Origin of the sequence: Aurantimonas sp. A2-1-M11 (assembly GCF_036549475.1) — a bacterium.
In the GTDB taxonomy this organism is placed as follows: domain Bacteria; phylum Pseudomonadota; class Alphaproteobacteria; order Rhizobiales; family Rhizobiaceae; genus Aurantimonas.
In genome coordinates this window covers 1-115343 of the sequence record NZ_JAZHLI010000005.1, presented here as the reverse complement: position 1 = coordinate 115343, position 115343 = coordinate 1, and the positions used below count along the sequence as shown (strand labels likewise).

At 66.2% G+C, this 115343-nt stretch carries 102 protein-coding genes, 1 pseudogene and 1 other annotated feature (1 of these 104 running past the window's edge); of the genes and pseudogenes, 53 read left to right on the top strand and 50 right to left on the bottom strand.

Translation table 11 applies throughout. From position 1 onward, the window contains the following. Together VQ042_RS03870 and VQ042_RS03865 are read right to left on the bottom strand one after the other, a co-directional pair. Positions 1-35, bottom strand: partial view of a TM2 domain-containing protein gene (locus VQ042_RS03870; RefSeq protein ID WP_331815766.1) — the 5' portion only. It extends 205 nt beyond the left edge of the window; only the first 35 of its 240 coding nucleotides appear in the window; it begins with the start codon at positions 33-35; its stop codon lies off the left edge, out of view. 114 nt (positions 36-149) lie between these two features. Then, positions 150-1820, bottom strand: a complete 1671-nt coding sequence (locus tag VQ042_RS03865) for a helicase HerA-like C-terminal domain-containing protein (protein WP_331815764.1) — start codon at positions 1818-1820, stop codon at positions 150-152. A gap of 194 nt (positions 1821-2014) precedes the next feature. Between VQ042_RS03865 and VQ042_RS03860 the strand changes: the two genes are divergently transcribed. The 7 genes from VQ042_RS03860 (at position 2015) to VQ042_RS03830 (ending at position 12482) form a co-directional block, all read left to right on the top strand. Next, complete coding sequence (locus tag VQ042_RS03860; protein WP_331815762.1) at positions 2015-2389, top strand: DUF2267 domain-containing protein; 375 nt, start codon at positions 2015-2017, stop codon at positions 2387-2389. Positions 2390-2671: 282 nt separating this feature from the next. Continuing rightward, positions 2672-4297, top strand: coding sequence for an HWE histidine kinase domain-containing protein (locus VQ042_RS03855; protein WP_331815760.1), 1626 nt, complete (start codon positions 2672-2674; stop codon positions 4295-4297). A 218-nt stretch (positions 4298-4515) separates the two neighbouring features. After that, positions 4516-5952 carry a methylmalonyl-CoA mutase subunit beta gene (locus VQ042_RS03850; protein ID WP_331815758.1) on the top strand — a complete coding sequence of 479 codons (1437 nt, stop codon included), beginning with the start codon at positions 4516-4518 and terminating at the stop codon, positions 5950-5952. Then, a complete protein-coding gene (gene scpA, locus VQ042_RS03845) occupies positions 5949-8111 on the top strand; it encodes a methylmalonyl-CoA mutase (protein WP_331815756.1) in 2163 nt (720 codons plus the stop codon). The genes VQ042_RS03850 and scpA overlap by 4 nt, the downstream gene beginning before the upstream one ends. A gap of 269 nt (positions 8112-8380) precedes the next feature. Next, entirely contained in the window at positions 8381-9427 is a 1047-nt protein-coding gene (locus VQ042_RS03840; protein WP_442880019.1) for a magnesium transporter CorA family protein, read from the top strand. A 157-nt stretch (positions 9428-9584) separates the two neighbouring features. Then, on the top strand, positions 9585-11522 hold the full coding sequence (locus VQ042_RS03835; protein WP_331815754.1) for a putative bifunctional diguanylate cyclase/phosphodiesterase: 1938 nt from the start codon (positions 9585-9587) through the stop codon (positions 11520-11522). Between the two features lie 243 nt (positions 11523-11765). After that, on the top strand, positions 11766-12482 hold the full coding sequence (locus VQ042_RS03830) for an N-acyl amino acid synthase FeeM domain-containing protein (protein ID WP_331815752.1): 717 nt from the start codon (positions 11766-11768) through the stop codon (positions 12480-12482). Between the two features lie 37 nt (positions 12483-12519). Here VQ042_RS03830 and pqqE read toward each other — a convergent pair whose 3' ends face one another. The 4 genes and pseudogenes from pqqE to pqqA form a co-directional block, all read right to left on the bottom strand. After that, on the bottom strand, positions 12520-13662 hold the full coding sequence (gene pqqE / locus VQ042_RS03825) for a pyrroloquinoline quinone biosynthesis protein PqqE (RefSeq protein WP_331815750.1): 1143 nt from the start codon (positions 13660-13662) through the stop codon (positions 12520-12522). Further along, a pseudogene (pqqC, locus tag VQ042_RS03815) lies at positions 13659-14707 on the bottom strand (pyrroloquinoline-quinone synthase PqqC). The gene pqqE and the pseudogene pqqC overlap by 4 nt, the downstream one beginning before the upstream one ends. After that, positions 14704-15618 carry a pyrroloquinoline quinone biosynthesis protein PqqB gene (pqqB, locus tag VQ042_RS03810; RefSeq protein ID WP_331815857.1) on the bottom strand — a complete coding sequence of 305 codons (915 nt, stop codon included), beginning with the start codon at positions 15616-15618 and terminating at the stop codon, positions 14704-14706. Before pqqB ends, pqqC begins: the two are co-directional and overlap by 4 nt. A gap of 42 nt (positions 15619-15660) precedes the next feature. Beyond that, positions 15661-15738, bottom strand: a complete 78-nt coding sequence (pqqA, locus tag VQ042_RS25920) for a pyrroloquinoline quinone precursor peptide PqqA (RefSeq protein WP_007067894.1) — start codon at positions 15736-15738, stop codon at positions 15661-15663. Between the two features lie 192 nt (positions 15739-15930). Between pqqA and meaB the strand changes: the two genes are divergently transcribed. Further along, entirely contained in the window at positions 15931-16935 is a 1005-nt protein-coding gene (meaB, locus tag VQ042_RS03805; RefSeq protein ID WP_331815744.1) for a methylmalonyl Co-A mutase-associated GTPase MeaB, read from the top strand. A gap of 103 nt (positions 16936-17038) precedes the next feature. Beyond that, positions 17039-17866, top strand: a complete 828-nt coding sequence (locus VQ042_RS03800) for an NYN domain-containing protein (RefSeq protein WP_331815742.1) — start codon at positions 17039-17041, stop codon at positions 17864-17866. Between the two features lie 18 nt (positions 17867-17884). Here VQ042_RS03800 and VQ042_RS03795 read toward each other — a convergent pair whose 3' ends face one another. Continuing rightward, complete coding sequence (locus VQ042_RS03795) at positions 17885-18886, bottom strand: asparaginase (protein ID WP_331815740.1); 1002 nt, start codon at positions 18884-18886, stop codon at positions 17885-17887. A gap of 85 nt (positions 18887-18971) precedes the next feature. Between VQ042_RS03795 and VQ042_RS03790 the strand changes: the two genes are divergently transcribed. Beyond that, positions 18972-19718 (top strand): DUF3750 domain-containing protein, encoded by a 747-nt coding sequence (locus tag VQ042_RS03790; protein WP_331815738.1) that lies wholly within the window; start codon positions 18972-18974, stop codon positions 19716-19718. A 140-nt stretch (positions 19719-19858) separates the two neighbouring features. Then, entirely contained in the window at positions 19859-21283 is a 1425-nt protein-coding gene (locus tag VQ042_RS03785) for a methyl-accepting chemotaxis protein (RefSeq protein ID WP_331815736.1), read from the top strand. Between the two features lie 118 nt (positions 21284-21401). Here VQ042_RS03785 and VQ042_RS03780 read toward each other — a convergent pair whose 3' ends face one another. Next, entirely contained in the window at positions 21402-22472 is a 1071-nt protein-coding gene (locus VQ042_RS03780) for a 3-carboxy-cis,cis-muconate cycloisomerase (RefSeq protein ID WP_331815734.1), read from the bottom strand. Next, the gene (gene pcaD / locus VQ042_RS03775) at positions 22469-23275 is read right to left on the bottom strand and encodes a 3-oxoadipate enol-lactonase (RefSeq protein WP_331815732.1); all 807 of its coding nucleotides are present in this window, start codon (positions 23273-23275) and stop codon (positions 22469-22471) included. The genes VQ042_RS03780 and pcaD overlap by 4 nt, the downstream gene beginning before the upstream one ends. 169 nt (positions 23276-23444) lie before the next feature. Between pcaD and VQ042_RS03770 the strand changes: the two genes are divergently transcribed. Then, positions 23445-24395: a carbohydrate kinase family protein gene (locus tag VQ042_RS03770; protein WP_331815730.1), complete on the top strand. Its 951-nt coding sequence runs from the start codon at positions 23445-23447 to the stop codon at positions 24393-24395. Positions 24396-24490: 95 nt separating this feature from the next. On the opposite strand, the gene VQ042_RS03765 is transcribed toward VQ042_RS03770, so the two are convergent. Beyond that, positions 24491-25279 carry an outer membrane protein gene (locus VQ042_RS03765; protein WP_331815728.1) on the bottom strand — a complete coding sequence of 263 codons (789 nt, stop codon included), beginning with the start codon at positions 25277-25279 and terminating at the stop codon, positions 24491-24493. 810 nt (positions 25280-26089) lie between these two features. Here VQ042_RS03765 and VQ042_RS03760 point away from each other — a divergent pair. Continuing rightward, positions 26090-26533, top strand: a complete 444-nt coding sequence (locus tag VQ042_RS03760; protein WP_331815726.1) for a c-type cytochrome — start codon at positions 26090-26092, stop codon at positions 26531-26533. 69 nt (positions 26534-26602) lie between these two features. Here VQ042_RS03760 and VQ042_RS03755 read toward each other — a convergent pair whose 3' ends face one another. Further along, on the bottom strand, positions 26603-27013 hold the full coding sequence (locus VQ042_RS03755) for a thioredoxin family protein (RefSeq protein ID WP_331815724.1): 411 nt from the start codon (positions 27011-27013) through the stop codon (positions 26603-26605). Between the two features lie 127 nt (positions 27014-27140). Next, positions 27141-28052, bottom strand: coding sequence for a class I fructose-bisphosphate aldolase (locus VQ042_RS03750; protein ID WP_331815722.1), 912 nt, complete (start codon positions 28050-28052; stop codon positions 27141-27143). A 237-nt stretch (positions 28053-28289) separates the two neighbouring features. On the opposite strand from VQ042_RS03750, the gene VQ042_RS03745 reads away from it, so the two are divergent. The 8 genes from VQ042_RS03745 to VQ042_RS03710 all read left to right on the top strand — a co-directional run bounded on the left by VQ042_RS03745 (position 28290) and on the right by VQ042_RS03710 (position 37181). Beyond that, positions 28290-28676, top strand: a complete 387-nt coding sequence (locus VQ042_RS03745; RefSeq protein WP_331815720.1) for a hypothetical protein — start codon at positions 28290-28292, stop codon at positions 28674-28676. Between the two features lie 154 nt (positions 28677-28830). Next, the gene (locus VQ042_RS03740) at positions 28831-30384 is read left to right on the top strand and encodes an ABC transporter substrate-binding protein (protein ID WP_331815718.1); all 1554 of its coding nucleotides are present in this window, start codon (positions 28831-28833) and stop codon (positions 30382-30384) included. A 183-nt stretch (positions 30385-30567) separates the two neighbouring features. Beyond that, positions 30568-31866, top strand: coding sequence for an imelysin family protein (locus VQ042_RS03735; protein ID WP_331815716.1), 1299 nt, complete (start codon positions 30568-30570; stop codon positions 31864-31866). Positions 31867-32027: 161 nt separating this feature from the next. Further along, on the top strand, positions 32028-33539 hold the full coding sequence (locus VQ042_RS03730) for a di-heme oxidoreductase family protein (protein ID WP_331815855.1): 1512 nt from the start codon (positions 32028-32030) through the stop codon (positions 33537-33539). Further along, positions 33536-34660: an imelysin family protein gene (locus tag VQ042_RS03725; protein WP_331815714.1), complete on the top strand. Its 1125-nt coding sequence runs from the start codon at positions 33536-33538 to the stop codon at positions 34658-34660. Before VQ042_RS03730 ends, VQ042_RS03725 begins: the two co-directional genes overlap by 4 nt. A 72-nt stretch (positions 34661-34732) precedes the next feature. After that, positions 34733-35866: a DUF1513 domain-containing protein gene (locus tag VQ042_RS03720; protein ID WP_331815712.1), complete on the top strand. Its 1134-nt coding sequence runs from the start codon at positions 34733-34735 to the stop codon at positions 35864-35866. A 43-nt stretch (positions 35867-35909) separates the two neighbouring features. Next, positions 35910-36491, top strand: a complete 582-nt coding sequence (locus tag VQ042_RS03715) for an NADPH-dependent FMN reductase (protein ID WP_331815710.1) — start codon at positions 35910-35912, stop codon at positions 36489-36491. Between the two features lie 75 nt (positions 36492-36566). Next, the gene (locus tag VQ042_RS03710; RefSeq protein ID WP_331815708.1) at positions 36567-37181 is read left to right on the top strand and encodes a glutathione S-transferase family protein; all 615 of its coding nucleotides are present in this window, start codon (positions 36567-36569) and stop codon (positions 37179-37181) included. A 5-nt stretch (positions 37182-37186) separates the two neighbouring features. On the opposite strand, the gene VQ042_RS03705 is transcribed toward VQ042_RS03710, so the two are convergent. The 5 genes from VQ042_RS03705 to VQ042_RS03685 form a co-directional block, all read right to left on the bottom strand. Beyond that, positions 37187-37807, bottom strand: a complete 621-nt coding sequence (locus tag VQ042_RS03705) for a sarcosine oxidase subunit gamma (protein WP_442880018.1) — start codon at positions 37805-37807, stop codon at positions 37187-37189. Continuing rightward, positions 37800-40781: a sarcosine oxidase subunit alpha family protein gene (locus VQ042_RS03700; protein WP_331815706.1), complete on the bottom strand. Its 2982-nt coding sequence runs from the start codon at positions 40779-40781 to the stop codon at positions 37800-37802. Before VQ042_RS03700 ends, VQ042_RS03705 begins: the two co-directional genes overlap by 8 nt. Further along, complete coding sequence (locus tag VQ042_RS03695; protein ID WP_331815702.1) at positions 40778-41158, bottom strand: sarcosine oxidase subunit delta; 381 nt, start codon at positions 41156-41158, stop codon at positions 40778-40780. Before VQ042_RS03695 ends, VQ042_RS03700 begins: the two co-directional genes overlap by 4 nt. A 17-nt stretch (positions 41159-41175) precedes the next feature. Continuing rightward, a complete protein-coding gene (locus VQ042_RS03690; protein WP_331815699.1) occupies positions 41176-42429 on the bottom strand; it encodes a sarcosine oxidase subunit beta family protein in 1254 nt (417 codons plus the stop codon). 210 nt (positions 42430-42639) lie between these two features. Beyond that, entirely contained in the window at positions 42640-43554 is a 915-nt protein-coding gene (locus VQ042_RS03685; RefSeq protein ID WP_331815696.1) for a hypothetical protein, read from the bottom strand. A 256-nt stretch (positions 43555-43810) separates the two neighbouring features. Here VQ042_RS03685 and VQ042_RS03680 point away from each other — a divergent pair, with 256 nt between their 5' ends. The 4 genes from VQ042_RS03680 to VQ042_RS03665 all read left to right on the top strand — a co-directional run bounded on the left by VQ042_RS03680 (position 43811) and on the right by VQ042_RS03665 (position 46553). Continuing rightward, positions 43811-44359: a DUF2380 domain-containing protein gene (locus VQ042_RS03680; RefSeq protein WP_331815693.1), complete on the top strand. Its 549-nt coding sequence runs from the start codon at positions 43811-43813 to the stop codon at positions 44357-44359. A 151-nt stretch (positions 44360-44510) separates the two neighbouring features. Then, positions 44511-44735: a 30S ribosomal protein S21 gene (rpsU, locus tag VQ042_RS03675; protein WP_331815690.1), complete on the top strand. Its 225-nt coding sequence runs from the start codon at positions 44511-44513 to the stop codon at positions 44733-44735. A gap of 192 nt (positions 44736-44927) precedes the next feature. Beyond that, on the top strand, positions 44928-45821 hold the full coding sequence (locus tag VQ042_RS03670; RefSeq protein ID WP_331815687.1) for a tetratricopeptide repeat protein: 894 nt from the start codon (positions 44928-44930) through the stop codon (positions 45819-45821). A gap of 177 nt (positions 45822-45998) precedes the next feature. Continuing rightward, positions 45999-46553: a DUF992 domain-containing protein gene (locus VQ042_RS03665; protein ID WP_331815685.1), complete on the top strand. Its 555-nt coding sequence runs from the start codon at positions 45999-46001 to the stop codon at positions 46551-46553. 83 nt (positions 46554-46636) lie between these two features. Here the strand turns inward: VQ042_RS03665 and VQ042_RS03660 are convergent, their stop codons facing one another. From VQ042_RS03660 to VQ042_RS03640, 5 genes are all read right to left on the bottom strand, one after another. Further along, positions 46637-48037 carry an NAD(P)(+) transhydrogenase (Re/Si-specific) subunit beta gene (locus VQ042_RS03660; RefSeq protein ID WP_331815682.1) on the bottom strand — a complete coding sequence of 467 codons (1401 nt, stop codon included), beginning with the start codon at positions 48035-48037 and terminating at the stop codon, positions 46637-46639. 14 nt (positions 48038-48051) lie between these two features. Next, positions 48052-48480 (bottom strand): proton-translocating transhydrogenase family protein, encoded by a 429-nt coding sequence (locus VQ042_RS03655; RefSeq protein WP_331815680.1) that lies wholly within the window; start codon positions 48478-48480, stop codon positions 48052-48054. Beyond that, on the bottom strand, positions 48480-49688 hold the full coding sequence (locus VQ042_RS03650; RefSeq protein ID WP_331815677.1) for a Re/Si-specific NAD(P)(+) transhydrogenase subunit alpha: 1209 nt from the start codon (positions 49686-49688) through the stop codon (positions 48480-48482). Before VQ042_RS03650 ends, VQ042_RS03655 begins: the two co-directional genes overlap by 1 nt. A 64-nt stretch (positions 49689-49752) precedes the next feature. Next, positions 49753-49974: an aa3-type cytochrome c oxidase subunit IV gene (locus tag VQ042_RS03645; protein WP_331815674.1), complete on the bottom strand. Its 222-nt coding sequence runs from the start codon at positions 49972-49974 to the stop codon at positions 49753-49755. Positions 49975-50182: 208 nt separating this feature from the next. After that, complete coding sequence (locus tag VQ042_RS03640) at positions 50183-50746, bottom strand: type 1 glutamine amidotransferase domain-containing protein (protein ID WP_331815671.1); 564 nt, start codon at positions 50744-50746, stop codon at positions 50183-50185. 204 nt (positions 50747-50950) lie between these two features. Between VQ042_RS03640 and VQ042_RS03635 the strand changes: the two genes are divergently transcribed. Then, entirely contained in the window at positions 50951-51382 is a 432-nt protein-coding gene (locus VQ042_RS03635) for a hypothetical protein (protein WP_331815668.1), read from the top strand. A gap of 25 nt (positions 51383-51407) precedes the next feature. Here the strand turns inward: VQ042_RS03635 and VQ042_RS03630 are convergent, their stop codons facing one another. Together VQ042_RS03630 and VQ042_RS03625 are read right to left on the bottom strand one after the other, a co-directional pair. Continuing rightward, entirely contained in the window at positions 51408-51956 is a 549-nt protein-coding gene (locus VQ042_RS03630) for a regulatory protein RecX (protein ID WP_331815665.1), read from the bottom strand. Positions 51957-52038: 82 nt separating this feature from the next. Continuing rightward, positions 52039-55497, bottom strand: coding sequence for an indolepyruvate ferredoxin oxidoreductase family protein (locus VQ042_RS03625; protein ID WP_331815663.1), 3459 nt, complete (start codon positions 55495-55497; stop codon positions 52039-52041). Between the two features lie 372 nt (positions 55498-55869). Between VQ042_RS03625 and VQ042_RS03620 the strand changes: the two genes are divergently transcribed. From VQ042_RS03620 to VQ042_RS03610, 3 genes are all read left to right on the top strand, one after another. Next, positions 55870-56511 carry a TRAP transporter small permease subunit gene (locus tag VQ042_RS03620; RefSeq protein ID WP_331815661.1) on the top strand — a complete coding sequence of 214 codons (642 nt, stop codon included), beginning with the start codon at positions 55870-55872 and terminating at the stop codon, positions 56509-56511. Beyond that, positions 56508-58469 carry a TRAP transporter large permease gene (locus VQ042_RS03615; RefSeq protein ID WP_331815659.1) on the top strand — a complete coding sequence of 654 codons (1962 nt, stop codon included), beginning with the start codon at positions 56508-56510 and terminating at the stop codon, positions 58467-58469. The genes VQ042_RS03620 and VQ042_RS03615 overlap by 4 nt, the downstream gene beginning before the upstream one ends. A gap of 106 nt (positions 58470-58575) precedes the next feature. Beyond that, entirely contained in the window at positions 58576-59589 is a 1014-nt protein-coding gene (locus VQ042_RS03610; protein WP_331815657.1) for a DUF4424 family protein, read from the top strand. A gap of 85 nt (positions 59590-59674) precedes the next feature. Here the strand turns inward: VQ042_RS03610 and VQ042_RS03605 are convergent, their stop codons facing one another. From VQ042_RS03605 to VQ042_RS03575, 7 genes are all read right to left on the bottom strand, one after another. Then, positions 59675-60379 carry a chromosome partitioning protein ParA gene (locus VQ042_RS03605; protein WP_331815655.1) on the bottom strand — a complete coding sequence of 235 codons (705 nt, stop codon included), beginning with the start codon at positions 60377-60379 and terminating at the stop codon, positions 59675-59677. 150 nt (positions 60380-60529) lie between these two features. Further along, positions 60530-61651 carry a TRAP transporter substrate-binding protein gene (locus VQ042_RS03600; RefSeq protein WP_331815652.1) on the bottom strand — a complete coding sequence of 374 codons (1122 nt, stop codon included), beginning with the start codon at positions 61649-61651 and terminating at the stop codon, positions 60530-60532. Between the two features lie 231 nt (positions 61652-61882). Then, positions 61883-63001, bottom strand: coding sequence for a TRAP transporter substrate-binding protein (locus VQ042_RS03595; RefSeq protein WP_331815649.1), 1119 nt, complete (start codon positions 62999-63001; stop codon positions 61883-61885). A 168-nt stretch (positions 63002-63169) separates the two neighbouring features. Continuing rightward, positions 63170-64327 (bottom strand): winged helix-turn-helix domain-containing protein, encoded by a 1158-nt coding sequence (locus VQ042_RS03590; RefSeq protein WP_331815647.1) that lies wholly within the window; start codon positions 64325-64327, stop codon positions 63170-63172. A 110-nt stretch (positions 64328-64437) separates the two neighbouring features. Beyond that, on the bottom strand, positions 64438-65109 hold the full coding sequence (locus tag VQ042_RS03585) for a spermidine synthase (RefSeq protein WP_331815645.1): 672 nt from the start codon (positions 65107-65109) through the stop codon (positions 64438-64440). An 83-nt stretch (positions 65110-65192) separates the two neighbouring features. Further along, on the bottom strand, positions 65193-66671 hold the full coding sequence (locus VQ042_RS03580; RefSeq protein ID WP_331815643.1) for a protein adenylyltransferase SelO: 1479 nt from the start codon (positions 66669-66671) through the stop codon (positions 65193-65195). A 265-nt stretch (positions 66672-66936) separates the two neighbouring features. Continuing rightward, positions 66937-68043, bottom strand: coding sequence for a TRAP transporter substrate-binding protein (locus VQ042_RS03575; RefSeq protein ID WP_331815640.1), 1107 nt, complete (start codon positions 68041-68043; stop codon positions 66937-66939). Between the two features lie 242 nt (positions 68044-68285). On the opposite strand from VQ042_RS03575, the gene VQ042_RS03570 reads away from it, so the two are divergent. Both VQ042_RS03570 and VQ042_RS03565 read left to right on the top strand, forming a co-directional pair. Next, on the top strand, positions 68286-69053 hold the full coding sequence (locus tag VQ042_RS03570) for a gamma-glutamyl-gamma-aminobutyrate hydrolase family protein (RefSeq protein ID WP_331815637.1): 768 nt from the start codon (positions 68286-68288) through the stop codon (positions 69051-69053). Beyond that, positions 69050-69433 carry a thiol-disulfide oxidoreductase DCC family protein gene (locus VQ042_RS03565; protein WP_331815634.1) on the top strand — a complete coding sequence of 128 codons (384 nt, stop codon included), beginning with the start codon at positions 69050-69052 and terminating at the stop codon, positions 69431-69433. The genes VQ042_RS03570 and VQ042_RS03565 overlap by 4 nt, the downstream gene beginning before the upstream one ends. On the opposite strand, the gene VQ042_RS03560 is transcribed toward VQ042_RS03565, so the two are convergent. The 4 genes from VQ042_RS03560 to VQ042_RS03545 form a co-directional block, all read right to left on the bottom strand. Continuing rightward, on the bottom strand, positions 69430-70527 hold the full coding sequence (locus tag VQ042_RS03560; RefSeq protein WP_331815631.1) for a nickel/cobalt transporter: 1098 nt from the start codon (positions 70525-70527) through the stop codon (positions 69430-69432). The two genes, VQ042_RS03565 and VQ042_RS03560, sit on opposite strands and share 4 nt — an antisense overlap. Beyond that, positions 70509-71180, bottom strand: a complete 672-nt coding sequence (locus VQ042_RS03555; protein WP_331815628.1) for a DUF1007 family protein — start codon at positions 71178-71180, stop codon at positions 70509-70511. The genes VQ042_RS03560 and VQ042_RS03555 overlap by 19 nt, the downstream gene beginning before the upstream one ends. A gap of 86 nt (positions 71181-71266) precedes the next feature. Further along, positions 71267-71791, bottom strand: a complete 525-nt coding sequence (locus VQ042_RS03550; RefSeq protein WP_331815626.1) for a L,D-transpeptidase — start codon at positions 71789-71791, stop codon at positions 71267-71269. Positions 71792-71881: 90 nt separating this feature from the next. Then, a complete protein-coding gene (locus VQ042_RS03545) occupies positions 71882-72817 on the bottom strand; it encodes a LysR family transcriptional regulator (protein ID WP_331815624.1) in 936 nt (311 codons plus the stop codon). Positions 72818-73346: 529 nt separating this feature from the next. Between VQ042_RS03545 and VQ042_RS03540 the strand changes: the two genes are divergently transcribed. From VQ042_RS03540 to VQ042_RS03530, 3 genes are all read left to right on the top strand, one after another. Then, entirely contained in the window at positions 73347-74480 is a 1134-nt protein-coding gene (locus VQ042_RS03540; protein ID WP_331815622.1) for a type III PLP-dependent enzyme, read from the top strand. A 140-nt stretch (positions 74481-74620) separates the two neighbouring features. Further along, positions 74621-75226: a GNAT family N-acetyltransferase gene (locus VQ042_RS03535; RefSeq protein ID WP_331815620.1), complete on the top strand. Its 606-nt coding sequence runs from the start codon at positions 74621-74623 to the stop codon at positions 75224-75226. A gap of 167 nt (positions 75227-75393) precedes the next feature. After that, the gene (locus tag VQ042_RS03530; RefSeq protein WP_331815618.1) at positions 75394-77811 is read left to right on the top strand and encodes a PAS domain-containing sensor histidine kinase; all 2418 of its coding nucleotides are present in this window, start codon (positions 75394-75396) and stop codon (positions 77809-77811) included. 54 nt (positions 77812-77865) lie between these two features. Here the strand turns inward: VQ042_RS03530 and VQ042_RS03525 are convergent, their stop codons facing one another. From VQ042_RS03525 to VQ042_RS03515, 3 genes are all read right to left on the bottom strand, one after another. After that, complete coding sequence (locus VQ042_RS03525) at positions 77866-78843, bottom strand: WD40 repeat domain-containing protein (RefSeq protein ID WP_331815616.1); 978 nt, start codon at positions 78841-78843, stop codon at positions 77866-77868. Further along, a complete protein-coding gene (locus VQ042_RS03520) occupies positions 78843-79973 on the bottom strand; it encodes a CobW family GTP-binding protein (RefSeq protein WP_331815613.1) in 1131 nt (376 codons plus the stop codon). Before VQ042_RS03520 ends, VQ042_RS03525 begins: the two co-directional genes overlap by 1 nt. Positions 79974-80072: 99 nt before the next feature. After that, positions 80073-80864, bottom strand: coding sequence for a creatininase family protein (locus tag VQ042_RS03515; protein WP_331815610.1), 792 nt, complete (start codon positions 80862-80864; stop codon positions 80073-80075). A gap of 133 nt (positions 80865-80997) precedes the next feature. Between VQ042_RS03515 and VQ042_RS03510 the strand changes: the two genes are divergently transcribed. The 5 genes from VQ042_RS03510 (at position 80998) to VQ042_RS03490 (ending at position 85639) form a co-directional block, all read left to right on the top strand. Further along, positions 80998-81450 (top strand): MarR family winged helix-turn-helix transcriptional regulator, encoded by a 453-nt coding sequence (locus VQ042_RS03510; protein WP_331815608.1) that lies wholly within the window; start codon positions 80998-81000, stop codon positions 81448-81450. 94 nt (positions 81451-81544) lie between these two features. Next, positions 81545-82564 carry a LacI family DNA-binding transcriptional regulator gene (locus VQ042_RS03505; protein WP_331815606.1) on the top strand — a complete coding sequence of 340 codons (1020 nt, stop codon included), beginning with the start codon at positions 81545-81547 and terminating at the stop codon, positions 82562-82564. Between the two features lie 60 nt (positions 82565-82624). Beyond that, complete coding sequence (locus VQ042_RS03500) at positions 82625-83605, top strand: 2-hydroxyacid dehydrogenase (protein ID WP_331815604.1); 981 nt, start codon at positions 82625-82627, stop codon at positions 83603-83605. 138 nt (positions 83606-83743) lie between these two features. Further along, positions 83744-84205, top strand: a complete 462-nt coding sequence (locus VQ042_RS03495; RefSeq protein ID WP_331815601.1) for a hypothetical protein — start codon at positions 83744-83746, stop codon at positions 84203-84205. A gap of 318 nt (positions 84206-84523) precedes the next feature. Beyond that, positions 84524-85639, top strand: a complete 1116-nt coding sequence (locus VQ042_RS03490) for an extracellular catalytic domain type 1 short-chain-length polyhydroxyalkanoate depolymerase (RefSeq protein WP_442880022.1) — start codon at positions 84524-84526, stop codon at positions 85637-85639. On the opposite strand, the gene VQ042_RS03485 is transcribed toward VQ042_RS03490, so the two are convergent. The 4 genes from VQ042_RS03485 to VQ042_RS03470 are packed head-to-tail and all read right to left on the bottom strand — an operon-like array spanning position 85640 to position 87957. Beyond that, a complete protein-coding gene (locus tag VQ042_RS03485) occupies positions 85640-86329 on the bottom strand; it encodes a GNAT family N-acetyltransferase (protein ID WP_331815596.1) in 690 nt (229 codons plus the stop codon). It lies immediately after the preceding gene. After that, a complete protein-coding gene (locus VQ042_RS03480; RefSeq protein ID WP_331815594.1) occupies positions 86326-87252 on the bottom strand; it encodes an alpha/beta hydrolase in 927 nt (308 codons plus the stop codon). The genes VQ042_RS03485 and VQ042_RS03480 overlap by 4 nt, the downstream gene beginning before the upstream one ends. Positions 87253-87297: 45 nt before the next feature. Next, positions 87298-87657 (bottom strand): cell division protein ZapA, encoded by a 360-nt coding sequence (locus tag VQ042_RS03475; protein WP_331815591.1) that lies wholly within the window; start codon positions 87655-87657, stop codon positions 87298-87300. A gap of 15 nt (positions 87658-87672) precedes the next feature. Then, entirely contained in the window at positions 87673-87957 is a 285-nt protein-coding gene (locus tag VQ042_RS03470; protein ID WP_331815587.1) for a DUF4164 domain-containing protein, read from the bottom strand. A 343-nt stretch (positions 87958-88300) separates the two neighbouring features. Between VQ042_RS03470 and tkt the strand changes: the two genes are divergently transcribed. The 8 genes from tkt to VQ042_RS03430 all read left to right on the top strand — a co-directional run bounded on the left by tkt (position 88301) and on the right by VQ042_RS03430 (position 99224). Beyond that, positions 88301-90304 (top strand): transketolase, encoded by a 2004-nt coding sequence (gene tkt, locus VQ042_RS03465; RefSeq protein ID WP_331815584.1) that lies wholly within the window; start codon positions 88301-88303, stop codon positions 90302-90304. A 145-nt stretch (positions 90305-90449) separates the two neighbouring features. Beyond that, the gene (gene gap / locus VQ042_RS03460; protein WP_331815581.1) at positions 90450-91466 is read left to right on the top strand and encodes a type I glyceraldehyde-3-phosphate dehydrogenase; all 1017 of its coding nucleotides are present in this window, start codon (positions 90450-90452) and stop codon (positions 91464-91466) included. A gap of 400 nt (positions 91467-91866) precedes the next feature. Continuing rightward, complete coding sequence (locus VQ042_RS03455) at positions 91867-92892, top strand: TRAP transporter substrate-binding protein (RefSeq protein WP_331815578.1); 1026 nt, start codon at positions 91867-91869, stop codon at positions 92890-92892. Between the two features lie 75 nt (positions 92893-92967). Further along, the gene (locus VQ042_RS03450; RefSeq protein WP_331815575.1) at positions 92968-93567 is read left to right on the top strand and encodes a TRAP transporter small permease subunit; all 600 of its coding nucleotides are present in this window, start codon (positions 92968-92970) and stop codon (positions 93565-93567) included. After that, positions 93568-94896 carry a TRAP transporter large permease gene (locus VQ042_RS03445; RefSeq protein WP_331815572.1) on the top strand — a complete coding sequence of 443 codons (1329 nt, stop codon included), beginning with the start codon at positions 93568-93570 and terminating at the stop codon, positions 94894-94896. A gap of 246 nt (positions 94897-95142) precedes the next feature. Further along, complete coding sequence (locus tag VQ042_RS03440; RefSeq protein ID WP_331815570.1) at positions 95143-96957, top strand: potassium/proton antiporter; 1815 nt, start codon at positions 95143-95145, stop codon at positions 96955-96957. 205 nt (positions 96958-97162) lie between these two features. Beyond that, positions 97163-98356: a phosphoglycerate kinase gene (locus VQ042_RS03435; protein ID WP_331815567.1), complete on the top strand. Its 1194-nt coding sequence runs from the start codon at positions 97163-97165 to the stop codon at positions 98354-98356. A gap of 91 nt (positions 98357-98447) precedes the next feature. Continuing rightward, positions 98448-99224 carry an SGNH/GDSL hydrolase family protein gene (locus VQ042_RS03430; RefSeq protein ID WP_331815564.1) on the top strand — a complete coding sequence of 259 codons (777 nt, stop codon included), beginning with the start codon at positions 98448-98450 and terminating at the stop codon, positions 99222-99224. A gap of 82 nt (positions 99225-99306) precedes the next feature. On the opposite strand, the gene VQ042_RS03425 is transcribed toward VQ042_RS03430, so the two are convergent. Next, positions 99307-101295, bottom strand: a complete 1989-nt coding sequence (locus VQ042_RS03425; protein ID WP_331815562.1) for a cache domain-containing protein — start codon at positions 101293-101295, stop codon at positions 99307-99309. Between the two features lie 534 nt (positions 101296-101829). Between VQ042_RS03425 and VQ042_RS03420 the strand changes: the two genes are divergently transcribed. After that, positions 101830-102483 (top strand): class I SAM-dependent DNA methyltransferase, encoded by a 654-nt coding sequence (locus VQ042_RS03420; protein ID WP_331815560.1) that lies wholly within the window; start codon positions 101830-101832, stop codon positions 102481-102483. Between the two features lie 91 nt (positions 102484-102574). On the opposite strand, the gene VQ042_RS03415 is transcribed toward VQ042_RS03420, so the two are convergent. Continuing rightward, positions 102575-103594, bottom strand: a complete 1020-nt coding sequence (locus VQ042_RS03415; RefSeq protein ID WP_331815558.1) for a ligase-associated DNA damage response exonuclease — start codon at positions 103592-103594, stop codon at positions 102575-102577. Positions 103595-103734: 140 nt separating this feature from the next. Between VQ042_RS03415 and VQ042_RS03410 the strand changes: the two genes are divergently transcribed. Next, entirely contained in the window at positions 103735-104124 is a 390-nt protein-coding gene (locus tag VQ042_RS03410; protein ID WP_331815555.1) for an STAS/SEC14 domain-containing protein, read from the top strand. 3 nt (positions 104125-104127) lie between these two features. Further along, positions 104128-104754: a YitT family protein gene (locus VQ042_RS03405; protein ID WP_331815553.1), complete on the top strand. Its 627-nt coding sequence runs from the start codon at positions 104128-104130 to the stop codon at positions 104752-104754. Here the strand turns inward: VQ042_RS03405 and VQ042_RS03400 are convergent. Then, on the bottom strand, positions 104739-106439 hold the full coding sequence (locus VQ042_RS03400; protein ID WP_331815551.1) for a mechanosensitive ion channel family protein: 1701 nt from the start codon (positions 106437-106439) through the stop codon (positions 104739-104741). The genes VQ042_RS03405 and VQ042_RS03400 overlap by 16 nt on opposite strands. Positions 106440-106606: 167 nt before the next feature. Between VQ042_RS03400 and VQ042_RS03395 the strand changes: the two genes are divergently transcribed. Together VQ042_RS03395 and VQ042_RS03390 are read left to right on the top strand one after the other, a co-directional pair. Next, positions 106607-107452 carry a DMT family transporter gene (locus VQ042_RS03395; RefSeq protein ID WP_331815549.1) on the top strand — a complete coding sequence of 282 codons (846 nt, stop codon included), beginning with the start codon at positions 106607-106609 and terminating at the stop codon, positions 107450-107452. A gap of 33 nt (positions 107453-107485) precedes the next feature. Then, positions 107486-110083 (top strand): ligase-associated DNA damage response DEXH box helicase, encoded by a 2598-nt coding sequence (locus VQ042_RS03390; RefSeq protein WP_442880021.1) that lies wholly within the window; start codon positions 107486-107488, stop codon positions 110081-110083. A gap of 121 nt (positions 110084-110204) precedes the next feature. On the opposite strand, the gene VQ042_RS03385 is transcribed toward VQ042_RS03390, so the two are convergent. The 3 genes from VQ042_RS03385 to VQ042_RS03375 form a co-directional block, all read right to left on the bottom strand. Then, positions 110205-111026 (bottom strand): transglutaminase-like domain-containing protein, encoded by an 822-nt coding sequence (locus VQ042_RS03385; RefSeq protein WP_331815849.1) that lies wholly within the window; start codon positions 111024-111026, stop codon positions 110205-110207. A gap of 193 nt (positions 111027-111219) precedes the next feature. Further along, complete coding sequence (locus VQ042_RS03380; protein ID WP_331815547.1) at positions 111220-112068, bottom strand: universal stress protein; 849 nt, start codon at positions 112066-112068, stop codon at positions 111220-111222. 111 nt (positions 112069-112179) lie between these two features. Continuing rightward, entirely contained in the window at positions 112180-113664 is a 1485-nt protein-coding gene (locus tag VQ042_RS03375; RefSeq protein WP_331815847.1) for a SulP family inorganic anion transporter, read from the bottom strand. Between the two features lie 80 nt (positions 113665-113744). Further along, positions 113745-113797, bottom strand: a sequence feature (sul1 is cis-regulatory element that is thought to sense ions involved in sulfur or methionine metabolism; They are found in Alphaproteobacteria). Between the two features lie 127 nt (positions 113798-113924). Between VQ042_RS03375 and pdeM the strand changes: the two genes are divergently transcribed. Then, entirely contained in the window at positions 113925-114644 is a 720-nt protein-coding gene (gene pdeM, locus VQ042_RS03370) for a ligase-associated DNA damage response endonuclease PdeM (protein ID WP_331815845.1), read from the top strand. A gap of 3 nt (positions 114645-114647) precedes the next feature. Here the strand turns inward: pdeM and VQ042_RS03365 are convergent, their stop codons facing one another. Next, positions 114648-115148 (bottom strand): DUF3429 domain-containing protein, encoded by a 501-nt coding sequence (locus tag VQ042_RS03365; RefSeq protein ID WP_331815545.1) that lies wholly within the window; start codon positions 115146-115148, stop codon positions 114648-114650. Positions 115149-115233: 85 nt separating this feature from the next. Beyond that, positions 115234-115343: TIGR02186 family protein (locus tag VQ042_RS03360; protein ID WP_331815843.1), on the bottom strand; the 110-nt coding region annotated here is incomplete at its 5' end.

Genomic DNA, 115343 nt, shown 5'->3' with positions numbered 1-115343 from the left:
AGAATGTAGGACGCGAGTGTCGACTTCCGGTTCATGCCATGTCCTTCCGTTGCACATCTTCCTACAGATGGGTGTTGCCCCACCTGTTTGAAAGCGCGCCGGCGAGTTGGGAGGCCGGCTTCCGCCACCGCTCTGGCGCCGCAATACCCTTATTTGCCGCGTTTCAGGCTGCCGAGGACACCGCGAAGGATCGCCCGCGTCACCGTCGATGCGACCGTCCGGCCCACCTGCTTCATGATCGTCTCGGTGACGGTCTGGCGCTGATAGCCGGATGATCCGCGACGGGAGGCCGTGCGCCGCCGGGGGGCCGGTTCGGCGTCTTCCACTTCCTGCGTATCGTCGCGACCACCCCCGCCGAGACCGAAATCCGGAAGCTGGAAGCCGGTACGGGTCCGGTGCGGCGGCGCGTCCCGATCCTCAGCTTCTTCCCTTGCACGGGCAGCCTCGGCGCGGCGCGCCGCCTCTTCGCCGCGCTGTGCCTCCATCCGCCGCTGCTCGCCTTCCTGCGCAAGCTGATCCTCGGCCCGACCGAAGAGCATCTCGTAGGCCGATTCCCGATCCACCGTGTGGTCGTACTGGCCGGCGAGGGGGCTCCTGGCCATCGTCTCGCGACGCTCCGCATCAGTGACCGGGCCGAGCCGGCCGGCAGGTGGGCGGATCAGCGTGCGCTCCACGATCGATGGCACACCCTTCCTGTCCAGCGTGGATACCAGCGCCTCGCCCACCCCAAGCTTGGTGATCGCCTCGAAACAGTCGAATTCCGGGTTCGGACGGAAGGTTTCCGCTGCAGTGTGCACGGCCTTCTGCTCGCGTGGCGTGTAGGCGCGCAGCGCGTGCTGCACGCGGTTGCCGAGCTGGGCGAGCACGCCGTCGGGCATGTCGAGCGGATTTTGCGTGACGAAATAGACCCCGACGCCTTTGGAGCGGATCAGCTTCACCACCTGCTCGACCCGGTCGACGAGGATCTTCGGTGCGTCGTCGAAAAGAAGATGTGCCTCGTCGAAGAAGAAGACGAGCTTCGGCTTCTCCGGATCACCGACCTCCGGCAATTCCTCGAACAACTCGGACAGGAGCCAGAGCAGGAAGGTGGCGTAGAGCCGCGGGTTCATCATCAGCTGGTCGGCAGCCAGCATGTTGACGATGCCGCGTCCGTCGCGGTCGGTGCGCATCAGGTCCGAAATGGCGAGCGCCGGCTCGCCGAAGAAACTGTCGCCGCCCTGCTGCTCCAGGACCAGCAGGGAGCGCTGGATGGCGCCGACCGAGGCCTTGGCGACATTGCCGTAGAGCCTCGAGACCTCGTCGGCATTCTCCGCCACATGAGCCAGCATCGCCTGCAGGTCCTTGAGGTCAAGGAGCAACAACCCTTCCTCGTCGGCGATCTTGAAAACGATGTTGAGGACGCCTTCCTGGGCATCCGACAGGTTCATCAGCCGTGACAGGAGCAGCGGGCCCATTTCCGATATGGTCGCCCGGATGGGATGACCTTTCTCGCCGAAAACGTCCCAGAACACGACGGGATAGACGTCGCGATAATAGGGGTCGAGGCCGATGTCCCTTGCGCGGGCGACGAGAAAGTCCTTGCCTTCGCCCCGCTGCGACAGGCCGGAAAGGTCGCCCTTGATGTCGGAGCAGAACACCGGCACGCCGGCGTCCGAGAAGCCTTCCGCCAAGATTTGCAGCGTCACGGTCTTGCCGGTGCCGGTCGCGCCGGTGACGAGCCCGTGACGGTTGGCTCGGGTCAGGTCGAGATATTCGCCCTTCTTGATCGCGTCCTGGGGGTCGCGGCTGGCGCCGAGATAGATCCGACCGTCTTCGAGCATGCGCATCCCCTCTTGTGGCGGCCGGAGCTTATATGCCGCTCATCGAGCGGCACAAGTTCGCCGACGGATCCGGTGGAGATTGCGATTGCGCGCACGATCGGGCTTTGCCAAAGTCCCGCCGATTCGTGCCGCTCCGAGGGACCGGCCATCAGCGGCAATTCCGGAGCGCAGCTTCCGGTGCAAGAGGACCATCAATGAACGAGTTGTTCGCGAAGATTGCCGCCGAAACGGGTATCGACGAGGCCGCGGCCAAGAAGGCCGTCGGGCACATCCTGGCTTTCGTCAAGGCTGAAGGGGACGATCCGGCCGTCGGCAAGATGATCGCCGAGACGCCAGGTGCGGAAGACGCCATCGCCACGGCTGGCGAAGGTGGCAGCGGCGGACTTCTGGGCGGCATGCTTGGCGGCGGCATCATGGGCTTGGGCTCCAAGCTGATGGGCCTCGGCCTCGGTATGGGCGAAATCCAGACCGTGGCGCGCGAGCTCGTTGCCTACGCCAAGACCCAGACCGAACCCGCGACCGTCGACAAGGCGCTCTCCTCCGTGCCCGGGCTATCGCAGTACGTCTAGACCCGCTGACCATCCGGACAGAGACGGTGCGGCCGGCCTTGTCGAGAGGTTGGCCGCCATTCGGCTTGCCCACCTTCCGCAACGCTGGATAATGCCGTTGCGTTCGCCTATGCTTTTGGCGGAAAACGGAAATGTGGCCGGACAAGGTGCGTGACGTCATCGGGGGAGCGAGGTCCTTGCATGACATCTAATCCGATTAGCGTCAAACCGGACGCCACCCGTCCGCTTGCATCCCGTTTGTCATCCACCCTGTCGCGTCCCTGGCGCTTCGGGGCCTTCAGGATGTCGCGCCTGTTTCGGCGTCCGCCGCTACTGGTCCATCTTGTGCTGTTCGCGATCATCGTTCTGGTCCCGGCACTGCTGTTCAGCGCCTTCCTGATCCTGCAATTCTCCGCCCAGCAACGTGAGATCGCGACCGCACAGGTCAACGATACCGCCCAGATCATATCGAATGCGGTCGACCGCGAAATTTACGGCATGATCACCACCGGCCGGGTGCTGGCCTCATCTCCGTCTCTGTCGGGGGGAGAACTGGCCGGGTTCCATACCAGAACGGTCGCGGCCCTCAAGACCACGAACACCGATGCCGCATTGGTCGACCCGAAAGGAAGGGTCGTCGTGTCGACCATCGACTCCTATCCGGCCCCGATCCGCGCAATGAGCTATACCGAGACGATCGACCGGGTCCTGAAGACCCGCCAGCCGACGGTATCAGGCGTATTCTTCGGCGAGATGTCCGAGCGCTTCGTGTTCCACGTCGCCGTGCCCGTGTTTCGCGGCAATGACGTGTCTTATGTCCTGATTATCAGCAAAGCGGCAGAAACGCTGAGTGATGTGATCGCCGACCGCAACCTTCCGCGCGAATGGTCCGCTATCATCAAGGATGCCGACGGGAAGCGGGTCTTTGCAGCCGTGACCAGCGAAGGCCGCATGAAGGCCCAGCAAGGCATCTCCTACGACAATCCCTCGATCATCGAGACGCTCGGCGCTCGCAGGAGTTACGACCTGATCGAAGCATCCACCGTGTCCAGCTTGACGGGTTGGACGACGACGCTTGCCGTGCCGAATTCGGTGCTAGTGCAGCCAGTCATGCGGTCCTGGCTGCTTCTCATCAGCGCCGGCGTCGTGCTCCTAACGTTCTCGATCCTCCTGGGTGTCTTTTTCGGCCGACGGATTGCCGCACCGATTCTGCAATTGTCCAAGCAGGCCGCGGCCATTGGCGAGGGGCAGCCTGCGGCCACGATCGGCACCGACATCGCGGAGGTCGCCGAGGTCTCCCGGGTGCTCGCTCAGGCGTCGCGTGCGCGCCGCGAGGCCGAAGACCAGAATCGCTTCCTGATGCGCGAGATGACCCATCGCGCCAAGAACCAATATGCTCTGATCGCCGCGATCGCCCGCCGGGCGGCAAAGGAGAGCGCCGATACCGCCCAGTTCCTGGCGACGCTGTCGGAAGCACTCAGTTCCCTCGCCCGCTCGGCCGACCTTCTTTCGAGCCGGGCCTGGGAAAGCGCTTTGGTCGAGGATCTCGTCCGCGCCCAGCTTCACGCCTTCGGCGCGGGCGGCAAGCAGATCGAAACGCACGGGCCCGTCGTGCGTCTGAACCCCACCGCTGCCCAGACGATCGGCCTGGCCCTGCACGAGTTGGCGACAAACGCGGTGAAATACGGTGCCCTGTCGACATCGGACGGCAAGGTCGAGATCTCATGGTCCTTGGGCGGCGAGTTCGTCATCGTCTGGCGCGAGAGTGGCGGCCCGCCGGTGGTCGAGCCCAAGCATTCCGGCTTCGGCACGCTGGTCATCCAGAAGATGACCTCGCGCGGCCTCAACGGGGAGGTCGAGATGGACTACGCCGCGTCGGGTGTAGTGTGGAAGCTGATAGCGCCCTGCGATGCCGTGGTACCTCAGTAGGTTGCCAAGTCGGCCACGCCGCCTGGCCATCCGCGTGGATCACCAGTTCCGTTTCCCGACGGGACGGCCTATGGAAGAATGCGGAACGGTCAGAGGGACAGGCGGGGGAGCGATGCCGCCGAACCTCATCGGCTGCGCCCCACGCATCGTGCCTTGTTCGACCGTTCGGATGCACGCCGCTGAAGGGGGAGCCATGCCCGGCAGTGCGAGGAGATGCCATGACGGCGCTGACGATGGAATCCATCGACTTCCCCGAGGTCGACGAAGCCGACTGGCGCGCGCGCGTCGAGAAGGGGCTGAAGGGCCGACCGTTCGAATCCCTGGTGACGATGGCCGAGGACGGTTTCATCTACGGTCCGCTCTACGACCGGCGGGCGGCGTCGCCCATCGGCCGAGTTGGCTCTGGGCCTTGGCGGATCGTGCAGCGTGTCGATGATCCCGATCCGTCCCGTGCCAACCGGCAGGCGCTGGCCGATCTGGAGGGCGGCGCGAACGGGTTGGCGCTCGTTTTCGCAGGTTCCGCCTCTGCCCACGGTTTCGGCCTGCCGATGGAAGCGGACGCAATTGCCCGAGCGCTCGACGGTGTCGATCTGGGCATCATCTCGCTTCGGATCGAACCGCATATGGACGCCCGCATCGCCGTCGAGGCGTTGCGCGCGCTGACCCGGTCCCGAAACCAGGATTTCGATGCCCTGGCGATCGATCTCTGCCTCGATGCCGTCGGCCCCTTCGCCTTTACGGGCAGCTTTCCAGGCACCGAAAGCGCATTCCGCGCCCATGCCGGCCGCGCCACCAAGGCCCTGCGCGCCAGCGGCTTCCGCGGACGGATAGCAGAAGCGGACGGGCGCCTCTATCATGACGCCGGCGCGACCGTCGCACAGGAACTGGGCGCCGTTCTGGCAACGGCGCTCTATTACCTGCGCGCGATGACCGATGCCGGTCTGACCGTCGGCGAAGCGGCGTCGGCGATCGGCTTCACGCTGGCGATCGATCAATGCCAATTCGAGCAGACGGCCAAGCTGCGGGCCTTGCGTCTGCTCTGGGGAAAGCTTCTGGAATCCTGCGGCGAGAACGCTCCTGCTCCGGCTCGGATCCATGCGGAGACCTCATGGCGGATGATGGCCGCCATGGACCCGCATACCAACATCCTGCGCGCCACCATCGCAGCCTTCGCCGCCGGCACCGGCGGTGCCGATAGTCTTGCGGTCCTGCCCTACACCGCACCGCTTGGGCTGCCGGACGGTGCAGCACGGCGCCTCGCCCGCAATCTGCAGATCATCCTGCAGGAGGAGAGCTTCCTGGCGCAGGTTGCCGATCCCGCCGCAGGCTCCGGCAGCATCGAGGCACTGACCGACCTGACTGCCGAGGCTGCCTGGAACATGTTCCGCGAGATCGAGGCAGAGGGGGGCATCGTCGCCGGTCTGACCACGGGAACCCTCCAGAGCCGCATCATGGGCGCCCGTCTCGAGCGCCAGCGCCGGCTGGAGGACGGCAAGACCGTCGTCGTTGGTGCCAGCCTATATCCGCTGGAAACCGAGCGCGACCACACGATCCTGCCTGCCGCACGCAGTAAGGTCTCGAAAGCCGATGGCGACATGCGATGCGAGCCGCTGCGTCCACACCCTCTCAGCGAAACCTTGGAGTCCAGCCGATGAGCGCGATCCCGGATTTCAGGCGGATCGAGTGGAGCCGCCCGGCCGCGCCCGCGTCGCAGCCCGGCGCCGCCGAAGGCTTCGAAACCCCGGAAGGGATCACCATCGGCGGCGCCTACGGGTCTGATGCGCTCGACGGCTATCCGTTCCTGGACACCCAGCCGGGTATCGCGCCCTATCTGCGCGGCCCTTACCCCACCATGTATGTCGAAAAGCCCTGGACCATCCGGCAATATGCCGGCTTCTCCACGGCCGCGGCCTCGAACGCCTTCTATCGGCGCAATCTAGCCGCCGGACAGAAGGGTCTGTCGGTCGCCTTCGACCTCGCCACCCATCGCGGCTACGATTCCGATCATCCGCGCGTGGCCGGCGACGTCGGCATGGCCGGCGTGGCGATCGATTCCATCATCGACATGCGCCAACTGTTCGACGGCATTCCGCTGGGCGAGATGAGCGTATCGATGACCATGAACGGCGCCGTCCTGCCGGTCCTCGCGCTCTACGTGGCGGCGGCCGAGGAGCAGGGCGTGGCACAAGCCGACCTATCGGGGACCATTCAGAACGACATTCTGAAGGAGTTCATGGTCCGCAACACCTACATCTATCCGCCGGCGCCCTCGATGCGGATCATCTCGGACATCTTCGAATTCACCTCGAAGAACATGCCGAAATACAACTCGATCTCGATCTCCGGCTACCACATGCAGGAAGCAGGGGCGACGGCGGATCTGGAACTTGCCTACACCATCGCGGACGGCATCGAATATGCCCGAGCAGGTGTCGCCGCCGGGCTCGACATCGACCGCTTCGCGCCGCGCCTCTCCTTCTTCTGGGCGGTCGGCATGAACGCCTTCATGGAGATCGCCAAGCTGCGGGCGGCCCGGCTGATCTGGGCGGCGCTGATGAAGCAGAATTTCGCGCCGCAGGACCCGCGCTCGCTGTCGCTGCGCACCCACTGCCAGACCTCGGGCTGGTCGCTGACCGCCCAGGACGTGATGAACAACGTCGTGCGGACCTGCGTCGAGGCAATGGCGGCGACGCAGGGCCACACCCAGTCGCTGCATACCAACGCCTTCGACGAGGCGCTGGCCCTGCCAACAGATTTCTCCGCCCGCATCGCCCGTAATTCCCAGTTGGTCATTGCGCACGAAACCCGCACGACGGGCCTCATCGACCCTTGGGGCGGCTCGGCCCATGTCGAGCGCCTGACTCACCTGCTCGCAGAGAAGACTCTGTCCCATATCGGCGAGGTCGAGGCGATGGGCGGCATGGCAAAGGCCATCGAGAAAGGTCTGCCGAAGCTGCGCATCGAGGAAGCAGCCGCCAAGACGCAGGCGCGAATCGATTCCGGCACCCAGACCGTCGTGGGCATCAACCGGTTCCGCAATGCGAACGACGACGACATCGACGTCCTGCGCGTCGACAATGCCGATGTGCGGCGGCAGCAGATCGAGAAGCTCAAGCAACTCCGGGCCGAACGCGACGGTGCGGCCACCGAGGCCGCCCTGGCTGCCTTGACGGCGGGCGCGAAGGGCAATGGCAACCTTCTCGAACTGTCCATCGCAGCGGCCCGGGCCAAGGCCACCGTCGGCGAGATGGCGGATGCGCTGGAAACGGTGTTCGGCCGTCACGTCGCCAAGACCCAGGTCGTTGCGGGTGTCTACAAGCGGGAGGCTGGACCGATGGCGGATCGTGTGGCGCAGGTTCAGGCGATGAGTGCGGCCTTTGCCGAGGTCGAAGGCCGCCGGCCGCGCATCCTCGTTGCCAAGATGGGCCAGGATGGCCATGACCGCGGCCAGAAGGTAATCGCATCAGCCTTTGCCGATCTCGGCTTCGACGTGGATATCGGCCCGCTCTTCCAGACGCCGGAAGAAGCCGCCCGGCAGGCCGTGGAGAACGACGTCCACATCGTCGGCGCTTCCTCGCTGGCCGCCGGCCACCTGACGCTTGTTCCGGAGCTGAAGGCCGCCCTGGTGCGCGAGGGCGGTGAAAACATTATGATCGTCGTGGGTGGAGTCATCCCTCCCCAGGATGTCGCATCACTGAAATCGGCCGGAGCGGCAGCCATCTTCCTGCCCGGCACCGTCGTCGCGGACGCGGCGGCCGATCTGCTCCAGTCGTTGGCCGCCCATCTCGGACACGGCAAGCTGGCGGCGGAGTAGCGGCATTATTGGTCGTCGTCCGTAACGATGGCTAAAGCTGACGAGACCGAACCCGCATCACGACCGCCTATGGACTTTCGGGGCATCCCCCCGCCATAGACGGCCCTAAGCGAACCTATTCCAGTTTCGGCGGTGCTACTGATGACGAACGATCATACCACCACAGCAGGACACGCCCTGCTTTGCCGGTTCGGGACGGATGTCGCGGGCAGCGAGTTCGACAAAGGGCGAGCCGCGAATGCGTCCCGCGATGTCACCGGGAAGCGCCCGTGATCGAAGCCTATGTCCCGTCCGGCCCATTCATGCGGGCCGCCACCGTGGCAAGCGACGCGATTCCGGCGGAGGCGGTCTGGATCGATCTTCTCAATCCGGCGCCGGACGAAGTGTCCGCGGTCGAACGGCTCTGTGGCATCGACGTGCCGACCCGCGAAGAGATGGACGAGATCGAAGTCTCGAGCCGGCTCTATTCGGAGGACGGCGCCGACTTCCTGACAGCTTCGGTGGTGTTCGGCCTCGACAGCGGCAAGCCATCCTTCGCGCCGGTCACCTTCATCCTTGTCGATGAGCGGCTTGTTACCCTGCGCTACAGCAAGCCCAAGAGCTTTGCCATCTATGCCGCAAAGCTCTGCCGCGAACCGCCGAATGCCGCCTATCGGTCATCACAGGATCGGCTCCCGCCCGAGGTCACCAAGGCTGCGAGCATGCCGCGGACGCCCACGGCTGACAGCGTGCTGATCGGCCTGTTGGAAACCGTCGTCGACCGGGTCGCGGACCTGCTGGAGTCGATCTCCGCCGATCTCGACCGTATCGGCGACGATATCTTCACGTCGTCCGCTCGCAAGAAACCGACCGAAACCGCAGACTTCAAGTCACTGCTGCGGCGGATCGGCGCCGCCGGCGATCTGACTTCGCGGGTACGCGAAAGCCTGGCGACCCTCGACCGGTTGCTGCCCTTCCTGCAACTCGTGCTCGACGGTCGCAAACCTTCCAGCAAGGATGCCCGGCCGCGGGTCAAGGCGATGTCACGCGACGTGCATTCGCTCAATGACTTCGTCTCATTTCTGTCGAACAAGACGACCTTCCTCTTGGATACCACCGTCGGCATGATCTCGATCGAGCAGAACGCAATCATCAAGATCTTCTCCGTGGCGGCGGTGGCGTTCCTGCCGCCGACCCTCATCGCTTCCATCTACGGCATGAACTTCCAGCACATGCCCGAGCTCGGCTGGACCTTCGGCTACCCCATGGCGCTGGGGCTGATGGTCGTCTCGGCGATCGTCCCGCTGATCCTGTTCCGCTACAAGAACTGGCTCTAGCGACGTTTCAAGCAACGGCCATCGCGCGCTGGCCAGGCTCAGAAGGTGACGTGTCGCCTTCCCGCGTGCATCCGCGATCTCGCATCGCGTAGAGGTGGCTAAATGATCCTTTAACAAGTTTCGATCAAGTTTCGCTGATGAAAGCGAGGCCGACGGAATGCTGCTGACCAAGGAATTGCAGCTTGGCGGATGGGAAGCGAGTGAGCGGGTCGAGATCGTCCGCTCGCTGCATGGCGATATGCTGTCCTTCGCCTACGCCTCCGTGGCGGTCGCCGTCGGCGCGTCGATGACGGCCATCCAGACCGGGCAGAACGCCCTTTGGCTCGTGGTCGGGATTACCGCGCTCATCTCCGCCATCAGGCTCGCCACTATGTTGATGGTGGGGCGACACTCGCACGATCCGGACTTCGATGCCGTTTTCTGGGAACGGCTGTATCTCGTTCTCGGCACGGTCCACGTCGCCAGCGTCGGGGCGTGGACCACCATCGTCTTCCTCGTGGGCGGCGGCGCATTCGCCCAGGTGGTCTCATTCGCGACAGCCATTGGCTACCTGATCGGCATCCAGGCGCGCAATTTCCCCTCCCCCCGGATCGCCCGCGTGCAGACCGCTGCCGCGGCCGTGCCCATGGTCGCAGGACTGCTGATTCAGGGCACCGCCTGGTATGTCGGCTATGCCTTCATCCTGCTGGTGTTTTTTGCCGGCATCCTCCGGACCAACGGGCGCATCTGCGACACCTTCCTCGGTGCCCTCAGGGCCGCCCGGATGAACGAGGAACTGGCGCATTTCGACACGCTGACCCATTTGCCCAACCGGGCCTATACCAACCGCCGGCTCGACGAACTGACCCGCGACACCTACGAACCCTTCGCGCTCCATTTCGTCGATCTCGACCGCTTCAAGCGTATCAATGACACGCTCGGCCACAAGGCCGGCGACGTCATCCTGATCGAGACCGCACAACGGTTCCGCGAAGTGGTGGGAAGTTCCGGCTTTATCTCACGCTTTGCCGGCGACGAGTTCCTGATCCTGCAATACGGTGCCGATGCCGAAGCTGCCACCGACCTCGCCGACCGGCTGATCGAGGCGATGCGCGAGCCCTTCATCGTGCAGGGCGCGCCGGCGTCCACCGGCTGCAGCGTCGGCTTCGCGCTGTTCCCGTTGCATGGCGAAGACGCCGAGCTGCTGACCCGGCAGGCTGATACCGCTCTCTATCAGGCCAAGAGCGCCGGCCGCAGCACCGCCCGCATGTTCGCGCCCGACATGCTGGACCGGGAGACCAATCGTTTGCGCATCGAGACCGGCCTGCGGCTGGCACTCGAGGAAAACCAGCTTCGCCTGTTCTTCCAGCCGCTGGTCGAGCCGAACACCTTGCGGATATCCACCTGCGAGGCGCTGATCCGCTGGATGGCACCGGACGGCCGCATGATTTCGCCCGGGGAGTTCCTGCCAGTGGCTGAAGAGACCGGGCTGATGGGCATGGTCACCGACTGGACGTTGTATGAGGCGATGCGGATCGCCGGCCGCTGGCCGGCATCGGTGTCCGTCGCGGTTAACCTTTCCCCCAGCCAGTTGCTTCGGCCCGACATGGTGGATGTCATCGTCGCCGCGCTTCGTGCGACGAATTTTGATCCCAGGCGGCTTGAGATCGAGATCACGGAGAACCTCCTCCTGGGTGAACACCAGCCGGTGCTCGCCAAGCTGGAGGCCCTGCGTGACATGGGCATCTCGATCGCCCTCGACGATTTCGGAACCGGCTTCTCCAATTTCAGCTACATCGCCCGCCTGCCGATTGGGAAGGTGAAGATCGACCGGTCATTTCTGACCGGGATCATTACCGACAAACGCCGCCAATCCCTACTGCGCGGTTTCGTGCACCTCGTCGCATCCTTGGACCTGAAGATCGTGGTGGAAGGGGTCGAGACGATCGAGCTCCTGGAATTCGTCTCCTCCGACCCGCAGGTGACGCAGGTGCAGGGCTTCGTCTTTGGCCGGCCATTGCCCGAGACCGCCATCGGCACGCTTCTCTGGGCAAGCAGTTCCACCGCCCGTGAAGCCGCCGAGAACCGTCCCCGCATTGCCGTCTCCGCACACTGATCCTCACCGGTACCTTCGCGTCCCCCGGCATGATTTCGCGAACGATTACAAGCCGCCTTCTAAAGGGGTTAACCGAAATTAACTACAATTTCAGTTGCAGCTTTAAATATATTTAAAATTTGATAAATCTTCCTTCGCAAGTTGAACGATATCGTCGTCAATTCAGCGGGGACTGACGAGACCATGGTACGAAAAAACAATAGATCCGACAAAATTTCCAGTCGCTCTCAGATTTCAAGCATCATGGAGATCGTCCGTTATTTCCAGGCAACCAGCGATTACGACAGGGAGAAGATTTACCGGCTGCGATACGACGCGTATCTTGCCGAGGGGGCGATCGGAGAAATCAAGTCCCGGATGTTCAAGGATCGGCACGACACCGACGTGAACGCCTTTCTCCTTGGGATCGAGATCGAAGATCGGCTGGTCGCATCGATCCGGCTGCATATCACGACGCCGGAGTGCCGAGTTGGCCCCGCCATGGACGTCTTCAACGAGGAACTCTCGCCGCTGCTCGACAGGGGTGAAAGCTTCGTCGATCCGACCCGCTTCGTCATCGACGACAGTGTGCGGCGCATGACCACGCTCCTGCCGTTTGCCGGCCTCCGGCTCGGCTCGATGCTGGCCGACCATTTCGACGCCACGTACATGCTGGCGACGGTGCGACCGGAACACGTGCCCTTCTACGATCGGATCTGCCTGCTGCACCCACGCACGCCGGCCAGGCACTATCCTGGGCTGAAGAAGCCGATCGCGCTTTGCTACAACGCCATGGAAACGCTGCGCCGGGAACTGCACCCGAAATTTCCGGTGTTTCAGTCGACGCCCGGCGAACGCGCCGAACTCTATGGACCTTCGACAAGCCTTGTCGGCCGCACGCGCTGGACCGGCCTTGCCAACGACAACGCCGCCCCGCGCTTTCTCTGGCGCCCGAAGCCGGCAGAATCCGCGGAAGCTTGAAGTAGGAACGCTTGCGGCTTGTCCGACACGACCTCGGTCAACCGACGCGGAAACCGCGATAGACGGCCGCGCCGGGCTCGACCACCGCCGAGGATTCGGCCGTTGCGATCTCGCCGAGCCGCTGGTGCATGTCCGACTTGATGCAGGCGGGGTCGGTATTGGCCGCGTCGCCGGTCAGGGCGAGTGCCTGGCAGCGGCAACCGCCGAAATCGATGTGCCGGCGATCGCAGGAGCGGCATGGTTCATTCATCCAGGACGTGCCGCGATACGCCTCGAAGGCCGGCGACGTTGTCCAGATGTCGGCGATCGAATGGTCGCGTACCGACCAGAATTCCAGATGCTGGATCGTCTCGGCCGCGTGGCAGGGCAGCGCCCGTCCGGCCGGGGTCACGCTCAGGGTGCGGGCGCCCCAGCCACCGTTACAAAGCTTGGGATACTTGGCGTAATAGTCCGGGAAGACCGCGTCGATGACCAGCTTGCCCTTCAACCGTTCGCGGGCCTCCTCGACCTCGGCGATCGTCCGGTCCACGTCGTCGCGCGCCGGCATGAGCTGCGCCCGGTTTTTCAGCGCCCAGCCGTAATATTGCGTATGGGCGATCTCCAGGCGTTTGGCGCCGAAATCGACCGCCTTCTGGATCATCTGCGGCACCTGGTGGATGTTCATCCGGTGGATGACCGCGTTCAGCGTCAGCGGGAAGCCGCGCTCGACGACGGCGCGGGCAAAGGCTTCCTTCTTCTCGAACCCGCCCCGATAGCCGCCGACCAGTTCGGTGATCTGCGCATCCGCGCCCTGCAACGAGAGCTGGATGTGGTCGCACCCTGCATCGAAAAGCGCATCGAGCTTGTCATCGCTGACGCCGACGCCGGAGGTGATGAGGTTGGTGTAGAGGCCGACATCGCTGGCGTGACGGGTCAATTCGACAATGTCCCTGCGCGCCGTCGGCTCGCCGCCCGACAGATGGACATGGATGACGCCGAGATCGGCAGCTTCGCTGAACACCCGCTTCCAGGTCTCGGTGTCGAGTTCGCTGGAGCGTCCGTCGAGCTGCAGCGGGTTGGAGCAGTAGGTGCAACGCAGCGGGCAGCGATGGGTGAGTTCGGCCAGCAGCCCGAGCGGCGGCGCCGGTGTCGGATGCGCGACCGGCTCGCTGGCCGGCCGGGGAAAGACGGCTTCGTTCATAACGTCACCATTTGCTTGTCGCGCAGATCGCCGAGGAAGCTCGCGACATCCGGGCGGATCGTCGCCTCGTCGGCCGCAAAGACCTCCGCAAGAGAGCGCACGATCGTGCCGAAGTCGGACTTGCCGTCGACGCGCTTCAGGATCTCGGTGGCCACGCCGTCGGCATTGAAGATCCGCTCGGGACCGACCAGGATGAAGTTGCCGCGGACCTTGTCCTCGCGAAACTTGACGCCGTGAGGCAGCTTCGGAATCGTGTCGTCGGCAATTTCGGTCATGTTACGGTGGCTTCTTTCGTTGCTTCGCCCGGCTGCCATGCGTCCGGCGGTGTCAGGCCCGGCGCGACATAGGCGAAATACAGGGCATCGAGCTGCGCCCACAGAACGTGGCACTTGAAACGCAGCGCGTTCAGCACCGCCTGCTGCTCCTCCGGGTAGCGCGCATTCGTCAGACAATACTCCAGCGCAAAGTCGGAATCACGCTTCGCCTGCACCGGCCGCTTGTCGAAATATGCCAGCGTATCCTTCGAGATGAAGTCGTAATGCTCCAGCATGCCGCGCACGCGGGTGCCAATGACGCTCGGCGAGAACAGCTCTGTCAGCGATGAGGCGATCGCCTCGAGCAGGGTCCTATCCTGAACGAAATGCACGTAGGCATCGACCGCAAACCGCGTGCCCGGAAGAATGCCGGCGCCCGATTCCACATAGGCCCGGTCGAGACCCACGCCGTCGGTCAGCGCTATCCACTTCTCGATGCCACCACGCTGGGCCGGCTGACCGTCGGATGCTTCCTGCCCGTCATGGTCGATGATGCGCTGGCGCCATTCGCCCCGCAATTCCGTCGTCTGCAGTCGCGCCAGGATATGCGAATCCTTCACCGGGATCTGCGACTGGTAGTAATAGCGGTTGAGCGCCCAGGCCTGCACCTGCTCGCGGCTCAACTCGCCGTTCTGCAGCTTCTGCTGGAACGGATGCAGATGATGGTAGCGCTCCGCGCCAATCTGGCGCAGCGCCGCCTCGAACGCCTCACGATCCATCATCGCCGTCATGGTGCGATCTCCATGCCATCCATTGCCACCTGCCAGCCGGCCGCCTCGACCGCATGCCGCTGATCGGACCCCTCGATCAGGATCGGATTGGTGTTGTTGATATGGATATAGGTACGATTGGCGATTCCCAGATCCGAAAAGGCGTTCAGGCTGCCACCCTCGCCCGAGATCGGTATGTGGCCCATTCGTCGGCCCGTCTTAGGGCCTACGCCGGCTTGCGCCATCTCGTCGTCCTCGAAGACGGTGCCGTCGAAGAGCAGCGCATCGGCACCCTTGATCCGCTGGCACAGCGGCTCTGTCACAGCCGCGCAGCCGGGAATGTAATAGGCGGTCTGGCCGTGCGCCGTCAGACGGACTCCGACAGTCATCTCGCCTTCTTCTCCGACATCGACATCGCCCTTCTCCAGATAGAGCGGCACCTTCCCGGGAACCGAGAAGATCTCGGCTTCAAGGCCTGGCACCGGCTCGAACACCTGCCCGATTGATACCGGACGGTGTTCGACGCAGCTCGGATCGAGGACCGAGAAGATCGGGTTCTGCTGAATAACATCAAGCACGCCCGCAGTTCCGTAGAGTGGAAAGGCCTGCTTCTCGCGCAATGTCAGGAGGCCGGCCACATGGTCGACGTCGCCATTGGTCACCAGAACCGCGCCGATCGGACTTGCACGACGCGCCGCACCGGACGCTCCGGCCATCGGGGAAATTGGCGGAGATCGCATGATCTGCTCGCGCAGATCGGGAGAGGCGTTCAGGAGAAGCCAGTTCTCCCCATCCGCCGTCGCGGCGATGGAGGATTGCGACCGGGCCTGGACCCGCTTGTCGCCGGACCAGTAAAGGCGGCAGACGTCACACAGGCAGTTCCACTGGGGATAGCCGCCACCGGCAGCCGAACCCAATACAAAAAGCCGCAGGCGGGTCTGAGCCCGCCCGCGGCTATCACGTGCAGTCGACAATTAGAATTCGATCGGCATGTAGCCGTTGATTTCCATCGCGACGCAGACTTCCGTGATAACGGGCTTGTTCCAGGCCATTGTCATTCTCCCAAAGTGCCGCGACCGGCAGGATGCCAGCCGCCGTACCCACCAACGGGAAGCTAGCAAAAGCGTTTCATCATCGAAAGGCATGATTGGTCACAAAGACTTTTCGGGCTCTTATCGGGAATGTTTCCCATCCGGCCGTGCGGCGGTCGACAGGGGCGCGCGCGCCCACTATTGCAGGCTCCCATGGCCGATCTCACCGACCCTGACACGCTGGCGACGTCCCTTTTGGGTGGCTCGCGCGCGGCCCTCTCCAAGGCGATCACCCTTGTCGAATCGACGCGGGCAGACCATCGGGCGATGGCGGCTGCGGTACTGGACCGCCTGGCGCCCCGGACCGGTGGTGCGATCCGAATAGGCCTCAGCGGCGTCCCCGGCGTGGGCAAGTCGACCCTGCTCGACGCCTTCGGCTCGATGATGACGGCAAAGGGGCACAAGGTCGCTGTGCTCGCGGTCGACCCGTCATCGGTGCGCAGCGGCGGCTCTATCCTGGGCGACAAGACGCGCATGGCGCGGCTCAGCGTCGACCGCAATGCCTATGTCCGCCCCTCCCCCTCCTCCGGTACGCTGGGCGGCGTCGCCGCACAGACCCGCGAGACGATGCTTCTGTGCGAAGCGGCCGGCTTCGACGTGGTGATCGTCGAGACCATGGGCGTCGGCCAGGCGGAGGTTGCGGTGGCGGACATGGTCGACCTTGTTCTCCTCCTGATGATCCCCGGAGGCGGCGACGAACTTCAGGGCATCAAGAAGGGCATACTCGAGGTCGCCGACATCATCGCCATGAACAAGGCCGATGGTGCCAATGTCGAGGCTGCAAAGGCCGCCGCTTCCGAAATCCGGTCGGCAATGAATATCCTCGCGCCGCGCTCGGCTGCCTGGCGTGTGCCGGTCGTCACGGTCTCGGGCGCGACGGGTGGAGGGCTCGACGCACTCTGGGGGGAGATCGACCGCTTTCGTGAGGTTCACCGTGAGAACGGCGCCTGGGACGAACGCCGGGCAGAGCAGCGCGTGCGCTGGCTGTGGTCGAGCCTCGACGCCGCGATCCGACGCCGCGTCCTGTCCGGTGCCGACTGGCCGACCGAGATCGCCGCCGGCGAGGCGGCCGTGCGCTCTGGCGGGCGCGCGCCGTCCGCTGTGGCCGAGGACATACTCGACCATCTGGGCCTGCGCCGCGGTGAAGCCGAGCCGTGAGACCGCCGGAGCCACTCCCAATTTTGACCGCCGGACGGCCGCCGTCGCCTTTGCGCCGCCGTCCGACGCCTTAGATCGCCTCTTGAGAGAGCAAGGAAATCGCATGTCCAATACCCGACCCGATCGCACCGCGCGGCTCGCCGTCCTGATCGATGCTGACAACGCCTCTTCGCGCATTGCCGACGGCCTGTTCGAGGAGATCGCCAAGATTGGCGAGGCGAGCGTGCGCCGTATCTACGGCGACTTCTCCAGTTCGCGGTCGAAAGGCTGGGCCGACGTCCTGTCGCGTCACGCCATCATCCCTCAGCAGCAATTCGCCTACACGACGGGCAAGAACGCGTCCGATATCACGCTGGTCATCGACGCGATGGATCTCCTGCACAGCGGTCGCTTCGATGGCTTCTGCCTGGTCTCCTCCGACAGCGACTTCACCCGCCTGGCCGCCCGCATCCGCGAGCAGGGCGTCGACGTGTACGGCTTCGGCGAACAGAAGACCCCGGAAAGCTTCCGGCAGGCCTGTCGCCGCTTCATCTACACCGAGAACCTTCTGCCGCAGCGGATCACTGCCGAAAAGGAAGACGGCAAGCCCACCAGTGCACCGCTGGCCAAGCCGCAGGAAGCCGCCGACCTTCTGAAGCGGGTCATCGAGCAGATGGACACCGAGGACGGCTGGGTGAATCTCGGAAGCTTCGGCAAGCAGCTCCTCAACCTGTCCTCGGATTTCGATCCCCGCACCTACGGTTTCAAGAAGCTGTCGGATCTTGTGCGCTCGACAGACCTGTTCGAGGTCGACGACCCGGAAGGCGGGAGTGTCGACATCCGGCTCAAGCCTGTTGCGAAACCGGCTCCCCGTCGTCGGGCCACGGCCTCGCGCGCATCGGGCGGCGGCGCCGAGCGGACGAGATCCGGCCCGAAAAGCGACTGGACCTGACCGGCCGGGCCGCCTCGCCTACCTGATCGCGGCCCGGACGGCGCCGACCTCGGTCTTTTCCCAATTGCGCAGCGTCTTGTTTGCCAGCGCATCGAAGCGGGCGGCCAGATCGGGATCGTGGCTGCGCAGCGCCACGGCGATGACCGCGGCCGCCAGCGTCTCGCTCGCCCGCGTCGTGCCGTCGTCGATCTTCAGGGCAAAGCCGAGGCCAAGCCCGGGCAACGCGCCGCAGAACACGCCCTCGGCCCCGGTCTTGGCGAAGACCTGGCCGGGGGCCGCCTGCATCAGCGCTTCGCAGGCCCTGCCGGTGCCTGACATCTCCCAGGGATGCGCCATGCAGGCTGCGATGAGGCGGCGGCCCGCTGCCGCTCGCTCCGGCGCAACACCCTCGCCGCTCGCCAGTTTGCCAAATCCGTGCGCAAAGCTCTTCAGCGGCGCGGCGAATGTCGGGATCGCGCAGCCATCGGTGCCGCAGACGTCGGAATTCAGGTCGAAGCCGGTCAGATCCTCGATCACTGCCTTGGCCCGCTGCTGGACCGGGTGGCCCAGCCCGACATAGCCGCGCGTCTCCTCGCCCATATGCACCGCCGTGCAGAGAAATCCCGCATGCTTGCCAGAACAATTGTTATGCAGTGCCGTGGGCGTCTCGCCGCGGCGTGCGAGATCGCGTGCCACCGGCGCATCGAACGGCCAGTGGCAACCGCATTCGAGAACCGTTGCATCCAGCCCGGCCTTGGCCAGCATCTCCGCGGCAAGACGCACATGCCCGTCCTCCCCGGAATGAGATGCGCAGGCGAGCGCAAGTTCCGGATCGCTCAAGCCGTACGCATCGGCCGCCCCCGTCTCGATCAGCGGAATGCCCTGAAACACCTTGATGGCCGAGCGGGGAAAGACCGGCCGCAGGATGTCGCCGCGCGACTCGATCACCTCGCCTGCGCCGTCGACCAGCGCAAAGCCAGCGCGGTGGAAGCTTTCCGTGATGCAGCCACGGGTCACTTCCACGAGAACTGGGTTTGCCATTGCGCACCTCGACCTTAAGCTGCTGTTTCGAAACGCCGCTTCCTTAACAGCCTCACATCCCCCCCGCCACCTGCCTCGCGAGCCGATGCGTCCCTTGAAACTGCTGCTGCTTCTCATTGCCGGGGTCTATCTCTTGCCGGCCGCCTTGTCCGCACTGCTCTGGTGGGCCGGCGAACATCCCGGTTCGTGGCATCAGGCGAACTGGGATTCGGCCAGGATCCTGCCATCGCCAGCCGACAGCCGGCCGGCCGCGCTCTACATCATGGCCGCCCGCACCGGGGGCATGAAGGGCGCGATCTCCCAGCATTCATGGATCGTGGTGAAGGAGGAAGGCGCGGCCAGCTACGAACGCTGGGACAAGGTCGGCTGGGGCATGCCGATCCGGCAGAACCATCGGGCCGCCGACGGGTTCTGGTATTCCAACCTTCCTGTGATCGTCGTGGCCGTGACAGGCCCCGCTGCCGAGCGCGTGATCCCCCAGGTCCGGGAGGCCATCGCCGCCTATCCCTTCGCGGCAACGGGCGGTTATCACATCTTCCCCGGCCCGAACTCCAATACCTTCGTGGCCCATGTCATGCGCGCCGTGCCCGGCATCGCGGCGACGCTGCCGGCCGCCGCGGTCGGCCGGGACTATCCGTCGGAAGGCAGGCTCGTCGCGCTCGATCCGGCGCGGGCCGAGTTGCGACTGTCGCTCTGGGGCTATGCAGGCCTCGTCATCGGCTGGGAGTCTGGTCTGGAAGTCAATTTCCTCGGCCTCGTCGCGGGCCTCGATCCGCGCCGCCTCGGGATCAAGATTCCCGCATTCGGCACCTATACGCTGCTCGGACCCTAACGGCAGCCAAAGACGAGACGCCCCCTGCCAAGCAAAATCGACCCAACTAGGAATGTGGACTTCTTCGTATCAGGCGAGATCAACGTTTCGTTCAGCAGGTTCGGATAGAATTTGCGGATCGTTGCGGGGGGAACGCAAACATGCTGCACATGCTGCGCAAACAGAGAAGCTATCGCGAGCAGTTCGCCGATGCGGTGATCGAGGTTTCGCCCGACGGCTACTACATCCTGCAGGACGGCCTGATCCGCGACTGCAATCCGGCGACGGAAGCCATGCTGCGCGGCCAGCGCGAAGGCATCATCGGACTCAGCCCCAAGGCCATCTCGCCGGAGCTTCAGCCGGACGGCAGCCGAAGCGAGGCCCGCATCCGCGACATCCTCGCCGAGGCGGCGAAGAACGGCTCGACGCGATTCGAATGGACGACCCGGCGCCTCGACGGCACCACTTTCCCCGGCTTCGTCACCATCATGGCGACCCGGATCAACGACAAGCCGGCCTTCGTCACCTTTCTCGTCGACCTCACCGTGATGGTCGAGATGCGGGAGAACCAGGCCAGGGCACAGGCTGCCGAGGCCAAGGCGGCGGAGGAACAGACCCGCGCGATCGACACGCTGGCAACTGCCCTGAACCAGATTGCCGGCGGCGACCTGCGCGCCCGGCTCGCGACGAAGCTGCCGCAGGCCTTCGCCAAGATCGGTACCGACTTCGACAGCGCGGTCGGCGCCCTGGCAGACGCGCTGGCGGAAGTGGCCTCGACGGTGGACAGCGTCGAGCGAGCGACGGACGGGATCGCCCAGTCCTCCGCGGATCTGGCCCACCGCACCGAGCAGCAGGCCGCCTCGCTGGAACAGACCGTCGCTGCGCTCGGCGAGGTGACGGTGGCTGTGAACCAGACCGCCGAAAGCTCCAGTCAGGCGCGAAACGTTGCGACCGCCGCACGCGACAAGGCCGAAAAGGGCGGAGAAGTGGTTTCCCGGGCCGTCGCCGCCATGAGCCGCATCGAGGCGTCCTCCCACCAGATCGGCGAGATCATCGGCGTGATCGACGAGATCGCCTTCCAGACCAACCTCCTGGCGCTGAATGCCGGCGTCGAAGCCGCGCGAGCCGGAGAGGCCGGACGTGGTTTTGCCGTTGTTGCGCAGGAAGTGCGGGGCCTCGCCCAGCGCTCGGCCGATGCAGCGAAGGAGATCAAGCTGCTGATCTCGACCTCGCGCGACGAGGTGAAGAGCGGCGTCGAACTGGTCACCGCCTCCGGTCGGAGCCTCGAGGAGATCGTCCACGAAGTTGCGGCGATGGCCGAGATGATCGGGCGGATCGCGGGTTCCGCCTGCGAACAGGCCACGAGCCTCAAGGAAGTGTCGGGCGCGGCCGCGGAGATGGACAGGGCGACCCAACAGAATGCCGCACTGGTCGAAGAGACGACGGCAGCCGTTCAGGCGCTCGCGGGCGACGCCCGCAATCTTGCCGACGTGGTCGAACGCTTCCGGCTGGACGACGAAGCCGGCGACGATCGCCTTGGCCGGGATGCGATGACGTCGCGCTCGCGGCTGGATCGCGCCGCCTGAGCGGCCGCGCCGCAGGACCGCAGCAAGGTCCTGCGGCGTCCATCTGCTGCGTGGCCGGGTCGAGCAGGTGGTGCAGGCTGGTCCGCTCGCACCCCAGATCCGCTGTTACGACGAAGCCTCACCCGCTCTGGTATGGCTCCGCCAGCGAGAGCCGGCCGAGCAGATCCTGCGCCGTTCGCGTCGCCGCGCCGGCTGCCATCGCCATCTGCGGCAGGATCATCCATTCCAGCGTCCAGGCGGCGCCGGAGCGTTCGTTCTCGTGGACCAGCGACTGATGCAGGCCGGCGATCAGCGTCGCGTTGAAGCGCGCCAGCGTCACCAGCACCTCTGCCCCCACCGGATTCTGCTTGTGCGGCATCGCCGAGGAGCCGCCCCCGCCCACCAGTGACAGCTCGCCGTTCTCCGTCTGCAGGGACAGCGCCAGATCCTGCCCGAACTTGCCCAGGGCACCGGTGATCAGCGACAGCCAATTGCCAAATTCGGCGATGCCGTCGCGGTCCGAATGCAGCGAGCCCGGCGCCGGCCACAGGCCCAGCGCGCCGGCCAGACGGGTCGCCACCGCATCGGCCTTGTTGCCCAGATCGGCCCGATCGCCAACAGGGCCGCCGAATCGCAATGCGAAAGCGCGCGGCGCAATTTCCTCTCGCCGCAGCCGGCATCGCACCAGTGGGTCGGACCAGGCCGACAGCTTGCGCACGAAGCGTGTGGGCCGTGCCGCCTGCATGCGGGTATGGGCCATCACCTCCGCGCTGCCGGCATCGATGCTCCATCGGGCCAGGCCATCGACCAGCGCGTCCAGGCGCCGGTCCAGCACCAGCGATACGCCCATCATCCGCATTGCCATGGACGCGTCGATCACGTCCTGGCTGGTTGAGCCCGTGTGCAGCGCCTTCGCGGCCTCTTCACCAAGCCCCAAACGGATCTGGCGCAGAAGCTCTGGTACCACCACGCCGTCCCGTGCCGTGCCTTCGGCGAGCCCGGCGATATCCGGCGTGAAATCCAGGGTGTGCGCGGCAATCGCCTTTGCGGCGTCAAGGGATATCAGGCCTTCGTCGGCCTGCGCCTGCGCCAGCGCGGATTCGAAGACGAGCATCGCCTCGATGTCGGAGGCAGGCGTGAAATAGGAGGAGAGTTCCTCGTCGCCGAGCAGCCCGGCAAGGATCGGATTGGAGAAGACAGCAGCCGTCATCGGCCGGAATCTGCGCCGAAGACCTGTGCCGCGAAGTCGGCGACGAGTTTCGTCGTGGCCCGCGGCTGCTCGATGCAGGGCAGATGTCCGGCATCTTCGACGATCTCGAAGCGCGCCCCCTTGATGAGGTCCGCGGTCGAGCGCACGAGATCGGGCGGCGTCGAGCCGTCATGGTCTCCGACGACGCAGAGCACCGGCAGATCGAGACGGCGGGTCGGCTCGGTGTAGTCGGCGTCGCGCAACGCGCAGCAGCTGCCGAGGTAACCTGCCAGCGGCGTGCGCAAAAGCATGTTGGAATAGCCGACGAAATCGGGATTTCCCGGCTCCCGGAAGGCCGGCGTGAACCAGCGCTCCAGGATCTGGTCGGAGATCGCCCCGATCCCATCGGCTTCGATCGCCGTGATCCGCTGGTTCCAGAGCTCGTCCGAACCGATCCGATGGGCGGTGTCCATCAAAACCAGGCCCTTCGCGATTTCGGGATGTCTTGCCGCCAGCCCTTGCGCAATCATGCCACCGATCGACAGGCCGACAACCAGCGGATCGACGATGCCCAGATGACCGATGAGGGCCTTCAAATCAGCGACGTGGTCCTCCATGGCGTAGGGTGACGGGGTCGCCTCGGACAGGCCATGGCCGCGCTTGTCGTAGCGCACGATCCTGTAGTCGGCGGCCAGATCGGCCACCATGGCATCCCATATCCGGAAATCCGTGCCGAGCGAATTGGCAAAGACCAGCGTCGGCCCCGCGGCATTCCCCTCGACCTTGTGATGGAGAACGACGCCATTGACCCGTTGAAATGCCATTGCTGCGGTTTCCTTCAAGATTGCGTTGGCTGGCGATCATAGGCGTGCTGGCCGCGGAGAAAAGCCCGTCGCGGCGTCAATCCCCACCGCCGCTTGCCTTCCCCGCATCGCCGAGACCTGCTAGCCGCATTGGTCAGGGAAAACGGATACGAGGCGCGGGAGGCCTGCCATGTTCCTCAGTTGCGGCGATGCGCTGTTCGATCTGTTCGTCGAAACCGGCGACGACGTGGCACAGATCGCACTGGCCGGCCGGGTGGGCGGCTCGCCGCTCAATGTTGCGCTGGGCCTTGCCCGGCTCGGTCACCCCGCTGGCTTCTTCACGAAAGTGTCGCGCGATGTCTTCGGTAGCCGGATCCGCGGTTTCATGGCACGCGAGTCGATCGACCAGCGTTTCCTGATCCCGACCGACCGCAACACTACGCTCGCGATGGTCTCGCTGGGAGCCGATGGCTCCCCGGCCTATGCCTTCTACATCGACGGCACGGCGGATCGCTCGATCGAGCCGTCGGACGTGCCCGACGCGTTCCCCGAAGAACTTGCCGCAATCCACCTCGCCTCCTACTCCACCGTGACCGAGCCGACCGCCTCGGCGCTCATGCGGCTGGTGCGCCAGGAGGCGGAGCGGCGTTTCGTCTCGTACGATCCCAATATCCGCACCGCGATCGAGCCCGACATCGCCATCTGGCGCGACAAGGTGGCCGAACTCGTCCCCTTCGCGGCACTGGTGAAGGCCAGCGAGGAGGATCTGGAGCAGCTCTATCCCGGGCAGGACGTCGAGGCGGTCCTCGCCGACTGGGTCGGCGCCGGCGCCGACATGGCGGTGGTGACTCGCGGCGAAAAGGGCGCGGTGGCCCTGACGGCGGGCGGCGTCACCGCGTCCGTCGACGGACGGCGGATCGCCGTCGCCGACACGGTCGGGGCTGGCGACACCTTCCAGGCGGCCTTGCTGGCGGCATTGAAGGAGCGCGGGCACCTGTCGCGCCCGGCGCTGCGGCAGGCCGAACGCGCCACCGTCGAGTCGCTGCTCGCCTTCGCGGTCGCGGCCGCGGCCATCACCTGCTCGCGCCGGGGTGCCGACCTGCCGCGCCGCGCCGACCTCATCCTGCCGCCTCTCGCCTGACCCACCGACCATCCGCCAACGAAAAGCCCGGCGGATCGCAGGGATCCGCCGGGCTCAGAAGAAAGACCGGACGCGGGGGGCGTCCGGAACCGTTCTTAGTTGAAGCGATACGAGGCCTTGGCCCAGATCGTGTGGAAGTCCAGGTCGTCGTCGTTCGACTCGCTGGTGAAGTTGACGGTGTTGGTACTATTGGTACCCGTGATCGTCTGATCGTTCGAACCGAGGTTCGTGTAGAGGTACTCAACGCCGAACGAGATGTTGCTGGTCGCCATCACGTCAACGCCACCACCGACGGCATAGCCGATGTCGGTGTCGTTCTCGTCCTGCTCGAACGTGTAGCCGTTGAACTCGGTACCCGACGGAGCTGTCGACATGTTGTTGTCGACGCCGGCATAGGCCAGACCGCCCGTACCATAGAGCAGCACGCTGTCCATGGCGTAGCCGAGGCGTGCCCGGACCGTGCCCAGATAGTTGATGTCGCTGTTGGCGCTGAACGTCGATCCATTTGGGGTCGTGTAGCTGCGGTTGGTCTCGGCATCGATGTAGTTGATGTCGGCAACCGCACCCACGACGAAGTCGTTGATCTGGTAGTCGTAACCGATGTGACCACCGCCGATGAAGCCAGCGTCGGAATCGTCGCCATTATCCAGCGTGCCGTTGCCGAAGGTGCCGTCGTTACCCGGATCGAAACCGATCGAGCCGCTGTCGTTGCCGAAGGCGACGCCAGCCTGGCCACCGATATACAGGCCGGTCCAGGTAGCGGTCGTGGCGATGGGCTCGATGGCCATCGGCGCCGGTGCCGGCGGCTCCTGGTAGATGACGTCGGCGGCGAGTGCCGGGGTCACGAAAGCGGTGGTGGCGAGAAGCAGTGCAAGGCGTTTCATAGTCGTACTCCATTATGTCGCTGACGCGACTTGTCTTCGGCCCGACGTTTCCATCGGCCCCGAAAGCCGGACCCGACTGGCGGGTTCGGGAGGGTTATGGTTCGCATCCGTGCTCAGAAAATGGCAGGAATACGTTCTCCTCAGCCGTGTTGCCGATCCGCAACGAGGACCCAGACGACCCGGCGTCGTGAATCCTTTGTAACGATGGATCCTTTATTCCCTCTTAAAAACGATGGTTTACGACAAGAGGTCGTTTAGCTGAGCGCTTAATCATTGCGGCGAAGTTGTGTCGGAAGTTATTCCTACGACGCATCGCAATAACGTGTCCGGCCGGCTGGACCTGGCCAAAACCGCGGGCCGCAGAGGCTTGCGCGGGATGCCTGCCAAACTGCGACGAAGCGGAACGTCCGACACAATGTCGTCACCCTCAATGCAATCCGCGTCGCCTTGCAGCATCGCGGTGAAATCGGCCTTCGCAAGTCTCTCGCTCGATCGCCGTTTCACTCGGCCAACGGCCCGTTCGAAGAATGCAGCCCTATTCTTCCGCGAATTCCGCATGATCGTCGCGCCACGGATGCTCCGGGTGTCGACGTACGCGGCCTCGGAGCCGTGGCCGATCCCAAGCCAAGGCTGGAAGCTCCGCGCAAGCGCCAGGTACCGACGCACGAACGTGTCGCAGCAGCGCATGCACCGTCGATCCCGGCGAGAGATCCGATCACCGCTGCGACCCGAAAACGCGGACATGCCTGATTGCCGTCTCTGGAACCGTTCCATATTGTCCTCTCAGACACATCGTCAGTTGGAGGAAAAATGAACAGGTTGATAGTCACCGCGGGAGCATTGCTCTCCCTGACACTGGCCACCGGGGCATCGGCACAGACCGCCGGAGACCCGGATGCCGGCAAGTCGGTGTTCCGCAAGTGCATGGCCTGCCATGCCGTCGGTGAAGGCGCCAAGAACAAGATCGGTCCGGAGCTCAACGGCATCATCGGCGCAAAGCCGGGCGTCGTCGAGGGATACAACTACTCGCCGGCTTTCGCGGAATGGTCGACTGACAAGGCGGCTTGGAACGCGGAATTGATGACGGCCTGGCTGACTGATCCGCGCGCCGTGGTGAAGGGGACCAAGATGGTGTTCCCGGGGATCAAGAAAGAGAAGGAGATGGTCGACGTTCTCGCCTATCTCGCCTCCTTCGACGAAAGCGGCGCGACCCGCGATCCGGCCGAGGCGCTGGCCGCCGCAGCCGCGCAGTAAGCCGCGCCGGATCCTCGTCAGACAATCATTGCGGCCGCCTCCGGGCGGCCGCTCTGTTTCCGGCCTCCCTCAGGGCCGCGGAGCAGGCAGGGCCGGGTCGGGCATTGCAACTGATGGCTCGCTCCCTGACTCAGGCAATCGGTCGATCAGGGTCTCGATCTCCGGATAGAACCACCTTCGACCGGGATAACCTTCCAGCCGTCCGATCTCGCGGCCGTCGTCTCCCAGCAGGACGAAGGTCGGCGTGAATACTGCCGGTGCCAGTTCTGCGATGCCGCCGCGGCGATCCTCATGGATGTCGACGCGGCGCAGCGGCGCCACCTGGCCGGCCCGGCTATCCGGGTAGCCCGGCGCGATCTCTTCGTCGAAGGCACGGCAGAACGGACAGCCGGCCTGCTCGAACATGAGGAGTTCCGCGGCCTCCGCCCTGCCGCCGAGCGCGATGAACGCCGCTCCGAACCAGAGCGCAGCCGTCGTCACGACAGTCCCGATTGATGGTCGACACGCCCTCATCGCGCCACGGTAGCACGAACGCGTCGGCCGTGGCGCTTTAACCGATCTCCCGAGTGATCCCGGCGGAGCCGTTTCCGGCACCGCCCCGTGGACGCTAGCGATAGATCTCCATGACCTCATTGAGGAGAGCCAGCGCCTCTTCCTTCGGCCGCTGGAAGGAATTGCGTCCGATGATCGAACCGTTGCCGCCGCCTTCCCGAATGGAGCGGACCTCATCGAGAAGCTCGTCGGTGTTCTTTGCGGCACCGCCCGAAAAGACTACGAGCCGCTTGCCCGCAAAGGCCGCCTGCATGATATGCCGCACGCGTGCCGCACCTGTGTCTCCGGCAATGGCGTATTTCTCGTAGGTCGCCTTGGCGGCCTCGAAATCGACGTGCGGGGTCGGCAGCTTCACCTTGATGATCGTGGCCCCCATCAGGGCAGCCATGTGCGCGGCATAAGCGATGATGTCCAGGGCGGTCTCGCCGTCCTTCGTCACCTTCCCGCCGCGCGGATAGGACCACACGACCGTCATCAGACCGCGCGACTTGGCCTCGTGGCTGATCTCGCGCAGTTCCTCGATCATGGCGTAGGAACTGTCCGCACCCGGATAGATGGTGAAGCCGACGCCGACGCAGCCGAGCCGCATGGCGTCCTCGACCTTCGCGGTCACGGCCTGGTCGCTGCCGCCGACCAGCGAATTGCCGCTGTTCAGCTTGAGAATCAGGGGCACCTCGCCGGCAAAGGTGTCGGCCCCCTGCTCCAGGAGGCCGAGCGGCGCGGCATAGCCGGATACGCCTGCGTCGATGGCCAGTTGATAGAGATAGTGCGGGTCGTAACCGACCGGATTCGGCGCGAAGCTGCGTGCCGGGCCATGTTCGAAGCCCTGGTCGACCGGCAGGATCACGACTCGGCCGGTTCCGGCAAGCTTGCCGTGCATCAGCAGGCGGGAGAGGTTGCTCTTCAGGCCGGGCGTCTCGCCCTCGTACCAGGACAGGATCTCTCGGACGGTCTGCGTTCTCAGCATGGCTCTCCCCTTCGACACCGACGGCCCCCGCGGCCTGTCGATTGGTCTTCCCCCTAATGATGACCCTGGCCCGGCGCGTCCAGTGCCCGACGCGGGCTGGCGGCATTAAAATCGGTTGAATAGGGAGCGGCTTCGAATTTGTCCTCTGAAAGCCAACTAAGGAACCGGATCAGTGACTTCGCCGATCGCACATGCAACCATCCGTGTCGCCGTGCGTTGTGTCGGCGGAGGTCTGCGATGCTCGGTGTTTCTGCGTTTCCGCCAGGATTTGGCAATGACGGCTATGTGATGTCCGCCGGTCCGGACGCCCCGTCGTCACACTCGCGGATGGATACAGCGGTACCGACATCGCCTGCACCAGCCGCGGTATCGCAATCGGACAGCGAGCCAACGGAGGCTCCGATGCCGATCCATTATGCACCGCAGAGTTGGGCCCGGACCGAGCCGCCAAAACAGCGGATCAGGCTGGGCCGTCGCGGCTTCTATCTCAGTCCGTCCCGGCGTGAGGATCTGCAGGGTGGCGCTGCCTTGGCCGACCAACGCGTCGGCAGCATCATGATTCCCACGGCTGTCGTCGGCACATTGCTCGCCGTGGCGAGCTATTTCTTCGATCTCTTTTACTGATCCCCGCAAGGTGGCGATACCGCCCACTTCACGTGGCCGGCAGCAGCGGTGTCTCGCGCCGAGACGCCAGCTTGTCTCATTTCGGCCTGCCGGTTGATGCACAAGGGTGAATCAGCGACATCGCGTTGCCCAGCCGATTCACCGGAGCAGTTTCATGAGATGGTTCGCCACCGTCCTCGCAGCCCTTCTGACTGCGCTTGCCGGCCCGACTGCAGCGCAGACTCCCGCGGATACGCTGATCGTCGGCCAAGTCGCAGAGCCGAAGTCGCTGGACCCGCAGGCCGTAACGGCGACAAACGACTTTCGCATTCTGACGAACGTCTTCGACGGGCTCGTGCGGTTCAAGAGCGGCACGCTCGAAGTCGAGCCAGCACTGGCAACCGACTGGACCATTTCCGACGACAAGATCGCCTACACCTTCAACCTGCGGCCAGGTGTGACCTTTCACGACGGTACGGCCTTCGATGCCCAGGCGGTGAAATTCACCTTCGACCGGATGCTGGACCCGGACCATCCCCAGCATGAAACCGGCCCCTTCCCACTGGCCTTCTTCTTCTCGGCCGTCGAGACGGTGGAGATCGTCGACCAGATGACGGTGACCTTCCGCCTGAAGGAGCCCTTCGCCCCCTTCCTGTCCAATCTGGCCTATCCGACCGGGCTGATCGTCTCGCCCGCAGCTGTGGCGGACGTAGCCAAGGCATTCGGCAGCGCACCGGTCGGGACGGGAGCGTTCCGCTTCTCGGAGTGGAAGGCCGAAACCGAGGTGGTCCTGGTCCGCAACGAGGATTATTGGGACGGCCCTGCCCCGATGGAAACGGTCGTCTTCCGACCGATCCCGGAAGCCAGCGCACGCACCTCTCAGATGCTGTCAGGCGGGATCGACATCATGGCCGAGGTACCGCCCGAAAGCCTGGCGACGTTTCGCAACGATCCGAATTTCGTCGTCCACGAGGAAACTGGCCCACATCTGTGGTTCCTGATCCTCAATACGAAGGAGGGTCCGTTTTCGGACAAGCGCGTCCGCCAGGCGGTCAATTACGCCATCGATAAGCAGGGCCTGATCGACGACGTCCTGCATGGCACCGCCGAGGTTGCGGCGGGCCCCATCCCGCCGGCCTTCGCCTGGGCCAATGATGGTTCGGTCGAGCCGTATCCCCATGATCCGGAGAAGGCCCGCGAGTTAATCCGCCAGGCGGGTGTCGAGGGTGCCAACCTCACCTTCTACGTCGCCGAGGGTGGCTCGGGCATGCTCGACCCGGTGGCCATGGCGACGGCGATCCAGGCGGACCTGAAGGAGGTGGGGCTCAATGCGCGGATCGAGACCTACGAGTGGAATACCTTCCTCTCCAACGTCAATCCCGGCCTGCAGGGCAAGGCGGACATGGCCGAGATGGCGTGGATGACCAATGACCCGGACACATTGCCGTTCCTTGCGCTGCGCAGCGACGCCATGCCCGAGACCGGCGGGTTCAACTCCGGCTATTATGCTAATACTGAGGTCGACCGGCTGCTCGACGAGGCACGCCAGACCACCGACCCCGCCGAGCGGGGTGTGCTTTACAATCGGCTGCAGGCGATCATTCACGAGGACGCCCCGTGGGCTTTCATCGCCAACTGGAAGCAGAACGCGGTATCGGCGACTGCCGTCGAGGACTTCGAACTGGAGCCAAGCTTCCTCCTCAACCTGCGCGACGTTTCGAAGGGCTAGCTGCTGCGGCTGCCAAAGCAAAGCCAAGCAGAGCGGTTGCTTTTGAACGACTTTAAACTTGACTTTAATAGTTGACTTTGACCTGCTCCAGGTTCTAGCCGGAAGCGACGGTCGGGGCTGACGGCTCGCCCGTGGCAATTCGGCAGGGTCGGACCGGCGTTCGACCAGAACTGGAGCACGAACATGATCACTCATCGCCCCATGGCCCGAACCGGCCTCGCCGCCCTTTCCGGTGCCTTCCTACTCGCCGCCGCCCCCGCGGCGTTCGCAGCCGACACGGCGCCCGACCAGGCCGCAGTCCTGGCGACCTATTCGGACATCGCTCTGGCCGGCTATCAGGACGCGCTTGCCGCGGCGAAGAGCCTGGACGAGGCGACCGATGCGTTGATCGCAGAGCCAAGTGACGCGACGCTGCAGGCTGCCCGCGATGCCTGGCGGGCCGCCCGGCCGAGTTACCAGGAAACCGAGGCGTTCCGTTTCGGCAACCCGATCGTCGACGACTGGGAAGGCCGCGTGAATGCCTGGCCGCTGGACGAAGGCCTGATCGACTACGTCGCCGACGTCTACGGCACGGAGTCCGACGTCAACAATCTCTATACCGCCAACATCATCGCCAATCCGTCGATCACCATCGGCGGCGAGACGATCGATGCCTCGACGATCACGCCCGCCCTCCTCCAGGACAAGCTGCAGGAAGCCGGCGGCATCGAGGCCAACGTCGCCACCGGCTACCACGCCGTGGAGTTTCTGCTCTGGGGCCAAGACCTGAACGGCACCGACGCCGGTTCCGGTAACCGGCCCTACACCGACTTCGCCAGGGGCGACGACTGCACCGGCGACCATTGCGACCGCCGCGGCCAGTATCTCGATGCGGCAACCGATCTCCTCGTCACCGATCTGGAGGAGATGGTCGGCAATTGGGAAGATGACGGCGCGGCCCGCAAGGCCCTGCTCGATTCTCCCGAGAGCGGCATATCGGCGATCCTCACCGGCATGGGCTCCCTGTCCTACGGCGAACTGGCCGGCGAGCGCATGAAGCTCGGCCTGCTGCTGCACGATCCGAAGGAAGAGCATGACTGCTTCTCCGACAACACCCACATGTCGCATCTCCACGACGCCGTCGGAATCCGCAACGTCTATACCGGCAGCTACGAGCGCACCGACGGAACGATCGTCCAAGGCCCCTCGGTGTCCGATCTCGTCGCAGCGAGCGCGCCGGACATCGACGAGGAACTGCGGGCCAGGCTCGATGAATCCGTGGTTGTCATGCAGGCGATCGCGAAGGCCGCCGAGGACGGCGAGGCCTACGACCAGCAGATCGGCGAAGGCAACGATACCGGCAATGCCCGCGTCCAGGCGGCGATCGACGCGCTGGTCGCCCAGACCCGGGCGATCGAGCGAGCTGTCGCCGAGCTCGACCTGGGCAACGTCAGCATCGAGGGCTCCGACAGCCTGGACAACGTCAACGCGGTCTTCCAGTAAGCACCGGCTGAAAGACCGGCGGATCGATGGTTCGCCGGTCTTGCCACACCAGCCCCACGGGACGCTTCGCCGCAGTGCAGGCATCGTGACGATCAACGATACAGGGCACGGCGACATCGCCGAGCAGACATCGGGAGAGGCGAGTGCACTTCGCCGCAAGCATGGCAATTCTTGCAGCCGCCGTCATCGTGCCGGCCGCTCTGCCCATCAGCGCCGCGATCGGTCTCGATCGCCCCGCCCGCGACGACCTGACGCCGAAGGATCTGGCGCGGGTACGCGCCGTGACCGCCCCGACCACTGATTTCTCGAAGCCGGAAGATTTCGAGGCCATGCCGGGGGGCGGCGCCACGTCGCTCAAGCTCGTCAATCGCGACTCCTTCAGTCACGTCTCGGCGAACCAGACCTTTGCCGGCGAGGATCGATTCAAGCTGGGCAACGCCCTGTTCCGCAAGCTGTGGGTCTCCTCCCCCTCCTCGACCGAGGCATCCGACGGGCTCGGTCCGCTGTTCAACGCCCGTTCCTGTCAGAGCTGCCACATCAAGGACGGCCGCGGCCGTCCGCCGCATCCGGGCGAAGACGCCGTCTCGATGTTCCTTCGCCTGTCGGTGCCACCATCTACCGGCGAGGAGCGTCGCAAGCTGGAGAGCCACGAACTCAGCCGCATTCCCGAGCCGACCTATGGCGGCCAGTTGCAGACCTTCGCCACGCCTGGCCTCGAGCCCGAGGGTCGCCTTGTCGTCGATTATGCCGAGCAGGCTGTGGCACTCGCCGACGGGACAACCGTCTCCCTGCGCCATCCGACCTATGCCGTCGCCGATCTCGCCTATGGTCCGATGGCCGAAAATGTCCTGATGTCGCCGCGGGTCGCGCCGCCCATGATCGGCCTCGGCCTTGTCGAGCAGATCGAGCCCGCGGACATTCTCGCCCTTGCCGATCCGAACGATACCGATGGCGACGGCATTTCGGGCCGTCACTCCATGGCCCGCGACGCGGAGACCGGCGACATGGTCTTGGCGCGGTTCGGCTGGAAGGCAACCATTCCGACCATCGAGATCCAGTCCGCCGAAGCCTTTGCCGGAGACATCGGCATCTCGACGCCGCTGGTCACCGACGCCTTCGGCGAATGTGCGATCGCCCAGACGATCTGCCGGGACGCGCCGTCCGGCGTGCAGCCCCGTCTCGGCGAGGTGGAGGCACCCGACCCCATTCTGGGGCTCGTCACCTTCTATTCGCAGAATCTCGCCGTCCCGGCCCGGCGCAACGTCGACGATCCGGCGGTGCTCAAGGGCAAGCGGTTGTTCTACGATGCCGGCTGCGCCGCCTGTCACACGCCCAAATTCGTCACCTCCCGCGATGCCGAGGACAAGGCCCTCAGGTTCCAGCTGATCTGGCCCTATTCGGACTTCCTGCTGCACGACATGGGCGATGGCCTGGCCGACAATCGGCCGGTGGGCGACACCGACGGAACTGAGTGGCGCACACCGCCCTTGTGGGGCATCGGGCTGACCGAGACGGTCAACGGCCACACGATGTTCCTGCACGACGGACGCGCCCGCAACCTGGCTGAAGCGATCCTGTGGCATGGCGGCGAGGGACAGGCCTCGCGCGATGCCTATGCCGCAATGGAGAAGGCCGACCGCGACGCACTGCACGCCTTCCTGGAGTCCCTATGACCGGCATCCTGTCCCGCGGTGCCTTGTTCGGCCTCACGATGTTCCTCGGGGCCGGCATGGCCGCGCAGGCCCAGGAAGACGGCCCCCCCGAGCGGACCAGAGCCACGACAGCCGACAACAAGCTCGCCGTCGTGGAAAACGCCATCGACGCCTTCATCCGTCCCGGTTATGGCGATTTCCACGAGAGCGCGGACGTGGCGGTAGAAGCGATGGAATCGCTCTGCACCCATCCCGGCGGAGCGGCGCTGGCGACAGCCCGCGATAGCTTCGCAGATTTGGCAGGCAGTTGGTCGCGGATCGAGTTCGTGCGTTTCGGCCCGGTCCTGGAGGACAACCGCCTCGAGAAGATCCTGTTCTTCCCGGACCGCCGCGGCATCGCGCTCCGCCAGATCCAGGGGATCCTCGGCAGCCGGGACGAAAGCGCGACGACCGCGCAGAGCCTCGCAGGCAAGTCCGTCGCGGTGCAGGGACTGGGCGCACTGGAGTTCGTGCTTTTCGGCACGGACGCCGACACGCTCGCTGTGGACGGCGACGCATTTCGCTGCAGCTATGGCAGGGCGATCGCCCGCAATCTCGCCGGCATCGCCGCCGACCTGGACGCAGGCTGGGCCGATGCGGACGGCATCGCCGCTCGCCTGACGCGGCCGAACGCCGCCGACCCGGCCTGGCGCAGCGCGACGGACTCCCTGCAGGAGATCGTCGGCATCTTCATCCATGGATTCGAGGTGATCCGCGATCTGCGGCTGCGCCCGGCCATGGGCGAGAGCGCCGAGGACGCCAGGCCCAACCTCTTGCTGTTCCCCCGGTCCGAGCTTGCCCTTGCATCGCTGCGCGCGAACTTTGCCGGCATGCGGGACCTCTTCGTCACGTCGGAGGTGGTCAGCCTTCTGCCGGCGCCGCAAACCTATCTGGGGGATTCGATCCGGTTCGAATTCGCCAATGCCGACCGCACGCTTGCGGCCCTCGCCCCGCCGCTGGCCGACGTCGCGGCGCAGCCCGAACAGCGCCAGGAGCTGACCTACCTGCTCATCGTCACCGACAGCCTGCAGTCCCAGTTCGCCGATCAGCTCTCGCCGTCGCTCGGCCTGTCCACCGGCTTCTCGGCTCTCGACGGCGACTGAGCGGCGAAGAAGTGCCTGGGTTGCATGCCGGCGCCCCGGGCGCAGCGCCCCGTCGCAGAAGGAAACTTGACGATGCCCTTCCGCCCGCCTCCCGCCAGCCGCGGCATTCTCCTCGACCGCCGCCGCTTCCTTGCCGGTGCCGGCGCCGCTTTCGTCGCCACCCTGAGCCCACGCTCGGCCGCGGCCTTCGGGCGGGCCGACGCCCTGTTCGGCGCCTCCTGTCGCCGGGCGGACGGCAGCTATGGCTGTGCGATCTTCTCCGAGCGCGGCGACATCGTCTCCACCGTCTCCCTGCCCGATCGTGGCCACGACGTCGCCTTTGATCCGGTCAGCCGCCGCGCCGTCGTCTTCGCCCGCCGCCCCCGCACCTTCGCCATCGTCTTCGATCCGGCGAGTGGCGAGACGCTCCAGACGCTGACCGCGATCGACGGCCGGCATTTCTTCGGCCATGGCTTCTTCTCGCCGGACGGCGCGCTGTTGTACGCCACGGAGAACGATTTCGATGCGGCCCGCGGCGTGATCGGCGTCTATGACGTCGCCGCCGGCTACCGGCGGATCGGCGAGTTCGACTCCCACGGCATGGACACCCACGAGGCGTTGCTGATGCCGGATGGCGAGACCATCGTCGTCGCCAATGGCGGGATCGAGACCCATCCCGACTATGGCCGGCAGATGCTGAACATTTCGACGATGGAGCCCTCCATTGCCTTCATCGATCGTCGGAGCGGCGATCTGGTCGACAAGCAGTTCCTGCCGAAATCCCTGCACAAGCTGTCGCTCCACCACATCGCCATCGATGCCGCTCGCCGGGTGTGGTTCGGCGGCCAGTATCAGGGCCCGTCGAGCGACGCGCCGCCGCTCGTCGGCTTTGCCGAGGCCGGCAAGCCGCTGGCCTTCACCGACATGCCCCCGACCGACCTCGCCGGCCTCGGCAACTACATCGGCTCGGTCGCCACCAGCCGCGATGGTGCGCGGGTGGCGGTCTCCTCGCCGGTCGGCAACACCATGCTGGTCCTGGAAGCGACAACCGGCAACATCCTCGGCCGCCACATCATCCAGGACGGCTGCGGCCTCGCGCCCGATGGCACCGGCTTCCTGGCGACGAGCGGCACCGGAGACGTCATCCGTCTCGAGGAAGACGATTCCCCGACCCGCGCCGATCTCGAATGGGACAACCACATTCTGGCGCTTGACGCAGCGGGCTGAAGCGTCGGACGATCACGCTCCACGTCATCGAAAGCCGCTGCCCATGTCCCTCCTCGTTCCCGTCATCCTCGGTTCCGTGCGCTCTGAGCGCCAGGGAATCAAGGCGGCAAACTTCATCATCGCCAAGCTGCGCGAGCGCGGCCACGAGCCGGTGCTGGTCGACCCGATGGAGCTCGATCTGCCGCTCCTCGACAAGATGTACAAGGAGTATCCCCGCGGCGAGGCGCCGGAGACGCTCGAACGGCTCGCCGATCTCTACCGCCGGGCCGACGGCTTCATGATCGTCAGCGCCGAGTACAATCATTCGCTTCCGGCGGCCCTGAAGAACACGCTCGACTATTTTCTCGAGGAATATGCCTACCGCCCCTCCAGCATCGTCTGCTACTCGGCCGGCCGCTTCGGCGGCGTGCGGGCCGCGGTCGCGCTGCGTCCGATGCTTGCGGAGATGGGCATGTCGAGCCTGCCCTCGATCCTCGCCATTCCGTCCATCGGCAAGGCGTTGCAGGATGACGGCACATCCACCGAGCCTTGGATCGACAAATCCGCTGTCAAATTTCTCGACGAGTTCGAATGGTATGCGTCGGCGTTGAAGGCCAAGCGCGAGGCGGATGGCGTGCCGGGATGATCCGCTGCCGTCGCAGTCGATGACATGAAGTGGCGTGACGGGCGTTCTTGCGATCGTCGGATGGGGGAGCAGGACATGCCGGGACGGATGACATTCTACTACAATCCGATGAGCCGCGCGGCGACGGCGCGCTGGATGCTCGAAGAGGTCGGCGCCGAATACGAGACGGTGCCGGTCGATTTCGAGGCGGGCGACAACCGCAAGCCGGACTTCCTTGCCATCAACCCGATGGGCAAGATTCCGACGCTGGTCCTCGATGACGGCACGGTGCTGACGGAGACCGCGGCGATCCTGGCCTGGCTCGCTGACGCCTATCCGTCGGCGGGACTGGCACCCGCCCCCGGTACGCCTTCGCGCGGAAGCTATTATCGCTGGCTGTTCTTCGGCGGCAGCTGTTTCGAGCCGGCGCTGACCGAGACGATGATGCGGAGGGACGCGGCGCCGCTGTCGAAGGGATCCGTCGGCTGGGGCAGCTACAACGACGTCGTCGACACGCTGGAGCTTGCAGTATCGCGCAATCCCTATCTGGTCGGAGGACAGTTCAGCGCCGCCGACGTCTATATCGGCTCGCAGCTCTCCTGGGCCGGCAGTTTCGGGGCGCCGCGCATCCAGGACAGCGCCGCGATCCAGGCCTATGTGGAGCGGGTCGTCGACCGCGACGCCTACAGGCGGGCGATGCGCCCCGCCTGAGCGCGTCAGATGGCCGGGGCCCGCGCCGCTTCCACGAGAAAGGACCAGGTGTAGTCGCCGAAGGACCGCCAGCACTCGATCTCGAAGCGCTGCTCGCCGGTGCGCCACAGGATGATCTCGGCCTTGGAGAGGATTGTCCGACTGCAGGCACCGACAGGGAATCTAACCGGCCGGATGTCCTGCGGACAGCCGGCCGCGATCACCGCTTCGGCCGCCGGACCTTCGACGACGATCCCGACATTGCGATGGGAGATGTCGACGACGGCGATACCGGAGACGCCGGCCAGCGCAGCGGACACCGGCCCTTCCCCTTCGGTCAGACTGTCCGCGGCCTCGCCCTCGTCCAGGATCAGCCACTCATCCGGTCCCAGCCACAGCGCCGACAAACCATCGCGGCGCGCGCTCGTCTTCGTCCGCACCGGGAGGTCGAGGCCAAGCACGGCGTTGACGGCATCCACCGCATCGCCCCGCGCCCGCAGGCTCAGCCGGCGGCGCGGATCCGCCGGGGTCAGCCTCACGCCGGGACCTGCGGCCTGACGACCGTCGAGTGGCGACAGCCTGCGCGGGCGGGCCACGTCCGACGTCATTGATCCACTCTGCGATACGCGCGTGCCGGTCTCAGCCATGCAGCCGCTCCCCATCCGGATCGAAGAATACCGGGTCCGTCACTTCCACCGCGATCGTCTCTTTCGGCATCGACACATACAGCGTCTGGCCGATGCGCTCGCGCCCGTCCCGGACCATTGCCAGAGCCATCGAACGGCCCAGCGTCTGGGAATGATAGGCCGAGGTGACATGTCCGAGCATCATCATCGGCGCGTGCTGGTTCGGATCGGCGACGAGCTGCGCGCCTTCCTCCAGCACCGTCAGCGGGTTCGCCGTCTTCAGCCCGACGAGCTGCTTGCGCCCCGGCGCCGAAAAATCCGGGCGCTCCAGCCCGCGCTTGCCGACGAAATCCGCCTTCTTGCGCGACACTGCCCAGGCCATGTCAGCATCGGCCGGGGTCACTGTGCCGTCGGTCTCCTGGCCGACGATGATGTAGCCCTTCTCGGCCCGCAGCACATGCATCGCCTCCGTGCCGTAGGGTTCGGCGCCGTAACCGCGTCCGCGCTCGCGCAGGGCGTCCCAGACACTGCGCCCATAGTCCGACGGCACGTTGATCTCGAACCCGGTCTCGCCGGTAAAGGACACCCGGAAGAGCCGGCATGGCACCCCCATGAAGCAGCATTCGGCGACCGCCATGTGCGGGAAGGCCGCGTTGGCGATATCGAGCCCCTCGACGAAGGGCGCGATGATCTCCCGCGCCTGCGGCCCCTGAACGGCGATCACGGCCCATTGTTCGCTGACCGATGTCGCCCACACCGCCAAATGGGGAAATTCCGTCTGGCGGTAATCCTCCATGAGGTTCAGCACGCGCGGCGCGCCGCCCGTCGTGGTGGTGACGTGGAAACGGTCCTCGGCAAGCCGGGCGACGATCCCGTCGTCGATGATGAAGCCGGCCTCGTTCAGCATCAGCGCGTAGCGGCACCTGCCGACGGCAAGACGCGACAGCGCCGTCGCATACATCAGGTCGAGAAAGGCCCCTGCGTCGGGGCCGACGAGTTCGATCTTGCCCAGCGTCGAGGCGTCGAACAGCCCGGCCGCCTCGCGCACCGCGCGGCATTCCCGGTCGACCGCCCCGTGCTTGTCCGCCCCGCGCGGGAAATACCAGGCGCGTTTCCACATGCCGACATCCTCGAACACCGCGCCGTCGGCGGCCGCGCTGTCGTGGATCGGGGTTTGCCGCGTCGGATCGAACAGCGCGCCCTGCGCAAAGCCCGCAATGGTGCCGAAGGACACCGGCGTGAAGGGGGCGCGGAAGGTGGTCAGCCCCACCTCGGGCATCGGGCGGCTCAGGGCCTCGGCCGCGACGCCGAGGCCGTGGATGTTCGAGGTCTTGCCCTGGTCGGTCGCCATGCCGTTGGTGGTGAAGCGCTTGATGTGCTCGACCGACCGGAAACCTTCGGCGACGGCAAGGCGGATGTCGCGCGCCGTCACGTCGTTCTGGAAATCGACGAAGGCCTTGACCGCTTTGCCGGGGCCGGCGGCGGGTGTGGCACCTGCCATGCCGCCACCGAACCCGGCCGCGCCGGCAATCTCGACCGTCTCGGCCGTGCCGGCCGCGCCGCCGGCCGCCACACGGCCGGCGGCGCGCGCCTGCGCGATCGTCCCGGCCAGGTCGAAATTCCCCGCGGCGGCGCCGACGCTGACGCAGGCCTGCACCGCCTGAGAGGGTACATAGGCCTGCAGCTCGGCATCGAAGGCGAGCGTGCCGCGCGACTGCGAGAACAGATGCACCGAGGGCGTGAACCCGCCGGACATCAGCAGCGTGTCACAGTCGAAGCTGCGATTGTCCTGGCCCGACCGCAGTTCCTCGATGGTGACCCCGCGGATCCGTCGCCGGCCGCGTACGCGCCTCACGCCATAGCCGCACAGCACCTCGATCCCCGCCGCCCGCGCATCGGCGGCGAGCCCCGGCCCAGGCTCGGTGCGCAGATCGACGATGGCCGGCACGTCCACCCCGGCGCGCTTCAGGTCGATTGCCGCAGCATAGGCCGCATCATGGGCGGTGAAGACGCAGACGCGCTCGCCGGGCGCAACGCCGTAATGATTGAGATACAGCCGGGCCGCACCCGCCAGCATGATGCCCGGCCGGTCGTTGTCCGGGAATACCAGCGGCCGTTCGATCGACCCGGTCGCCAGCACGACCTCCTTGGCCCGCACCTGCCACAGCCGTTCGCGCGGCAGGGCCGGATCGGGATGCGCCAGATGCTCTGTCACCTGCTCGGCCAGCGCGACCATGTTGTGATTGTAGTAGCCGAAGGCAGTGGTGCGGGGCATCACCCGCACGTTGGGCAAGGCATCCAGCCGGGCCACGGCATCGGCAACCCAATCCATCGCGGGAACGCCGTTGATCAGCGTGCCGCTTTCGGCCCGCAGCCAGCCGCCGAAGCCCGCATTCTCGTCGCAGATCAGGACGCTCGCGCCATTCGCCGCCGCTTCCAGGGCGGCAGCCAGACCGGCCGCGCCGCCGCCGGCGACGAGGACGTCGACATGCTCGAAACGGTTGGCATAGCGGTCCGTGTCAGCCTTGCCCGGCGCCCGGCCAAGACCGGCCGCCGCGCGGATGTAGGGCTCGTAGACCCGGTGCCAGAAGCTCTTGGGCCACATGAAGGTTTTGTAGTAGAAGCCCGCCGTCAAGAAGCGCGAGAACAGCCCGTTGACGCTGCCGACATCGAAGGCGAGCGACGGCCAGCGGTTCTGGCTGACGGCCTCCATCCCGTCATGCAGCGGCTGCATGGTGGCGCGGATATTCGGCGTTCGCCGCGATGCGTCGCGGCGGATCTCGACCAGCGCGTTGGGCTCCTCCGGCCCCGAGCCGAGGATGCCGCGCGGCCGGTGATATTTGAACGAGCGGCCGGTGAGGTGCACGCCGCTGGCCAGCAGCGCCGAGGCCAGCGTGTCGCCCTCCAGCCCGCCATAGCGCTTGCCGTCGAAGGTGAAGCTGATGCGCCGGGCATTGCCGAGACGGCCGGCCTGGGGCAGGCGCCGCGACCTCATCGGCCACCCTCCCCGGCATCGGCGCGAAGTGCGTTCGCTCCGGCACGAACCGGCGTGGCGCCCGCGCCGAGTGGATCGGCGGCGGGGCTGCCGTCACCCTCCGGCAGATTCGGCTTCGGCTCGCCGGCCTTGTAGACGGCGAGAAAGCGGTCCGAGACCGAGTGCCGCGCGGCATTGAAGAAGCGGCCGCAGCCATGCACATGACGCCATCGCTCGAACACCACACCGCGATGGTTGGTGCGAAGATAGAGCGATTCGGCCACGGCCCTGCCGGCGTCGATATCCGGGGATGGTCGCGCGACATGGGCTTCGCCGGCATGGCGGAATTCCGGCTCCGGCCGGTCGTCCTCGCAATAGGGACAATGGATCAGCAGCATCGTCCGCCCTCTGCGCGCTAGTGGGCGACGGCCGCAGCCGCCGCCTCGTCGATGAAGCGCCCGGTCTCGAAACGGTCGAGGCTGAAGGCGGCGTTGATCGGATGCGGCTCGTCGCGGGCGATCGTGTGGGCAAAGACATGGCCGGAGCCGGGCGTCGCCTTGAAGCCGCCGGTGCCCCAGCCGCAATTGACGTAGAGCCCCCGAACCGGCGTCTTCGACAGGATCGGCGAGCGGTCCGGCGTCACGTCGACGATGCCGCCCCAGGTCCGCAGCATCCGCATGCGCCGGAAGATCGGGAACATCTCCGAAATCGCGTCGAGCGTATGGTTGAAGATCGAGAGGCTGCCGGTCTGCGAATAGGACGGGTACTGGTCGGTGCCTGCCCCGATCACCAATTCGCCCTTGTCCGATTGCGAGACATAGGCGTGGACGGTGTTCGACATCACCACGCAGGGAAAGCACGGCTTGACCGGCTCGGAGACCACCGCCTGCAGCGGATAGCTCTCGATCGGCATCCGCACCCCCGCCATGTCCATGACGACCGAGGTGTTGCCGGCTGCCACGACGCCGATCTTGCGGGCCCCGATGAAGCCGCGCGAGGTCTCGACGCCCGCGACCCGGCCATCGGCACTGCGCCGGATGCCGGTGACGGTGGTATTCTGCAGGATATGGACACCGCGGGCCGACGCGGCCCGAGCGTAGCCCCAGGCGACGGCATCGTGCCGGGCGGTGCCGCCGCGACGCTGCAACGCGCCGCCGATCACCGGATAGCGCGTGTCGGTCGAGATGTTGAGCGGAGGGCAATACGCCTTGCACTCGTCCGGCGTCAGCCACTCGTTATCGACGCCGTTCAACCGGTTGGCATGGATATGCCGCTGGGCACCCTGCCGGTCGTGCTCGTTGTGCGACAGCATCAGGACGCCACGCGGCGAGAACATGACGTTGTAGTTGAGGTCCTGCGACAACCCCTCCCACAGGGTCACCGCATGATCGTAGAGCGCCGCGGATTCGTCGTAGAGATAGTTCGAGCGGATGATCGTGGTGTTGCGTCCGGTATTGCCGCCGCCGAGCCAGCCCTTCTCGATCACCGCGACGTCGGTGATGCCGTGCTCCTTGGCCAGGTAGTAGGCGGTGGCCAGACCATGGCCACCTGCGCCGACGATGACGACGTCGTACTGGCGCCGCGGCTCGGGCGAGGCCCATTGCTCGGTCCAGCCCGAATGGCCGCGCATCGCCTCGCGCGCCAGCGCGAAGGCCGAAAATCGTCGCATGTGTCGCCCCGCATCCCAATGGCACCGCGGTCGGTCGAGGACCGATCGCCCGTCAGGTGTAACGCCGCCCTGCCCGCATGGGCAATGGCGGCATGACCATGTCTAGCCTGGACAGGCCGGCATCATGCTCCGATTGCGACAGCCGGCGGCGCAGCCGCGAAACACAGGCGGTAAAGGCGGCGAAGCGCCGCATCCGCGGCCCGCCGATGCTCAGATCACGGATCGGCGGGACCGACCGGCAAACCCGCCGGCGGCGCCGACGAGGAGCCCGAGCAACAGCGCGACGAAGGCACCGAAGGAGGCAGTCGACACCACCTGCGCCGCATCTGCCGCAGCCCTGCGGGCCTCGCGCTGCGCCTCGTCGAAACGCTGCTGGAAGGCCTGCAGGCGCTGGCGGGCTTCCCCAGTCGAAATGCCTGCGCCATCGGCGATGGCCTGCACCGCCGCCGAACGCTCGTCTGAGGTCGCGTCCTCGGCAAGGCCGGCCGCAATCGTCGTCACGGTTTCCGCAAGGTTCACCGACCCGGCCGGTGCGGGCTGCTCTGCCGTGGCGGGTGCTTGCGAATCCGTGTCCTCGGATTCCTCTGGCGTGGCCGTTCCGGCGCCCGCCGCTGGCCCGGACTGGTCCAGAAGCTGCTCGACCTCGCGGCGGATCGGCGCGGGCAGTCCGGACATGCTCTGGGGCGCGGCCGTGGCAGCCGCCTGCGTCAGCCCCTGTATGGAACTGCCGATCGCACCGAAGGCGCCGCCGACCACGGCCGAGGCACCGCTGGTGAGAAGATAAACGACCACCAGCGTCGAAGTCGCCCAGGTGACCACCCCATGCAGCACCGCGTCGGTGCGCGAGGTACTGCCGGACAACCGACCCGCCGCATAGGCGCCGACGAAGAGGCCGATCAGCACCACGGCCACGGTCCAGAGGCCGCTGGCCGACAAGAGCGCACCCGCGTCAGCCTGCGCGCCGCCATCGACGCTCGACAGGCCGATGCCGAGCCCCAGCAGTCCGAGCATGAACTGCAGCGCCATCGCGAGCAGCGAGCCGGCGACGATCGCCCCCCAGGAGATACGCTGCCGATCATGGGAAACCGGCCCCGCCGTCATGCGTTCGCGTCGAATGTCACTCATGCTACAATATTTCCCGTTCAGATGGCCGTAAGGTCAGCTCCGCGACCCTAGGCAATTTTGCAATGCGCTTGAAGCAGCAAGCCCTGCGCGGGCGCATATACTGTCGGCACCGGCGATATCCATCGAAATCTGGATGCGATGCAGAGTTCAGTCGCATTCGAGGCGGGCCCTGGGCAGGATGCCAATGCGGAAGCTGCCGCGATGCCGAGCCTGTCGGTGTCGCAACGGCGAGACAGCGAGACGGGAGGAACGAACATTGACGACACTTGGCAGCGGCGTGGCCGCGGCGATCGCCGCAATTTGCATGGCCACGGCGGGCGCAATCGCCGCCCATGGGCAGGATGCGGCGCCCCGCATCGCCATTGCCGATATCTATTACCTCGATACGTCCGGGGAGCCCGGCGACCGGGACGCCGAGCACGCCGCCCGCATCACGCTGTTCGAGACCGAGCTGGGAAAGGGCCTTGCCGAGCGCACCGATTACCAGGTCGAGACGTTCAGCTGCGGCATGCCGGAATGCAGCGTCGGCACCCTCAGCGTCGAGAAGGCTGTCGAAGCGGCCGCCGCGCGCGATGTCGACTATCTGCTCCTGGGTGCCGTGCAAAAGGTCTCGACGCTGGTCGGGATGGGCCGGGTCGACATCATCGACGTCAAGGCGCGCAAGGACGTCTTCAGCCGCGTCCTGTCCTTTCGCGGCGACACCGACGAGGCGTTCGTCAGGGTCGCCGACTTCGTGGTGACCAATGTCGCAGAGGCCGATTTCGACGCCGCCCATCCCGGTCCCAGGGCGACAGCCGGGCGATAACGGACGTTCCCGCGGCCTGTGTGGCGGAACAACCTCGACAATTGCACCGGCATCTGCTATCGGCCAGCGCGTTTCGAAGCAACACGCTTCGCGGCGCAGCTTTTTTCATCCCTATACCGCCCGTCCAACGCCTTAGAAACGGAACACCCCTGTGCAGGTAGTCGTACGCGACAACAACGTCGACCAGGCGCTTCGCGCGCTCAAGAAGAAGATGCAACGCGAGGGCATCTTCCGCGAAATGCGGACCCGCGGCTTTTTCGAGAAGCCCTCGGAGAAGCGCGCCCGCGAGAAGGCCGAGGCTGTGCGCCGCGGTCGGAAGCTCGCCCGCAAGCAGGCGCAGCGCGAAGGTCTGGTTAGCGGCGGCCGCGTTCACTAAGCGGCCATTCTTTCGACCGTTTTGACGATATAGGTGCGGCGTCCGGTGCCCGGTCGCCGCCCTTTGTCGTTTGCGGTGCAACCCCATGCATGGCATAGGTCTGGTCGGTTTGCCATCGCGCTCGCGTGTGTGGTCTCGCGCGTCTTCGGCCAACCGAACGCCCGAACCGTCTTCTGGAGGAACAGTCCGTCGATGCCGCAGCTCACCCATATGATCGCCTCCCGTCCGGCCGGCTCACGCAAGCCGGCGAGCCGTCTGGCCACGGTCCTGCGCAGCACGGCAGCTTTCGGCTTCATCGCGATCCTGTCAGCCTGCCAGACCGCCGACGGGCCTGCTGTCACGGCGATCGCGCTGGACCAGAACCAGGGCCTTGAGCAGAACATCGCCTCGCTCAGCCAGACGGTGAATGCCAATCCGCGTGATCCGGAAGCCTACAATGTCCGCGGCACCGCCTATGGCAGCGCTGGCAATTACGAGGCGGCGATCGCCGATTTCACGACGGCGCTCCAGCTGGACCCGAATTTCTACCAGGCCTATGCCAACCGGGCGCTGGTCTATCGCCAGACCAACGAACCCCTGAAGGCCGTCGAGGATTACAATGCGGCGCTGCGGATCAACCCGAACTACGATTCCGCCTATATCGGTCGCGGCAACGTCTACCGCGTCGCAGGCCGCAACCGCGAGGCGCTGAGCGACTTCCAGCGCGCCATCGACCTCAACACCACCGACCCGCGCGCCTACCACAATCGTGGTCTGCTCTATCAGAAGGACGGCCAGCACAAGCAGGCGATCGAGGATTTCTCGACGGCGATCTCGCTACAGGCAAATGCGTCGGAGCCCTATTCCGGGCGCGGCGTCTCCTATCTCGCCCTCGGCGACGAGGAGAACGCCTTCACCGACTTCAACACGGCCCTGAAGCTTGACGACACCAAGGCCGAATACTGGACCAACCAGGCGCTGGTCTTCGAGCGTCGGGGCGAAGCCAAGCGCGCCTTCCAGTCCTATGCGCGCGCTGCACAGATCGACCCGAAATACGTGCCCGCCAGGGACGGCATGGCCCGCACCCGAGGCAGCAACGCGGCCTGACGTGATTGCCCGGCCGCTCTGGTGGCCGGGCCTGTCGCCCGAGGGCATAGTGCCCCAGGTCCGCAATGGGCGCACCGATCACGACCATGTCAGAATGACATGATCCGTCACGGAACAGGAAGCTGCCTGCGCTGTTCTTCCCGGCGAACGGGACAGAACAATGCAAGGAATGCCTTCATGATCTCCAGAATCTCGAGCCTCGCCATCGCCGCTGCGCTCACCGCGGCGCCGTTCGCCGTGTCTTCGGCCCAGGCCGAAGTGAATGCCGGCGTCCTCGGCTGCCACAGCGACGGCGCAACGGGCTTTATCATCGGTTCCTCCGAGAAACTCGTCTGCGAGTTCACGCCCGCCGATAACGGCCCCGTGGAACTTTATGCAGCCACCCTCGACACCTTCGGCCTCGATGTGGGCGTGACCGGACGCACCGTCATGACCTGGGCGGTCGTCACGGCCGACGGTTTTGCCTATCAGCCAAACGGTCTGGCCGGCACCTATGTCGGCGCCACGGTCGATGCCTCGGCCATTGTCGGCGGCGGTGCCAACGTGCTCGTCGGCGGCTCGCAGGACAGCTACTCCCTGCAGCCGATCAGCATCCAGGCCCAGGAAGGCATCAACGCCGCCATCGGCGTGTCGAAGTTCACCCTGACGCCCGCCGAGCCTGTCGTTACCGCACCCGCCACCGTTGCGGTCCCGGCCGTGCCGGCGGGTCCCGGCGAAGTTCGCCCGAAGTAAGCAATCACAACCCGATCGTTGAACGAGAAAGGCCCTGCCGGCATCCCGGCAGGGCCTTTCCTATGGTGCAGGATGGCGCGACATCAGTCGTTCAGCGACTTGACGATGTCCTCGACCATCTTCTTGGCGTCCGAGAACAACATCATCGTGTTGTCCTTGTAGAACAGCGTGTTGTCGATGCCAGCATAGCCGGAGCCGAGCGAGCGCTTGATGAACAGGCAGGTCTGCGCCTGGTCGACGTTCAGGATCGGCATGCCGTAGATCGGCGAGGCCTTGTCGTCGCGCGCGGCCGGGTTGGTCACGTCGTTGGCGCCGATGACGAAGGCGACGTCAGTCTGGGAAAACTCCGAATTGATGTCCTCCAGTTCGAAGACGTCGTCATACGGCACGTTGGCCTCGGCCAGCAGCACGTTCATGTGCCCCGGCATGCGGCCCGCGACCGGATGGATGGCGTATTTCACTTCGACGCCCTCAGCCTTGAGCTTGTCGGCCATCTCGCGCAGCGCATGCTGGGCCTGAGCCACCGCCATGCCGTAGCCCGGGACGATGATGACCCGGCCGGCATTCTTCATCAGATAGGCCGCGTCCTCGGCCGAGCCCTGCTTGACCGTGCGGTCGCCCAGATCGTCTGCCCCGGCCGGCCCGCTCTCGCCGCCGAAGCCGCCGAGAATCACCGAGATGAACGACCGGTTCATGCCCTTGCACATGATGTAGGACAGGATCGCGCCGGACGAGCCGACAAGCGCGCCGGTGATGATCAGCGCCAGGTTCTGCAGCGTGAAGCCGATGCCCGCCGCGGCCCACCCCGAATAGGAGTTGAGCATCGACACGACGACCGGCATGTCCGCACCGCCGATCGGCACGATCAGCAGGACGCCCAGCGCCAGCGCGACCAGCACGATGAGCCAGAACATCAGGTGGCTCTCGGTCACGGCGAAGCCGATGACGAGCAGCACCATGATCACGCCGAGCGCGATGTTGATGAGGTGGCGCGACGGCAGCATGATCGGCTTGCCGCTCATCCGTCCGTCGAGCTTGAGGAAGGCGATGATGGAGCCGGTGAAGGTGATGGCGCCGATGGCCACGCCGATCGACATCTCGACCAGTGCCTGGCCGTGGATGTTGCCCACCGTGCCGATGCCGATGGCTTCCGGTGCATAGAGTGCCGCGGCGGCGACCATCACGGCGGCAAGACCGACCAGCGAGTGGAAGGCAGCAACGAGCTGCGGCATGGCCGTCATCGGGATGCGCTTGGCGACGATCGCGCCGCCGGCGCCGCCGATGGCGATGCCGAGCACGATCAGCACCAGGCTGCCGAAGGACGGCCCGGCCAGGAGCAGCGTGGTGACGATGGCGATAGCCATGCCGACCATGCCGAACATGTTGCCCTGACGGCTGGTCGTCGGGTGGGAGAGACCTCGCAGCGCGAGGATGAACAGGACCCCCGAGACGAGGTACAGGAAGGCGGCGAAATTCTCTGTCATCGGTCGCTACCGCCTCACTTTTCTTTTTTCTTGTACATCGCCAGCATGCGCTGGGTGACGAGGAAGCCACCGAAGATGTTCACGGATGCGAGAATCAGTGCGATGAAGCCGAAGGTCGTCGCGATGCCCGAAGCAGAGATGCCGACGGCAAGGATCGCGCCGACGATGATCACCGAGGAGATGGCGTTGGTCACCGACATCAGCGGCGTGTGCAGCGCCGGGGTTACCGACCAGACGACATAGTAGCCGACGAAGATCGCCAGCACGAAGATCGCCAGGTGGAACACGAAGGGATCGATGCCGGAGACGGCATGGCCCACGGCGCCTGCCGTCTCGCCATAGCCTTCGCCGAGCATGCGTTCGACGCCGGTGCGCGCGTCGCGGATCGCGCCGCCTGCCTCGTTGAGACGCTGCAGCGTCTGGCGAGCAATATCGTCTTCCATTACGCCTCTCCCCCTTCGGTCTTCTCTGCGGCCTCGGCGACCGGTGCGGCCGGCGTCTCGGCGGCGGCGAAGTTCGGATGCACGACCTTGCCATCGCGGGTCAGTAGCGTCGCCTGCACCAGCTGGTCATCGAAGTCGATCTTCAGGGCCTTGCTCTCCTTGTCGATCATCGTCTCCAGGAAGGTCGCAAGGTTCTTGGCGTAGAGCAGCGAGGCACTCGCCGCGATGCGTCCAGGCACGTTGAGATGGCCGATGATCTTGGCCGGGCCGACCTGAGCGACGGTGCCGGCTTCCGCACCCTCGACATTGCCGCCACGCTCCACCGCAAGATCGACGACGATCGATCCCGGCTTCATCGACTCCACCATTGCCTTGGTGACGAGCCGCGGTGCCGGGCGCCCCGGGATCAGCGCGGTGGTGATGACCACGTCCTGCTTGGAAATGTGCGACGCGACGAGATCGGCCTGCTTGGCCTGATACTCCTTCGACATCTCCTTGGCGTAGCCGCCGGCGGTCTCGGCCGCCTTGAACTCGTCGTCCTCGACGGCGATGAACTTGCCGCCCAGGGATTCGACCTGTTCTTTGGCCGCCGGCCGCACGTCGGTCGCCGTGACGATGGCGCCGAGCCGCTTGGCGGTGGCGATGGCCTGCAGACCGGCGACGCCGGCGCCCATGACGAAAACGCGCGCGGCCGGGACCGTGCCCGCCGCGGTCATCATCATCGGGAAGGCCCGGTCGAACTCGGCGGCCGCATCGATGACCGCCTGATAGCCCGCCAGATTGGCCTGGGAGGACAGGATATCCATCGACTGGGCGCGGGTGATGCGCGGCATGAATTCCATGGCGAAGGCGAGAATTCCGGCCTCGGCCATGGCCTTGACCTCGTCGTCACGGCCATAGGGATCCATCGCGGCAATGACCACCGCACCGCTCTTGTAGGTTTTCAGCTCTTCGCCCGATGGGCGGCGGACCTTCAGCACAACATCGGCATCGCCGGCGTCAGTCGCCGAACCGATCGTGGCCCCGGCGGCCTCGAAGGCTGCGTCGGTGATACGCGAATCCGCGCCCGCGCCGGTTTCCACGATGACTGTGGCGCCCAGACCGGTGAGCTTCTTCACCGTGTCGGGCGAGGCTGCGACGCGGGGCTCCCCGGCCTCGCGCTCTTTTGGCACGAACAGTTTCAACGCGTAGGCCTCCCGGAATTGCATTCAGTCATGGGGTGGCCGGAGCGCGGATCGCACTACCGGCACACCCTGGGTCGCGGCGTTCGTGTCAGGCGACGAAATAGGCGATCGCGAGAATGATCACGAAGGTGCCGATGCCGCCTAGAAAACCGCCGCCGGCCATCAGGCCCACCAGCATGCCAAGCACGATCGCGATGACGGCAATCGAGCCCCATTTGGTGGCGGTGAGAAACCCGCTGTAGGTCCTCTCGTGCTCGGGATAATCCATGTCGGCGGGGTTGTTGATATCGTAAGTCGGCAGGCCAGCCATCGAGATTCTCCTGATCGTCAATCGATCGGCACATACACGATCTGGCCATAATGTGGCAATGCCGACCGCAATCCAGCATGCGGCTGACCTCCTGGCAGGTGCAGAGGTCCGAGTGGGGCTCGGCGCCAGTAAGGTCGGTGCAAACGCAAATGGCCGGCGTTCAGGGACGCCGGCCATTCGCACTCGGCATGTTTCCGCCGGTTGGAGCTCAGGCGACCTTGCGATCCTCGTGGCGACCTTCTTCCACTTCCTCGATGATCTTGGCGATGAAGGCCGGAAGGTCGTCCGGGTTGCGCGAGGTGATCAGCGCCTCGTGCACGACGACTTCCTGGTCGAGCCAGTTTCCGCCGGCGTTCTTCACGTCGGTCTTGATCGAATTGTAGGAGGTGATGTCGCGGCCACGCACGACATCCGCTTCGATCAGCAGCCAGGGGGCGTGGCAGATCGCGGCAAGCGGCTTGTTGGAATTGAAGAACTCGCGCACGAAGCTGACCACCTTCGGATCGGCACGCAGCACATCCGGGTTGATCTGGCCGCCCGGCAGCACCAGCGCGTCGTAATCGGTCACGCGCACGTCCGAAAGCTGCCTGTCGACAGGGATTTCCTTGTCCCAGTGACCCTGGTCCCAGCCCTTGATGGTGCCGGATTTCGGCGAGATCACATGCACCTCGGCTCCGGCTTCCTTCAGTTTGGCCAGCGGTTCGGTCAGTTCAACCTGCTCGAAGCCGTCGGTGGCGAGTATGGCGATCTTGGCGCACTTGATGCTAGGCATGGTGTCGTCCTCTAGATTTCAGCGGGGTGTGGCTCGGCCACCCGGAAGAGCGGCTGCAGCGTGGCTCGGCAATGTGTGACGTGTCCCCATTCAAACGGGCCCTTGGGCCCCCAGTTCCTTTATCAGGCGCGCAGATCCTGTCCGGTGCGTTGAAAATCGTCGAACGCGGCTTGGCGCGCAGGGCGAGTTGACGATAACTCGTGGATGATCGGGGCCGATGTGCAGGCGTGGCTGGCCCCCGAACACGGCACGATCAGGGGGCCGGTAGTGCGCTTTTCCGATCTCTCGCTGGTCCTGCAGATCGTCGCGGGACTGGCTTCGCTCTGGGTCAGCTTTGCCTTCGTCGCCGTCTGCGTCATCAACATTGTGGAGGTACGGCGACGGCCGACGGCGTTGCCACGGGCGGTGCGCACGATCCTGTCGCTCGCGCCGATCTGGCTGCTCGCCCAGGGCTATATCGCCGCATTGGCCAAATGGTTCACGATCCGCAACGAGATCAGCCTGGTTGCGATCGGCGAACTCGTCCTGGCACTGACGCCGGGCGTGAATGTCTTCTACGGATGGAACTGGCTGGTCGACATCCTGTGGTTCAACGGCAAGCTGCTCGCCGCGATCTTCGGCGGCAGTTTCGGCTGACGAAACCGCAGCACGGGCCGCCCGCTCAATCCTGATCGGGCTCGCCGTCGATCGCCGCAGCTGCATCGGCGAAGCCGAAACCCGCCCGCACCATCGCCGCCACGTCGCGGTCGCGCCGCTCGGCGCGGTTGCGCAGGCGGTACGGGCCGAGCCGCCGGCGCTTGGCATAGGCCAGTGCCGCCTGCCGGTCACTGGTCTCGTCGGCCGCCAGGAGTTCCTCCACCAGATCCCGCTCGACGCCCTTTTCCGACAGCTTTGCCGCGACCATGCGCGTCGATGTCCCCCGCCGCCGCAGGCTGAGCACCCGCGCCTCGCCATAGGCGCGGTCGTCGACCAGCTTGAGTTCGACGAAGCGCGCGACGATCTCGTCGATCAGTTCGGCAAAGCTGCCGGCATCCTCGCCGCGGGCATGGGCCCGTCGCATCACCTTGCGCTCCAGGACCCGGCGCAGATTTGCGGTCGACGAGGAATAACGCTCCAGATAATGCGCCGCCGCCCGAAACAGCCATTCGCGTGTGATCGGCTTCGGCGGCCTCGGCTGGTCACTGGCGGGGTCGTCCCGGTGCAAAATCATGCGGCTTTCTATAGCATCGGACCAAGGATCGGAATCGTTCTTCTCCAGGCACGAGGCAGAGGCTCCGTCAGCTGGAGCTCGATTATTCCGCCGCCTCCGCCATCCGTCCCGCTCCGTCGAACGCCGCCAGCGCCGCCTCGCGCTTGGCCGCTGCTTCTTCGGCGAAGCGGCGGCGCACCGGCCCGAAGCCCTTCAGCGTCTCCGGCCACCGGGCCAGCGCCACAGCGGCTTCGTGATTGGCCGGCGCGAGCTCGACGAGGATCCGATCGAGCGTCGCCTCGTATTGCGCCCGCTCCGCGCGCTCGGCCCGCCGTTCGGCGGTGCGCGCAAAGGGATCGAAGGCCGTGCCGCGCAGCCGCTTCATTGCCGCAAGCACCTTGAAGCCGGTCATCATCCACGGGCCGAATGCCCGCTTCCTCGCCCGCCCTTTCGGCCCCGTCTCGCCCAGGATCGGCGGCGCCAGATGGAATTCCAGCCGGTCATAGCCCGCAAAGCGATCGGCGATCTGCGCCTCGAAGCTGCCGTCGGTGTAGAGCCGCGCGACCTCGTATTCGTCCTTGACCGCCATCAGTCGGTAGAGCTGGCGCGCGACGGCATCGGTCAACTCGCTGCGGCCGGGCGCCACCTGCTGTTCGGCGGCGCGAACGGCGTCGACACGCTGGCGATAGCGCGCCGCGAACCCCGCATCCTGATACGCGGTCAGATCGGCGACTCGCCGCGCGATCGCCTCGTCGAGGCTTTCGGAGAGGCGGCGATGCTCGAGCCTCTGATCGCTCCCGTCCACGCTCGCGGACATGTTCGCCGGATCATGAGCGATGGCCCGGCCCCATTCGAACGCGGCCAGATTGGCCGCGACCGCGACGCCGTTCATCTCCAGCGCCTTGCGGATCGATGCCCGAGAAACCGGCAGCGCGCCCGTCTGGAAGGCCAGCCCGAGCATCAGCATGTTGGCGAAGATCGCGTCTCCGAACAGCGTCACGGCCAGTTGTTCCGCGTCGACCGCATGCAGGTGACCGTCTCCCGCGGCCTCCCCCAGCGCGGAGATCAGGCGCCGCGTCGGGAAGGAGAAGTCGACATTGCGGGTGAACTCGCCCGACAGGGTCTCGTGCGTGTTCACGACGACCTCGGTTCGGCCGGTCGCGATGGTGGCGCGCACCCTGGCCGAGGCGGCGGTCACCATGTCGCAGCCGATGATGAGGCGGGCATCGCCCGCCGCAATGCGGATCGACTTGAGATCCGCCGGCGTCTGCGCAATGCGCACGTGGCTCATCACCGCGCCTCCCTTCTGGGCAAGGCCGGCCATGTCGATGATCCCGGCGCCGCGGCCGTCGAGATGCGCGGCCATGCCGATGATCGCCCCGATCGTCACGACGCCGGTGCCGCCGACGCCGGTGATGACGATCCCCACCGGCCGGTCGAGATCGCCGACCGCCGGCTCGGGCGCTGCGGGTGCCTCGCCACCGCGGCGCGCACCCTTCTTCAGTTCACCCCCATGCACCGTGACGAACGAGGGGCAGAAACCTTCCAGGCAGGAGAAATCCTTGTTGCAGGCCGACTGGTCGATCTGGCGCTTGCGGCCGAACTCGGTTTCAACCGCAGTGACGGCCACGCAGTTCGACTGGACGCCGCAATCGCCGCAGCCCTCGCAGACCCGCTCGTTGATGACGACACGCCGGTCGGGGTCGGGGAACTTGCCGCGCTTGCGGCGGCGCCGCTTCTCGGCCGCGCAGGTCTGGTCGTAGATCAGCACGGTCAGCCCCTCGACCTCGGACAGGTCGCGCTGCACCGTGTCGAGTTCCGAGCGGTGGTGGATCGTCACCCCGGCCGGCAGTCGCGAATTGCCGCGATGCTTGTCCGGCTCGTCGGAGACAATGGCGATCCGCTTGGCGCCCTCGCCGGCCACCTGCGCGGCGATCGCCGGCACCGTCAGCCCGCCCTCATGGGCCTGGCCACCGGTCATGGCCACGGCGTCGTTGTAGAGGATCTTGTAGGTGACGTTGGCGCCCGAGGCCGCCGCCGCCCGCAGCGCCAGCGCGCCGGAATGATTGTAGGTCCCATCGCCGAGATTCTGGAAGACATGGCGCCGGGTCGAGAAATGATGCTCGCCGATCCAGTTGGCGCCCTCGCCGCCCATCTGGGTGTAGCCCTCGGTGGACCGGTCCATGGCCTGCGCCATGAAATGGCAGCCGATCCCCGCATAGGCGCGGGCGCCCTCAGGCACATGGGTGGACGAGCTGTGCGGACAGCCGGCGCAGAAATACGGCGTGCGCAGGGCGATCTCGGGCGCCGCGGCCGTGCGCCCGCACAGCGCTTCCAGGCTCGCCAGGCGGGCCGACAGCGCTTCGTCGGGGCGTGCTTCGACAAGCCGCCGGCCAATCGCCACGGCGATGTCGTTGGCGTCGAGCGAGGCCTTGGGCGTGAACAGCGTCCGGCCCGTCTCGTCCGCCTTGCCGACCACCGTCGGTGCGTTGGCCCTGCCGTAGAGAATTTCCTTCACCTGGTTCTCGACCAGGCCGCGCTTCTCCTCCACCACGATGATCCGGTCGAGCCCGTCTGCGAAGTGGCGCACGAAGTCGGGGTCGAGCGGCCATGGCAGCGCCACCTTGCCCAGGCGCAGGCCGAGATCGGCCGCCGCCACCTCGTCGATGCCCAGGCTTGCCAACGCCTGCCCCACGTCGAGCCAGGACTTGCCGAGCGACAGGATGCCAGTCTTTGCCCCGCGTCCTCCCGAGTGGGCGATCCGGTCGAAGCGGTTGGCCGCGATGAAGGCCCGCGCCGCAGGCAGGCGAAAATCGTGCAGCATCGCCTCTTGTTCGAGCGGATGCGCTGCCCGGCGAATGTTGAGCCCGCCCGGCGGCATGTCGATCTCGGGATATTCGAAGCGCAGACCGGCCGGATCCGTATGGATCGTGGCGGTCGATTCGATGTTGTCCTTGACGCATTTCATCGCCGTCCACAGGCCAGAAAAGCGCGACAGGGCAAACGCAGCCAGGCCGTAGTCAAGGATTTCCTGCACGCCCGCCGGGTTGAAGATCGGGATCATGGCGTCGACGAAGGCGAACTCCGACTGGTGCGCCGTCGTCGAGGATTCGCAGGTATGGTCGTCGCCCATCAGCGCCAGCACGCCACCATGCCGAGAGGTGCCCGACAGATTGGCGTGGCGGAAGGCATCGCCGGACCGGTCGACGCCGGGTCCCTTGCCGTACCAGATGCCGAAGACGCCGTCGTGGCGCCCCTCGCCGCGGATCTCGGCCTGTTGCGCGCCCCAGAGCGCCGTTGCCGCCAGGTCCTCGTTCAGCGCCGGCTCGAAGACGATGCCGCTCTTGCCGAGCACCGGCCTGGCCCGGGCGAATTGCTGGTCGAGCCCGCCCAGCGGCGAGCCGCGATAGCCGGTGACATAGCCGGCCGTGTCCAGTCCGGCCTGCCGGTCGCGCGCCGCCTGCATCAGCGCCAGTCGGACGATCGCCTGGCTCCCCGACAGGAAGACGTCGCAGACGCCGAGATCGTATTTGTCGTCGAGTGAAACGGTGCGGGTCGTCATGGCGCGATGTCCTCCCTGGCCGGCGCGCCGACGAAGGATGGTCGGTGCGCTCCAAGCATTCTGCCTTGCTTACTGTTTTGCAGGCCGGACCTCCCGGCGTCAAAGCCTTTCGGGACCGCTGCGATCCGCGAGGGGCTCCGGTGGCCGGAATGCCAGAAGCCTGTTGAATCCGTACGCTATCACCGATTGCCGCTCTTGCGCTGTCTCCGGATTTTCCTTAACGACGAGCGAATTTCCAGGCACCGGGCAGGGCATTCGGCGACTACGCGCATCAGCGGTATCGCCCGCCGAGTTCGTCGCAGGGACACAGGGCGAACCGGGCCGCACAGCAACTTCACGGCGCGCCAGAGCACCATGGGGAGATCCGGCCGGATGTCAGCTCTTCTATCCTTTTCGCGCGGGATCGACCGCGTCACGACCTTCATCGGTCGCAGCGTTTCCTGGCTCGTCCTGCTGGTCGTGCTGGTCAGCGCCGGCAACGCGATCATCCGCAAGCTCTTCGACATCTCCTCCAATGCATGGCTCGAACTGCAATGGTACCTGTTCGGCGCCATCTTCATGCTCGCCGCGGCCTGGACGCTCCTGAAGAACGAGCACATCCGCGTCGACATCGTCTCGAACGTCCTGTCGAAACGCACCCGCGACTGGATCGACTTCATCGGCCACCTCGTCGCACTGCTGCCCTTCACGGGGCTGATGATCTGGCTGCTCTCCCCCTACGTGCTGCAGTCCTTCTCCCGCGGCGAATATTCGCCCAATGCCGGTGGCCTGATCCTGTGGCCGGCCAAGGCGCTGCTGCTTGCCGGCTTCATCCTTCTGTTCCTGCAGGGCGTGTCGGAGCTGATCAAGCGCGGCGCGATCCTGTTCGGCGGCATGGAGGACACCACCCCGATGGCGTCCGCCCATCCCGAAGCCCCCGAACTTGCAGCCCTCGCCCCCGACCATCCGGAAGGCGGGGCCGAACCTCCACCCCATGACGACGTCCGTACCGGCGGTTCGGGAGCTATCCGATGATCGAGTTCATCGCCCACAATCTGGCGCCGATCATGTTCGGCTCGCTGGTGATCTTCCTGCTGCTCGGCTATCCGGTGGCGTTCTCGCTGGCCGCCAACGGATTGCTGTTCTTCATCATCGGCGTCGAACTCGCGCCGCTGTCGCCGGACATTAACCTCTTCTGGCCGCTGCTCGGCGCCCTGCCCGACCGCTTCTTCGGCGGGGTCATGGCCAACGAGACGCTGCTGGCGATCCCCTTCTTCACCTTCATGGGGCTGATCCTGGAACGCTCCGGCATGGCGGAGGACCTGCTCGACACGATCGGCCAGCTCTTCGGCCCGCTGCGCGGCGGCCTCGCCTATGCGGTGATCTTCGTCGGTGCCCTGCTCGCAGCCACCACCGGCGTCGTCGCCGCGTCGGTCATTGCCATGGGCCTGATCTCGCTGCCGATCATGCTGCGCTACGGCTATGATCGCCAACTCGCCAGCGGCGTCATCGTCGCGTCGGGCACGCTGGCGCAGATCATCCCGCCTTCGCTGGTGCTCATCGTGCTCGCCGACCAGCTCGGCCGTTCCGTCGGCGACATGTATTCGGGCGCCCTCGTCCCCGCGCTGGTGCTGACCGGGCTCTATGTCGGCTATGTCTTTATCCTGACCATGCTGCGCCCCAACGTGGCGCCCGCTTTGCCGCCGGAGGCCCGCACGCTCGGCCGCGGCGTTACTTCGCTGGCGATCGCGGCGGCGGCAGCGGTCGTGATCGCCTATGCGACGACCCAGTATCTCGAGAGCCGTGTCGCCAACGGCGCCGGCATCTGGGGCGCAACGGTCGCCGTGCTGGTGGTCTACGTGGTGGCCATCCTCAACAAAGCGCTCAAGCTGCCGCTGATGTCCTATCTGACCCAGCAGGTGATCATCGTCCTGATCCCGCCGTTGGCGCTGATCTTCCTCGTCCTTGGCACCATCTTCCTCGGCGTCGCCACGCCGACCGAGGGTGGCGCGATGGGCGCGGTCGGCGCGCTGGTGCTGGCCTTTGGCAAGCGCAAGCTGAACCTCTCCCTGATGACCCAGGCGATGGAGTCGACGACTAAGCTGTCGGCCTTCGTCCTGTTCATCCTGATCGGGGCGCGCGTCTTCTCGCTGACCTTCTACGGCGTCAACGGCCATATCTGGGTCGAGGAACTGCTGACCTCAGTGCCCGGCGGCGAGACCGGCTTCCTGATCGTCGTCAACATCCTCGTCTTCTTCCTGGCGTTCTTCCTCGACTTCTTCGAGCTCGCCTTCATCATCGTGCCGCTGCTGGCACCGGCCGCCGACAAGCTGGGGATCGACCTGATCTGGTTCGGCGTGCTCCTCGGCCTGAACATGCAGACCTCGTTCATGCATCCGCCCTTCGGCTTTGCACTGTTCTATCTGCGTTCGGTGGCGGCTCGCGTGCCCTATCTCGACCGCATCACCGGCAAGCGCATGGAGCCGATCACCACGGGCCAGATCTACTGGGGCGCGGTGCCGTTCGTCTGCATCCAGGTGCTCATGGTCGCCCTGACGATCATGTTCCCGCAGATGGTGATGCGCTACAAGACCGAGGTGCCGCAGATGGATCCGTCCGAGATCCGGTTGCAGATGCCGTCCTTCGACGGTGGCCTCGGCCTGCCGCCGCTCGGCGGTGCGTCGGGCACCGGCCAGCAGAACAATCCGCTTGGGCTGCCGCCGCTGGGCTTGCCCCCGATCGGCGAACCCGGCGCACCGGCGGGCGGCCAGCCGGCTCCGGCGCCTTCAAACACAACGACGCCGGGCCAGCCGCCTTCCGCCGCGCAGCCGGCCTTCGGCCTGCCGCCGCTCGACTTCAACGCCGCCCCCGGCGGTCAGGCGCCCGCCACCGGCGCGGCGCCCGCAAACCCGGCGGCAGAGCCCGCGTCACCCCCCGCTCCGGCGGGCCAGCCTGCGCCTGTCGACCTGTCGCAGCCACCCACGATCCAGTAGGCCGGCGGCGCGCGGAGATTCTCCTCGCGCGCCGCCCCAGGCGGCTACCGGCTGCTTCGGGAACGCGTTAGTCTCCGTTTCCGACGACGGACCAGGGGACAGGCACGTGGCGAGATTTCGATACCGGACCGCGGCGGCAGCTGCCCTCGTCACCCTGGCCTTGATGGGCGGCGCCACGGCCAACGACACCACCGCCAATCTCGCGGCGGGCGGGCTCGTCTTCCAGGCCACCGATGCCATCGAGATGCGGCGCGAGGAGCTGTTCCTTTCTCAAGACCGCGTGTCCGTCCGCTACGAATTCGTCAACGCCGGCAGCGACCCGGTGAGCACCATCGTCGCATTCCCGATGCCCGACATCCGGATCAATCCCTATGGCGGGGACGTCGCCATTCCCTCCGGCGACCCCGACAACCCGCTGGCCTTTTCCACCAGGGTCGACGGCGCAGCGGTGACGATGGACCTCGAGCAGAAGGTGCTGGTCGACGACCGCGACGTGACGGCGACCATGCAGCGCCTGCGCCTGCCCTTCGCGCCCCAGGCGGACGCCGCGCGACGGGCCCTCGATGCCCTGCCGCCGGAGGACCGAAAGACCGTCCTCGACGGCGGCATCGCGGTCGAGGAAAGCTACGACGCCGGTCAGGGCTGGGAAACGCATCTCGTGCCCGACTGGTCGCTTCGCGCCACCTATCACTGGAACCAGACCTTCGCCCCGGGCACCACCATCGTCGAGCACGACTATGCGCCTTCGGTCGGCGGCAGCGTTGGCACCATGCTTGGCCAGTCCTGGGCCGACCCGGATGAGCTTGCCCGCATGCGTCAGCGCTACTGCATCGAGGACGATTTCATGGCGACCGTCGAGCGGCGCACGCGGGCAGCCGGGCCGGACACCCTGCCCTTCCAGGAACGGTGGATCGACTACATCCTCGTCACCGGCGGCAATTGGGCAAAGCCCATCGGCGACTTCAACATGGTGATCGACAAGGGCGCGCCGGAAAACCTCGTCAGCTTCTGTGCCAGCGGCGTGAAGAAGATCGCCCCGACGCGCTTCGAGGTCCGCAAGCGCGACTACACGCCGCGCGAGGATCTGCATGTGCTGATCCTCGTGCCGGCCGGCGGCTGACCGCTATCCTGCCGCTCACGCCGAAAGGCCCCGCGCGCTGAAACGCCGGGGCCTTCTGCTCCGGTGGCAGGGTTGCGAGTTGCCCTCAGGCGGCGTCGCGCATGTCGGCTTCGGCGGCCGGGGCTTCCGGCAGATCCGCGACGCGGCCCAGAATGCCGATCTCGTAGGCCAGCGACGCGGCCTCGGCACGGGCGCGGTCGAGGCCCGGCGCCACTTCGTCCGGCAGCGTGAAGATCGTGCCGCCATGCAGGAACGGCGCCTCGTAGGCGGCGCGCTGGACGAGACCGATCCGCAGGCGGCGGGTTTCGCTGGTGCCGATGATCGCCTCGACGCTGCGTGCCACGCGGCTCGGGATCGCCGTCACGGCACTCGCCACGAAGCAGCGGTCGCGACCCTTGCGGCCGGTGCCGGTGTCCGCGGTCAGCAACTGGTCGGTCAGCAGCGCCGAATAGGCCGACAGCGGCGAAAAGCGCACCGGTATCAGCGCATGGTCGGCGAGCCGGGCACAAAGGCCGATCATCTCCGCCTCGTCGCCCGCATCGATGATCGCCGCATCGCCGCGACGGCGCGCCGCGCGCACCAGCTGCTCGATGACGACCGGATCGTTGGTCCGCTCCACCGTCACCTTCGCTGGCAGGCCGGCCTGTGCCCAGGCGGCGAGGTCGCCGTCGCGGGCCGCATCGATGACCACGACGGGGATCTCCGCGGCTGCGGCGACACCGGCCAGTGTCATGGCAAGAGTGGAGGTACCGGACGTCTTGAGTGAGCCGATGGAGATGACAGGGATCATGGGGAAAGCCTCGTAGCGAAACGCAAGGCGATCATCATGCCGACATGGTTAACACGCGGTTAACACACACCGCTCGGCTTAATCATTCGGAAAGAAAAGGGCCCGGAGCGTCTCCGCACCGGGCCCGTCGATCGTGCGTCAGGATGCCGATCAGTTGCCCTGCGGCACCAGCGCGCCTTCGCGCTGCTTGATCATCATGAAGGTGTCGAAGGTGTATTCCGCGACCTGCTGCCACAGATAAGTATCGTTGCGATATGCAACCATCGAATCGTAGATCTTCTTGAAGGCCGGGTTGCTGCCGTTGATCTCGGCATAGACCTCCTGCGTGGCGTCGAAGCTCGCCTGCATGATCTCCTGGCTGAACGGGCGCAGCTGCGCGCCGCTCTGGACCAGCGTTTTCAGCGCAGTCGGGTTCTTGAAGTCGTACTCCGCCAGCATCTCGAGCGTGACGGCGCGCGATGCCGTCGCAAGCAGGCTCTTGTACGCATCCGGCAACTGGTCGTACTCGGCCTTGTTGGTGAAGAAGCACAGCGCCAGGCTGCCCTCCCACCAGCCGGGATAATAGTAGAACGGCGCGACCTTGTAGAAGCCGAGCTTCTCGTCGTCATAGGGTCCGATCCATTCGGCCGCGTCGATCACGCCCTTTTCCAGCGACGGATAGATGTCGCCGCCGGCGATCTGCTGCGGCACCACGCCGAGCTTCTGCAGCGCCTGGCCGGCAAGACCCGCAATGCGCATCTTCAGGCCGTCGAGGTCCTGGACCGTGTTGATCTCCTTGCGGAACCAGCCGCCCATCTGGGTGCCGGTGTTGCCGCCCGGCAGATACTGCAGGCCTTCGGTGTTGAAGAACCCGTTCAGGAGGTCGATCCCGCCGCCATAGTACAGCCAGGCATGCAGGCCGCGCGCATTCAGCGTGAAGGGCACGGTGGCGCCGAGCGCATAGGTCGGGTTCTTGCCAACGTAATAGTAGGACGCGGTGTGGCACATCTGGACGGTGCCGTCGGTCACCGCGTCGGCCGCCTGCAGACCCGGCACGAGTTCGCCGGCGGCGAAGACCTGGATGTCGAAATTGCCGTCCGTCGCCTCGCGCACGAACTTCGCCATGTCCTCGGCGCCGCCGTAGATCGTGTCGAGCGATTTGGGGAAGGACGAGGTGCAGCGCCACTGCACCTTCGGCATCGACTGGGCGATGGCAGGGGCGGCGAGCGTGCCGGCGCCGGCAACGCCGAGGGCACCGACGGTGGTATTCCTGATGAACTTACGGCGATCCATGCTGAACAAGACCTCTGAATGCGTCACGGGAGCGAGCGCCCGGCGCTGGGGTACGAACGTCTGGCCCCTGGCCAGCGCGATCCGCCGTCAGTGCCAGCACAGCAGTTCCGCCGGCGCGGACCGGCGGAACATCACATTCGATCGTCGGCCGGCCGCAGCATGTGCCGCGGCCGGCCGACGATCAAAACCTGCAAACCGCGCGGCCTGGGCAGGCAGCGCGCAACCTTCCGATCAGAGAGCGCCTTCGCGCTGCTTGACCATCATGAAGGTGTCGAAGGTGTATTCGGAGATCTGCGCCCAGAGATAGGCATCGCGCTTGAAGGCATTCTGGCTCTCCAGAAGCTTGCGATAGTCCTCGTTGTCGGCCGAGATCTCCTGATGCAGTTCCTGCGCCGCCGCGAAGCTCGCCTGCATGATCTCCTGGCTGAACGGACGAAGCTGCGCGCCGCCTTCGGCGAGCCGCTTCAGGGCCAGGGGATTGCGGTAGTCGTAGCTGGCCAGCATCGAACAGTTCACCGCACGGCTGGCGGCGTTCAGCATCGCCTTGTAGCTGTCCGGCAGGCTGTTCCACTTGTCGGCGTTGACCATCAGGTGCAGCGCCGCGCCGCCTTCCCACCACGCCGGATAGTAGTAATACGGCGCGACCCGGAAGAAGCCGAGCTTCTCGTCGTCATACGGTCCGACGAACTCGACCGCGTCGAGCGTGCCCCGCTCCAACGCGGCATAGATGTCGCCCGCCGCGATCTGCTGGGGCACGACGCCGAGCTTCTCGACGACGCGGCCGGCCAGGCCTGCGATGCGCAGCTTCAGGCCCTTCAGGTCGTCGGGCGTGTTGATTTCCTTGCGGTACCAGCCACCCATCTGCGCGCCGGTATTGCCGGCCGGCATCGCGTGGATACCGCTCTTGGCGTAGAATTCGTTCAGGAGCTCGGTGCCACCGCCCTCGTAGAACCAGGCGTTCTGCTGGCGCGCGTTCAGCCCGAACGGCACGGCCGTGCCGAAGGCGAAGGCGGGGTCCTTGCCGACATAATAGTAGGAGGCCGTATGGCCGAGCTCGACCGTGCCGCCCTGCACCGCGTCGAGCACCTGGCCGCCCGGCACGATCTCGCCGGCGGCGAACAGCTGGATGTCGAACTGTCCGTCGCTGATCTCGCGCACATGGTTGGCCAGCGCCTCGGCGGCCCCGTAGAGCGTGTCCAGCGACTTCGGGAATGACGAGGTCATGCGCCACTGGATTCTCGGGCGCTCCTGGGCGATCGCCGGTGCAGCGAGGCTGGTGGCGCCGAGGCCGACGGCACCGGCGCCGATCGCGCCTTTGGCCGCGCCGCCGATGAATTTGCGTCTGTCCATGAGATGCCTCCCCGAATGCAAGGCGCCGCCTCGCGGGCGGCGTGTTTTTGCGCCGACCAGGTCCTCCCGTCGGCAAGTGCGCGGGATCGTAAGCATCGGAGTTCAAAAGGCAAGCGGATCGTAACGGCCATCCGGCCGCGTCGCCACCTGCGCACGGATGGTCGGTCCTCAGCGCTGCAGCTGGAACGCCTCGAAGCGATGCAGTGCCTCTTCCACCGGCTGCTTGTGACGCGATGCTTCGCCCTCGCCCGCCCAGGTCCACTGCTGGGTGACGAGCTTGCCGGCCGTGCGGTCGGTCTTCAGGTCGATGGCGGCAACGATGCGATCGCCGACGAGCACCGGCAGGGCGAAATAGCCCAGGATTCGCTTGTCCTTCGGAACGTAGGCCTCGAAGCGGTGCTCGTAGTCGAAGAACAACGCGAGGCGCCGGCGCTGGATGATCAGCGGGTCGAAGGGCGACAGCACGTGGACGATCGGCGCGTCCGCCTGGGGAATCGCGTCCAGCACCTGCGGCTCGGCCCAGTGCTCGACCTTGCCGGCATCCTCGACCGCCACCGGCACCAGGCGCTTGCCCCGAACCCTTGCCTCGATCAGCTCGCGGAGCGCCGGCTTGCGGGCCGCGGCGAGATGACAGATCGAATCCAGGCTGACCAGCCCCTGCGCCCGCAACGACCGGTCCAGCATGTAGTGGGCGACCTGCCGCTCGCTGGCCGGGCGCGGCCGACGCTCCCAGCCGAAATGCCGGTCCATCAGCTCGTAGCTCTTCAGCATGCCAGTGCGCTCGCTGACCGTCAGGGCGCCGGTATAAAAGGCCAGTTGCAGCGCCCGCTTCGATGGCTTGCGACTTGCCCATGCGTGATCCTTCTCGACCAGCACGTCGTCCTCGATGTCGCGGATCGACAGCGGGCCTTCCTCGCGGATGAGGGTGAGGACCTTCTTCAGGTCGGCGGCGGTGACCCGGTCGAACCAACGCGCAGGTGCCTCCCGGTGGCGCTTCATCTCGGGCAGGAAGAAACGGATGTCGCGGGTCGGCACATAAGCCAGCGCATGCGTCCAGTATTCGAAGACGCGTCTGTCGACGCTCTGCGCCTGGTGCAGGTCGGTTCGCCGATAATCGGGGATCCGGCTCCAGAGGATATGGTGGTGGCAGCGCTCGATCACATGGATCGTGTCGATCTGCACATAGCCCAGATGCTCGACCGCGGCGCACGTCGCCTCCGGTCCGCCGCCGAAGGGCGCAGCCGCGTCGAGCCGCTGGGCGCGCAGCCAGATGCGCCGCGCTTCGGCCTTGGTCAGATGCACGGGTGATCGGGAGGCTGGCGGCATGGCGGCGAGCGGTCTCTCGTCAGGCAGTGTCGGGAATGGAAAGCTCGGTCCTTTGCGAATGCATCATCTGCAGCACCGTTCCCTCCCGCGGACACCCGATATCCGGGCGATCAGGAGCGGGTGGCAAGCCAGATGACGTGGCGGGCGCCGCGCTTCTTCTGCCGTGCCCGCACCTTCACCTCCTCGACCGCAAAGCCGGTCCGCTGCAGCCGCGTGGTGAAGCGGCTGTCCGGGGCCGACGACCAGACCGCCAGAACGCCACCGGGCCGCAGGGCCGCATAGGTCTGCGCCAGCCCCTTCACGTCGTAGAGCCGGTCGTTCTCCCGGCGCGTCAGCCCTTCCGGACCATTGTCCACGTCGAGGAGAATGGCATCAAATGCTCCCTGCCGCGCTGCAACCTGCTCGCCGATGTCGCCGTGTGCGATCGACACCCGCGGATCGTCCAGGCAGCCGGCAAACAGTTCGGCCATCGGACCGCGCGCCCATTCGACCACCGCCGGCACCAGCTCTGAAACCGTCACGCGAACCTTCGGCCCCGCGATGGCCAGCGCCGCGCGCAGGGTGAACCCCATGCCGAGCCCACCCACCAGCACATGCGCTTCGGGCCGGTCGGCGATCCGCTCCTGCGCCAGGCTTGCCAGCGCTTCCTCCGACCCGCTGAGCCGGCTGTTCATCAGCTCGATCGTACCGGCCATGATGGAGTATTCGGCGCCACGGCGCGACAGCTTCAGTTCGCCGCCGCCCGGCACTTCGGCCGTATCGAGATGTTCCCAGGGGATCATGCGTCACTCTTCGTTCGGGCAGCCGGCCTTCCGGACCGCCGCACCGGCGCTAGCACAGGGCAGCCATTGGGCGAAAGCCGGAGTCAGGTGCCGCAGAATGTCTGCGTGACCCGCTCCTCGGCGCGCGGCGCGTCGGCGAAGGCGGCGTGTTCGGGCTGGTCGTCATAGGGGCGGGCCAGCACCGCCAGCAACGCCTCGAAAGGCGCGAAATCCTGATGCTCGACCGCCGCGACGATCGCCGCCTCCACCCGGTGGTTGCGGGGGATGAAGGCTGGGTTGACCCGGCGCATGGCGGCGCTCCGTTCCCCGGCAGGCTCTCCCTCCTCGGCCAGCCGGGCGCGCCAGCGCTGAGCCCATGCGTCGAAGGCGGACGGATCGGCGAAAAGGCTGCGTACTTTTGCGTCCCCGGCCTCACCGTCTGCGGCGTCGCAAAGACGCCGGAAGGTCAGGGTGAAGTCCGCCGATTGGGCGGCCATCCGGTCCAGGAGGTCCTGCGCCAATTCCAGGTCCCCGTCGCGCGCCTCTGCCAGCCCGAGCTTCGCCCGCAGACCCGCGAGATAGGCAGCATTGAACCGGTCGGAGAAGCCGGACAGGGCTTCTCGCGCCTTGGCGATCGCCGCCTCCTCGTCAGAGTCGATCAGCGTCAGCAGCGTCTCCGCCAGACGCGTCAGGTTCCACAGGGCGATGCCCGGCTGGTTGGCATAGGCGTAGCGTCCCTGCCGGTCGATGGCGCTGAACACGGTGGAGGGGTGATAGGCGTCGAGAAAGGCGCAGGGGCCGTAATCGATGGTCTCGCCGGAGATCGCCATGTTGTCGGTGTTCATCACGCCATGGATGAAGCCGAGATTGAGCCAGCGCGCCACCAGTTCGGCCTGGCGGGCGACGACGCCCCCGATCAGGGCAAGATACGGATTGTCGGCCGCGGCCGCGTCGGGATAGTGGCGGGCGATCGCATGGGCGCTCAGTGCTCGCAAGGCCGCCTCGTCGCCCTGCGCCGCGAAATACTGGAAGGTGCCGACGCGGATGTGGCTCGACGCCACCCGGGTCAGGACCGCGCCGGGCAGGAGCGTGTCCCGGTAGACGGCCTCGCCGGTCGTGACCGCGGCAAGCGCCCGCGTCGTCGGAACGCCGAGCGCCGCCATGGCTTCGCTCACGATGTATTCCCGCATCACCGGACCGAGCGCCGCACGCCCGTCGCCGCCGCGCGAAAACGGCGTTCGTCCTGCGCCCTTCAGCTGCAGGTCACGCCGGCGACCGGCCCGATCCACCACTTCCCCGAGCAGGATCGCCCGACCATCGCCCAACTGCGGCACGAAATGGCCGAACTGATGCCCGGCATAGGCCATGGCAATCGGCTCCGCCCCCTCGGGAAGCCGCTTGCCGGCCAGCATCTCGACCCCCTCGGGGCTCTCCAGCATGTCGGCGTCGATGCCGAGGTCCGCAGCGAGGGCGCGATTGACCTTGATGAGTTCCGGCTCATCGACGATCGCCGGCGCGACCTGCGCAAAGAAGCCGGCGGGCAGCCGTGCATAGCTGTTGTCGAAGGGTATCTGCGCGCTCACGGAGCCGCTCCGTTGTCTGGACGAGCCGGCACCGGCGGCGGCCGCATGGGTCGTTGCGGCACGCATCACCTGTCGCCGGTCACAAGATGGCGCGCCGGCGATCCGCCAAGGACCAGCCCGCGCCTTGCCCAGACATGGCGTTCTCGCCCGCCGATTTCCAGCGGCTGCCTCGTGCGCGCCGACTGTCTGCTTCCGGTACGTCCCTGCCACAATGGAGGCAGGCCCGGCTGTCCCCCCGGGCCCGCTGCTGTCGGAACGCCTGACGCTACATCGTGCCGTTGCGCTGCTGGATCATCATGAAGGTGTCGAATGTGTATTCGCTGAGCTGGGCCCAGAGGAAGGCATCCTTCTTGAAGGCCAACTGGTTCTCGTAGATCTCCTTGAACTTCGGGTTCTCGGCGGAAATCTCGGCATAGGTCTCCTTGGACGCGTTATAGGCCGCCTGCAGGATTTCCTGGCTGAACGGACGCAGCTGCGCGCCCTGCTGCACCAGGCTCTTGATCGCCGCCGGATTCTTGTAGTCGTAGGAGGCCGTCATGTCGCAATTGGCCGCCTGGCATGCGGCGCGCACGATCTCCTGATAGTGTTTGGGCAGACCGTTCCACTTTTCCAGGTTAATCATGGTGTGCAGCGCTGGCCCGCCTTCCCACCAGCCGGGATAATAGTAGAAAGGCGCGACCTTCACGAAACCGAGCTTCTCGTCGTCATAGGGGCCGATCCATTCGGCCGCGTCGATGACGCCCTTTTCCAGCGATGGGTAGATGTCTCCGGCGGCGATCTGCTGGGGCACCACCCCGAGCTTCTCGATGATCTTGCCACCCATGCCGCCGATCCGCATCTTCATGCCCTTGAGATCGTCGAGCGTGTTGATCTCCTTGCGGTACCAGCCGCCCATCTGGACGCCCGTATTGCCGCAGGGCAGTCCGTACAGCCCCTCGGTCTCGAAGAATTCGTTCATCAGCCGGTTGCCGTCGCCGTAATAGAGCCAGGCGTTGGTCTGGCGGGCGTTGAGGCCGAAGGGCACCGCGGTCGCCAGCGCGTAGACCGGGTTCTTGCCCCAGTAATAATAGGACGCCGTGTGGCACATCTCGGTGGTGCCGGAGGCGGCGGCGTCCGCCGCCTGCAGTCCGGGCACGATCTCGCCCGATGCGAAGACCTGCACGTCGAACTTGCCGTCGGATGCCCCCTTGATGGAGCGCGCCATGGTTTCGGCGGCGCCGTAGATCGTATCGAGCGACTTGGGGAAGGACGAGGTGCAGCGCCAGGTGAGCTGCGGGCTTTCCTGGGCAATGGCCGGTGCCGCGAGCGTCGACGCTGCGGCTGCGCCAAGGCCGGCGCCGCCAGCCTGCTTGATGAATGATCGGCGGTCCATTCGTATCCTCTCCTTATTGTTCGCACGCGGAATAATTCGGAAAAATCCCAAGTCGAGATGCCCATAGACACCATTTTTCTCGATATTTACTGATTATCTTACTGCAAGGAAGAGCGAAAGAACCGGTGCTGCCGCCGCAGGATCCGAGCCCTCAGCGCTTGGCGCCCTGCGACGGCGCGGCCATTCGACAATCACGCGTTCCCACCCTATCTGGCGGGAAACCTCGCAGCCGAAGGCCATCCATGACCGCCTCCCCCCTCGTCGCCGTGCCCGCCGACGTCCGCAGTTTCGAGAACTACGACTGGCACGCGACGCCGGACACCTATCTCAAGGCCCTGATCCGGGTCGCGGGCGCGACGCCGGTGATCATCCCGGCGCTCTCGATGGAATTCGACATCGACGCGCTTCTCGGCCGCGTCGATGGCCTGCTGATGACCGGTTCGGCGTCGAACGTGCATCCCGACCGCTACGGCGTGCCGCCGAGCCGGGCCCATGAGCCCTTCGACCCTGATCGCGACCGGCTGACCGAGGCGATGATCCGCGGCGCCCTCGCGGCGGGCGTGCCGATGCTGTGTGTGTGCCGCGGCCATCAGGAGCTGAATGTCGCGCTGGGCGGCACGCTGGCGACGGAGGTCCAGGAGATGGACGGCCGCATGGATCATCGGGCGACGCCCAACAAGGACCAGGGGGAGCGCTACGCCACGCGCCACGCCGTGAGGGTGGCGCCAGGCGGCGTGCTTGCCGGGATCGTAGGCAACGACGAGATCCAGGTGAACTCGCTGCATCGCCAGGCGATCGACCGACTGGCGGAGGGTCTGGTCGTCGAGGCGAGCGCGGCGGACGGCACCATCGAGGCGGTGTCGGTCGAGGGTGCCAAGGCCTTCGCGCTCGGCGTCCAGTGGCACCCCGAATACTGGGCCGAAACCGACGCGACATCCGGCGCAATATTCAGGGCGTTCGGCGACGCCTGCCGGGCCCATGCGGCGCAGCGCAGCGCTGCGGCCCGATGAGCGACCTGACCGTCTGGTACGATGGCGGTTGTCCGCTCTGTCGCCGCGAGATCGCGCTGATGCAGCGGCTCGACACGGCGCAGGCGATCCGGTTCGTGGATGTCGATTCCGAGGGCGCCGATTGCCCGATCGACCGCGGCGCGCTGCTGGCGCGGTTCCATGCCCGCGAGGACGGCCACGTGCTCTCGGGCGCAGCCGCCTTCGCCGCCATGTGGCGGGCGATCCCCCGCCTGCGGCCATTGGGACTGGCCGCCCGCAACCGGTTCGTCCTGTGGGCGCTCGAGCGGCTGTATCGGCAGTTCCTGCGCATCAGGCCGCGCCTGCAGGCTCTGGCGAGGCGGAGAGAGGCGTCGCCCGACCTGTCAAACGGCCAGGCTTAGACGGTCTGCAGTGCGCCGCCGAGCAGCAGCAGCCCGACCACCATCAGGAACAGCGCACCGGCGATTTCGAGGCCGGCGCCGATCAGGCGGCCGCGCGAGCCGCCCCCGCCAAGGCGCAGCGCCGTGCCCTTGGCGAAGACCGCAAGGCAGGCGATGGCGGAAACGGTGATCGCGGTGCCGAGCGCCATGGCGAAGACCGACAGGATACCGCCGAGATACAGCCCGTTGACCAGTGCGAAGGTCAGGACGACGATCGCGCCCGAACACGGCCGCAGGCCCACCGCGACGACCGCCGACACGGCGGAGCCGAATGTCATTCGCTCGCTCAGCGCCTGCGGGTCTGGCATGTGGGAACGCCCGCAACCGCAGCTTTCCGCATCATCCGTGCAGACCTCCGCCGCGAACCCTCCCGATGCGGGCCGCATCAGCGGCTTCGCATAGGCTTCGGCCCGATCCGGCGACGCAAAGGCGAGGCCGCCGGCGGTGGCGCCGCGTCCGGCGGATCCGAACCGGGCCGCCGGTGCGAAAGCGAGGCCGCCACCGAAGGGCCGCATCCCCCGCGCGAGCCGGACCAGCTTGCGGACGAGGAGCCAGGCCCCGAACCCGGCGATCAGCCCATAGGAGGCAATCTCCAGAACATCGGTCGCGTCGGTCATCGAGACCGCTGTGCCGCGCAGCAGATACCAGCCTGCCCCGACGACGACGATCGCCGACAGCGCCTGCACCAGAGATGACGCAAAGGACAGGACGATGCCCCGGCGCAGCTGCACTTCGTTGGCCAGCATGTAGGCGGAGATCACCGCCTTGCCGTGGCCCGGTCCCGCAGCATGGAAGACGCCGTAGACGAAGGACAATCCGACGAGGAAGGGCAGCGCAGCGCCATCGCTCTTCAGCGCGACCAGCGCCTGCCGGAGCGAGGTGAAGAACTGGCGCTGATAGACCGCGATCTCGATGAACAGGGCGCCAAGAAAACCACCCGAGGGCTGCGCAGTCACCTCAGCGCTGCCGATTCCGAGCGAGGATTTGGCCAGCGCCGGCTCAACCGCCATGGCGGCGAGGAGGATCGCTGCAAGGATCAGCTGGCGGCTGCGCACGACACCTCCACCCGCGTTGCCAGAGCCTGGGAATAATTCACGCCGTCGTCCGGGATCGTCTCGTCGGGGCCGAGGCCGGCGACCGAATCCATCCACTGCTTGGCCGCCTCGTCCTCATCCGGCACCACCAGGTTTTTCGCGCAGGTGTCCGGCATGTCGATCATCAGGAAATCCGCCTGACTCTCGAAGATGAAGGCGACGAAGAAGGTCTCGTCGAAATTGGAAACCGTGAGCTTGGACCGGGCGAGATCGACCGCTTCGCCGGCCGGCATCTCGAAGAACATCAGCAGCTGGCCGTTCTCCCACAGGGTGCGGATCTCGTTCGGCGGCGACATTTCCACCGTCTTTCCGTCGGCCTGGACGAAGGTGTAGAAATTCCACTCGGCAATCGATTCCCTGACGACCGAACCGACTTCCACGAGCTCGGAATCGTCGAGCTGGCCATTGGCGTTGGCGTCGAAATCGACGAGCACGGACGACGAGAACAGCTCGTCCATGCGCCAGATATTGCGAATTGCGGCCAGTTGACCATCGGGCGCACCGACGATCTCGACCTTGGCCTCGGCGAACACATGCGGATGGGCTGCCGCAGCCCCCGGTGCCAGTGTGGCGGCCATCACTGCCAGCGCAGCGGCCAAGCCTCGGTCAATCATCGCCATCCCCCGTGAAGTCCCGTCAACCAGAACAGGACAAGCATGGCCGAAATTTGAAACAACCGGCTTTCGTGAGGCCTGTGGCCTCAGCGCAGGACCATCACCTGCGCGCCCACATGGACGCGTTCGAACAGATCCTTGACGTCCGCATTGCGCATCCGGAAGCAGCCCGACGACGCGGCGCGACCGATCGAATTGGGGGAGTTCGTGCCGTGGATCCGATAGGCGCCCCAGCCCAGATTGATGGCGCGTTCGCCGAGGGGGTTCTTCGGGCCGGGCCCGATCGACTGTGGCAGCCGCGGATTCTTCTGGCGCATCGAGGGCGTCGGCGTCCAGGTCGGATGCTCGCGCTTCTTCGACACCCAGCTCTTGCCGAACCATTGCTCGCTCGGCTTGCCGACGGCGATGTCGTACACCAGCGCCCGGCCGCCGCCGGTCAGGAGGTAGAGCTTGCGCTCGCCGGTGTGGATGACGATCGTGCCAGGGTCGTGCTCGGCCGCGAAACTGATGTCGCGGGCAGCGCTGCCGCCGGCCGCCATGGCGAAGGCGGGCGACGACAGGGCGATGATGACGACAGCCGCGAAAGCGGCGAGGAAGGCTCGGTGACGCATGACGGCGAGACTACGCCGTCATCGCTGAATCATCGGTAAAGCCGACCACCCGACACCGTGTGCGCGACGATGGCTCCGCCGGCGAAAACCTCACACACGCTCGTCGCACCGGATGCCCTCGGCGCGGCGGGAATCGCACTTCTTGAACCAGTTGGCGAGATAGTCGACGAACAGCCGGACCCGCGCCGGCAGGTGGCGGCGATGCGGGAAGACGGCGTAGATGCCGGCCTCGCTCGGCATGTAGTCGTCAAGCACCGTCACCAGTTTTCCGCTTTCCAGATCCCGCCGCACGACGAAGGTCGGGCTGAGCGCCAAGCCGAGCCCCGCGATCGCGGCCGCCCGCACCGTCACCGGGCTGTTGGCGGTGAACTGACCGGAGACCGTCACCGGGATCGTCTCCTTGGTCTGCGGATCGCGGAAGATCCAGTTGGAGAACATCCGCGAATTGGAATCGATCACGGCCGGATAGCCAGCGATCTGCGAGGGATGGTTGGGGCGGCCCAGCCGCTGCAGCAATTCGGGGCTCGCCACGATGGCGAAGTCGAGCGAGGCCAGCCGGCGGGCGATCATCGCCGAATCGGCCAGGCGGGTCATGCGGATCGCGACGTCGAAGCCCTCCTCCACCAGGTTGACGAAGCTGTCGTCCAGATGGATGTCGAGCCCGATGTCCGGGTGCTCCTTGGCGAAATCGACGAGGCTGAGCCCGAGTTCGGCGTCGCCGAAGGTGCGAGCTGCCGAAACCCGGATCGTGCCCTTCGCCTCGCCGGTCGCCTCGCGGGCTTCCTCGTTCAGGCTTTCGAGATCCGACAGGATGGCCGAGGCGCGCGACAGATAGACCTCTCCGGCCGCGGTCAGCGCGATCTGCCGCGTCGTGCGGTTGATCAGCAGCGCGCCGAGCTCGTCTTCCAGTTCGCGGACATATTTCGACAGGAGCGCCTTGGAGCGCCCGGTCTTGCGCGCCGCCGCCGAGAACCCCTCATTTTCGACGACCGATATGAAGGCGCGCATCCGCGTCAGAGTATCCATGGTGCACCTTCTCCAGGCTTGGCATCGCTGCTGCCGAACGGCGGCCGGCACCCTTCCTTGATCGGACGCGATCAAAAATCAACTGCAGCCGTTTTTCCTCTTGCATATGACGAATCCGAAGCATAGTTCTGCGCTTGCCCCAAGTCGCACGTGCCTGTGGGCGTCCCCCGGTCCTCGAATGCGAGGGTTGCCGGGACGGTACCTGGATCTGAAGATCCAGTCGGTTTCGCTGCTGGCGAAATCGTGGACGCCTTGAAGCAACGACGGTCCGGGCCTTTCTGGTCTCTCCTGGTCTCCACCACCGGGAAAACTGAAGAGGCACACCATCATTGCCTGAAGTGCGGCGGGTCCAAGCCCTCCAATCCATGGCAGACTTTACCCGGTCGCGGCGCGTAGCGCGTCCAGCCGGTCATCGTCGCGTCTCGCAAGGGACCGCTGCGGCAGCCTTTTCGGCGGCCAGCGCGGGCTCGTGCTTGCGCACACCATCGATTGCCCGGTCATTGAAGGCCGGGACCCTGGGAGAGACCCAATGGCCACGCAGCGCATCCTCGATTTCCTCGCCACCCGACGCCCGGACGGTCCCTGCCTGATCGTCGATCTCGACATCGTCGAGGACAACTTCAACGCCTTCCGCAAGGCGCTGCCGGATTCGGCAATCTTCTACGCAGTGAAGGCCAACCCGGCTCCGGAAGTGCTGAAGCTCCTGGCCGGCCTCGGCTCGAACTTCGACTGCGCCTCGGTCGCGGAGATCGAGATGGCGCTGGAAGCCGGCGCCACGCCGCGGCGCATCTCCTATGGCAACACGATCAAGAAGGAGCGCGACATCGCCCGCGCCCACGCGCTCGGCGTATCGCTGTTCGCCGTCGACTGCGTCGAGGAAGTCGAGAAGGTTGCCCGCGCCGCGCCCGGCGCCCGTGTGTTCTGCCGCGTCCTGACGGATGGCGAGGGCGCCGAATGGCCGCTGTCGCGCAAGTTCGGCTGCGTGCCCGCCATGGCGATCGACGTGCTCGTCCACGCCACCGCCCTCGGTCTCGTGGCCACCGGCGTCTCCTTCCACGTCGGCTCCCAGCAGACCGACACCGGCGCCTGGGATGCGGCGATCGCCGATGCGCGCTTCGTCTTCGAGGCACTGGCCGAGAAGGGCATCGTGCTGACGCTGGTCAACATGGGTGGCGGCTTTCCGACGCGCTATCTCAAGGACGTTCCGGCGGCCGCCGAATATGGCCGCGCCATCTTCGCGAGCCTGCGCAAGCACTTCGGCAATCGTCTGCCGGAGACGATCATCGAGCCCGGCCGCGGCATGGTCGGCGACGCGGGCGTCGTAAAGGCCGAGGTCGTTCTGGTCTCCAGGAAGTCCGATACGGATGCCAACCGCTGGGTCTATCTCGACATCGGCAAGTTCGGGGGCCTGGCCGAGACCATGGACGAGGCGATCCGCTATCCGATCGTGACGCGGCATGACGGCGGGGCGACCGCGCCCTGCGTGATCGCCGGCCCGACCTGCGACTCGGCGGACGTGCTGTACGAGAAGACCCCCTACCCGCTGCCGCTCGCTTTGACGGTCGGCGACGAGGTGCTGATCGAGGGCACCGGCGCCTACACGACCACCTACGCCTCGGTGGCGTTCAACGGCTTCGAGCCGTTGCGGTCCTACGTGATCTGAGGCGGTTGTGAGAGCCCATACCCGACGACGGAGCCTGGAACTCCGAAGCTGACCCGGCGCTGCGGCGCCGGGATTGTCACCGCGCCGCCCGATCTTCGGCTCCGCTCCCGTTCGCCTCCTTTCGTCTCGTGGGGGTCTTCATGTCCGCATTTCCGCACGCCGCTGCCTTCGAGGATGCCGCCCGGCTGTTCGCCATCGGCGCCGAACACGCCGGTCAGGTGAGCGCCCGCGAGGCGCTGCTCGACCGGGCCATGGGGCCAGGACGCAAGCGCAAGTCGTCCGAAGCCATCCGCCGCGGCCGCCTGCCGGCCGAGGGTCTGGCCTTCACCGCCACCACCGCCGGCGGCGCGCTGATCGGCACGGTCAGGCTGTGGGACATCCTGGCCGGCACCTGCGACGGTGCTCCCGTCCCGGCGCTGCTTCTCGGCCCGCTGGCGGTCGATCCGCAACTGGCCGGGACCGGCATCGGCGCCGCGCTGATGCGGCACGCGATTGCCGAGGCCGCAACGCTCGGTCATCGGGCAATTCTGCTTGTCGGCGATCCGGAATATTATGCCCGTTTCGGCTTTTCGGCCGACGCGACGGCGATGCTGGCCATGCCCGGCCCCTTCGAGCCCCGCCGCTTCCTGGCGCTGGAACTCGTTGCCGGTCATCTGCATGGCGCATCCGGGGCCGTCACGGCGGCAGGACGTCTCGTGAGCGCAGTGAATTCGAGAGGCCGGAAGGCCATGCGCGCAGTCGCTTGACCGCGCTGCACAATCGTCGAAGAAGCAGCAAATTGTCGTGAAATTGCAGCGCTTTGTCAAAATTGGTTGCTTGTCCGACTACCCTGGAAATGCGATACGCAGGAACGTACGAGAAACAGACGAGGGAGCATTCCCTCCGTCGGCCTCCGGTGTGCGGATGGAGCGGCATGGCATTCGCAGATGAAGATCGGTTGACCGCGGCCCTGGCAGAGAATGAACGGCTTCGCCGGAGCATGGCGGAACGCCATCCTGGCGAGGACCAAGAACTCGCCTCTGCCCGCGAGGAAATCGCCTCACTCAAGCGGACGCTGCACAGCACGGAAGCGCGCTATCGCCTGATCGTCGAGAGCGCGGTCGACCACGCCATCATCGTCTCCGACCTCGATGGCCGGGTCTCCACCTGGAACGACGCCGCGGAAAAGGTGCTCGGCTGGACCGCAGCGGACATGATCGGCCAGCCGATCGCCAGGATCTTCACGCCGGAAGACATCGAGGCCGGCATTCCCGAAGAGGAAATGCGTCTCTCGCTGGAACGCGGCAAGGCGCATGACAATCGCTGGCATCAGCGCGCCGATGGCACGCGGTTCTTCGCCAATGGCGAGATGATGCCGCTGCTGGGCGACGACGACGAGCCCGCCGGCTTCTTGAAGATCCTGCGCGACAAGACGCGCGAGGTCGCCGAACGCGACGAGTTGGAAGCCAGCCGCGAGCGGCTGCGGCTCGCCCTCGAAGCCTCCGACCTTGTCGGAACCTGGGACTGGGACATTGTCGGCGACGTCGTCTACGCCGATTCGCGCTTCACCCGGATGTATGGTCTCGACCCCGAACAGGGCGAGAAAGGCCTGCCGATCGCCGACTTCATCGCCGGCATTCATCCCGACGACCGCGAACGTGTCTCGGCAGCCGTCGCCGCCGTGGTCGAGACCTGCGGGTGTCTGGCGGAGGAATACCGGACCGTCGACCAGAATGGCGACGTCCACTGGATCTTCGCCCGTGGGCGCTGCTTCTCCAATTCCGAAGGCCGCGCCGTCCGGCTGCCCGGCGCGATCGTCGACCGCACGATCGAACGGGCGCGCGAAATCCGGCAGGCCACGCTGCTGCGGCTGAGCGACGAACTCGCCCGCAGCGAAGGCGCCGGCAGCGCCACGCACAAGGCCCTCCAGATTCTCGGCGAGACGCTGGGCGTCTGCCGCGTCGGCTACGCCATGGTCGATGCGCAGGACATGTCGGCCCGCATCCTGGGCGAGTGGAACGACGGCCGCTCCACGCCTCTGTCGGGACGCTATCCCCTTGCCAGATACGGCCAGCAATTCCTCGACGAACTGCATACCGGCATCGTCGTCATCGCGGACACCGCCGATTATTCGCCGACGCAGGAACAGGCCGCGGCCTGGGCCGGGATCCAGGTGCGCTCGTTGGTCAATATCGCGGTGATCGAGAACAACGCGGTCAAGGTTCTGCTTTACCTGCATTCGAGCAAGCCGCGACCGTGGGCGGACGAGGAAATCGCCTTCATCCGCGAAGTACTGAATCGGACCTGGGCATTCAGCCAGCGCCGCCGCGCCGAGCAGACGCTGATCGAGACAGAGACCCGCCTGCGGCTCGCCCAGGAGGCGGCGCAGATTGGCACCTTCGACTTCGACACTCGCTCCGGCACGCTGATCTGGGACAATCGCTGCCGGGCAATCTTCGGCATTTCACCCGACATCCCGGTTACCTACGAGACGAGCTTTCTCGAGGGTCTGCATCCCGACGACCGGGACCATGTCGACGCGTCCGTCGCCAAGGTCCTCGAGCCGGATTCGGACGGCATCTTCGATATCGTCTACCGCACGATCGGCCACGAGGACGGGGTCACGCGCCACGTCAAGGCCAATGGCCAGACCATCGTCGAGAATGGCGCGACCACCCGCTTCGTGGGTGCCGTGCGGGACGTCACCGACGAGAAGCAGGCCGAGGAACGCCAGCTTCTGCTGACGCGCGAACTCCAGCACCGGGTCAAGAACACACTGGCCATGGTCAATGCGCTGGCCAATCAGACGCTGCGCCGCGCGGCGAACGTGCAGGACGGGCTGGCGGCCTTCTCTGCGCGGCTGATCGCGCTCGGCCATGCCCACGACATTCTGACCCAGACGAGTTGGACCTCGGCCCCGATCGCCGCCATCGTCGCCAATTCGCTGAAGACCCATTACACCGACGACTCCAGCCGCATCCTTGCTTCGGGTCCCGATCTCAGGCTGACGGCGCGCCAGAGCCTCGCCCTCGCGCTCGGACTGCACGAACTCGCCACCAACGCGATCAAATACGGCGCCCTGTCCAATGACGTCGGCCGCGTGACGGTCGTCTGGGAACTGGCCCACCTGTCGGGCCAGCAGCATCTGACCTTCACTTGGCGCGAAACCGGCGGGCCGCCGGTCGAAAAGCCGTCGGTACGCGGCTTCGGCTCGCGCCTGATCGAACAGGCCATGGCCGCCGAGTTTGGCGGCCAGGTGACCATCAACTACGCCCCCGAAGGCCTCGTCTGCACGATCTCCGCAGACATCAGCAACGACATGGCCGACGGCGACCACCCACAGGCGATCTGACGGAAGCGGCCAAGGCGAGCGCCGGCGCATGGCGCCCGCAGATCCCTGCCGGGCTCAGCCCGCGATGTCGATGATGCCGGCCTCGCCGCCTTCGCTGCCGAAGGCCAACCTTTCGCCTTTGGTGTCCCAGGCCAGCGTGCGGACTGCGCTTGCGCCGCCGCGGCGCAGCAGCGCCTCCTTGGCATCGGCGAAGCGCACGGCCAGCACCATGCCGTCGCCGTAGCCGATCGCCATCATGTCCTCGGCCGAGTGGCAGGCGACAGCGGTCACCATGGTATCGCCGCGGGTGCCCAGTTCCAGCGGCGCCCTGCCCATCGGGCCGTCCTTGCCGGAAAACGGCCACAAGATCGCCGCCGGCGCCCCCGAGGTGGCCAGGAACTTGCCCTTCGCCGACCACGACCAGTCCTTCACCTTGGACGGATAGCCGGTCATCCGCATGTGCTTGCCGTCCTCGACGCGCCAGCCATGCAGGGCGTTCTCCTGCATGGTGGTGACGAGGAACCGTCCGTCCGGCGAGAAGTCGACGCCCAGATGCGCGCCCTTCCAGTCCAGCAGGGATGGCGCTGCGCCGGTGGCGGGAAAGAACATCGAGGCACCGTCGTAATGGGCGATCGCCGCGCGCACACCCTTGGGCGCGAAGGCGATGTCCTCTACGGTGCGCTCGTGCCGGGTCTCCTTCAGTTCGCCGCTGCCGAGCCGCACATAGGCGGTCTTGCCGGACGCAAAGCCCACGGTGTCCTTCGGCCCGCCGGCCACCGCATCGATCCATTTGCGGCCGATATCGGCGATCTCCTGCGTAGTGGCGTCGGCGGATATGGCGACGACCCGACCGTCCTCGCCCCCGGTCAGGAGGCGCGGCGCATAGCGGTCCAGCCGTGCGGTGAGGATGCCACCGGCATGAGCTTCCACGGTGCGGTCGCCGCCGGCTGGAAACCGCACCGTTCCGTCGGCGATCGCAAAGACCGGCTGGTCCTTCAGGAACACGGCCGTTTCGACGAACTCGCCGAAATCATAGGACGCAATGGACGCCATCAGGCATCGGCCCGCTGGCGGGCGGCACACGCCTCGAACTCGGCCGACAGCTCGTCGGCATCCAGATTGCGGCCGATGAACACCAGCCGGCTCTGCCGCGCCTCGTCCTCGCGCCAGGGGCGCTGGTGGTCGCCCTCGACGATCATGTGGACGCCCTGGATCACGTAGCGCTCCGGATCGTCCTCGAAGGCGATGATGCCCTTGAGACGCAGGATGTTCGGGCCCTGCTCCTGGGTGAGCGCCTGGATCCAGGGAAAGAACTTCTTGGGATCCAGCGCGCCGCCGCGCAGCGACACCGAGGTCACGGTCACGTCGTGCAGCGCGGCGACCTCGCCATGGTGGCGATGGCCATGATCGTGGCCCGCATGGTCGTGCCCGGCATGGTCGTGCCCGTCGTCATGATGATGGTGGTGGTGATCATGGTCGCAGTCGGGACCACAGGCGTGGTCGTGGGCATGGCTCGCTTCCTCCAGGAACGCCGGATCGGCGTCGAGCACCCGCTTCAGGTCGAACGCCCCCTGCCCCAGCACGCGCTTCAGGTCGATGCCGGCGCGCTCCGTGCGATGGATGACGGCATAGGGGTTAATCGCCCGCACGGTCGCTTCCACGGCGGCCAGTTCGTCCGGCGTGACGAGATCGGTCTTGTTGAGGAGCACGACGTCGGCGAAGGCGATCTGGTCCTCGGCTTCGCGCGAATCCTTCAGCCGCAGCGGCAGGTGCTTGGCATCGACCAGCGCGATCACCGCGTCGAGCTGCGTCTTCGACCGCACGTCCTCGTCCATGAAGAAGGTCTGCGCCACCGGCACCGGATCGGCGAGGCCGGTGGTCTCCACGATGATCGCATCGAAGCGGCCCTTGCGACGGGTCAGCCCTTCCACGACGCGCACGAGATCGCCGCGCACCGTGCAGCACACGCAGCCGTTGTTCATCTCGTAGATCTCCTCGTCGGATTCCACGATCAGGTCGTTGTCGATGCCGATCTCGCCGAACTCGTTGACGATGACGGCATAGCGCTTCCCGTGATCTTCCGAGAGGATGCGGTTGAGAAGGGTTGTCTTGCCCGAGCCGAGATAGCCGGTGAGGACGGTCACGGGAATCTGGTCGGGCGTCGCGCTGGGCGTATCGGACATGGAAAGCCTCCGTCTTGGGTCGGGCAGGATATAGGCGCCGTCAGGCAGGAATGCACGAGGGGTGCCGGTGTGTCCTTTGGGGGTTGCGGAACGCCGCGATCAGGCGAGGCGCGCCAGATCGAAGGCGAGAACGTCGTCCAGGAAGGGCGTGAAGGCTTCGGCCTGGTGGGCGGCGATGGCTGCGCCGATCTCCGCCGTCGCCAGTCGCGCGTCGCCCACCACGCCGGCCGGGTTCAGGTCGCCGGCCATCCAGCCGAAGCCGATCCGGCCATGGGCCCGCAGATGAGTCGCGGTGCCTGCGAGCTTGTCCTGCAGCGAATCGAAGGCGGCGATCGCATCCCGGCGCACGAGGTCTGGACGAAAATGCAGCATCAGCGACGTCTCGACCGCGCCGCCATGGATGCCGGACGCGATTTCTTCCGCCGGCAGCAGCCCCGCCGGATAGCCGAAGCGCAGCCACGAGGCGGTGGCAACCAGCAATCCGTGGCGCCGGCGCAGCTCCAGCGCGGCGGTATCCATCACCGGCGTGTTGCCGCCATGGGCGTTGACGATCACCAGCCGGCGGAACCCGGCCGCAGCAAGCCCGGCACCGACCTCGATGAGCGCCGTCGTCGCGGTGTGCCATTCATGGCTGAGCGTCCCGGCAAATCCGCCATGTTCGGCCGATTTGCCGATCCGCAGCGTCGGCAGGAACGTCACCGGCCGGTCCTCAGGCAGGCGCGCGATCACCGCCTCCACCATGGCGTCCGCCAGCATGGCGTCGGTTCCCAGCGGCAGATGCGGCCCGTGCTGCTCGATGGCCGCGATCGGCACGACGGCGACGGCATCGGCCAGATCCGCGCCCGTCGCGCTGATCTCCGTCGTTGTCATCTCCTCGTAGCGACGCCGCATCATTTCTCCTGAAGGCTCGACAAGCCGCCGCCCAGCGGCCAACAAGGTGGACAACATAGCGGGGCTTCGTCATTTTGCCCTCGGGAAATCGGATCGGGGTTCCATGTCTGGCAAGAAATCCGGAAAACGCTCCGTGACGACGCAGCTCAGCCTTGCGGCGCGCAGCGCCCGCACGGCCCTGTCCCAGCGGCTGGCGCAGATCGACGTCTATCCGGGCCAGGACGCCGTCCTTCTCGCGATCGGCGAGGAGGACGGGATCTCGTTGCGCGATCTCGCCGAACGCCTGTCCGTGCGCCCGCCCACCATCACCAAGACCGTGACGCGGCTGGCGTCCCAGGGTCTGGTCGAGAAGCGCCTGTCCGACAGCGACGGTCGTCAGAACCACGCACACCTCACAGAGCGCGGCGCGGCCATCGTCGATGCGGTGGGCAAGTCCCGCAAGCGGATCGAACGCGAAGCGCTGAAGGGCTTTTCCAACAAGGAACGCAAGGCCTTGCGCAAGCTGCTGGAGCGCGTCACCGCCAATCTCGATGGCGCGAGCACCCTGCCCGCCGCCGCCAGATCCGCCGCCGAGGACAATGACTGACGACGCCTCGCCTCTCGGCAATAGCGCCCGCGGGCTTTGCGTGGCGACGAGTCTGGGCCATAGATCGGCTGGGCATCGGGAGGGGCCCGCGTAAGTGGCGCAAAAGGTCAAACTTTCCACGATTGCCGAATCGCTGGGCCTGTCGACGGCGACGGTCTCGCTGGCGCTGCGCGACAGCCCGCTGGTGGCCGAGGTCACCCGCGGGCGGATCAAATGCGCCGCCCGCGACCTCGGCTACATCTACAATCGCCGCGCCGCGTCGCTGCGCACCTCTCGCTCGGGAATTGTCGGGGTCTGTGTCCACGACATCATGAACCCGTTCTTCGGCGAGATCCTGAAGTCGGTGGAGAACGAACTCGACCGGCAACGCCAGACCTTCATCCTGTGCAACCACCATGACGACCTCGCCAAGCAGCGGTCCTTCGTCGACACGCTGCTGCAGCTCGGCGCCGACGGGCTGATCCTGTCGCCGGCGATCGGCACGCCGGCCAGCGACATCCACCTTGCCGAGGAGAACGATCTGCCGGTGACTCTGATCGCCCGCACGGTCGAGGGTTCGGGCGTCCTGGGCTTTCGCGGTGACGATGCCTACGGCATGGGCCTGGCGGTCGACCATCTGGTCGCGCGCGGCCACAGGCGCATCGCCATGATCGGCGGCACCGCGCTGACATCCACCGGTCGCGATCGTGAAGCCGGATATCTGGCGGCGCTCGAGCGCGCCGGCATCACCTTTCGGTCCGAATGGCGCATCGAGGGTCCGCGCAACCGCCATTCCGGCTTCGACGCGGCACCGACCTTCCTGGCCATCGAGAACCGGCCGACCGCCGCCGCCTGTTTCTCCGATCTCGTCGCCCTCGGCTTCATGTACGGCCTGTCGCGGGCCGGGCTGCGACCCGGCGTCGACATCGCGGTCACCGGCTATGACGACATCGACGAGGCGGCGATCGCGACACCGCCGCTCTGCACGGTGTCGAACGGCCAGAGCGAGGTCGGCCGCCGTGCAGCCGAGGCGCTGCTGGCCCGGCTGGCCGGACAGCCGGCCTCCGCCGAGACCATCCTCATCACCCCCGAGCTTCGGGTCCGCCAGTCCTGCGACTACGCCTGGCCGGACTGAGCCGGCGCCGATTGTCTCCACCGGAACACGAACGAACAACAAGCAAGAGAGGAAGCATTCATGTCAGACCTGGCCGCCATCACCGTGCTGGTACCCGGCAAGATGAACCCCGACACGCTGGACACGCTGAAGGCGACCTTCGACGTGGAGCATCTCGCCGGACGCGACTTCGATGACCTGCCCGAAGAACGCCGGCAGGCAGTTCGCGGCATTGCCCAGATGGGCGCGGTGCCGGCCTCGATGATCGACGCGCTTCCCAATCTCGAGCTGATTGCCAATTTCGGCGTCGGCTATGACGGCGTCGACACGGTCCACGCCACCGAGAAGGGCGTCGTCGTCACCAACACGCCGGAGGTCCTCACCGAGGAAGTCGCCGACATCACCCTGGCCCTCGTCCTGATGACCACGCGCGAACTCTGCGCGGCCGAGCGCCATCTGCGCGACGGCAAGTGGGAGAGCGAAGGCCCCTATCCGCTGACCCAGACGACCCTGCGCGGGCGCACCGCCGGCATCATGGGGCTGGGCCGCATCGGCCTGGCCATCGCCCGGCGCCTGGAGGCGTTTGACGTCAAGATCGAGTATCACAACCGCTCCAAGCGGGACGACGTCGCCTATCCCTATCATGGTGACCTCCTGAGCCTGGCCAGGTCGGTCGACACGCTGATCATCGCGGCGCCCGGCGGCGCATCCACGGAGAAGGCGGTCAATGCCGACGTGCTGAAGGCGCTCGGCTCCGACGGCATCCTGGTCAATATCGGCCGCGGCACCACTGTCGACGAGCCGGCGCTGATCGAGGCCCTGGAGAACGGCACGATCCGGGCCGCCGGCCTCGACGTCTTCGAAAAGGAGCCGCATGTCCCCGAGCGGCTCAAGGCCCTGCCGAACACGGTGCTCCTGCCCCATGTCGGCTCGGCCTCGCGCCATACCCGCGGCGAGATGGGCAAGCTGGTCGTTTCGAACCTGATGGAATGGTTCTCGGGGCGTGCGCCGGTCACCCCGGTCCCCGAATCCGTCGAGGCCGGCATCACTCGCCGAAGCTGATTTCCTTGGCACCGCACACCGGACAGGGTGCGGTGCCGAACCAGACCTGAATGATTTCCTAAGCCGGATATCCGATATCAACCTTCGCTTAAGGTTGTTGGCGTCATAATGGGCCCTGACGAAGAAAAAGGCCCGTCCATGAACTTCGCCGCAACCGCTCTCGGCGCGGGCATCGTCGCCGCCGTCATCATCGCGCATCTGCAGGGCGCCCTGGCACCGACGTCGGACAGCATCACCGGCGCAACGGTGATCGACGCCCGGCTGGATCCGATGACCACGGCATCGATCGCCCCTGCGACCGTCGATACCACGCGCCCTACCGCCATCCGGCTCATCGATCTGCGCAGCGGCGTGACCTGCAGGATGGCGCCGCCGGAGCGGGCCGATCGGCATTTCGCCCCTGCCCCGATCGGACCCGACTGTGCCGGCTCGCCGGATCTGCGGAACGTCGCCCTGTGGCGGTCGGACGGCGACGGTTCGCTCGAACTGGCGGATGGGGACGGACAGACCCTGCTGCGCTTCATGCCGGGCGATGGCGTCCTGTACGAATCGATCTATCCGTCCGAGGCGATGGTCACCATCGTGCGCGCCCGCGGCTGATCGATTCCCCAGTGCCGCGCGGGGATCCTCCGCACGCCCTCCGGACAAGGGTCGTCCCGCCGCCGCTCGCGATCCTTGAAGCCGAGGGCAGACGCCGCCTGTCTTCCGGTCCGCACGTTTTGTTGCAATGCAGCATCAAAGCATTGAACCTTTCACCTGCCCCTTCCATTTAACGATGCAACGGATGGGAAAGGGCGAATGAGACCCTTTGCAACTCCAGCGGACCGGCGAATGTCGGGCGATCACCTTCGATCGCCTGCCGTCAGGACCGTGGAGAATCCGATGGTTGCCGGCAAGACGGCGCAAAGGATCGAGTTCATGCACATTCCCTCCCAGTCCGAAATGGCGGAAGTCACACGCCTGACCCGCCGCGGCCAGTTGCGGCAGGCCATGGCGCTGCTGCGCACAGGGAACCGCGACACGTCCGCCGCGTCCGAAACGGGGCGCCCGGACTCAAATGGCGGCGCAATGCCCCTTCCCGGTGATGCGGCGCGATCGATCCTCAAGACGGTGTTCAGTCAGGCCGCAACCTCTGCGGCGCCCCAGGCCCGCGCCAGGAAAAGCAAGCCGGCCCGCGGCAAGCCGGTGCCGGACGGCGCGCAGTTTCTCGCCCGCAAGTTCAGCAGCACGGCCGGCAGCCGGGACTACAAGCTCTACGTGCCGGCCACCCTCCCGACCGGGCCAGTGCCGCTGGTGGTGATGCTGCACGGCTGCACCCAGTCTCCCGACGATTTCGCCGCCGGCACGCGGATGAACGAACTGGCCGAGGAACAGGGCTTCCTCGTCGCCTACCCCGCGCAGTCCAAATCCGCGAATATCCAGAAGTGCTGGAACTGGTTTTCCGCCGCCGACCAGATGCGCGACCGCGGCGAACCCTCGCTGATCGCCGGCATTACCCGGCAGATCATGGCCGACCATGCGGTAGATGCCGGTTGCGTCTATGTCGCGGGCCTGTCGGCGGGCGGCGCAGCCGCGGCGATCATGGGTGCCGTGTACCCGGATCTCTATGCAGCCGTCGGTGTGCATTCCGGGCTCGCCTGCGGCGCAGCCCGCGACATGACGTCGGCCTTCTCGGCCATGCAGGGTGGCGGCGTCCCCACGGTGCCTGTGTCCGGCGAGATCGTCCCTACCATCGTCTTCCACGGCGATGGCGACAAGACGGTGCATCCGCTCAACGCCGACCAGGTGATCGCCCAGGCCGGCGCCGGCAATGATCTGGGAACGACGAACGAATACGGACGGTCCGACGGCAACGTCGCCTACCAGCGCACAGTCCACAGGGATGCGAATGGGCGGACCGTGCTGGAGAACTGGACCATCAAGGGCGCTGGGCATGCCTGGTCGGGCGGCGATTCGGCCGGCTCCTATACCGATCCGAACGGTCCCGACGCCAGCCGGGAGATGCTGCGGTTCTTTTTCGCCCAATCGGCCTGATCAGCGGCTGCGGGCCAGGTCTCGGCGTAACTCGCCGAGGCTGCGCCGTTGCCGGCCGTCCGGGTCGAAATTGTCCGGCGCGAGCCATGCGCGGAAGCTGGCATCCAGCGCCGGCCACTCGCTGTCGAGCATGGCGAACCACGCCGTGTCCCGATTGCGGCCCTTGACGATCATGTGCTGGCGGAAGAGGCCCTCGAATGTGAAGCCGAGCCGCTCGGCAGCGCGTTTCGACGGCCCATTGCCATCGTCGCACTTCCATTCGAAGCGCCGGTAGCCGAGTTCGTCGAACACCCGGCCCATCATCAGGAAGAAGGCCTCCGTCGCCGCCACGGTGCGCTTCAGCGACGGTGCCAGGCAGATATGGCCGATCTCGATGACGCCGTTCGGCCGGTCCATCCGCATCAGCGCCGCCACGCCCTCCGCCCGGCCGCTCGTCGCGGGAACCAGCGCATGGAAGAGCATGTCGCCCGCCAGATAAACGCGGCTTGCCCATTCGCCGAACGCGGCCTGCTCCGCGAAGGGCCCGTAGGGCAGGTAATCGTAGAGGCTCTCGTTCTCCGGCTGGCCGTAGGCGGCGAAGAGGTCGGCGAAGTGGCGCTCGTCGACGATCGGCGCCACGGTCACCGATCGTCCGACCAGCGGCATCGTCCCGGGCGGGGACCGGACTTGATAGCCCGACAGATCACTCATTGTGCCGGCTCCTGATGGCTGCGCTCGCGAATGAACAGGAGCGTGCGGTCGCGGATCGTCTCGTCGGCGAGCGGCAGGGCGGTCGCAAAAGAGGTGATTGCTCCGATGTGATCGACGCCTGGATAGATGATGTCGGTGGCCTCGCCGCCCTGCGCGCGGACCCTGGCGGCCAGCGAGCGGGTGTTCTGCGGCTTGACCGTGGTGTCGTCCGCGCCGGCGATCAACAGCATCGGCGGTTCGTCGCCATCGACGAAATTCACTGGCTGGCTGGCCGTGCGCGTTTCCTGCGGGAAGATGCTCTTGTAGCGCTCCTCGCTCAGCGGCAGGAAATCATAGGGTCCGGCAAGGCCGATGAAGCCAGTCAGATCCGAGGGCGACTGCCCCTCGCCAGACAGCCAGTCGCCATTGGTCGCCAGCAGACCGGCAATCTGCGCCCCCGCCGAATGGCCCATCAGGAACACCGGATGCGGCCCGCCCGGCATGCCATAGGCGCCGCCGCGCACGGTGGTCATGATCCTTGCGGTGGCTTCTGCCGCGTCCTCGACGAAGCCGGGGAAGCGCACCTCGGGATAAAGCCGGTAGTCGGGGATGGCAACGATGATCCCGTCACTCGCAAGCGACTGGCCGACGAAGAGATAGGTCTCCTTGTCACCCGATTCCCAACTGCCGCCATAGAGGAAGACGACCAGCGGCGTCGTCTCGGTCACCGTTGCCGGAATGTAGAGGTCGTAGGTGCCGCGCTCGCCTGTGCCGTAGCGGATGTCGCTGACGACGCCGTAGCCCTCGCCGCTTGTCGCCGCGTTGAGGACTGCCGCACAACCGGACAGGACCATCGCGGCCGCCAGCGGCAGGAGCCGGGCGGCCCGTCTGCGGCAGCGCACTTGGAGCGAATGAGGTCCCATGACGCGAGGATGTAGCGCCATGCCGTGCCGCAGCAATCCTCCTGGGGATGGGATCAGCCGTCGACCCTAACCTTCGGCAAGATGGGCGCCGATCCGCTCCAGCGACGCCGCTGCCTCGTTGAGGGTCTCGACGAAGCGCGACCGCTCCACCCGGAAGCTGTCTTCGGATTGGCCCGTCTGCGCCGCTCGTTCCGCCAGGCCGGATTCCAGCTCGGCGATCCGCCGCCGCGCCTCGGTCAGTTCGTCGGTTGCCATGATCGCCGCCATCACGGTCAGCCGCAGGTCGCCGATCTGGCCGAAATTGCCACGCAAGCCGGCGATCTTGCGGTCGACCTCCTTGGCGAGCGAGGTCAGATGGGCTTCCTCGCCATCCCCGCAGGCCATGCGATAGGTCTTGTCGTCGATGGTCACGACTACCTGGGGCATGCGACGCTCTCCCGCTTACGCTGACTTGTGCCGATCGAGGACCGAGCGTACGCGCTCCATCGCATCGACGAGCCGTCGCGACACTTCCCTGTTGGCGCGATCGAGCCGTTCGCCCCGGGCGAGCGCAGTATCCAGTTCCTTGGCCAGGCGGCCGCGATCGGCGGTCATTCGCTGAATCTCGACCTCCGCGTCGCGGACCGCGGCGTCCCGCTCGCGGCGCATGTCGACAAGATCGTCCAATCGTTGGATCGCGGTTCGAAGGCGCAGCTGCGCCGCCTCGAAACCCTCGTCGGACGACATGGCACTTTCTCCTCTCGTGACCGGCACAGGCCGGCCCCAAACGCATTTCCATCATGTCCCGCCGACCCTTGCCAGCGAATGTCCATGTGGAGCACGAAACCATCGCCACGGAAAGTGCAGGCGATTTTCCGGTCACGCAATCACTTCGCCACGAAGTTTTGCTGGCGTCGCCCTGTTCGGCGATCCCGGAAACCGCGTGAAGCGGCATGACGCCGAGATCCGCGCCGGCCTGCGTCGCGGCCTGCGACCTCGCCTTTGTTGACAGCACGTTGCCCGTATGATGTCTGCCGCCGGTCTCGGCGCCGCCGGAACGCACGGACCCCAGCGCTACCGGAGCAGAACCATGACGTCACCCGACACGCACCGCGATATGGCCAATGCCATACGCTTCCTGTCGGCCGATGCGGTGGAAGCAGCCGGCTCCGGCCATCCCGGCCTGCCCATGGGCGCAGCCGACATCGCCACGGTGCTGTTTTCCCGGTTCCTCACCTTCGATCCCCGCGCCACCCAATGGGCCGATCGCGACCGCTTCGTCTTTTCGGCGGGCCATGGCTCGATGCTGCTCTACAGCCTGCTCTTTCTGCTCGGCTATGACGGCGTCGGCATCGACGACCTCAAGGCCTTCCGCCAGCTCGGCTCCAAGACTGCCGGCCACCCCGAATACAATCATTGCGAAGGCATCGAGACGACCACCGGCCCGCTCGGCCAGGGTCTCGGAAACGCCGTCGGCATGGCGCTGGCCGAGCGGATCATGAATGCCCGCTTCGGCGACGAGATCGTCGATCACCGGACCTATGTGCTGGCCGGCGACGGCTGCCTGATGGAAGGGCTGAGCCAGGAAGCGATCGCCCTGGCCGGCCATTTGCGCCTGTCGAAGCTGATCGTCCTGTGGGACGACAACGGCATCACCATCGACGGCGACATCGCCCTGGCCGATTCCACCGATCAGCCGGCGCGCTTTGCGGCCTGTGGCTGGAACACGCTGCGCTGCGACGGCCACGATCCGGACGCCATCGCCGAGGCGATCACCGCCGCTCAGGCCAGCGACCGGCCGACCCTGATCGCCTGCAAGACCACCATCGGCCAGGGCGCCCCGACGAAGGCCGGCAGTGCCAAGGCCCATGGCGCGCCGCTGGGCGCACAGGAGATCGCAGCGACGCGCGAGGCCCTAGGCTGGCATCACGAACCCTTCGAGGTCCCGGCCGCGATTCTCGACCGCTGGCGCCTTGCCGGTCTGCGTTCATCGAGCCACCGCAAGGAATGGGAACGTCGCTTCGCCGCGGTCGATGCCGAAACCCGCGGCGAATTCGAGCGCCGGATGCGGGGCGACCTGCCGAGCGGCTTTACTCAGGCGCTGCAGCGCTGCAAGCGGCGCTTCAACGAGGAGCGTCCCGAGATCGCCACCCGTAAGGCGTCGGAACTCGCATTGGAAGTGCTCAACGCGGTCGTCGTCGAGACGATCGGCGGCTCGGCCGACCTGACCGGCTCCAACAACACCCTGACCAGCCAGACCAAGGCGATCACGCCCGGCGACTATGCCGGCCGCTACATTCATTATGGCATCCGCGAGCACGGCATGGCGGCGGCCATGAACGGCCTGGCTCTGCATGGCGGCATCATCCCCTATGGCGGCACCTTCCTGGTGTTTTCCGACTATGCCCGCGGCGCCATGCGCCTGTCGGCGTTGATGGGACTGCGGGTCGTCTATGTCATGACCCATGATTCCATCGGCCTCGGCGAAGACGGCCCGACCCATCAGCCGGTCGAGCATCTGGCCTCCCTGCGCGCCATGCCGAACATGCAGGTGTTCCGTCCGGCCGACGCGGTGGAGACGCTGGAATGCTGGCAGCTGGCGCTGGAATCGCGCTCGGCGCCTTCGGTCCTGGCGCTGAGCCGTCAGAACCTGCCGACCCTGCGGCTCGACCAGCACGACGAGAACAAGAGCGCCCGCGGCGCCTACGAGATCAGTTCGACCTCCGGCGACGCCGACGTGACGATCTACGCCACCGGTTCGGAAGTGCAGATCGCCCTGGCCGCCCGCACCGTGCTGGAGGCCGACGGCGTGCCCACCCGCGTCGTGTCGGTCCCCTGCGTCGAACTCTTCGAGCGGCAGAGCCCGGAATATCGCAGCGCCATGCTCGACAATGGCGGGCTGAAGGTCGCCATCGAGGCCGGCGTGCGACAGGGCTGGGATCAGTTCATCGGCCGCACCGGCATCTTCGTCGGCATGACCGGCTTCGGTGCGTCGGGCCCGGCGCCGCAGCTCTACGAGCATTTCGGGATCACCGCCGAGGCGGTGGTCACGGCGGTGCGGGCCCGGCTTGCCGACGCGCCGCGCGAGAGCTGAGGATTTCCGTCATCACGGAAAGTCATTCACGGCATAAGAATTGCTGACCGGCCGCAATATTGATCCCGACCGCCCGCTTCTGTAGAGGCCATGGCGGACGAGACGCCCGGCGGGTTCGGCCCCGCGCCACCACAGGAGACGGATCATGACAGTTCGCGTTGCAATCAATGGCTTCGGCCGCATCGGCCGCAATGTGCTGCGCGCCATCATCGAGTCCGGCCGCACCGACATCGAGGTCGTCGGCATCAACGACCTTGGCCCGGTCGAGACCAACGCCCATCTGATCCGCTTCGACAGTGTCCATGGCCGCTTCCCCGGCACCGTGACGGTCGACGGCAACACGATCGATGTCGGCCGCGGGCCGATCCGCGTGACGGCCGAGCGCGACCCGAAGAACCTGCCCTGGGCCGAGCTCGGCGTCGACATCGCCATGGAATGCACCGGCATCTTCACCGATCCCGCGAAGGCTGCCGCCCATCTCGAGGCCGGGGCCAAGAAGGTCCTGATTTCCGGTCCGCTGTCCGGAACGGCCGGCGCCGAGAAGACCATCGTCTATGGCGTCAACCACGACACGCTGTCCGCCGACGACAAGATCGTCTCCAACGCCTCCTGCACGACGAACTGCCTGGCTCCGGTCGCCAAGGTCCTCAACGACGCCATCGGCATCGACAAGGGCTTCATGACGACGATCCACTCCTACACCGGCGACCAGCCGACGCTGGATACCATGCACAAGGATCTCTACCGGGGTCGCGCCGCCGCCCTGTCGATGATCCCCACCTCGACCGGCGCCGCCAAGGCCGTGGCCCTCGTCATGCCCGAGTTGAAGGGACGCCTCGACGGCGTCGCCATCCGCGTGCCGACCCCCAACGTCTCGGTCGTCGACTTCAAGTTCCTCGCCAAGCGCGAGACCACCGTCGGCGAGGTGCAGGACGCCATCCGTGCGGCGGCCGACGGCCCACTGAAGAGCATCCTCGGCTACACCGACGCGCCGAATGTCAGCCACGACTTCAACCACGACCCGCATTCCTCGGTGTTCCACATGGACCAGACCAAGGTCATGGACGGCACCTTCGTGCGAATCCTGTCCTGGTACGACAACGAATGGGGCTTCTCCAACCGCATGTCCGACACGGCCATCGCCATGGCCCGGACGAACTGAGCCGCGACGTCGCGGTACGGTCAGGTCGATCGCGGGGCTGTCCACACGGGCGGCCCCGCCATGCGTCTGCCATGGATCGTCTGATCGCAGCCCATCGAATCTGCCGGATCATCGCTCCATTTAAGTAAATCCGGTGAATATCCTGGAAATTATACTTTAGCCAGCCGGCTATCGTGCGCATGAGCGCGCCACGCCAAAAATTGATGCATTCCCGTAGACGGCAAACAGCCTCGTTAAACTTAGCGTGTACGGACCTGAGATTTCCATTGACGCGAGAGCCCGCAGTCGTATGGTGCGCGTCCAGCTACGGATTTCCGGATGGTGTGTGGAGTGCGCCCCGGAATCATCGACCGCGACAGCGGGCGACCGTAGACGAAACAGACTCTCAGGGAGAAGCAACTTGCTCAATACAACTATCAAAGCCCTTCTGACGGGCGCAGCGTTCGCCGTGCTGACCACCAGCGCCATGGCGCAGGAAGTCTCGCTGAAGTTCCAGTCGAGCGATCCGTCTGGCGATGCGAACTACCTGCTCTACAAGGAATGGGCTGACGGCGTCAGCGAGGAGACGGGCGGCGCGGTATCCATCGATCTCCTGCCGGTCGGCGCCGTTGTCGATTTCCAGGAAACCCTCGACGCCGTCGGCGCGGGCATCCTCGACGGCCACATCACCGACACCTCCTACTTCGCTGGCAAGGACCCGGCCTTCGGCCTGATCGCCAACCCGGTCGGCGCGTGGTCGGACCCGCAGCAGATGCTGAAGTTCATCAACGAGGGCGGCGGCAAGGAGCTGATGAACGAACTGGTCCAGCCTTACGGCACGCATTTCTTCGGCGGCACCACGCCGGGCCTGGAAGCCTTCGTCTCCGCAGTCCCGCTTGAAGGCGTCGATGACCTCCAGGGTCTGAAGCTGCGCGCTCCGGCCGGTCTCGTGCAGAACATCTTCGCAGCTGCCGGCGCTTCGCCGGTCAACCTGCCGACCTCGGAAGTCTTCACCTCGCTCGACAAGGGCGTCGTCGAGGCGGCCGACTACAGCGTCTTCCATGTCAACCAGGCGCAGGGCCTCAACAAGATCGCCCCGCATCCGGTCTATCCGGGCTTCCACTCCATGCCGCTCATCGAGTTCTCGATGAACAAGCAGAAGTGGGACGCGCTGTCCGAGGACGTCCAGAAGACCCTCGAGGAGTCGGTCGTCGAGCTGGCCCAGCGCCAGAACGCCGCGCTTGCCGACAAGAACGCCAAGGCCGTCGAGGAAGCCAAGGCGCAGGGCGCCACCATCCACGACTGGTCGGAAGAAGAGCGGGCCAAGTTCCGCACGATCGCCATCGGCGAGTGGGAGAAGCAGGCCGCCCAGTCCGAGAATGCGCAGAAGGTTTACGACCTGCTGACCGCGTATCTCGAGAAGGAAGGCCTTCTCAAGGCTCAGTAAGACAGACACCATCTTGAGCGGCGGGCGGGGCAAACGCCCCGCCCGCTTTCATTCCTCTCCAAGGACGATCCGAGCATGACTCGTGACCCCATTGCCATCGACGGACGCGATCCGGATCTCAGCGCAACCAGCGAAGGCACCGGAGACATCGTTTCCGAAGCAGGTGCCCTGGGACGCGGCATCGAATGGGTCGGCTACATCTTCGCGGCGGCCATCGTCGGCTCTGCGGCGATCCTCCTGTTCGAGATCTTCATGCGCTATGTGCTGGGCAGCCCGACCAACTGGGTGCACGAGACGAGCATCTTCCTGTGCGCCATCGCCTTTATCTATGGTGGCCTTTTCTGCGCCGCCCGCGACAGCCACATCCGGGTTGTCCTGATCTACGACGCCCTCGGCCCCCGAATTCGCATCATCTTCGACGTCATCATCTACATCATCAGCGCAATCTCAGCGGCGTTCTTTGCCTGGGCCTCCTGGCTGATGGTGGCGACCTCGTTCTGGAACCCCAGCGGGGCTTTCCATATGGAAGGCACCGGGAGCGCCTGGAACCCGCCGACCCCCGCCCTCCTGAAGGGCTTTCTGTTCATCGTCATGATCGTCCTGGCCATCCAGTTCGTGGTCCTGGCCATCAATCATGCCCGTCGTGCACGACGCGGTTCCAAGCAGGACGCATAAATGGCCGAAATCTTCGACCTCGGCATCAATCTCCAGGCGTTGGGCATTGGCTACGGCACCCTGGTGATGTTCCTCATGCTGTTCGGGTTGCTCCTGACCGGCATGCCGCTGGCCTTCGTCACGCTTCTCGTGGCGCTCATCTTCGCTCTCGGCTGGTTTGGTCCGATGGCGGTGCCGCTGATCACCAGTCGCGTCTTCAGCTTCGTCTCGTCCTTCATCTTCGTCTCGGTGCCGATGTTCGTGCTGATGGCCGCGATCCTCGATCGATCCGGCATTGCGCGCGACCTGTTCGACGCCATGAAGCTGATCTCCAACCGCGTGCGCGGCGGCGTGGCGATCCAGACCATCTTCGTGGCCGTCATCCTCGCGGCGATGAGCGGCATCATCGGCGGCGAGATCGTGCTCCTGGGTCTTCTGGCCCTGCCGCAGATGCTGCGTCTGGGCTACGACCGCAGCCTCGCCATCGGCGTCGTCTGCGCCGGCGGCGCACTCGGCACGATGATCCCACCCTCCATCGTGCTCATCGTCTACGGCCTTGCGGCCAATGTCTCGATCGGCGACCTCTTCACCGCGTCGTTCCTGCCCGGCGTGATGCTGGCCAGCTTCTACGTGCTCTACGTTCTCTTCCGGGCGTATTTCACCAAGGGCATCGTGCCGGACCCCGATCCCGAGATCATTCCGCTGGCGCAGAAGATCAAGCTTCTCAAGGGCCTGATCCTGCCGCTCCTGGTCGTGACCTTCGTGCTCGGCTCGATCTATGGCGGCATCGCTTCGGTCACCGAGGCCTCGGCCATCGGCGTCGGCGGCGTGCTGCTGGCGACCGTGGTGCGCGGCGAGTTCACTTTCGAACTCCTGCGCGGCGCGGCGATGCAGACCCTCGCCACCGTCGGCATGATCGTCTGGATCGGTATCGGTGCCAGTGCCATCGTCGGCGTGTTCAACCTGATGGGCGGCATCGACTTCGTGTCGTCGCTGATCATCGGCATCTCGGACGAGCCGATCTACGTGCTGCTGTTCATGATGCTGATCCTGTTCGTGCTCGGCATGTTCCTCGACTGGGTCGGCATCGCACTGCTGACGCTGCCGATCTTCGTGCCGATCATCGTCGAGCTCGGCTACGATCCGATCTGGTTCGGCGTGCTGTTCTGCATGAACATGCAGGTGTCGTTCATGTCGCCGCCCTTCGGCCCGGCAGCCTTCTACCTGAAGAGCGTCGCTCCGCCGGACATCTCGCTGGGCGACATCTTCAGGGCCCTGTTGCCGTTCATCGCGCTGCAGATCCTGGCCCTGATCGTTCTGATCGTGTTCCCGGGCATCACCGGGCGCTGAGCGACAGCACGCAGAAGCAAAGCATCGAGGCCGGTCCGCCATCATGGCGGGCCGGCCTTTTGCATTTCCGCGCGCGCGAAACAGCTGAGCCTCGGCGCGACATTTACCGGCGCCGGCCGCGCTGGCAAACGCGATACCGCGGGCTATATCGATGCCTTGTGGCGCGCTGGATGCCGACGTTGGGGCGGGAAGACCCGTCGGCGGAATCCATGGCGTAGTCGACGAGAAGGATTGCCGACCCCGCCGATGCTCGAATCGATCTACCTCGTCATCCTCGTTGCCACGGTCCTGATCCTGCTGGCTGCGTTTTCCAGCCTTCTCGCCTTCCGCTTCGGCGCCCCCCTCCTCCTCCTGTTCCTGTCGATCGGCCTATTGACCGGCGTTGATGGCCTCGGCATCGATTTCGACAATGCCGGCCTCGCCTATTTCGTCGGCACGCTGGCCCTGGCGATCATCCTGTTCGATTCCGGTTTCGGCACGTCGCTGCACGCCTTTCGCCAGGCCGCCGTGCCGGCGATCACCCTGGCGACCGTCGGCGTCCTCATCACGGCGGCCCTGTTCGGCCTTGCGGCTTCCTGGCTGCTCGGGCTGCCTCTGGCGGAAGGCATGCTCCTCGGAGCCATCGTCGGCTCGACCGACGCCGCCGCGGTGTTCTTCCTGCTGCGCGTCGGCGGCATCACCATTCGCGAGCGGGTCCGCTCGCTCCTGGAGATCGAATCCGGCACCAACGATCCCATGGCGATCTTCCTGACGATCGCGCTGGTCGAACTCCTGGCCTCAGGCGCGGGTCTGGAGGATCTGGGCGTGGACGTCCTTTTGGGCTTCGCTCAGCAGATGGGGCTGGGGGTGGCCTTCGGCTTCGCCGGCGGCTGGCTGATCCGCACGCTCGTCTCGAAGCTGGAGATCGACCGCGGCCTTTTGCCGATCTTCACGCTGGCGCTCGCCATGCTGGTCTTCGCCGTGACCGGCGCCGTCGGCGGCTCGGGCTTCCTGGCCGTCTACATCGCGGGTCTCTACGCAGCCAATAGCGGGCTGCGCAACGCGCCGAGTCTGAAGCGCTTCCAGGACGGACTCACCTGGCTCGCCCAGATCGTCATGTTCCTGATCCTCGGCCTGCTGGCGACGCCGTCCGAGTTTGGCGAGATCTTCCTGCCAGCGATCGGGCTGGCCGCCTTCCTGATCTTCGTCGCGCGGCCGATGGCCGTCTGGCTTTGCCTGCTGCCCTTCGACTTCCAGCGCCGCGAGGGCGCCTTCATCTCCTGGGTGGGCCTGCGCGGTGCGGTCTCGATCCTCCTGGCCATCGTCCCGCTGATCGGCGGGCTCGACGATGCCAGGCTGTTCTTCAACACCGCCTTCATCATTGTCCTGGCTTCGCTGCTCGTGCAGGGCTGGACGATCGGCCTTCTTGCCCGCCGCCTCGGCCTCGTCGTACCGCCGCGGATCGGGCCGATCGAGAAGGTCGAGCTGGAACTGCCCGGAACCGCCAACCACGAGCTTTTGACCTATCGCGTGGTACCCGACAGTCCTGTCGCCCGCGGCGAACGCATCCCGCGCTGGGCCCGCCCCTCGCTGGTCATCCGGGACGGCCAGTCGATGCGCTACCAGTATGCCGGACGGCTGCGCGCCGGCGACTACGTCTTCCTCTTCATCTCGCAGCGCTATCCGCCCCTGCTCGACCGTCTTTTCGCCAGCCCGGCCAGGGTGAGCCCGGACGACGCCGAGTTCTTCGGCCAGTTCGCCATCGATCCAGCCTCACCCGCAAGCGGTCTCGTGGTGGCCTATGGCGCTCGGCTGTCGGAGACCGAGGCCGCGATGTCGATTTCCGAAATGATGGTCGGCCGGCTCGGTGGCCGCGCCGAATATGGCGACCGCGTCACCGTGCGGCCGGTCGAGCTGATCGTCCGCGAAGCCGGCGTCGACGGAGCGATCGTGCGTGCCGGCCTGTCGCTGGAGCCCGAAGGCAGTGGCGGCAGGCAGATTCCGCTGTTCCTGAACCTGAGGGACCTCCTGGCACTGGCGCGCAAGATCCTGCGGCGCGGCCGGTCCCAGGACGGGGACTGACGCGCGCCGGTGAAATTACACCGGGGTTGCGATCGCCGTTGCCCTCGCGCGTCGTGCCGCGCTACATGCCCTTGGCGACCGTGGCCCGGCCCGGACGCCACGAGGGGCACCCGCATATCGACGGGACATGCTGGTCCGACAACGACCAGCCGCGTCCCAGGCCTGATCCTGCGCCCTGCGGCATGTTTCCATGAGGAGGACTACCATGACGGAGTTCAAGACGCTCGACGACGCCGATGTCACCGGCAAGCGCGTGCTGCTGCGGGTTGATCTGAACGTGCCGATCAAGGACGGCAAGGTCGGCGATCGCACCCGCATCGAGCGCATCCTGCCGACCATCCGCGAGATTTCCGACAAGGGCGGCCGCGTGATTCTCCTCGCCCATTTCGGCCGCCCCAAGGGCGAGCCGAATGCGGCGATGTCGCTGGAGCCCCTGGCCCCGGTGCTGTCCGACATGCTGGGCATGCCGGTCGGCTTCGCCGACGACTGCGTCGGTCCGGTCGCCGCCGGCATCGTCGCCGCACTCAAAGACGGCAATGTCGTCCTTCTCGAGAACACCCGCTTTCACCCCGGCGAGGAGAAGAACGACGAGGACTTCGTCAGCCAGCTCGCGTCGCTGGGCGATGTCTTCGTCAACGATGCCTTCTCGGCCGCCCACCGCGCCCACGCCTCCACCGAGGGTCTGGCACGTCACCTGCCCTCCTATGCCGGCCGCACCATGCAGGCCGAGCTGGAAGCGCTGGAAAAGGGTCTCGGCAACCCCGAACGCCCGGTCGTCGCCGTCGTCGGGGGCGCCAAGGTCTCGACCAAGATCGACCTGCTCACCAACCTGGTGACCCGCGTCGATGCGCTGGTGATCGGCGGCGGCATGGCCAACACGTTCCTGGCCGCCCAGGGGATCGATGTCGGCAAGTCGCTCTGCGAGCACGATCTGGCCGACACCGCCCGCGCGATCCTGGCGGCGGCTGTAAAGGCCGGCTGCAAGATCGTCCTGCCCGTCGACGCGGTCACCGCCCGCGAGTTCAAGGCCGGCGCGGCGAACGAGACCGTCGCCGTCGACGCAGTGCCCGCCGACGCCATGATCCTCGACGCCGGACCGCAGACCGTCGCGCTGGTCTCCGACTGGCTCGACAAGGCCAAGACGCTGGTGTGGAACGGCCCGCTCGGCGCCTTCGAGATCGAGCCCTTCGAGGCGGCGACGATGGCGGCCGCCCGCCACGCCGCCAGACGCACCAAAGCAGGCGAACTCGTTTCGGTCGCAGGCGGCGGCGATACGGTCGCGGCGCTCAACCAGGCCGGCGTCGCCGGCGACTTCACCTATGTGTCGACGGCCGGCGGCGCGTTCCTGGAATGGATGGAAGGCAAGCCCCTGCCCGGCGTCGAGGTGCTGAAGGCCTGAGCGATGGGCCGCGACGCGGGCGGCGTCGCGGCCACCTTGTTCGGACACAGCCGATCCGCGCCCCGATTCCCCGACATGACGGAGCCGCCGCATGGCCTTTCGCGACGCATACCTCTCCTGGCTTCTGTTTCCCGTCTATGTCTGGCAGGGCATCGGCGTGCGACGGCGCGTCGAGCGCATGGCCCCGCCGGCCGGCAGCCATAGCGGCCTGTACGGCAGGGGTGATCGGCGTGACGCGCCGATCCGGTTGCTGGTGGTCGGAGACAGTTCGGCGGCCGGTGTCGGGGTCGAGCGGATCGACGACAGCCTGGCACCAAAGCTTGCCGAGCGTCTCTATGCGCTGACCGGACATGACGTGTTCTGGCGAACCGCCGGTTCGAACTCGGCGGTATCGTCCGAGATCCGCGACCATGTCGTGCCCCATCTCGGCCATGCCTTCACCCATATCGTGCTGATGATCGGCACCAACGATGCCAAGAATTTCCACGGCGCACTGCGCTTCAAGAAGGGCTTTGGGACGCTGCTCTATGCCCTCAAGGCGAAATGGCCGGGCGCACGGATCGTCTGGTCGCCTCCGGTCGACTTCGAGCGCGTGCCGGCCCTGCCGCGCGGTCTCGCAACGGTGCTGGAACTGCGCGCCCGCATCATCCGGCGCAAGGGTGCACGCCTGTGCGCCGAGCGGGGCGCGATCGCGGCAACCACCCTGCCCCGGGTCGAGCCTGCCGGTTTTTCCCGCGATGGCTTCCACGCGTCGGTCGAAGGCTACGCCTATATGTCCAATCATCTGGTGACCTACGTGCTCGGCGACACCGCCGCCTGGAGCACGCGGGCCGCACGCGAAGAGCCGGCGGCAGCCACGCAGGACTGACGGGCGGGCTCAGACGGCGGTTGCGAGCGTGGGCAGCCACCCACGGCGGCGATCGGCAAGATCACCGTGCCACCCTGGCGGCCTACGCCTCCGCCGCTGCGACAGTGCGAAGACCGCCGCGCTCTTCCAGCGCTTCCATGGTCAGCACGACCCGCAGGCCCCGCGGAGTGAGCTGCCTCTGGATATTGGCGTTCAGCCGGCTTGCCATCGCATCGAGCATAACTGATCCGAACCCCGAATGCTGCGACGGGTTGATCACGTCACCCGCAGGCGATTCGGCGGGCGTCTCCGTCCAGACCATCCGCACCCCACCGTTGCCGGCCGCCGTCCAGCGAACGTCCAGCGCCCCGCCGGTACCGCGCAGCGCGCCGTATTTCGCCGCATTGGTCGCCAGTTCGTAGAGGATCAGGCCCAGCGGCGTCACGCTGGAGGACGGGATCGTCACCGGATCGCCCTCGATCGTCAGTTGCACCTCCGCGATCCCCGCATAAGGCCGAAGCACGCTCGTGACGATCCCGGCCAGTTGCGATTCCCGCGCACTCTGGGTGTCGGCATGGGCGCGGGCCAGGGCATTGATGCGCCCGCGTGCCTCGTCCGCCACCTCAAGCGGCGTCGTGGCGTGCTTTGCCGCCAGCGTGACCAGCGACGCCGTGATGGCGAAGAGGTTCTTGACCCGATGATCGAGTTCATGGGCCAGCAATTCGGCATTGTCGTTGGCCTGTTCGAGGTCGCGATTGGCCACGGCCAGTTCCTCGGTGCGCTCTTCCACCCGGCGCTCCAGCACCCGCCCGGCCTCGCGCAGCCGCTCGGCCAGCGTCTCGTTCTCGCGCCGGTAGTCGCGCAGCCAGCTGGTGGCACGGCGCATGGCCTGCCGGGTCCCCGCCAGTTCCTTGGTCCACATGGTCGGCAGCGGAATATCGGCGAAATTGCCCTCCGAGATCCGCTCGGCCTGGGCGGCGAGCGCGCCGATCGGCCGGGTCAGCGCACGGGCCAGGAGCACGCCGAGCAGCGCCGTCAGCGCCACCACGATGGCGACCACGGCGATCCCGATGTCGCGAATGCTGTAGATCGGGCCGAGAATGTCGCTTTCCGGCAGATAGGTGACCACCGCCCAGGGCGTACGGGAGCCGGCCAGACGCTTCACCGCTCCCCGCCAGTTCTCGCCGCCCGCCTCGAACCGTGTCAGTCGCGTCTCGCCGGGATTTACGCTGGCCAGGCCGCCCGGCAAACTGCTGACGGCCTGGGCAAGGGCCGGATCGTCGATTTCCCACACCTGGGCGAAGCGCTGCTTGCCGGACACGTCGGTGGCCAGCACGAGGGACGGGTCGCGATGGGCGATGACCTCGCCCGATTGCGAGACGATCGCGGCGGAACCGCGACTGCCGATCTTCAGCCCGTCCAGGAACGCCGACAGGGCGTGGATTTCGATGTCGATGCCGACGGCGCCGCGCATGCCCAGGCGCTCGTCGGCCCGCACCGCCTTCGCCACGGTGATGCCGGGCCGCTGCGCCGAGAAGAAGATGTAGGGGTCGGTCCACACGACGTCGCGGGTGGTCGATGCCTTGACATACCAGGGGCGCGTCCGCGGATCATAAGTGTCAGCATCGTCGCGGCGCCGCGACACCGGCCGGAAATCCGCCGTCAGATAGATCAGTTCGACCGAGCGGTCCGGCTGCGTCGCGACCCGCTTGATCCGGTATTCGGCCCCCTCGACGCTCCTGTCGCGGCTGACATAAAGAAACGCCCCGTCGGCGGCGCCGTAGAAGATGCCGGCGAAATCGCTGCGCGAGCGCAGGATCTCGTAGAAATAGCGCTCGAGCGCGGGCCGGTCGGAGGTGCCGAGAACAGGACTCTCGGCGAGACGCTGGGACAGCGCCGCCGCGTCATCTGCAGGAGTAAGGAAGTTCTGGGTGAATGTCGTGGTGTCGTCGGCGACCCGCTGCGTCAATTGTTCGGCATAGGACAGGAGCACGTTCTGTGAGGCGAAATAGGTCAGCGCAAGGATCGCCAGCAGCGCCGCGACCTGCAGCGCAACCAGAGCCGACGTCAAGACCGTTCGAAAGGACCACATGGCGTATTGTCCCCCCCACCTCCTTGGCAGGACGCGGGTGAGTTTGACCGGACCGGGCGCGATCCACAAGCGGCTCCGCAGCGGGAACTGGGCGGGGCAACAGCAGCCGCAACCGCTCTGAAGTATCGCCGCAACACTCGACCCGCGAGCGATGCTGAACCGGAAGTGGGAGGCACCCCGCCTGGCGCCACAATCGAGGGGCGGCGGCAGTGGCTTCTAAGATAATGTTATCGCATCGATTTTTTGCCGGCGAATAAACCATTCCAAATATAGATATTCAACGCTTACGCAGATAAATGCGTATATGACAAAATTCTGAAAGGCAGGATCGTCCAATAGAAGTTCTGATGGATGTCTCCGATCGAAAAATTCGTTAGTAAAAGATGATTTTTTATATTATATACACATGATATGAGGAAATCTGCATTCAGACGCTTACTGAATTGCAGAATTTTCTTGGAAATCCGCTGCAGCGATCAGATTTTGTGTTATGTGCAGTGCACCGTGGCACCAAAATCGATACGGAGACGAAACTTGCAGGATTCCGTCAGCACGATTCAAGCCTCGCACGCCCTGGATGGCGACCCGGAAAAGCTGAACGACTATTACGCCGGCTGGGCACAGCGATACGACAAGGACGTCCGCGACCAGGCCTATGGCGGCCCGCGCGTCGTCGCCTCCGCTGCTGCCCTCGTGGCCGAGGCCTATCTGAACAAGGCACCGCAGACGACGTCGGTGCTCGATGCCGGTTGTGGGACGGGGCTTGCCGGCGAGGAACTGCGCAAGCGTGGCTTTCGAGATGTCGATGGTTTCGACCTGTCGCAGGAAATGGTCGACATTGCTAGCAGGACCAAGGCTTACGGCAAGCTGGCGGGCGGTGTCGATCTGAACGAGGACCACGACAATCCGTTCGGCCGCCAATACGACGTCATCGTGTGTGCCGGGGTCTTCACTCTCGGTCATGTCGAGCCCGCCGCGCTGACACGGATGGCTCGCTACCTCAAGTCGGACGGCCTGATGGTGATCTCGACCCGCAACAGCTATCTCGACGAATCCGACTACGCGGCGGTGAGCGAGCGGCTGGAGCGGGAGGGTTTCGTCAAGCTTGTCATGCAGTTGCCGAACGCCTGGTATATCGCCGAGGAAGGCGCCCATTACTGGATCTACGCGCGCGGCCCCCGGGCCTGAGTCCCTCGCTGCCGCAGTCGTGGAATGGCCGCGCCGGCTCAGGCCGGGGTGGCCGCTACGCCCAGCGCCTCTGCGGACGACAATGCGCCGCCTATTCCGCCTCGTCCTCGTAGCCGACGAGGTGCAGCGGGCGCGCACGCAGCTGCCGCAGCTCGCACCAGCGGACCAGCGCCTCCTCCCGGCCATGGGTCACCCAGACCTCCTGCGGCGCGATCTCGTCGATCGTCTCGGTCAACTCGTCCCAGTCACAATGGTCGGAGATGATCAGCGGCAGTTCGACGCCGCGTTGCCGGGCGCGCTGGCGCACCCGCATCCAGCCCGACGCGAAGCACGAGACCGGATCGGGAAACCGCCGCGCCCAGCGGTCGGCAAAGGCTGAGGGTGGGCCGACGACCACCGCGCCGGCAAAGGCCGCCTTGGCCGTCCCGGCCTTGGCATCGACCGTTGCGGGCCGCAGATCGCCGAGATCGATGCCCTCGCTCTGGTAGAAGTCGCAAAGCTTCTTCAACGCGCCGTGAATGTAGATCGGCGCGTCGTATCCCGCCTCCCTCAGATGTCGGATCACCCGCTGCGCCTTGCCCAGCGCATAGGCGCCAACGAGATGCGCCCGCTCGGGAAACTGGGCAAGCGAGGTCAGGAGCTTGTCCACCTCCCCCGCCGTATCGGGATGGCGGAAGACCGGCAGCGCGAATGTGGCCTCTGTGATGAAGACGTCGCAGGGCACAGGCTCGAAGGCGGCGCAGGTGGGATCCGCGCGGCGCTTGTAGTCGCCCGAGGCGACGATGGTCAGCCCATTGTGGGACACCGCGATCTGCGCCGAGCCGAGAACGTGGCCGGCCGGATGGAAGGTGACGTCGACGTCGCGGATGCGGATCGTCTCGCCGATGCCCGCTTCCAGACGCTCGACGCAGAACTCCTCGCCATAGCGCAGCGCCATGATCGCCAGTGTCTGGCGTGTCGCCATGACTCGCATATGGCCAGAGCGGGCATGGTCGGCGTGACCATGGGTGATCAGCGCCCTCTCGACCGGACGCACCGGATCGATGAAGAAGTCGCCGGGCGGACAATATAGCCCCTGCGGCGTGGGTCGCAGCAATTCGTCGGGGCGCATGGGATGATTTCCTCGTGGCGATGCGGCGGGCCGCGAACTTCCTCGGCAGATCCCAATCTCCGGGCGTGCATGCAGGTTCCTTTTGCACCGCAACAGATTATGATCGAGGGAATGTCCCTGCCAATCGTCGAGTGCGAGCGATGCTGACCATTATCCCCGGATCCGATGCCGTGATCGCCTTCGAGATCGACGGTCGCGTCGACAAGGCCGATGTCGAGCGCGTGATTGCCGTGGTCGACGCCAAGCTCGCCGACCGGCCGGGCGCCCTGTCCATCCTCGTCATCGTGCGCGAGATCGGCATGTTCACCCCGGCCGCGATCGCCCGTGACGTGCAATATTCGCTGAGCCGCTTTGCCGACCTGTCGCGCTTCCGCCGCGTGGCGGTGGTCACCGACAAGGGCTGGGTGCGCTCGGTCGTCGGCTTGCAGGACCTCGCCATGCCCATGGTCGACATCAAGGCCTTCGCCATGGCGGACGAGGACATCGCCCGCCTCTGGGTGAAGAACGGCAACCCCGCGGCGACCTTCTGAGCCATGGCGTCTGATCTCGGACGCTGGGCGGCGACAGCCACCCACCATTCGCCGCTCGAGGATGCGCAGGGCATCGTGACCGGTGCGCTGATGGTGACGATCGGCCTGTCGATCCTCGCCCATCTCGGCTTCGTCACCGGCGGCACGGCAGGGCTGGCGCTGATCGTTTCCTATGCCACCGGCTGGAATGTCGGCGTTGTGTTCTTCGTCGTCAACCTGCCCTTCTACGGCCTGGCGATCCGGCGTCTCGGCTGGGCCTTCACCATCAAGACCTTCCTGGCGGTCGCCTGCCTCTCGGTGCTGACGGCGCTGCAGCCGCATTACTTCACGCTGGGCGCGGTCTATCCCCTGGTCGGCGCGGTGCTCGGCGGCATGCTGATCGGCTTCGGGCTTCTCGCCCTGTTCCGCCACCGGGCGAGTCTCGGTGGCGTCGGCATCCTGGCGATCTATCTGCAGGACCGGATGGGCTGGAAGGCGGGACTTACGCAGCTTGCCATCGATCTGACCATTCTCGCCCTGTCCTTCGCCGTGGCTGATCCTGTCGCCATCGCCTATTCGATCATCGGCGCGGTCGTCCTGAACCTGTCGCTGTCCGTCAATCACCGGCCCGATCGCTACATCGCCGCCTGAGGCTGGTTCTCGTCCGCGGTATCGCCGACCTGTTCCTCGCGTTCGCGCGGCAGATAGGCGACCCGGCGCGCACCGCCGCCCTCCTCGACTTCCAGCCGTGCCACCGCCTTCAGCATGGTCTCGCGCAGGCGGCATTCCATCGCCCAGCCGGTGCTCGGATCCTCCGCCGAGGCCAGAAACCAGACCAGCATGCCGGTGGAATCGTGACCGATGACCTGGACCTTGGCGGAATTCTTGTCGATGATATCGTCGGATTCGTCGACGAATTGCTGGAACGCTTCGCGCAGCCGATCGACGTCAGCACGATGGTCGAGGCGCAACTCGACGCTCTTGATCAGGCTGGCGTCCTGCTTGGTCCAGTTCTCGAAGCTGTTCGAGACGAGCTCCGAGACCGGCACGATCAGCCGCCGATTGTCCCAGCTCTTGAGCTGCAGATAGGTGAAGTTGATCTTTTCGACGTAGCACCACTGGCCCTTGTAGAGCACGGCATCGCCGATCCGGGCCGTCTTGGCGAGGGCGATCTGCAGGCTGGCCATGATGTCGGCGAGAACGGATCGTGCGGCGAAGGCGAGGATCAGGCCGATGGCCCCGGCCGACGCCAGCAGGGAGAAGCCGAGCGTCTCGAAGGCATTGGTCTGAATCAGGACGAGTGCGGTGCCAACGAAGAAGGCGACGACAATCGCGACCCGGCGAGCGGCGGAAATGTTGGTGTAGAGGTTGCGTTGCGCAGCCGCGTCCGATTCGCTGAGCTCTTCCATGTTGCGGCGCACGACCCGATCGAGGACGGCGTCGACGATCCGCACCGCGATGAGTGCCAGCGCGATGATGAAGAGGGCCGACTGAAGCGGCGTCAGGAACGTGTTCACGGCGCCTGAGAAGGTGAACAGCCAGGCCTTCACCAGTGAGAATGTCCCGACGCAGACCATCAGCGCCACGGGCATCTGGATCGTATCCACGATCCGCTCGGCGATCTGCGACGGCTGGTTGCGCTTGGCGTGCCCCATCCCCGAATAGACCAGCGCTGCGGCCACGACTGCGACCAGAAGGACGAGCGGGAGGGCAATCACCTCCCACCAGGCCAGTGTCCAGAAGGCGCTCTTCAAGAGGATCGGCGGCAGCGCCTGCTCGAAGCGCGTCGGACCGAACTCCTCGTACAGGGGAAGGATGTTGTCCACGGTCTGGCGGGAAAAGACCCAGACCGGATCGCCGCCATCCGGCTTGACCCTCGCAATTCGGATCGAGATAGGCCGGTCCGGCAGTTGCAGGATGGCGAGGCGGATGTTGCGGCGCGGCTCGCCGGCCATCGGGTTCTCGCTGGCGACATTGGCGGCCAGCGCATCCGGGCGATCCGGCAGATCGCCCCAGTCGAGCCACATCGCCCCCTCGATCACCTCGTTCAGCCGTGCTGCAAGGGCCGGTCCCATCTCCGGTTGCAGGGCCGGGTCGATCCCCGACAGGTCCAGCATGTGGGCCGCGGTGTCCCAGTCTTCCCGTTCGGCGGCAAAGACGAAGGTCTCCATCATCCCCTGCGGCGTATCGCGATCGATATAGGTGTCGACCGGCGGCAAGCCCGAATTCAGCGTCTCGATTGCCAGAAAGCGTGGGGAGCTACCACCCGACTCCTGGGCGATCGCCGCAAGCTGCGTCGCAAGGACGATGAGGAAAGCGGCAAGCCAGCGCGTCACAGGGGAGCCTCGTGGTTCAACTCTTGGGAGCGGGTAGCTAGGGGCGATCGACCGCAGACCCACCCCAGGCCAGCGATCGTGCCTGTCGGCTCTGCGGCCGGGCCCGTTGACGGTCGCGCGGCGCACGGCGCAAATGACCGGCGCATGGCCAACCGAAGGATCCGAGGATGTCGTCAACGCTCTGGCTGACGGCCGTGGCCATGGTGGCCTTTGCGAGCAATTCGCTGCTGGCCCGGCTCGCGCTTGGCAACGACGCCATCGATCCCGGCGGGTTCACCGGCATCCGGCTCGCTTCCGGCGCAGCCGTCCTCGCGCTCATTGCCTTGCGGGCCCACAAGCAACCCGCGACCGGACCTGCGATCGGCGGCAGCTGGGCCTCCGCCTTTGCCCTCTTTGCCTATGCCATCGCCTTTTCCCTCGCCTACGCGAAGCTCGGGGCGGCCGTCGGCGCCCTCGTCCTCTTCACCGCCGTGCAGGCGACGATGATCGGCTGGGGGCTGGCGCAGGGCGACCGTCCGAGCCGCCGCGAGACCGCAGGCCTCGCCGTCGCCTTCGCGGCCTTCGTGCTATGGCTGTCTCCTGCCGTGACGCGGCCCGATCCTCTCGGGACCCTGCTGATGATCGCCTCTGGCATCGCATGGGCCGTCTATTCCCTGCGCGGCAAGGCGGCCGGCGATCCGATGCGGGCCACCGCGGGCAATTTCCTCCGCACCCTGCCGTTTGCCGTGCCGCTGGTAGTCGTCTCCCTCTGGCAGGGCGGTGTCAGCATCGAAGGGCTCGGCCTGGCGCTCGTCTCCGGGGGCGTCACATCCGGCCTCGGCTACATTGTCTGGTATCGGGCGCTGGGCGGCCTGACCGCCCTGTCGGCCGCCATCGTGCAGCTCTCCGTGCCGGTCATCGCCGCCCTCGGCGCCGTTCTGTTCCTGTCCGAAACCCTGAGCCTGCGCTTCGTCATCGCCGGCGGCCTCGTCCTAGGCGGCATCGCCTTCGCGCTGACCGCAAGGCGTCGCTGAGACGGGACATCGACGGGCCGCGACACTATCTTGATCGACGTGACAGCCCGCCCCGCCCCCTTCGTGCCCGGCACCGCGCCGGCTCCCCTGCCCGAGCCATTCCTGCAATGGTTCGCGCGCTACGGCTGGAGCCCGCGTCCGCATCAGCTCGAGCTTTTAGCCAGGGCGGAATCGGGCGCCTCGTCGCTGCTGATCGCGCCTACCGGCGCCGGCAAGACGCTGGCCGGCTTCCTGCCGTCGCTGGTCGACCTGCAGCGCCGCGGCCGGCCCAAGCCCGGCACGCGGCCGCGCGGGGTGCACACGCTCTACATTTCGCCGCTCAAGGCGCTCGCCACCGACATCGCCCGCAATCTGGAAAAGCCTGTCGCCGAGATCGGGCTGAAGGTGACGCTGGAGACCCGGACCGGCGACACGTCCCAGGTCCGCCGCCAGCGCCAGAAGCTCAAGCCGCCGGATATCCTTCTGACGACGCCCGAGCAGCTCGCGCTGCTGATCGCCGGCAAGGACGCACGCGCCTTTTTCTCGGACCTGCGCTACGTCATCTTCGACGAGCTGCACTCGCTGGTCACGTCCAAGCGCGGGCATCTGCTGTCGCTGGGCCTGGCCCGGCTGCGCATGCTGCGGCCCGACATCCAGACCATCGGCCTGTCCGCGACCGTGTCCGAGCCCGACGACCTGCGCCGCTGGCTGGTCTCCCAGGCGCCGGGCGAAACCGGCATCGGCCATGGGCCTTACGCCGATCCCGCGCGCCTGACCGATGCGGCGGTCGCCGACACACTGCTGGCGGAATTGATCATGGTGGCCGGCGGCGCCAGGCCCGAGATCACCATCCTGAAATCGTCCGAACGGGTGCCCTGGCAGGGCCACACCTCGCTCTACGCCATGCCGGAGATCTACGCGGCGATCCGCGCGCACCGCACGACGCTGCTCTTCGTCAACACCCGCTTCCAGGCCGAGATGCTGTTCCAGGAGCTGTGGCGGATCAACGACGAGACCCTGCCCATCGCCCTGCACCACGGCTCGCTGGACGTGGGCCAGCGGCGCAAGGTCGAGGCGGCGATGGCGGCCAACAAGCTGCGTGCCGTGGTCGCCACATCCACGCTCGACCTCGGCATCGACTGGGGCGACGTCGATCTCGTGGTCCATGTCGGCGCGCCGAAGGGCGCCTCGCGCCTTGCCCAGCGGATCGGTCGCTCCAACCACCGAATGGACGAGCCGTCCAAGGCGATCCTGGTGCCGGCCAACCGCTTCGAGGTGCTGGAATGCCAGGCCGCGCTCGACGCCAATTATCTGGGCGCGCAGGACACGCCGCCGATGCGCGAGGGCGCCCTCGACGTCCTCGCCCAGCATGTCCTGGGCATGGCCGTGGCCGAGCCCTTCCGGTCCGACGAACTCTTTGCCGAAGTGATCACCGCCGCGCCCTATGCCCGCCTCGACCGCGAGACCTTCGACCGGGTGGTCGATTTCGTCGCCACCGGCGGCTATTCGCTGCGGGTCTATGAACGCTACGCCAAGATCCGGCTGACCGAGGACGGTACCTGGCGGGTCAGCCATCCGCGCATCGCCCAGCAATACCGCATGAATGCCGGCACCATTCTGGAGGCGCCATCCCTGCAGGTGCGGCTGATCCGGCGGCGCACCAGGAGCGCCATCGCCCGCGGCGGACCCATATTGGGCAAGATCGAGGAGGGCTTCGTCGAGGCGCTGGCGCCGGGCGACACCTTCTCCTTCTCCGGGCAGGTGCTGCGCTTCGAGACGATCCACGAGAACCAGTGCCTGGTCACCAAGGCGGTGTCGGAGGATTCCAAGATCCCCTCCTATGCCGGCGGCAAGTTCCCGCTGACCACCTATCTGGCCGGACAGGTCCGGGCGATGCTGGCCGACCCCGCGCGATGGAGCGAACTGCCCGAACAGGTGTCGGAATGGCTGGCGATCCAGCAGCGCAAGTCGCTGATCCCGGGCGCCGACGAATTGCTGATCGAGACCTTTCCGAACGGCAAGCGCTTCTTCCTCGTCGCCTACCCCTTCGAGGGGCGGCTCGCCCACCAGACCCTCGGCATGCTGCTCACCCGGCGGCTGGAGCGGGCTCGTGCCAAGCCGCTCGGTTTCGTCGCCACGGACTATGCCATCTCGATCTGGGGCCGCGGCGACCTGGGCGCGATGATCGCCGATGGCCGCCTGTCGCTCGACGCCCTGTTCGACGAGGACATGCTGGGCGACGACCTGGAGGCCTGGATGGCCCATTCCTGGCTGCTGAAACGCACATTCCGCCAGTGCGCGGTCATCTCGGGGCTGATCGAGAAGCGCCATCCCGGCCAGGAAAAGACCGGCCGTCAGGTCACCGTCTCCGCCGATCTCATCTACGACGTCCTGCGCGCCCACGAGCCCGACCACATCCTGATGCGGGCGACCTGGGCCGATGCGGCGACGGGCCTTCTGGACGTGGCCCGCGTGTCCGATCTCCTGGCGCGGATCAAGCACCATATCGTCCACAAGGATCTGGACCAGGTGTCGCCGCTGGCGGTGCCGATCATGCTGCAGATCGGCCGCGAGAGCGTCATGGGCGAGGCCCGCGACGAATTGCTGGCGCAGGCGGCCGAGGACGCCATGATCGCGGCGGTCCTCGAATAAGATCGTCACCCGGCGCGTAGGGCGGCGCCACAGCCTGCGTATCAGGGACCAGATGCCGAAGTCGGCGCCGATCCTTCACGCAGGAGCCCTCCCGATAAGCGTCCGGCAGCGACAAGAAGCGCTACATGCCCTGCGCGGCCTGCTCCTCGTGGATCCAGACCTTGAACCCCGTCAGCGTGTTCGGCCCGAAGGTGTGGGTCAGCGGCACGTCGGAGGCGTCGCGCCCCTGGGCGATGAGGACGCGGCCCCAGCGAGGCGCGTTGTTGCGCGCGTCGAACGTCCACCAGCGGCCGCCGAGATAAACCTCCATCCACGCCGCGAAATCCATCTCGGCATAGGGCGCCGCCAGGCCGATGTCGCTGATGTAGCCGGTGCAGTAGCGGGTCGGGATGTTCATTGCCCGGCACAGGGCGACGGCGAGGTGGGTGAAGTCGCGGCACACCCCCACCCGCTCCGAATAGGTCTCCGCGGCGGTGCGGGTCGGGCGGGAATATTCGTAGCCGAAGCGCACATGGTTGTGCACGAAGTCGCAGATCGCCTGTACCCGCGGCCAGCCCAGCGGGGTATTGCCGAACAGCCGCCATGCCTCTTCCGACAGCAGGTCGGTTTCGCAATAGCGGCTGCCGAGCAGGAACAGCAGCGTCTCGGAGGGCAGGTCCTCGACGGCGTGCTGGATGGCGTCGGTGCCGACCGGATCCGACAGGCCGTCGTCATGGATGATGCCGTCGGTCCCCAGCGTGAAGGCACCCGCCGGCGCGACGAGCCGATTGCACCAATTGCCGAAGCTGTCGCGATAGGCCTGGACGTTCACGGCGGGCGTGGTGACGAGATGATCCGGACGCTCGAGTGCGCCTGCGCGGGAATAATGGACGTTGAGATTGATGATCATCGGCGTTGGCGCCGGAAACTGGTAGTTGAGCTCGCAGCCCAGTCGAATGCGCATGCGCGCCCCTTTTTGCTGAGCCTTGGCGATATCATCCCGCCCGGCCATGGCGGCGATGATGTCCGGTCCCTGAGCCCGGACGGCGTCGACACGGTCTTTCACCGACGCTATCCGACAATAAGCCCGGATGAGCGGTTTGGCGAGGCGCTCGGCGGACCGGTCCCGCGCGGTCCGGGTGACGGCCCGAGGCCACCTATCGGAACATCAGAACCGGGCGCAGGCACGAGCGGACGATCTCGCTGGTGGTCGAACCGATGAGGTAGCTGCGGATGCGCGAATGGCCGTAGGCCCCCATCACCACGAGGTCGATCTCATCGCGCTCCACATGCGCCGCGATGACCGCATCGGGCTCGCCCTTTTCGAGAATGCCGGTGGCATCGTAGCCGGCGGCGACGAGCCGTTCGACGGCGCGGTCGAGCTGATCGTCGCGGCTCTTGTCGGACACCATCAGCAGTTCGCAAGCCGCGCCCTTCAGGAGCGGGCTGGTGGCCAGATGATCGAGCGCCTTGCCCACGCTCGGCCCGCCGTCGAAGGCCACGAGAAAGCGCTTGACCGGGCGGAACGCCCGGGCGCTGACGAGCACCGGCCGGCTCGCGCCGCGCAGGACCCGCTCCAGATTGGAGCCGAGATGCAGCTTGGCGAAATCGGCCGCCTCGCCGCGCTTGCCGACCACCAGCAGTTCCGCGTCGCTCTCCTGCTCGCGTACCGTGTCGACCAGGTCGCCGGACAGCAGCCGTTCGGACACCGTCTCGACGCCGCGATCGCGCAGCCGTGCGGCGCCTTCGGCGAGCACAAGCCGGCCCCGCTTGCGCGCGAGCCGTCCCTTCTGCTCGTCGAATTCGGCGAGTTCCTTCAACAGCTGTTCGCGTTCGCCGAGATCGAGGTTGCCGGAATAGTCGGCCGGCGCCGAGGCCGTGTCGCGCCGCCCGATGACGTGCAGGAGGTCGACCTCGGCCGACAGCCGTTCTGCCGCCCAGGCGGCGTTGTCGCAGACGCTCTGCGAATAGTGCGACCCGTCGACCAGTGCCAGGATCTTGGTCATCGGTTTCCTCCCTTGCGCGGCGAGTGCCCTCGCCTGTCCTTGTGACGCGATCGCACGGCCACCGCCCGCCCGGGTGGACGAGCCGTACCAGGATCGCCGTTCCAACGGGTACTAGTGGCGCGGGGCCGTATCCAGCGCGCCGGGCTTGTCGGCGACGCCTAGCCGGTCGACGAGGGTCGTGCTGGCCTCGTTCATGCCCAGCACCTCGACTTCCGTGCCCTCGCGGCGGAACTTGATCACCGCGCGGTCGAGCGCGCCGACGCCGGACAGGTCCCAGATATGGGCCCGCGAGACGTCGATGATCACCTTGTCGAGGGCTTCGCGGAAGTCGAAGGCGGCGGCAAAATCCTCCGCCGAGGCAAAGAAGACCTGGCCGACCACGCGATAGGTCCGCTCGCGCCCACCGGCCGACAGGGTCGAGGTGACCGAGAAGATCTGCGCGACCTTCGAGGCGAAGAAGATGCCCGACAGCATGACGCCGACGATGACGCCGATGGCCAAATTGTGGGTCCACACGACGGTGACGACGGTCGCCAGCATCACGATCGACGAGCGCCGCGGATGCGTCTTCAGATTGACGATGGATTCCCATGAGAAGGTGCCGATCGCCACCATGATCATGATGGCCACCAGCGCCGCCATCGGGATCACCGCCACCCAGTCGCCGAGCACGACGATCAGGAACAGCAGCGTGACGCCGGCAAACAGGCAGGACAGCCGGCCGCGACCGCCCGACTTCACGTTGATGACCGACTGGCCGATCATCGCGCAGCCCGCCATGCCGCCGAAGAAGCCGGTCACCGTGTTGGCGATGCCCTGGCCGTAGCATTCCTGGTTCTTGTTCGAACCGGTATCGGTCAGGTCGTCGACGACCTGGGCCGTCATCAGGGACTCCAGCAGGCCGACGACCGCGATACCCGCCGAGTACGGCAGGATGATCAGCAGCGTTTCAAGCGTGAAGGGCACGTCGGGAATGAGGAAGGCCGGCAGCGAGGACGGCAGCTCGCCCATGTCGCCGACGACGCGCAGATCGAAGCCGAAACCGAGGGACAGTGCCGTCAGGACGACGATCGTCACCAGCGGCGACGGAATGGCCGTGGTGACGCGCGGCAGGAGATAGATGATCGCCAGGCCGAGAGCGACCATGACGTAGGTCATCGACGACACGCCGACGAGTTCGGGGATCTGCGCCATGAAGATCAGGATCGCCAGCGCGTTGACGAAGCCGGTCATCACCGAGCGCGACACGAAGCGCATGGCGTTGCCCAGCCTCAGCGCACCGGCCAGCAGCTGCAGCAGTCCGGCGAGGATCGTCGCGGCGAACAGATATTGCAGCCCGTGGTCGGCCACGAGGGTGATCATCAGGACGGCGGTGGCCGCAGTTGCGGCCGAGATCATGCCCGGCCGGCCGCCGAAGATCGCCGTGAGGACGGCGATCGAGAAGGAGGCGTAAAGGCCGACCTTGGGATCGACGCCGGCAATGATCGAGAAGGCGATCGCCTCGGGGATGAGGGCCAGGGCCACCACGAGACCGGCCAGCAGGTCACCGCGGATATTGCCAAGCCAATCGGCGGAAAGCGTGCGAGTCGAGAACATCGGCTCCAGAGACATCTTCATCTCATGCGACAGCGGCGGCCCTGGGCGGTCCCGGCCTTTGCGAATGCTGCAAGAAATGTGATTGGCCGAGGGATAGGCGCCCGGCATAGCCACCCGCTGAAGCGGGTCCATGTTGCGGCGCAAACATCGCCGATCGCGATCGGCAAATCAACCCGCGACGAAATCCGCTCTTGCATCTGCCGGAAAGCTCGGCTCGATAGAACGAAACGCGAATCAGACGGCAGGACGGGACGTTGCGGATGAATGCGCTGGCGCGGCGGCTGCGGCAGACGGAATGCGAAGCGGTGGAAATATCGCTGGCCGGCGCACGGGTCGTCTGCGATCCGTCCGGCATTCTCTACGCGCCGGACGAGCGGCTGCTGGTGGTCTCCGACCTGCATCTGGAGAAAGGCGCGGCGTTTGCCCGGCGCGGCATGATGCTGCCGCCCTACGACACGACGGCGACGCTGGCGCTGCTGGAGGCGGCCTTGAAGCGCTACGAGCCCACCCAGGTGATCAGTCTCGGCGATTCCTTCCACGACCGGAAGGGTGCCGCGCTCATGCCGGCCGCCTTCCGCGACACGCTGCGCCGGCTCATGGCGGGCCGCGACTGGATCTGGATCACCGGCAATCATGACCCCGAGCCGCCGGCCTTCGTGGGCGGCGAGACCCGCGCAGAGGTCGTGGTCGGCCCGTGGATCTTCCGGCACGAGCCGAGCCCATCCTACCGCGCCGGCGAAGTGGCCGGGCACCTGCATCCCGTGGCCCGCGTCTCCAATGGCGCGCGTTCGACCCGCAGCGCCTGTTTCGCCAGCGACGGATCGCGGATGATCCTGCCGTCCTTCGGTGTGACGACGGGCGGGCTCAACGTCCTCGACCGCGCCTTCCACGGCCTGTTCGAACCGGCGACGGCCAAAGCCTATGTCATCGGCCTCACCCGCATCTATCCGATCGCATTCCGGTCGCTCGCCGCCGGATGAAGCTCAGACGGTCGAGACGAAGGCGACGATCTGGCAGAGCGTGACGACGACAGTCAGGACAAGCCGCAGCCGGCCGAACCAGTACGGCAGCGTCAGCTGGCGCGCCGCCAGCACATCCCAAAGGCCGACAAGCGCGAAGGCGGCGGCAAAGCCCGCAAAGACCCAGGGCGTGGGAACGAAGAGCAGCACCCAGCCGATCAACGAAGCCACCACCGAAAGGATCAGGATCCGCCGTTTCCCGGGCTCGTGCCAGAGCGCCGCACCCCAGCGGATGCCGCCCAGGAAGGCCAGGATCGTCGCCGAATAGCCGGACAGGGCGAGGACGAGCTGCGGATAGGCGATGAAGGCCCGTCCCGCATAGGCGAGCATCGCCGCCATGACCACGAACGGGATCAGCCCGAGAAGGCCGAGGATCCATGCGGTCTTGTGGGTGATGGCCGCCGAGGCGGGTACCCCGTGCGGGGCGGCCACCGGCTCGTGGTCGTATCGATCGATGTCCGTCATGCCGATCCATTAGGTCAGGGAAGTGAATGGCGTCAATCTCGTGTGCTGGGCAGGTGCTGCGGAACCGCGCAAGCCCCTTGGCGCGTCAGTCGCGCTTGAAGACGACACGGCCGAACCAGCCCATGAAGATCGCCAGTCCCACTGCGAACAGGCCGTAGAGAAACCCGTAGTTGCGGGCGAACTTGTCGACGACGG

Bases quoted from the DNA above. Each gene is read 5' to 3' on its own strand.
- VQ042_RS03865 (WP_331815764.1), bottom strand. From the start codon at position 1,820: ATGCTCGAAGACGGTCGGATCTATCTCGGCGCCAGCCGCGACCCCCAG.
- VQ042_RS03860 (WP_331815762.1), top strand. From the start codon at position 2,015: ATGAACGAGTTGTTCGCGAAGATTGCCGCCGAAACGGGTATCGACGAG.
- VQ042_RS03855 (WP_331815760.1), top strand. From the start codon at position 2,672: ATGTCGCGCCTGTTTCGGCGTCCGCCGCTACTGGTCCATCTTGTGCTG.
- VQ042_RS03850 (WP_331815758.1), top strand. From the start codon at position 4,516: ATGACGGCGCTGACGATGGAATCCATCGACTTCCCCGAGGTCGACGAA.
- scpA (WP_331815756.1), top strand. From the start codon at position 5,949: ATGAGCGCGATCCCGGATTTCAGGCGGATCGAGTGGAGCCGCCCGGCC.
- VQ042_RS03835 (WP_331815754.1), top strand. From the start codon at position 9,585: ATGCTGCTGACCAAGGAATTGCAGCTTGGCGGATGGGAAGCGAGTGAG.
- VQ042_RS03830 (WP_331815752.1), top strand. From the start codon at position 11,766: ATGGAGATCGTCCGTTATTTCCAGGCAACCAGCGATTACGACAGGGAG.
- pqqE (WP_331815750.1), bottom strand. From the start codon at position 13,662: ATGAACGAAGCCGTCTTTCCCCGGCCGGCCAGCGAGCCGGTCGCGCAT.
- pqqA (WP_007067894.1), bottom strand. From the start codon at position 15,738: ATGGCCTGGAACAAGCCCGTTATCACGGAAGTCTGCGTCGCGATGGAA.
- meaB (WP_331815744.1), top strand. From the start codon at position 15,931: ATGGCCGATCTCACCGACCCTGACACGCTGGCGACGTCCCTTTTGGGT.
- VQ042_RS03800 (WP_331815742.1), top strand. From the start codon at position 17,039: ATGTCCAATACCCGACCCGATCGCACCGCGCGGCTCGCCGTCCTGATC.
- VQ042_RS03795 (WP_331815740.1), bottom strand. From the start codon at position 18,886: ATGGCAAACCCAGTTCTCGTGGAAGTGACCCGTGGCTGCATCACGGAA.
- VQ042_RS03790 (WP_331815738.1), top strand. From the start codon at position 18,972: ATGCGTCCCTTGAAACTGCTGCTGCTTCTCATTGCCGGGGTCTATCTC.
- VQ042_RS03785 (WP_331815736.1), top strand. From the start codon at position 19,859: ATGCTGCACATGCTGCGCAAACAGAGAAGCTATCGCGAGCAGTTCGCC.
- VQ042_RS03780 (WP_331815734.1), bottom strand. From the start codon at position 22,472: ATGACGGCTGCTGTCTTCTCCAATCCGATCCTTGCCGGGCTGCTCGGC.
- pcaD (WP_331815732.1), bottom strand. From the start codon at position 23,275: ATGGCATTTCAACGGGTCAATGGCGTCGTTCTCCATCACAAGGTCGAG.
- VQ042_RS03770 (WP_331815730.1), top strand. From the start codon at position 23,445: ATGTTCCTCAGTTGCGGCGATGCGCTGTTCGATCTGTTCGTCGAAACC.
- VQ042_RS03765 (WP_331815728.1), bottom strand. From the start codon at position 25,279: ATGAAACGCCTTGCACTGCTTCTCGCCACCACCGCTTTCGTGACCCCG.
- VQ042_RS03760 (WP_331815726.1), top strand. From the start codon at position 26,090: ATGAACAGGTTGATAGTCACCGCGGGAGCATTGCTCTCCCTGACACTG.
- VQ042_RS03750 (WP_331815722.1), bottom strand. From the start codon at position 28,052: ATGCTGAGAACGCAGACCGTCCGAGAGATCCTGTCCTGGTACGAGGGC.
- VQ042_RS03745 (WP_331815720.1), top strand. From the start codon at position 28,290: ATGCTCGGTGTTTCTGCGTTTCCGCCAGGATTTGGCAATGACGGCTAT.
- VQ042_RS03740 (WP_331815718.1), top strand. From the start codon at position 28,831: ATGAGATGGTTCGCCACCGTCCTCGCAGCCCTTCTGACTGCGCTTGCC.
- VQ042_RS03735 (WP_331815716.1), top strand. From the start codon at position 30,568: ATGATCACTCATCGCCCCATGGCCCGAACCGGCCTCGCCGCCCTTTCC.
- VQ042_RS03730 (WP_331815855.1), top strand. From the start codon at position 32,028: ATGGCAATTCTTGCAGCCGCCGTCATCGTGCCGGCCGCTCTGCCCATC.
- VQ042_RS03725 (WP_331815714.1), top strand. From the start codon at position 33,536: ATGACCGGCATCCTGTCCCGCGGTGCCTTGTTCGGCCTCACGATGTTC.
- VQ042_RS03720 (WP_331815712.1), top strand. From the start codon at position 34,733: ATGCCCTTCCGCCCGCCTCCCGCCAGCCGCGGCATTCTCCTCGACCGC.
- VQ042_RS03715 (WP_331815710.1), top strand. From the start codon at position 35,910: ATGTCCCTCCTCGTTCCCGTCATCCTCGGTTCCGTGCGCTCTGAGCGC.
- VQ042_RS03710 (WP_331815708.1), top strand. From the start codon at position 36,567: ATGCCGGGACGGATGACATTCTACTACAATCCGATGAGCCGCGCGGCG.
- VQ042_RS03705 (WP_442880018.1), bottom strand. From the start codon at position 37,807: ATGGCTGAGACCGGCACGCGCGTATCGCAGAGTGGATCAATGACGTCG.
- VQ042_RS03700 (WP_331815706.1), bottom strand. From the start codon at position 40,781: ATGAGGTCGCGGCGCCTGCCCCAGGCCGGCCGTCTCGGCAATGCCCGG.
- VQ042_RS03695 (WP_331815702.1), bottom strand. From the start codon at position 41,158: ATGCTGCTGATCCATTGTCCCTATTGCGAGGACGACCGGCCGGAGCCG.
- VQ042_RS03690 (WP_331815699.1), bottom strand. From the start codon at position 42,429: ATGCGACGATTTTCGGCCTTCGCGCTGGCGCGCGAGGCGATGCGCGGC.
- VQ042_RS03685 (WP_331815696.1), bottom strand. From the start codon at position 43,554: ATGAGTGACATTCGACGCGAACGCATGACGGCGGGGCCGGTTTCCCAT.
- VQ042_RS03670 (WP_331815687.1), top strand. From the start codon at position 44,928: ATGCCGCAGCTCACCCATATGATCGCCTCCCGTCCGGCCGGCTCACGC.
- VQ042_RS03665 (WP_331815685.1), top strand. From the start codon at position 45,999: ATGATCTCCAGAATCTCGAGCCTCGCCATCGCCGCTGCGCTCACCGCG.
- VQ042_RS03660 (WP_331815682.1), bottom strand. From the start codon at position 48,037: ATGACAGAGAATTTCGCCGCCTTCCTGTACCTCGTCTCGGGGGTCCTG.
- VQ042_RS03655 (WP_331815680.1), bottom strand. From the start codon at position 48,480: ATGGAAGACGATATTGCTCGCCAGACGCTGCAGCGTCTCAACGAGGCA.
- VQ042_RS03650 (WP_331815677.1), bottom strand. From the start codon at position 49,688: ATGCAATTCCGGGAGGCCTACGCGTTGAAACTGTTCGTGCCAAAAGAG.
- VQ042_RS03645 (WP_331815674.1), bottom strand. From the start codon at position 49,974: ATGGCTGGCCTGCCGACTTACGATATCAACAACCCCGCCGACATGGAT.
- VQ042_RS03640 (WP_331815671.1), bottom strand. From the start codon at position 50,746: ATGCCTAGCATCAAGTGCGCCAAGATCGCCATACTCGCCACCGACGGC.
- VQ042_RS03635 (WP_331815668.1), top strand. From the start codon at position 50,951: ATGATCGGGGCCGATGTGCAGGCGTGGCTGGCCCCCGAACACGGCACG.
- VQ042_RS03630 (WP_331815665.1), bottom strand. From the start codon at position 51,956: ATGATTTTGCACCGGGACGACCCCGCCAGTGACCAGCCGAGGCCGCCG.
- VQ042_RS03625 (WP_331815663.1), bottom strand. From the start codon at position 55,497: ATGACGACCCGCACCGTTTCACTCGACGACAAATACGATCTCGGCGTC.
- VQ042_RS03620 (WP_331815661.1), top strand. From the start codon at position 55,870: ATGTCAGCTCTTCTATCCTTTTCGCGCGGGATCGACCGCGTCACGACC.
- VQ042_RS03615 (WP_331815659.1), top strand. From the start codon at position 56,508: ATGATCGAGTTCATCGCCCACAATCTGGCGCCGATCATGTTCGGCTCG.
- VQ042_RS03605 (WP_331815655.1), bottom strand. From the start codon at position 60,379: ATGATCCCTGTCATCTCCATCGGCTCACTCAAGACGTCCGGTACCTCC.
- VQ042_RS03600 (WP_331815652.1), bottom strand. From the start codon at position 61,651: ATGGATCGCCGTAAGTTCATCAGGAATACCACCGTCGGTGCCCTCGGC.
- VQ042_RS03595 (WP_331815649.1), bottom strand. From the start codon at position 63,001: ATGGACAGACGCAAATTCATCGGCGGCGCGGCCAAAGGCGCGATCGGC.
- VQ042_RS03590 (WP_331815647.1), bottom strand. From the start codon at position 64,327: ATGCCGCCAGCCTCCCGATCACCCGTGCATCTGACCAAGGCCGAAGCG.
- VQ042_RS03585 (WP_331815645.1), bottom strand. From the start codon at position 65,109: ATGATCCCCTGGGAACATCTCGATACGGCCGAAGTGCCGGGCGGCGGC.
- VQ042_RS03575 (WP_331815640.1), bottom strand. From the start codon at position 68,043: ATGGACCGCCGATCATTCATCAAGCAGGCTGGCGGCGCCGGCCTTGGC.
- VQ042_RS03570 (WP_331815637.1), top strand. From the start codon at position 68,286: ATGACCGCCTCCCCCCTCGTCGCCGTGCCCGCCGACGTCCGCAGTTTC.
- VQ042_RS03565 (WP_331815634.1), top strand. From the start codon at position 69,050: ATGAGCGACCTGACCGTCTGGTACGATGGCGGTTGTCCGCTCTGTCGC.
- VQ042_RS03555 (WP_331815628.1), bottom strand. From the start codon at position 71,180: ATGATTGACCGAGGCTTGGCCGCTGCGCTGGCAGTGATGGCCGCCACA.
- VQ042_RS03550 (WP_331815626.1), bottom strand. From the start codon at position 71,791: ATGCGTCACCGAGCCTTCCTCGCCGCTTTCGCGGCTGTCGTCATCATC.
- VQ042_RS03545 (WP_331815624.1), bottom strand. From the start codon at position 72,817: ATGGATACTCTGACGCGGATGCGCGCCTTCATATCGGTCGTCGAAAAT.
- VQ042_RS03540 (WP_331815622.1), top strand. From the start codon at position 73,347: ATGGCCACGCAGCGCATCCTCGATTTCCTCGCCACCCGACGCCCGGAC.
- VQ042_RS03535 (WP_331815620.1), top strand. From the start codon at position 74,621: ATGTCCGCATTTCCGCACGCCGCTGCCTTCGAGGATGCCGCCCGGCTG.
- VQ042_RS03530 (WP_331815618.1), top strand. From the start codon at position 75,394: ATGGCATTCGCAGATGAAGATCGGTTGACCGCGGCCCTGGCAGAGAAT.
- VQ042_RS03525 (WP_331815616.1), bottom strand. From the start codon at position 78,843: ATGGCGTCCATTGCGTCCTATGATTTCGGCGAGTTCGTCGAAACGGCC.
- VQ042_RS03520 (WP_331815613.1), bottom strand. From the start codon at position 79,973: ATGTCCGATACGCCCAGCGCGACGCCCGACCAGATTCCCGTGACCGTC.
- VQ042_RS03515 (WP_331815610.1), bottom strand. From the start codon at position 80,864: ATGCGGCGTCGCTACGAGGAGATGACAACGACGGAGATCAGCGCGACG.
- VQ042_RS03500 (WP_331815604.1), top strand. From the start codon at position 82,625: ATGTCAGACCTGGCCGCCATCACCGTGCTGGTACCCGGCAAGATGAAC.
- VQ042_RS03495 (WP_331815601.1), top strand. From the start codon at position 83,744: ATGAACTTCGCCGCAACCGCTCTCGGCGCGGGCATCGTCGCCGCCGTC.
- VQ042_RS03490 (WP_442880022.1), top strand. From the start codon at position 84,524: ATGCACATTCCCTCCCAGTCCGAAATGGCGGAAGTCACACGCCTGACC.
- VQ042_RS03485 (WP_331815596.1), bottom strand. From the start codon at position 86,329: ATGAGTGATCTGTCGGGCTATCAAGTCCGGTCCCCGCCCGGGACGATG.
- VQ042_RS03480 (WP_331815594.1), bottom strand. From the start codon at position 87,252: ATGGCGCTACATCCTCGCGTCATGGGACCTCATTCGCTCCAAGTGCGC.
- VQ042_RS03475 (WP_331815591.1), bottom strand. From the start codon at position 87,657: ATGCCCCAGGTAGTCGTGACCATCGACGACAAGACCTATCGCATGGCC.
- VQ042_RS03470 (WP_331815587.1), bottom strand. From the start codon at position 87,957: ATGTCGTCCGACGAGGGTTTCGAGGCGGCGCAGCTGCGCCTTCGAACC.
- tkt (WP_331815584.1), top strand. From the start codon at position 88,301: ATGACGTCACCCGACACGCACCGCGATATGGCCAATGCCATACGCTTC.
- gap (WP_331815581.1), top strand. From the start codon at position 90,450: ATGACAGTTCGCGTTGCAATCAATGGCTTCGGCCGCATCGGCCGCAAT.
- VQ042_RS03450 (WP_331815575.1), top strand. From the start codon at position 92,968: ATGACTCGTGACCCCATTGCCATCGACGGACGCGATCCGGATCTCAGC.
- VQ042_RS03445 (WP_331815572.1), top strand. From the start codon at position 93,568: ATGGCCGAAATCTTCGACCTCGGCATCAATCTCCAGGCGTTGGGCATT.
- VQ042_RS03440 (WP_331815570.1), top strand. From the start codon at position 95,143: ATGCTCGAATCGATCTACCTCGTCATCCTCGTTGCCACGGTCCTGATC.
- VQ042_RS03435 (WP_331815567.1), top strand. From the start codon at position 97,163: ATGACGGAGTTCAAGACGCTCGACGACGCCGATGTCACCGGCAAGCGC.
- VQ042_RS03430 (WP_331815564.1), top strand. From the start codon at position 98,448: ATGGCCTTTCGCGACGCATACCTCTCCTGGCTTCTGTTTCCCGTCTAT.
- VQ042_RS03425 (WP_331815562.1), bottom strand. From the start codon at position 101,295: ATGTGGTCCTTTCGAACGGTCTTGACGTCGGCTCTGGTTGCGCTGCAG.
- VQ042_RS03415 (WP_331815558.1), bottom strand. From the start codon at position 103,594: ATGCGCCCCGACGAATTGCTGCGACCCACGCCGCAGGGGCTATATTGT.
- VQ042_RS03410 (WP_331815555.1), top strand. From the start codon at position 103,735: ATGCTGACCATTATCCCCGGATCCGATGCCGTGATCGCCTTCGAGATC.
- VQ042_RS03405 (WP_331815553.1), top strand. From the start codon at position 104,128: ATGGCGTCTGATCTCGGACGCTGGGCGGCGACAGCCACCCACCATTCG.
- VQ042_RS03395 (WP_331815549.1), top strand. From the start codon at position 106,607: ATGTCGTCAACGCTCTGGCTGACGGCCGTGGCCATGGTGGCCTTTGCG.
- VQ042_RS03385 (WP_331815849.1), bottom strand. From the start codon at position 111,026: ATGCGCATTCGACTGGGCTGCGAGCTCAACTACCAGTTTCCGGCGCCA.
- VQ042_RS03380 (WP_331815547.1), bottom strand. From the start codon at position 112,068: ATGACCAAGATCCTGGCACTGGTCGACGGGTCGCACTATTCGCAGAGC.
- VQ042_RS03375 (WP_331815847.1), bottom strand. From the start codon at position 113,664: ATGTTCTCGACTCGCACGCTTTCCGCCGATTGGCTTGGCAATATCCGC.
- pdeM (WP_331815845.1), top strand. From the start codon at position 113,925: ATGAATGCGCTGGCGCGGCGGCTGCGGCAGACGGAATGCGAAGCGGTG.
- VQ042_RS03365 (WP_331815545.1), bottom strand. From the start codon at position 115,148: ATGACGGACATCGATCGATACGACCACGAGCCGGTGGCCGCCCCGCAC.